Genomic DNA, 115343 nt, shown 5'->3' on the forward strand with positions numbered 1-115343 from the left:
TTCTAGCTCCCCGTTGTATTCATCGTCTGATAAAGTCTCGCAAAAAGCCGCTGAGTCCTCAGGGAAGTATTCTATGCATTCAAGATCAAATGAGAAAGCTTGGGACTCCTCATATTTTGGATATTCTTCAGCGATCTGGAAGTAAACAAATTTTAAAAAATCAAAAAAGGAATCATTTTGATAAGACTCAGAGCTATGATCTAAAATCCACATCACAAACTCCGGAGCAAATGCACCCAAGCTACCATTGGTTTTCCATTTTGGAAAGGCTAGATCAAGAAAATGCAATATCTCTTCAAGTTGAACAGAGCCTGAGTAGCTATATGAGATTTGATCATAAAAGGGATTGACATCTTGGATGGTTTCATGATACATTTTACAGCATTTGAGGTATCATTAAATTTACTAAATATGATTTAAAAACGATCTCGAGCAGAAAGGAAAAAAAGAAATTGTTTTGTTATTTGAATTAGTTTAGAGTAGGCAATTTCTACATTAACAATTGAGTTTCTGTTCAACAAAACCTCACATATAAGAGAATATTAATTAAAATAATCACCTAAAAATATAAAGCGTTTAGCTTCTGATTACATCTTAAAACTCGCCAGATTTTTAAACTCCACCAAATAGACGCCCACGTTTAGGCGTGGGCTGTTCTTACTTGGCAGATAGTTTTCTCTGGAGGCCTAAAGGACCTTTAAGATCAGTCTCACGCTTTTTCAATTAAATAAAATGAGCCAGTTACTATATATCATAAAATTTAGAGACGTTAATTTTATAAAGATTGGTATTACTAGCAATATCCAATTACGAATGTATCAATTGAGTAGAGATTCAGGTTTTAAAATTGATCATTATAAAAGTTATATTTTCACGAATCCTCATGCTGTGAAAATTTCTTTTCTAGAAAGAAATCTTTTAATGATAACTTCTGAATTTAAATTAAATTGGAGAGATAAGTATGAATTTCCAGGATCAAAAGAATTACGTTATGATAACTGTTTGAATCTTATTTTTCAATTCATTGAAGAACAAAGGTCATATAGCTTAAAATTTAAAAAATATAAAGGAATTGATCTTTGCGGAAATTATTTGCACCATATACCTAAATCTTACTTTCCCATAAAAAAACCAATTAAGGGTTTATCACCTATACTAAAAATGGATGTTTTAAATCATTGCGATGAGAACAATTTAAAATACAGTGATTTTCAGAATCAAGCTTTCTATTTTTATTTACAGCACTTTGGTAAAGTTCGTGAGGATATAGTAATTAAGGAATATGATAAGTTTTTTAAAGTGTAGGTATCAGTTGTGCTCGGCCATAACATAAATAATCTACGTAGCAAACACTAAAAAATTGTGAGCGACATGACGGTAATTAAAAAGCTATTACAAAAAACAATTTTCTGTAAGGAAATAATAAAAACACTTTATTAAAATTTTGCGCTTACTTCGTGAGTAAGGTATACTTTACATTGAGGTACGTTTGAAGTCAATATTCAATTGAAGAGATCTGTAATTATATATATCTAGAATTCTATATATTTATTTTTTAATAAATAATAATTAGATGAACAACCTTTTCACCAATCCCAATGGAATTAAAGATTTACAAGATCTTTTTCTTGAGCTATTCTTCGCTAAAGATGAAGATGAATTAGATGCTGTTATCTCAAAATACCCTGATTTTTTTACAGATGATAAGTGGAAACCATTAGGGGATAATCCTAGCAACTATGGAGTGGTAAAAAACCAACAGTCTAATGCTATAGCTGCCCTAATTGAAAAGGTGACTAATTCCATTGATGCCATACTTACCAAAAAATGTCTTGAATCTGGCATTAATCCTGAGTCTGATGAAGCCCCAGAATCAATGGAGCAAGCTTTAGAAACATTTTATCCCGATAATAATTGGGATTTAAAAACTCAGCGTAAGGAACAAGCTAAAGAAATACAAATTATAGCAGATGGGAAAGGACCAAAAAGTAAAAAAAATAATTATCCTACATCGGTAATTGTTTACGATAATGGAGAAGGACAGCATCCTGAAAATTTCGAAAACTCTTTCTTATCTCTTCTTAGAGGAAATAAAAATAAGGTCAAATTTGTACAGGGTAAATATAATATGGGCGGAAGCGGGGCTATTGTTTTTTGTGGTAAAAAAAGATACCAGCTTATAGCTTCAAAAAGATACGATAACTCAGGCGATTTTGGATTTACACTTATTCGAGAACATCCGAAAAGAGAAAGCGATCAAGCTAAAGAAACATGGTACGAATACCTTCTAATAGATAATAAGATTGCTTCATTCAAAATAGACAAATTAGATATAGGTCTACACGAAAGAAAGTTTACTACCGGAACACTAATTAAGATGTACTCTTATCAGTTTCCTAAAGGATATTCTGGATTTGCACAAGACTTAAATCAAAGTATTAATGAATTCTTGTTTTTTCCAGCACTTCCTATTCTGACCAAAGACACAGTACTAAGATATCCTAATAATAAAGTTCTAGATAATGATCTTTATGGTCTTAAAAGGAGATTGAATAACGAAGAACAGGAATATCTAGATGACAAGTTTTCAGAAGAATTTGATGACGAGAAATTCGGTAAAATGAAAGTTTCTTGTTTTGTTTTTAAAACTAAAGTAAAGGGAAATGATCTCAAAAAAAGCAAAGAGGTTATTCGAAAGAGATATTTTAAAAATAATATGGCTGTCCTTTTTTCTTTAAATGGTCAGGTACACGGCCATTACACTTCGGAGTTTATCACACGATCATTAAAACTCAATTTATTGAAGAATAATCTTCTTATTCACGTTGATTGTACTGAATTATCTTATAATTTCAGAAAGGAACTATTTATGGCCTCCAGAGATCGCTTAAAAGAGGGTGAAGAGACACAATTCTTAAGATCATATCTCTCCAATCAGCTAAGTAAAAAAGATGGTAGACTTGCTCAAATTGAAAAATTCAGAAAGCAAGCTGTTGACATTGATACTTCATCAGATACTAAGGATCTTCTCAAAAGTTTTACGAAAAACTTACCTTTTGACTCAGACTTACATAAACTTCTAAGTGATACTTTTAAGTTAGACATAAAGAAGAAAGAGGGAAAAAAGCCGGAATCAAAAAAGAACACCTCTAATCAGCAAGAAGAGATTCCTTTCAATCCACAGAGATATCCATCCCAATTCAAGCTAGATGGCAAAAATAATGGAGAAACAGAAGTTGCAAAAATTCCGTTAGAAGGTGATAAAACAATAAAATTTAGTACAGACGTTGAGAATGACTATTTTGACCGAAGCGAAGATCCGGGAGAAATGACTATATCTATCCTAAATATTAAAAAAAATGAAACAAAAGGCGGTGATGCACCAGGAGAGCCTAAAGATCCTACCCAGTTGTTCAATATCGTAAAAAGTAGTCCAAACAAGGGTACTATAAAATTATCATTGAATCCAAAGGATGAAATGAAAGTTGGAGATATGGTTCAAATGAAAGTCTCTCTTTCTTCTCCCGGAGCTGAATTTGACGAAATATTCTGGGTTAAGATTGCAGATAAAGAAAAACCGAAGGTTAAAGCTCCTAAGGAAGAGGACGAAAATGAAAATTTAGGATTGCCAGAACTTAAATTTATGTATCAAAATCCACCTGAAGAAGAAGGTATAGCAACTGCTGTTTCTTGGGAAGCAGTAGAAGTAGCTACTAATATTGAAGCAAACTACGACACTGTTATGATACCTGAAGCTGAAGGTGATACTCTAGTGAGAATATTTGTTAATATGGATAGTAGAGTTTTAAAAGCCTTTAAATCTAAATATAAAAATCCCAATCAAGAGCAATTACAAATTTCAAACAGAAAGTATTTTACTTCTGTTTACTTTCACACTCTTTTTCTATATACCATAACTAAAAACAGAGGATATCAGATATATCAAATGACTAAAGATAAGGATGAGCCTGAATACGTTGAATTAGGCCAATACCTTAAAGACATATTTGATAATTATTATTCAACCTTTATTTTAAATTTTGGAGGTATGGAAGAAATGATGATGGGATTAGGTGATTAATTTTTAAAACTTTATGGACCAAGAAAAAATGTTTCAGTTTATGCTAAAAGAATACGAAATGCTGTATTCAAAATTTGAGATGCATTACAAAGCTGTTGAAAAAACTATCGGTTTATTTTTTTTAATAATTGGAGGTTTAATTAGTGCCAACGGATTCTTATTAAAAGATATTAAACAATTTTCTTTATTTAGTCTCTCTGAATTTCAGACATTCTGCTGCTTTTTCATTTTCATTATAGGATCAATTGTTTTATTAAAGGTAATTGAACACAGACTCTTAATAATTACATATGTAAAAAATTTAAATCAAAACAGAAAATGGTTTAATAATAATTCGAAAGGAGAAATTCAATTATATTCACTTTTTGAAACTACCTATAAATCCCCTAAATATTATAAAAAATTTAGGCATTTTTATTGGGAAGTATTAGGAATGTCCATTTTAAACAATATCTTTTCTGCTCTTTTTTTAATAAATTTTGTTCAAAAATTTGGTCTCAAATCAAAATTTGCTGAAACTTTGAATTGGTTATTTCTATTATGTATAATTGGAATCGGAACCCTTGGGTTTTTAATCTATTATAAGCTTAGAGCAAAAAAAGAGGAAGAAAATCTCGGGAAGAAAATTCTGAATTAAAAATTAAGATTTTTTTTCAACACGTTTAATAAAATCGTTTACAAACACAGCAACCTCTTTATGATTATCTTTTGGATCATAAGGAATTATATTTATATTAAAATCCTTTCGCCATCTATTAATTTCCGTTTGGGTCAAATCTTTATTGCTCATTAAAGCAAAATGATCTGGAGACCCACCTTGAAAGATATTGTGGATATAGCCAAGTAATAGTATTAGTTCCGGATCATTGAGCGATGCACCTAAAAATAAAAGATGGTTAGTTGAGAATAAAGCCTCTAAAATACTTTTATATCCGTATGAATTGTAGATAATTCGCCGATAATCTTTTTCTGTAATTACAATATCTTCAGGTGCTCGCTTAGCATCTCCATGTGCTTTAAGTATAAACACCTCTTCATTAATAAAATTATAATTTATAGACGACGGATCTCTATAAGTAAGCTCATTTGGCACAATGGATGCTTTTACAAAAGCTTTCTCAATCACATTATCATAGTTTGTGGTAATTACAAATCGATAACTTAATTCTTTAATAAGTCTATCTAAATATTCAGGAGAATCAATTGATTTATCATTAAATCTTTTAGTAATGAATTTTGGCATATCTGAAGATAATATTTCTTTCAACTCTTCCGCTACCAACAAATATTTTGAAGGGATTTTTGCCAACAACCTTAACTCCCGTTCTTTTTCGTCACCAATATTTATATCTACTGCTAAGTCAATTAGTTCATTAAGTAATTTATTCCAGCTAGGTAAGCCGGCAGACTGAGAAACTCCTGCCCCTATAAAAATACCAAATGACCCTTTATTATATGCATCAATTAATTTTTTAGGTATATTCATTATATTGTGAGCCTGAAATTTTCTGAATTTAAAAACTTATTTGTTAGAACTCTATGTCTGATTTTTAGATTTTCTTTAAGAGCCCCACCTGTGTTAAAAGCGATAATATAATCGTAAAGATCCTTATCATAACCTAGATCTGTCTTGTCTTCAATCAAATCTTCTGGATTACGATTATGTTTTTTTCTTTCAATTTCAAAAGCATAAAAATTATTGGCAAAATTCTTAGGTTTTATAGCCTCAATCCTTTTGAGATTATTATAGATTAAATAAAATGTATCGACGAATCCCCATTTATTTTTAAAGATTCCTTTTTTGTATTTATTTATTTGCTCCATCATATCTAGGATTTTTGAAGCGTTCTTTAATAATGGTTGAAAAGTTGCAATTTTTTCAGATGCAAAATCTTCATAAAGTTTTTTTAAATCTAGGGCCTTTATATTTCTTTCTACTTCAAAGTGCATCAAAGATATCACATGATCCAAATAATCTTGATGTTTGTATCTTGTATTAGTTATTCCACATTCTTTAAAAAAAATGTGATTTTCGGATAGACTAAAAATTAGGTTTCCAATATTACTTGCTGTCGCGTGTCTCAGTTCTACAGGATTTAATTTTTCTCCCATTTGCAACCTAGCAAATAACGCACGTATTTCGTTTTGATCCGAATTCTTTATAATAGATATATTCAGTTCAAATTCTAAAAAAATGTCCTTTATTGTTTTTGGAAGTGTTTTAAACTTTCCCTTTTCAATTTTCTCATTGTCGATAATGGTGGAATTAAGACCATAGCTGATATTTTCATCATCTGATACAAAATCCCAAATTGCTCTCATTCTCTGTTGCCCATCAGTTACTTCATAGTTAAAATGAGAAATATGTGATATGTCAGCTAAATAAAATTTTGGCAAGTCATATCCCCTCAAAATTGAATCAATTAAAAGCTTCTTCTTTTGAATACCCCATACTGGAGTCCTTTGGTATTGTGGTTTAGGATCTATTCGCTCTTTACTTTCAATTAGTTTCTGAATTGTCCATATTTCACTTTTTATATTCATATTACAAAAAACAAGTATTACAACCATCTCTTTCAGTACCCTCGAGAATATCTAATAGATATGGTGATGATTTTGATTTATCTTTATTTGAACGTTGTATATGACCTAACTTAATATCTCTAATACGTCCTGGCTCAATTAATTCTTTTAACGATTCATTAGGCACCCAAGTAAACAATTCATCAGAATTTTCATATTCCATTGCTTTTTTATACATCTCAGGATGCTGTTCATAAAGCCAAATCCATTCTATTTTTTGTTGAAAAAAGCAAAAGTAACAACCTGATCTACTTCTTGCGTATTCTCCCTTCTGACCGTCTACTTCAAACTCAACTTTCTCATAGTATGCAGGTACACCTACTCCAGAATCTCTTAGGATTTTGAAAATATCATCTCTTACCAAAATATCTTCATTATCCAATAGCTCAAAATCAACTTCAGTTGCAAGAGGATAATCTGTTGATTTTAAGAAGTCAAATACAGTCCTGTTAAATTCGGGAATTCCTAGGTTAAGTGAACTATTCACTTTATACTTTAAAACCTTTTCTGTTTCTGTTTTATGATTTCGATCAAATGAAATAGGTTCATTTAAATAAGATAAAGCTCTATCTAATTTTTTTCCTGTGAAGTATTGACTAAGATGGTCACACACTTCCTTTTCATTTTTTGGATCAAACAATTTCAGTAGAACATCATTACTCCAAATGTTTTTTCGAAAAGGAAATATGGATTGAATATTGTTTTCTCTTGATATATATCCTTCTCTATCTTCATCACCGCGTATACCTACATATGAAATAGCAGGTTCTCCGTTAACAAATTTTTCAAAAGGTTTTAATTTCATTAATGCTGTACACCACCTAGCCTGAGGACTTGGCAAATATCCCCTAAAAGATTTAAAGTAAAAATCAAAAGGATCATCCCCAGTACTTTCTATTTCAGGATTATCAAGCTTCTTAATAGGTTTACCTAACTTAGCTTCTATACTCGATATTAATTCATAAGTTTCATCTAGTTCTTTTCCGGTATCGCAGAAATAATATTCAAAATCGATTCCTGGATATTTATCGTTTAAATAAATTGCTAATGCAGCGCTGTCCTTTCCTCCGGAAATCCCTAAAATATGCCTAGGCTTTTTCATCTTTATCTAATTCTTTATTAAGAAGAGCTACCAATATAGGTATTTTGAGAGTATCATCCTTGTCAAGTATACCGGATAGATAATTCATTCGCTCTTCTACTATTTTTTTCTGATCAGAATTTAGTCGTAAAACTTTAGACTTATTACCTTGATGTGGGGTTGTCAATTGTAGTTTCATTAGAAAATCATCTTCATCTACTTTAGCTAGTTCTAAATCAGATAAATCGTCCATTTCATTAACTAGATTTCTAAACTTATCTATTAAAATACGTTCTTCCTGATCTCTAATTGTATTTAAAGGCTTACCTAGTAAAGCCTGGGCAATAGACATTAAATAACTGTTTCTATCAGCCAAATTTGAATTTATCCTTAGCAGAAGAACTTTATGTCTACTTAATGCCTGATGTTCTTTAATAGAACTAAATCGATCCTGGAGTTTTTTCTGATAAGCTTCAAAAGTAAACTTACCTCCCAAAATCTCTTTACAAATAAATAATTCAAAACGATTAACAAGTTCATCAAATGAAGTTTTAATCTCTTCGATAGTATTCTGAAATGTGATTATATAATCTTCAAATAGCTTGTTGTCTACAGCTAATTCTTTTAATGAATATCCTAATGCTTCAGGAAATTCCTCAAAGAAGGTCTTTTCTGGATCTACAGCCTTGCTTATTGCATTTCTTAGCTTAATACCTTCTTTAGAAATTGTAGAAGTAGTTTTACTGTATTGAGTTAAATCGCGATAGAATATTAACAATGGTCTTATACTTTCAATGAAAGAATCTGTATTGAATGAATTTTTGTTCTCTTGTCGTAAAAAATCTCGGTATTTATTAAAAAGATTCAATCTTAAATCATTAAGAACGAAACTTTTAACTGTAAATTCCTTAGGATTTCTATTCATCATATAGAGAATAGTTTCATCTAAGTATGGGACAAAGCCATTTTCATTATAAAGAGCAAAATCTCCACGTTTTATAAACAGAAATGTGGGTATCCAAAAATCTATGACGCCCTGTTTTAATTTAATGGGTTTCTCAGAAAGCATTTTGTTGAAGTCTAAGATGCTCTTTCGTCCATTTTTAGTTTCATTCAAAAATTCCATACTTCTTTCCCAAAGTATTTGAAATCCAGGATCTGTTGGTAATGAAAATATATATTCATTTTCTTGCTTTAGATGAATACCTGTATTCTTAAGCAATGAATAATAAATTGTTTTCTCAGCTGGCCATTTATCTTTCTCAAAACCAAGATCTTCTAAATGATAGTTATTTGTAAGGGCTTTCCAAAATGTCTTTCTTGAAGAAGAAATTGAACCTGAAGTTTTGTGCCGATTTATTAACTCATTCTGAATTATAGGCGTCTCACTGTATATTTCAGTACAAATTCTAGTGAGAGATTGATTAAAATCTTTTTGAGAGCGAATAGTAATATCTTTTCCTAAAGACATCCATACTACCTTACTAGAATAAAGACTACTCATTACATAATGGTTGAGTAAGTTTTCGTTGCTTCGAATAATAGATTTTAATTCACGAATAGCAACTAAGTCCTTATCACCTTGTATATTTTTTAATACTTCATTCGTTTTTTCAATTTCAAATAAAGTATCAAGAATATCTGCAGTATTATTAAAACAACCAAATAGTGTGCTTGAATTTTCAGACTGACGTCTTATTTCTTCAAGATCACTAGAATTATCGTTAAAAATTAAATTAACAAAACCATCAATCTGGCCCTCAGGGTTATTTTTTTCAGGTTTATCTGATAAAACAAATTCAAATAATCGAGGTGTTCCAGTATTGTATGTAGCAGACTTTGCGATTATAACTGGAAAGTCAAAATGAGATTTTAACTTCTTAAGTAAATCTATTCCCTCTATTCTATTTTCAGCTTTAGAGATTTCAAATTCAATATCTAAATCTGTTCCTTCAAAAATTTTAAAAGACTGATTGAATTTACTAAAGCGAATAATTTTGTGTTTTTCAAGGAGCTTTAAAGATTCTTCAATTACATCATTAGAATATCTATATTGAAAATAATTATTTAAAAAATCAATATTTATTTGTGCGCTCTTTTTAGCAAAAATTGAGAGAATACCGATGGTTTTTAGCAAATCATCTATAACACTACTTTCAAAATCTGTAATCAACTCAGCACGCTCGAGTGCATTTTTTATACTCAGCCAATGAGCCTGATCTGGATTTCTTTTATTTGTTATAAAGCCATAAAATTCTTGAAATAGAAAATCATAAAGCTCTGCTAACTCAAAATGCTTTTTTGAGTCTATGAATTCATCGAAATAAATAGAATTTAAAAAAGTAAATAAGGACCGCTCATTTTGTCCATATCTCTGTAATGCATTAGCTAGTGCATAAGAACTAATTGCACTTAAAGGATGAAGTTTATTTTCAATTTCCGAAAAATCTTTATTTTGGAAACTGAAAAGATCAAAGTCTATAATTAATTTACTATTTGCAATAGTATTGTTAGCTCTATGTGATCCGTCTAATATTTCTGATGCCAGTAATATAAGCTGTTCAACAGGTTCATTAAAAGGAATATCAATAAATCTACCTTTTACTTTTCTCCATTCTTGAACCTGTGCGTTATTAAGATCGTAAGCATAGGATTCCAGACTTTGGTGGAGAGAATTAATTAAGATTATATTTCGACTTGGCTCGTTAACAAACTCTGCTAATTTCTGCAAAAAATATAGTTCACTTTCCTTGTTATTTTTTGAAGCGTATTCTAAAAACTTACCAAATTCATCGATTACTATTATAAGAAGTCCATTGTCTTCTTTTAACTTCTCATACCTCTGATAGATATTATCAAATAACTTTTGATTACTAGGTAAATCTTTAGAAATTTCAAATTCGTCATTTAAAGCAGAGTTTAAGGATCTGTAATCTCCAACTATCTTAATTAACTCAGTCTTACCGTTAAACTTAGATTTAAAATATTCTTTCTCACTTGTAAGAGATTTTTCAAGAGCCCATAAGAACGAAGATTTACCCGTCCCAAATGATCCAATTAAATTAAAAGAATGATATCCTTTTTCAAAATTCTGAAAAATTATATCACTAGTCTGAACAGCATTTGGAGTTACTATGTAATTGAACTTAGCACCAGAATCTCTAATTATATTTATTGATTGAGTTGCATTATTCATAGTAACTTTCTAAAACTTCAAGTGGATTAATTTCTTTTTTGATCTGCAATTCCTTCACACCAGCTTCGCTATTATAATTAATAAAATCAAATACTTCAGCAATCTCTTTCAATTTTTCCTCCAAAATATCTTGGTCAAAACAAAAAATATTTCCGACTCCGTTCTTATTTGTATAAAGACTTTTAAAACTTATTGAATTACCATAGTCAGGATTACTTAAAATACAGTATAGCAATATTTTATTTGGCACTTCCTGTTGGGATCTATTTTCAACTCGGTATAATGTACTATCACTTTGATTTTTACCAACTTTCTGTAAGAGGGACAATTCCGTCAATAGACCTGAATAACCATCCTCTATACTTTCTTTAGAATTTAAATACATTCTTAAAAATACAGAGAAGTCTTTAGCCAAAGATTTTTCATTTACATCGGGAGCAATTTGACTTACATACTGAACGAAATTTTCTTTTGAAAATTCAGGTTTAACCTTTCTGAAATCTCTAAAAATTATATTGTAACTAGATGCATATTCATTAGCACAGAGTTGATAGTGAAGTAAATATAAAGTACCTTCATTTTCTAGATATGGATCCCATCCATTGTCTGCTAATAGATTATGATAAACATCTTTGATTTCATAATCATCACTATTTACTCCAAATGCTTTTAACCAAAATCTTATGGAGTTCACCATGTTTCTACCAACACCTAAATAAACCCCAGAATCATCCTGAAATTTATTGCCTTCTATTATATAATCGTATCCTTTTTTCAACCAAAATAAACGGCAGTGAAAAGTATCGTGTCCTGAAAATGTCATATTTTAATAATCATAAAAGACAAAGATACGCACTGGTTATTTCATAGTGATAGTAGTTATAAGAAATAAGGAAGGTGAGTAAGAACGAAATATGTTCAATCAAAATGGTATTGTATAATTTACTTAAATTTCTATCAAGTTTTAAATATTTGAAAAATTTATTGAAACTGTAATTATTACAGAAAAGAGAAAAATTAATAATGATCTAATTTTAGATTTTTTCTTCCTATTATATTTTTTTTAAAAACATTTTACCTCAATGACCTCATTCAACCTAGTAGTATATCGTTTAGATAAATGATTTTGTTGCATCTTCCATACTTTCTTTAAATCTTGAGCACCAAATTTTACCTGATCAAAACAATTCTTATTTAATCGGTCTATAGTTTCCATTAAAACTTTGTGTCTTGGATCTTCGTGATAGAAAAATGAGAGTTGTTTTTGGGTATCTGGCGTTAAATCCATTACGATAATACCAGCTTTTTTGTAATGAAATCCTTCCTTGTAAATTCTTTTTAATCCCGTCATTACTGCTTTTGTAATTACGAAGGTGGAATTTGTCTCATAGGGCATTTGTATACTGATTCCATTTCCATATTGAGGCAAGTCGTCTCGGTGTCTGTTTGTGTTTAAGAAGATATAGGCAACTTTACAATTGCTTTTTTGTTTGCGTAATTTGTAACTTATTTTCCCAGCATAAGTAGCAAGACGTTCCTGTATATCCTCATAATCCGTATACATTTTTTCAAATGATCGGGTTACCGCTATATTTTTCTTTTTAGCTACTTCCTCTAAGTCTAAGGTGGAATCACCAGAAAGGTCTCTCTGAAGTCTAACACCTACAATACTCATTTCTTTGCGTACGTAATCAATAGGAAGTTGAGTAAATTGCCAGGCATTAAAAACCTGTATATTCTGTAGTTTTTTTTGATACTGCCTCCCAATCCCCCAAACATCTCCAATTTCCGTCCATTTTAGAGCCTTTTCTATTTTTTCCCTGCTGTTTATCACGTAAGTTCCTTTTGTGCGCTCAGGAAACTTCTTAGCAATCTTATTAGCAACCTTAGCTAATGATTTAGTAGGTGCTATACCTACGCTTATAGGAATACCCGTACTGCGTTTAACAAGATCAATCATTTGCCAACCATAAGAGGTCAAATCAAAGCGGTCAAAACCTGAAAGTTTCAGAAATATTTCATCAATAGAATACACTTCCATATCTGGAGAAAATTCAGAAAGTATATTCATTACCCGGGCACTCATATCCCCATACAACGCATAGTTTGAAGAGTATACGTGAATTTTATGTTTATAAACATCTTGTTTAATTTGAAATGCCGGAGCACCCATAGGTATTCCTAGTGCTTTTGCCTCGTTACTTCGGGCTATTACACACCCGTCATTATTTGATAGCACTACAACTGGCTTGTGATTGAGATCAGGTTTAAATACACGTTCACACGAAGCATAAAAATTATTACAATCTACTAAAGCAAACATTTTAAAGATCTTTAATTACATTAGTGACAACTCCCCAAATTAGGAATTCATTATCTGAAGTAACCTCAATAGGTTTGTACTTTTCATTCTCTGCCATTAGCCAGATGCTATCTTTCTGAATTTTAATACGCTTTACCGTAAATTCACCATCAATAAAACACACGGCAATTTTCCCATCTCTGGGCTCTAGACTTTTATTGATAATTAATAAATCACCATCTGATAGACCGGCACCACTCATAGAGTCTCCTTTTACACGACCAAAAAAAGTTGCATCCTTATTTTTTATATATGCTGAATTCAAATCTATTCCTTCATCTAAGTGATCGTCTGCAGGAGAGGGAAAACCGCAAGAAAGCCCAGATATAAAAGGAACTTTAAAGGAAAGCCTAAGTATGGGAGAAAAAATATTTAAAATCATAATATCGGATTATATCCCTTATATAGGAATATTTCCAAAATTACATGTTTCTTAATTTAGCTAGTACCGGTTCTATTATTTTTTTCCAACAAACATTTAATTAAAAAAAAGGTAGTACATACCTATATATTTTTTAACGATATATGGCTGATGTATTTGTCAATTTTATTGGGTAGAATATCCCAATGTCTATTTAAAATTATATTATAAAAATCATTCGCTTTCATTTATTGCTAAGCTAAATAATCGCTCCAACAAATCAGTAAAAAAGTCATTTTCACCTTAATTAAATTTCGACTTTGGAGAAATTTGTTTCCAAAAAAATGCCAAATTTTTGAGGCAAGGTAAAATCCATCGATTTTAGTTTAGATGTACATCTAAACACACCTTGCTACGAACATTCTGAGTTAATTTGAAAGCCTAACTCCTACCAAAATGAGTAGGTATATCAAAGCCATGGAATTGGGCTATGAAAGACAAAATGGTCTACTATATCATTTTGTTAAAACAGAGGTCGAAAAAGGCATCGGAAACGCAATGAGTAAATATAAAGAATGTGTTTTTTTGATGTGGTTTTAAAAAATTTCAATTCTCATAAAGCTGATATAGACTTCAACGACTCACTAGTTATTTTTAAATTGAAGTATGCTTTGATTAAAAGTAATTCTAAAATTAACGATCCTCGAAGCTATAAAATGTTTACTTCTTGATCATTCTTTATGGAGGGAGAAACAGTAAAGCAGTATTAGATTATTTGGGATTAAGGGCATCCAGGGAACAATCTCGAACTGCGATGATAATATCAATAATTTCTATTAGAAAGTTGTTGCCTCGATAGCTATTTCTATTCTTGCTAATTGTATTTCCGACAAAAATACCGAAAGCTCCATACGATGTACGCATAATTGATTATTCCAAAGTAGAATCTATCCTCAAAACTCAAATTGATTCTTTGAAGGAGCAGCTGGCAAAAGAAGAAATTTATATTAAAGTGATGTAAAAGGAGAAGCATCGTATCAACAATAAATAATTATTTTTGATACATAAAGTCAACTAGATTGTCAACTTAAAACAAAAACCCCTGCAAACACTGAGCTGCAAGGGTTTTCTGTGGAGAAGATGGGATTCGAACCCACGACCTCTTGACTGCCAGTCAAGCACTCTAGCCAACTGAGCTACATCCCCATTAAGAGGCGCAAATATACTATAAATGCGCTTACAATATTCTTACTGTTGTTCTTTTAAGACCAGTAGTGGTGTACGACTTTCAAAGTCGGCCTTTTTTACAGAATCATCATCCCAAAGCTTTTCAAAAAAGCCGCGCTTACGTTTAAAAACACAAATCATATCTGGTTTATTTTCGTTAAGATGCTCTAGCAAACCTTGAAAAACAGTAGCATTCTCTGTAGATTTATAAGTGTCAACAAGTTCTCCAAGGTTTGCATCAAATTCAGAATCTTCTGGTAAATAGTTAGGAGTCTTTATTTGCAAAAGTCTAACGTCTGCCTTATAACGTTTTTTAATCGTGCGTAACGGGTCTAAAGTTCGTTTATCGTGTACAATACCAGACTTTACAGCCATAAGAATACGACTTATAGGTTTATACTCATAATCAACCGGAACGACTAATACGGCAGTCTCGGTATTTCTAAGTAAACCACCTGCTGTTTTACCTAAAAAATTTGCTTGGTTTACATTGTGATGCTTAGGTGTAAGCACAATTAAATCAAGATTTGTTTTTTGATGAAATTTTCCCACGGCCTCTACCCAATCATCTCCCTCAAGCGGTTTTATACGTACTTTTATACCTTCTGTATTAAAAGCGCTCAATTGTTCTTCTATCTCCTGAGCTGTAATTTGAGAAACATTTAGTGTCTTAGGCAATCCTCCAGAACGTGCAGGTTCTTTATACAATTTAGATACATAAAGTGTTGCTTTAAGCACACGTGCCAGTTCAAGAATGTAATTTACATTCGTTTTTGACAGGGTTTGATTACCAAGTGGAAGGAAAATAGTTTTCATCTTTACAAGCTTTATCTCAATTTTGAGCAAAATTAACGCTTATCTATGATACGAAAGGCAAAACTCTCAGAAATAGAATCAATTCTTAATCTTACACGCGCTTGCGCAAAAGCTATGATTAAGAACAACATATATCAATGGAATGATGATTACCCATCGCATCAAGCTTTTGAAGAAGATATAAAACGTGAAGAGCTTTTTGTTTATGCTCAAGGCGAAAAAATAACAGGAACTATCGTGATTTCTACCTTAAGAGATGAAATCTATGAGCACGTGAACTGGCTTACTCCAGTAAATACTAATTCTATTTACATTCACAGACTGGCAGTTCACCCAGATTTACAAGGACAGGGAATTGCTCAGCAACTTATGAATTTTGCTGAAAGTTTTGCTAAAGAGAATAAGTATGTTTCAGTACGGCTAGACACTTTTAGTAGAAATCCCCGAAATAATATTTTTTACACAAAACGTGGCTACCAGAAGCTTCAGGAAATTTATTTTCCTAAGCAAAGCAAGTTTCCGTTTTACTGCTATGAACTTGTCTTTTAAGTATTGAAAGTAGAAGTGGTATTTTCGCAATAAGCTGTGCTTTATGTCAAAAACAAATGCTCTCTCTTTCAAAAACATTAACCGCCTTGCCATTCCGGCTCTTCTTGCGGGTATAGCAGAGCCTATACTCTCTGCTACAGATGCAGCCGTAGTAGGTAACGTTCCCGTAAATGCTACTGAAGTTCTTGCTGCTGTAGGTATTGTAGGTTCGTTTTTATCGGCTTTGATTTGGGTTTTGGGTCAGACACGCAGTGCCTTACAAGCTATTATTGCCCAGTATTATGGTGCTAATAAAATAGATGAAATTAGCACATTACCAGCGCAGGCAATCTATTTCAATATTCTGTTAAGCGTTATCATTTTAATAAGTACACTACCATTTATTGAAGGTATTTTTTCATTGTATAATGCTTCGGGTCTTATATTAGAATATTGTGTACAATACTATTCTATTCGGGTTTGGGGCTTTCCTTTAACCTTATTTACCTTTGCGGTATTTGGTATCTTTAGAGGGCTTCAAAACACGTTTTGGCCCATGGTTGTGGCTTTGATAGGAGCTGGTTTAAATATACTACTTGACCTTGCGCTTGTTTATGGTATTGAAGGTTACATCCCGGCATTGCAACTTGAAGGTGCTGCCTATGCAAGTTTAATTGCACAGGGAGTTATGGCGGTTCTATCACTTATTTTAGTGTTGTCAAAAACTAAGGTAAGTCTTAAGTTAAAACTCCCGATTCACCCAGAACTTTGGCGACTCGTAGGTATGGCACTCAACCTTTTTGTGCGCACCATTGCGCTTAATGTGGCGCTGTATCTGGCAAACTCATTTGCTACCGGCTATGGTGCCTCATATATCGCAGCACAAACTATTTTAATAAATATATGGTTGTTTTCAGCATTTTTTATAGATGGGTATGCTGCAGCAGGAAATATTCTGGCCGGTCGTTTTCTGGGAGCTAAAGACTATAACAGCCTTTGGGATCTTAGTAAAAAACTCACCAAATACAGTCTTATTATTTCTGGAGGATTGATGGTAATTGCTGCTGTTTTTTATGAACAGCTCGGTTTAATTTTTAGTAAAGAACCAGAGGTTATCGCACGTTTTACCGCAATCTTTTTTATTGTAATTCTGATGCAACCCTTAAATGCACTTGCTTTTATTTTTGATGGAATTTTTAAGGGTATGGGTGAGATGAAGTACCTGCGCAATGTTCTTATGGCGGCAACTTTCTTTGGCTTTGTACCCGTTATATTTATAGCAGATTATTTTGATTTAAAACTCTATGCGGTATGGATTGCTTTTACAGTGTGGATGATTGTACGTAGTAGTGCTTTAATTCTAAAATTTAGAAAGCGATTTAAACCGAAAATTGAAAGCTAGAATCTCAAAACCTATCGTGTCTTCAACCAACCTGTTATACTCAAACGCTCAGAAACCAATACCAGTTTTACCTCATGCTCTAAAACCTGACTTTCAAAAATGACCATACGCCCAGGTTTGGGAATGATATCTAAAGCTGTCTCGCCAGCTTCGGAAGGTAAATACAGGGTGAGCTCACCGCCATTACTGGCAACCCAGGAATCGTCATTTAAATAACACACCATAGACAATTTACGACGGTCATCATTCTGAAAAGTATCTAAATGCCTCTTGTAAAATGTTCCTGTGGGGTAAACGGCATAATGAAATTCTTTTTGAAGAATACCTAAAAAGCAAGTGCGATTTAAATAGGCAACGAGATCATTAATTTTAGCAAAAAATCTACGCTCAACAGCGCGGCCTTCGGCTTCATTAATCCATAAAATAAAGTCGCCTCGTATAGATTTATCAATCTCTTCATTAAGCCTATTTCCTATTGCTGCTTTTTTAAAGCAATCTGCCTCATATACATCTTTTAAAGACTGTCGTAATTCTTCAATCTCAGAAGTATCAAAAAAATCATCTACGATACTATAACCCTTATCTAAAATATCAGATATAACTTTCTCGTAAACAGTGTTTTCTGTAAACTGAAGCTGTTCAAAAAGTTGTGTTTCCATGGCGGCAAATTACGTGCAAAAAACAATAGAAAAAACCAAACTTTTTTCTTGACACTAATTTTTAGGCTTGGGGCATATACTTTACTACTTTTACACTCTTAATTAGAATTAAAATGGAATTTTTAGAATTTATAAGTGGTACAGGAATCTATGTGATTTTTGCCATAGCACTAATAGTAGTAGTACTTATAAGAAAATTTAAAAAGTAAGTATGAGTAACATACGCATCACAAAGCAATTTTCATTTGAAACTGGTCACGCATTATATGGCTATGACGGTAAATGTCGCAATGTACATGGACACAGTTACAAGCTTTCGGTAACCGTAATAGGCACCCCTATCTCACAAAGTGACAATGTTAAATTTGGTATGGTAATCGATTTCGGAGACCTCAAAAAAATTGTAAAAACAGAAATTGTTGATGTGTTTGATCACGCTACGGTTTTCAACAAAAACACACCGCACGTTGAACTTGCTAAAGAATTATCAGACCGTGGGCACAATGTACTTCTTGTAGATTATCAGCCTACCAGTGAAATGATGGTGATTGACTTTGCAGAAAAAATCAAGAAATACCTTCCTGAAAATATTAGCCTTTTCTCTTTAAAACTGCAAGAAACAGATAGTAGTTTTGCAGAATGGTATGCCTCAGACAATTAAGATTCATTGATTTCATTTCAACTTTATCCTAAATTTACGGTATGAAGCAACCCGTTTTGCAAGCCAAAATACCAGAAGGAAAAAAAATATACTTTTCTAGTGATAATCATCTGGGTGCTCCTACTACAGAAGCCAGTAAACCACGTGAATTAAAATTCGTAGCCTGGCTTAACGAAATAGAAAAAGATGCAGCTGCTATTTTTCTATTAGGAGATCTTTTTGACTTTTGGTTTGAGTATAAAACAGTTGTACCTAAGGGCTTTGTAAGAGTCTTAGGTAAACTCGCAGACCTGCGTGATAAGGGTATCGCTATCTACTTTTTTGTAGGCAATCACGATTTGTGGATGCACGATTATTTTGAAACCGAATTAAATATACCGGTGTATCACAATCCACAAGTTTTTGAGTTTGACGATAAACGATTCTTTATAGGACATGGCGATGGCTTAGGACCCGGAGATAAAGGATATAAACGAATGAAAAAGGTTTTTAAATCGAGCGTTTTTCAGTGGCTTTTTAGATGGGTACACCCAGATATCGGCGTACGTGTCGCACAGTACCTTTCGGTGAAAAACAAGCTCATAAGCGGCGATGATGATCACATTTTTTTAGGGGAAGATAATGAGTGGCTTGCTGCATATGCAAAGCGAAAGTTAGAAACCAGTCACTACGATTATTTTGTATTTGGGCACAGGCATTTACCTATGAAAATCGATGTGGGTACAAACTCTTCCTACCACAATCTAGGAGATTGGATCGTTCATTACACCTACGGCGTGTACGATGGTACCTCTTTTGAACTAAAAGAATACAACCCTAATTAAGGGCTGTTTGCATATACGCCTGAGCTTCCATTCTTAAAATTGTTTGGTCTAAAAGATCCTGCATATCTTCTAACTCCTGCTTATTTACCGCAAGGTCTATACAGTCTGAAGGTGTTTTTAGAAGTAACGATCTACACTCCTTAGGATTTATACAGTCCTTACATTTATGTTGACTCTTTGCAGCTTGTGTTTGAAAAGCAAAGGTTTTAAGCTGATCTACGGTAAAATAAAAACCTATATCTCTAAAAACTACCTGTGCTTTAAGAATGCTGTCATTAGTTGTCTTCCAATAAAAGGAAATACCAGACTCGTTGCGATAGATGATATTTATATGTTTCATAAACCCGATTTTATACAAATATAAAACCTTGTTTAGAATTAATCTAAATAGAATTGAATTATTCCTGAATATCTCTTAATTTTAATTGAATACTCACATTACCGTTCCACTCATTAAGGTCAAGAGAATAAGCAGCTTTAAATGGTTTTTTGTTAGTTATAAGATTGCATTTTGCTCCCAAATTAAATCCTATAGCTCCTATTTGAATTGCGCTATTGCTTTGGGTAACTGTACATTTTAAATGATCTTCATCTGCTCCTACACATTTACCATAGCCCGTATCTATTAGATTTTTGCTCATAAAAACAGGAGACATATTTCCCGGCCCAAAGGGTGCAAACTGCCTTAAAATTCTATAGAATTTTGCGGTAATTTCGTGTAGTTCAAGACAAGCATCAATAGTTATTTCAGGAATAAGCAAACGCTCATCTATACTACCCGATACAACCTCTTCAAATTTTGCTTTAAAACCAGGGTATTGAGCTTCACTTAGTGTAAGACCTGCGGCGTATTTATGCCCTCCAAATTGTTCTATATGTTCACTACAAGCTTCAAGGGCTTCATACACATCAAATCCTTTAACAGAACGAGCACTAGCAGCTAGTTTGTCTCCACTTTTTGTAAAAACCAGCGTAGGACGGTAGTAGGTTTCAATAAGCCGTGAAGCAACAATCCCTATAACTCCCTTGTGCCAGTTTTCTTGATACACGACAGAAGTCTTTAAATTTTCTTCCTTATTTTTTGTAATCTGTTCTAAAGCTTCAACAGTTATTAATTTGTCTAGATCTTTCCGCTCTGCGTTATAATTTTCAATATTTGCGGCCATTTGCAGGGCTATTACTTCATCTTGCTCAGTAAGCAATTCTACTGCATGAAGCCCGTGTTTAATACGGCCTGCTGCGTTAATACGTGGTGCAATTATAAAAACAACATCAGTTATCGTAAGGGTGTCTTTTTTTACATTTTCAATTAAAGCTCTAATGCCTGTGCGCGGCAACGTATTTATAACTTCAAGACCATAAAAAGCAAGTACTCTGTTTTCTCCGGTTATAGGTACAATGTCTGCACCTATTGCAGTAGCGACAAGATCTAAATAAGGAATCAACGTTTTTGCAGGCAAGCCTTTCTCCTGCTCTAAAGCCTGTATTAATTTAAACCCTACCCCACAGCCGCACAATTCATCGTAAGGATAGGTACAGTCTTCTCGTTTAGGGTCTAAAACAGCAACAGCATCTGGCAATACAGGTCCAGGTCTGTGATGATCACAGACGATAAAATCTATTCCCAGTTTTTTTGCATAAGCAATCTTATCTACTGCTTTAACACCACAGTCTAATGCAATGATTAAGGAAATATCATTATCGTGGGCATAATCTATACTCATATAAGAGACGCCATAGCCTTCTGCATAGCGATCTGGAATATAGGTAGCAACCTGCGGATAATGACTTAAAAGATAACTACTCATTAAAGCTACACTTGTAGTCCCATCTACATCATAATCACCATAGACTAAAATATTTTCTTCCTGTTTAAAAGCATTATTAATTCGAGCTACAGCTTTATCCATATCTTTCATTAAGAACGGATCGTGTAATTCATCTAACGACGGTCTAAAGAATTTTTTTGCCTTCTCATAGGTGTCTATACCGCGCTGTACCAGTAGCACAGCAATCTTTTCGGGCACGTTTAATTCTTGTGCTAAGGCTGCAATGATTGATTTTTTAGGAGTAGGTTTTAACGTCCAACGCATTACTCTAAATTTATTTTAAGCATCCAGCAATCCTTTAAGTCTTTCATTTTTCGGTAGCCTTTTATGCGATTATACAATACATCAGGATCTTGACTAAAATCGATGTATACATAATGTAATCCGTTTGATGGTCTCACAAATTGGTTTGGCGAAAAACCAGCCTGCATCATTTTTCTCGCCCAGTTGTCTGCATTTTTAGCACTTGAAAATACGTGGTTTACAACATAATAACCGCTTACAAGCCCCGGTACCTCAACAGAATTTGCATTGATCATTTCTAAAAGATCTTCACTTCGTTCCTGTACAACTACATCAGGTTTTTCTGTCTCCAAAACTGATTCAGGCATATTATTTTGCTCTTCAGAGATTGCTATTTCTAGAGTATCTTTTATGAGTTGAGAAACAAGACTGTCTGGTTTACCTTCTACAATTACATTTTGATAATAATCGCTACTTATTTCAGTCTGAAAGGCATTAAAGAATACAAATAACCGGTCTTCTTCAGTTTTAAACTGAAGTTTTACACTAGTAGCGTCATTGCTTATTACTTCATTTTTTAAGTTAGGTATTTTAATTTGGGCTAAATCAAAACCTAATGTATTACTACTAGATGGATATCTATTTAAATATTTGAGATCATTTATTGTTATACTGCTGTTGAAAAAATTATTTGCAAAACGTACTTTACTTTTTAAAGGAATGTATTTTTTCTGCTTATTACTGTAAATCGAAACAACATCTTTAGAAAGAGCTAGATCACCTTCTAGACCGGCTAGTATTACCGAAGTTTTTACATCTCCCTTAGAAACCGCTCTAAAATTTTTAAACACTAACTCCTCTGGTTTCTCAGTACTTATGTATCTAAAACCTTGATAACTCGTAAAATACTGCAAGGGTGCTTTTATATCTTCATAGATAAGATATAACATCCACCCGGCAGAACTACCACCATACATCTCCCCTTCTAATGCTGCTACATTTGCTAAGGTATAGGTTCCTGAACCGGCAGCATTAGCAACCAGCATTTGGGTAATATCACTGTAACAAACATAAGGAGCGGCATTTTTTAAATCGGTATTACCATCTACCATCCCATCGTATACAAGTTCTCCCTGTACTTGCATATATTCATTTTTATTTGGGATTTTTAATTGAACCATATCAAAAGGACGATCTCTCTTTTTCTTTAAATCATAAACAATACGACCGCCGCGTACTTTTTGTTTTCCTTCTGCACCCGGGTATGTTGCGGCCCAGTATAACCCGGCATAAATAATTTTAGTATTTGCTGGTATTTTTAGATCTGCACTACTAGAGCTGTACGTGTCTGAGTCGTCATCTATATCTACATAAACCATCTCGGTCTGGTCGTTTATACCACGTGGTCTGTCATAAGCATCTTTTGAGTCACTACTTAATATATTATTACCAATTACCCGGCTATCACCACGTAGATAATATTCGTGAACCCGCTGAAAAGAAACACCCTGGCTAAAACCAGAGACTGCAAATAGTAAACATAGTGATCGTATTATGATTTGCATAGCTTTGTTTTGAGCAGATTAATATCTAGAAAATAGAGGGAATGCCGAAGTTACAAATTAGTGATGTTTTAAAAATTATATGTGCTTTAGTATTTTATACTTAAATTTATCTAGGGTTTTCTAAGAAGACAACTACAATTAAATAATTAAGATGGAAACGTCAAAAATCAAACTCACCTTTATAAATCAATCTCAACTCTGGCGCATTTTGGTGCCTGTTATTGGTGCTGCGTTATTTGTTATAGGTTATTTCTTTCTAGAAAATTTAACGATGGGTAAACTCATACAACCCGTGGGAATGTTACTTCTTTTTCTTCCCTATTTAATACCCTTTAAGTTTAAAAATGTGGTGCGTTATTCTAAAAACGGGATCAATTTTAAGCTCAATACCGGCAGTTCAAAGGCATATCGTTTCTCACAAATAAAATATCTCGAAGCATTTGAGAATCATTTAATCTTATGGAAAAACAAGAAAAAATCAATTAAAATAGACGTTTCTGCATATAGCAAAGAAGATGTAAACCAGCTTATAGATTTACTACAACCTCAAAAAGAAGTTATAAAAACCGTTTAATCTTTCGGTTTTCCTGCCACTACAACGACTAATTCGCCCTTAGGAGGCTTCGCTTCAAAGTGTTTTAATACTTCTTCTGCAGAGCCTCGCACAGTCTCTTCATGTAGTTTTGATATCTCGCGAGAAACAGAAATTTTTCGCTCTGCGCCAAAATATTCTACCATATTAGCCAGAGTCTTAACCAGCTTATGCGGACTTTCATATAAAATTATGGTACGTTCTTCTTCTGCAAGAATTTTGAAGCGCGTCTGTCTTCCTTTTTTAACAGGTAAAAAACCTTCAAAAACAAACTTATCATTAGGTAAGCCACTATTTACAAGAGCTGGTACAAAAGCGGTAGCACCAGGTAAACAATCTACCTCGATACCTGCATCTACACAAGCTCGTGTTAATAAAAAACCAGGGTCTGAAATTGCAGGTGTCCCTGCATCACTAATAAGAGCAATGGTTTGACCTCCTTGTATACGTGATACTAAATTTTCTACAGTTTTATGCTCATTGTGCATATGGTGCGAGTGCATCTGTGTTGTAATTTCAAAATGCTTGAGAAGTTTTCCGCTTGTACGTGTGTCTTCGGCTAAAATAAGATCTGCTTCCTGCAAAACTTTAATAGCTCTAAAGGTCATATCGTCAAGATTACCTATTGGGGTGGGAACCAGAAAAAGTTTGGCCATAGTGCGTGTTCTAATCAAATTTACGACCTACCAGTTCCATAAAGCGATTTTCATAAACCTCTTTACCTTCCCACATATTATAATCTGGTTTGATCATTGTATTTATTAGATTATAAGCTTCTTCTTTTGTGCGTGCTGTATTTAACTGAGATAGAACACGGTTATAATCTGCAGAATTACCATTAAATAAATGCTTTATAAAAGCAATACGATCATTAAGGCCAAAAGAAAGACCTTTTGCTACACGATCATTTAGTTTTCTGGGCTTTAGTTCTTCTTTTGCTGCTTCTTTTTCTTCAAACTCAGGAATACGCCCGTACTCACCTATCTCATCTCTATCATTCTTTAGGTAATTAGGTTCTTGTGTTATTTTCTGAAACATCTCATCAATGGCATCAGCTTCAGAAGGCATTTGCGCAACGATATCTTTTATTTTTTCCATCACGGGCTCGTAAAGAGAAGCCTGATTAATTTTTTCTTCGGGTTTATCTTCTCTAGTGTTAGCTACTTGTGACGCAACAGTTGGTTCTTCAGGTTTTCTTAAACGCTCAAATAGCTCTGTATTAGATGCTGCTATTCGTGCAATACGCTCCAGGTCTGTTTCTTCTTTGTCAGCTTCAAAATTAAGCTGAGGCGCTTGTACGTTTTGCTGTACTTCCTGTACCTCTTGTATAATTTCTTCTAAAGTATCTGTATCTTCACTTTCTAACGCCTCAATAATCTCCCGCTTACCTATTGTAGGTTTTGAGCCCTCAAAATGAGATTCAACATAAGCCATTATAGATAAAGATTCATAAATTTTAAGTGCTTCCTGTTTTAAAGTCTCGTAATCACTATCGGAATCTATTTTTAAAATCTTATGCGCCAGGCTAACCAAGTCAGATTTTAATTTCTTCTTCATAAGTTTTTTGTTTGCTCTGTTTATTGCTGGTCTTTTTAATAAATTTGCTCAGCCCTCAAAAAATAGCACTGTTGCCCTTTAAGAGGTTGAAAAATACAAAATGTTTCTCGAAAATACTGTAAATCACAAGGAGCAATTTGGGTGGATTGAAGTCATCTGTGGCTCTATGTTTTCTGGAAAAACTGAAGAGCTCATAAGAAGATTAAAACGCGCCCAGTTTGCAAAACAGAAGGTTGAAATTTTCAAACCTTCTATTGATACACGTTATGATGAAGAGCTGGTTATCTCTCATGATGCTAATAAAATTAGGTCAACGCCAGTTCCCGCCGCAGCAAATATTCCTATTCTTGCAGATGGCTGTGATGTTGTGGGTATAGATGAAGCACAATTTTTTGATGATGAGATTGTAAAGGTCTGTAATGATCTTGCAAATAGAGGGGTACGTGTAATTGTTGCCGGTCTTGATATGGATTTTAAAGGAAACCCCTTTGGCCCAATGCCAGCTCTTATGGCTACTGCAGAATATGTCACTAAAGTTCATGCCGTTTGTACACGTACAGGTAATCTTGCGCAGTATAGTTACCGTAAAGCATCTAGCGATGATCTTGTGTTACTAGGAGAAACTGAAGAGTACGAACCTCTTAGCAGAGGTGCTTATTATAAAGCTATGTTACGCGAACGCCTCAAAACAATAAATGTTAATGAGCCTGAGGAGCTTAAAAACCCTAAAAAAACAGAATAAATGCCACATACTGTTCTTGAGATTGACCTCAACGCTTTAAGTCATAATTACGACTATCTTAAATCTAAATTGAACCCGGGTGTAAAAATGCTGGCGGTTGTAAAAGCTTATGGCTATGGAAGTGAATCTGTTGCTATTGCTAAAAAGCTTGAGGAAAAAGGTATTGATTATTTTGCTGTTGCATACACCTCAGAAGGCATAACGCTACGAGAAGGAGGTATTAAAACACCTATACTCGTTCTACACCCACAGATAGAAAATTTTGAAAAAATAATAGAGCATTGTTTAGAGCCTAGTATTTATAGTTTTCGTGTTTTAAATGCATTTATCGCTACCGCGGAAGAAAAAAATATAACAGATTATCCGGTACATATTAAATTTAATACAGGACTCAACCGCTTAGGTTTTAAAGATGTTAATGAAAAAGATATTTTAGAACTTATAAAAGCAACGGGGGCTATCAAAATTAAATCCTTGTTTTCACACCTTGTGGCCAGTGAGGATATGAATGAAAAAACATTCACATTACATCAGATTGAAACTTTTACAAAGAATTCTGAAAATATTATTAATGGTCTGGGTTATACCCCTATCCTACATCAAAGTAATACTTCTGCCATTATAAATTACCCGCAGGCACAATTTAACATGGTGCGCACAGGTATAGGTCTATATGGTTATGGTAATATTCAGGAAGAAGATTTAAAACTGAAACCTGTAGCCACACTAAAAACCGTTATTTCTCAAATTCACGAGATTTCAATAGGTGAGACCGTGGGGTACAATCGTGCTCATACCGCTGCTAAGAAAGAACGCACCGCGACCCTGCCACTCGGTCACGCAGATGGCATCTCAAGAGCTTATGGGAAAGGTAGAGGTTATGTAATGATAAACGGAAAAAAAGCACCCATAATAGGCAACGTTTGTATGGATATGATTATGGTTAATGTAACCAAAATTGATTGTCAGGAAGGTGATGAAGTAATTGTATTTGGGAAAGGAGCTTCTGCAGTAGCATTATCTGCTCGTATAAAAAGTATTCCTTATGAGCTTATAACAGCAATTTCTCAACGTGTTGAACGTAGAGTTATTGAGTAGTACTTGTATTTTTCTATAAATTCAATTTTATTTTTAACTATATTAGCATTTCTTTAACATTAACTAAAACAACCGAAGATGGCATTTTTAAAAGATTTTAAAGCCTTTTTAATGAAAGGCGACATTGTAGCTCTAGCTACAGCAGTAATTATAGGTGGAGCCTTTAACAAAATTGTAGGCTCTTTAGTAAAAGACGTTATTATGCCTGTGATAGGTGTACTAATGGGTGGTAAGAATGTAAATAATTTGTTTTTCTCTCTTGATGGTGGTAATTATGAAACCGTCGAGGCCGCTACTGAAGCTGGTGGAGCGATTTTAACTTACGGTAACTTTCTACAGGCAATCATCGACTTTATCATTGTAGGTTTTGTTATTTTCTGGCTGTTAAAAGGCTATGAAAAAACTAAAAAGAAAGAAGAAGCAGCTGCACCAGCAGCACCAAAGGGACCAACTCAGGAAGAGTTGCTTATCGAAATTCGTGACGAATTAAGAAAGAAATAATCAAAAATAAACGTGCCTAAGGCACAAACCGCTGCACTGCAGATTTATTTTTTAATTAAACCCCCGGCATCTACCGGGGGTTATCTTTGTTATATATCTAACAAAAAAGACCCAAATTATACAAAATGTCACTTTATAAACAAATTTGTACATTTTTGAAAAGATAGTGTCCTTTTCTAGAAGGAGTTATTACTTTTGGCCACTCTCAAATCATACAGATTTTCACATGAATGGTTTGAATAAAAAATATAAGTTTCAATACTCGAAGTCCTGAAATTATTTATAAGCTAAATTAAAAATTATGAAAGTAGCTGTTGTAGGTGCTACCGGTATGGTAGGTCACGTAATGTTGCAAGTTTTAGCAGAACGCAACTTCCCAATAACCGAATTAATACCCGTCGCGAGTGAGCGCTCTGTAGGTAAAACTGTTTCTTATAAAGATAAAGAGTACACCATAAGCTCTATGGAAGCTGCAATAGCAGCGCGTCCTGATATCGCAATCTTTTCTGCAGGTGGTACCACCTCTTTAGAGTTTGCTCCTAAATTTGCCGAAGTAGGTACTGTAGTAGTTGACAATTCTTCTGCCTGGAGAATGGATCCTGATAAGAAATTAATCGTTCCTGAGATTAATGCTAACGAATTAATAGCTACAGACAAGATTATTGCAAATCCTAACTGCTCTACCATTCAAATGGTATTGGCATTGGCCCCTTTGCATAGAAAATATAAGATTAAACGTTTAGTAATCTCTACGTATCAGTCTATAACAGGTACAGGCGTTAAGGCAGTACAGCAGTTAGAAAATGAGTACAACGGCGAGAAGGGCGAGATGGCATACAACTACCCTATTCACCGCAATGCGATTCCTGCTTGTGATGTTTTTACCGAAAATGGATACACTAAAGAAGAAATGAAACTCGTTAACGAGACTCAGAAAATCTTAGGTGATCGTAGTATTGCAGTAACTGCAACTGCGGTACGTATTCCGGTTGTGGGTGGTCATTCTGAAGCAATCAACGTTCAGTTTGAAAATGAATTTGATCTTTCTGAAGTTCGTCAGCTTTTACAAGCTCAGGACGGCGTTACAGTACAGGACAATCCAGACACAAACACCTACCCTATGCCTATTTATGCACACGGTAAAGATGATGTATTTGTAGGTCGTATCCGTCGTGATTTTTCTCAAGAAAATACCTTAAATATGTGGGTTGTCGCAGATAACCTTCGTAAAGGTGCCGCAACAAACGCAGTACAAATTGCAGAATATTTATCTGCTCAGGGATTAGTCTAAAATCAATTTCCTAACAAATAGTTAAAACCTTCTAAGCACACTGTTTAGGAGGTTTTTTTATAGGTATATTTGAGAGAACTCAATTAAAATGCTATGAAAAATTTGACTCTGATGTTTTGTTTCGCTTCCTTCGGAACGATTCTTCAAGCGCAAACCATACGAGAAAATTCCTCTAAAATGACTTACCCCGAAACTAAAAAAGTTGATACTGTTGATACCTATTTTGGTACCGAAGTTCCCGACCCCTATCGCTGGTTAGAAGATGACCGCAGTGCAGAAACCGAAGCTTGGGTAAAAGCAGAAAACAAAACGACTTTTGGATATTTAGACAAAATTCCTTTTAAGGAAGAAATAAAGAAAAAACTAGAGAAAATCTGGAATTATGAGAAAATAGGCGCTCCTTTCAAAGAAGGTGATTACACTTATTTCTATAAAAATGACGGACTTCAAAACCAGTATGTCATTTACCGTTATAAAACTACCGAAGACCCTGCTACGGCAACAGTTTTCTTAGACCCTAATAGTTTTTCTGAAGATGGGACTGTTTCCTTAGGAGGGTTAAGCTTTTCTAAAGATGGTTCTCTGGCTGCATACAGCATTTCTGAAGGTGGTAGTGACTGGCGTAAAGTGCTTGTTATGAATGCAGAAACTAAAGAAATCACTGAAGACACTTTGGTTGATGTAAAATTCAGTGGGATTTCCTGGAAAGAGAATGACGGATTTTATTACTCGAGTTACGACAAGCCTCAAGGAAGCGAACTTTCAGCAAAAACAGATCAACATAAAGTATACTACCATAAGTTGAATTCGGCTCAAAAGTCTGATGAATTAATCTTTGGCGGTACTGCTGCTCAAAAGCACCGTTATATTGGTGCAGGAACTACAGAAGATAACAAGTATCTAATTGTAAGTGCGAGTAATGCGACTTCAGGAAATAAGTTATTTATCAAAGATCTTTCTAAAGCGGGAAGTTCTTTTATCACAATTTTAGATAATGAACACACCAATACCTCGATTATTGAAAATGTAGGATCTAAACTTTTTTTAGTAACCGATAAAGATGCGCCTAACAAGAAAATTGTTACGGTTGACGCCTCAAACCCCACTCCTGAAAACTGGGTTGATCTTATTCCAGAGACCAAAAATGTACTTTCGCCTTCTACTGCTGGTGGCTATTTCTTTACCGAATATATGGTAGATGCCGTTTCACAAATTAAGCAGTATGACTATGATGGCAAATTAGTACGCGAAGTAGAATTACCGGGTATTGGTAGCGCAGGAGGTTTTGGTGCTAAAAAAGAAGAAACCGAATTGTATTACAGCTTTACTAATTACACCACTCCGGGAAGCATTTACAAATACGACATCGCTTCCGGTAAATCAGAATTATTCCGCAAGCCTGCTATTGATTTCAATCCTGAAAATTTCGAGAGTAAGCAGGTTTTTTATACTTCAAAAGATGGTACTAAGGTACCAATGATTATTACTTATAAAAAAGGAATAGAACTCAACGGTAAGAATCCAACAATACTTTATGCCTATGGCGGATTTAATATTTCGCTTACGCCATCATTCAGCATCACCAATGCAATCTGGATGGAAATGGGTGGTGTTTACGCTGTACCTAACCTTCGTGGAGGTGGCGAGTATGGGAAAGAATGGCACGATGCAGGAACTAAAATGCAGAAACAAAATGTGTTTGACGATTTTATCGCTGCCGCGGAATATTTGACTGCAGAAAACTATACTTCAAGTGATTATTTAGCCATTCGCGGTGGTTCTAATGGCGGTTTGCTCGTAGGGGCGACAATGACGCAGCGTCCAGATTTAATGAAGGTGGCGCTACCCGCAGTTGGCGTTATGGATATGTTACGCTACCATACATTTACCGCCGGTGCCGGCTGGTCTTACGATTATGGCACATCTGAAGACAGTAAAGAAATGTTTGAATATATTAAAGGTTATTCACCGGTACATAACGTAAAAGCCGGTGCTAAATATCCTGCCACGTTAGTAACAACAGGAGATCACGATGATCGTGTAGTGCCTGCTCACAGTTTTAAATTTGCTGCAGAACTACAAGAAAAACAAGCTGGTGATGCACCGGTGTTAATACGTATTGAAACCGATGCCGGTCACGGTGCAGGTACACCAGTGAGCAAGCAAATAGAACAAACGGCAGACATATTTGCATTTACACTTTATAATATGGGTTTTGATAAGGTTCCTTCAAAAGCTCAGGAAAAAATAAAGGGTTAATTATAGAAAAACGTAGATAAAGTAGAAAATCTTTAAAATTTAAATAAGACCCTACTCGTTTTGAAAACGTGTAGGGTCTTACTATATTAATGTATGCTTAACGTAACAATAAAAAACTTCGCCTATACCGAAGAGAATGTTCTAAAAGATCTTGATTTTTCGGTTAAAAAAGGAACACATATATCTATTCTTGGAGAAAGCGGGTGTGGTAAGAGTACCTTGCTTAAAATCATTTATGGTTTACTTCACGTAGAAGATGGGCATATTTTCTGGGGAGAGCAAGAGCTTATGGGGCCTGATTTTAATCTGGTTCCCGGAGAACCGTTTATAAAATATCTGGCTCAGGATTTTGACCTGATGCCTTTTATTTCAGTCGCAGAGAATATAGGAAAACATCTTTCAAGAAGATTTATGAAAAAACGCCAGGAGCGTATAGACGAACTCCTTGAAGTAGTTGATATGACCGAGTTTGCAGACGTTCACGTAAAACTTTTAAGCGGCGGTCAAAAACAGCGTGTAGCACTCGCTCGTGCCATCGCTAAAGAACCAGAACTTTTACTACTAGACGAACCTTTTAGTCATATAGATAACTTTAGAAGGAATGCTTTAAGGCGAAATCTCTATACCTATTTAAAAAAAGAAAATATAACCTGTATTACAGCCACACACGACAGCGAGGAAGCTTTGTCCTTTTCAGATGAAATCAAAATGATGCGTAATGGTTCTTTTATACAATTTGCGACACCGGAAGAAATATTCGCAAATCCGAAAAATGTCTATGTGGCTTCTTTTTTTGGAGATACAAGCGAGTTGATTATTAATGGGAAAAAGACCTTGATAATGCCGCATCAACTTAGTGTTTCTGAATCAAAAACACCTTTAAAAGTAACTGTTTTAAAGAGCTATTTTAAAGGAAGTTACTATCTCATTGAAGGATTATATGAAGGTCATAAAATTTATTTTAATTCTTCTAAGCTGCTTAAAACAACGCAAGAGGTCTTTTTAAAACTAAGCCAATAATTCAGCAAGCTCCTTACCAACAAGGCTACCTATAGCAATACCCATCCCTCCCATTCTAACGCCACAAAACACATTATTTGAAAGTTGCTTTACAATCGGTTTTTTCTGATCGCCTACACCTAATATCCCACTCCAACGGTGTTCGATTTCAAAAGGTGTATTCGGTAAAATAGTTTCTGAGAGTAATCGTTCAAGATAGTTTTGTATTTGATTTGTTGTGACCAAAAGATCTGTTTGTTCCCCTTTAAGGTTAAGATTTCGGCCGCCTCCCAAAAGAATTCTATCATCAATATTTCTAAAGTAGACATAGCCTTCATCTAAATGAAAAGTCCCCTTAATTTTTAAGTCTTTAATCGGTTTGGTTACCAAAACCTGATTACGTGCCGGAATAACCTGATCAATGCCTAACTGTGATGCAAAACCATTTGTCGCAATTAGAAGTTTATTTGAGTTAAAACAAATACTATTTGCATTGATAACCACTGCTGATTCTGTATCATTGTATTTATCTACCGTCCAATTATTGAGTATATTAATATCTTGATCTCTAACCTTTTTAAGAAGGCTGTATATCATTTTACCGGTATCAAGTTGACCTTCGGCTTTATTAAAAATAACTCTGGGTTTAATCTTTTGAAAATTAAATGAATTAGAAATCTCACTAAAAATAGATTCTTTAAATACAGGCTTTAGAAAGTTGTTTATAGTCTTTAGTTTTTCTAAACAGTTCGCATAAAGCTTATCCTGTTCTTCAAAAAAAAGTTCATACCCTCCATTATTTTTATAACCTATTGCAGCATCACCTAATGATTGCCTTAAAAGAGCGAGGCCTTTTACCCGCATTTGCACGAGGTTTAATAGTTCGTCTTGGGTATGTGTGTTTAAATCTGAAATAAGCTCAGAAAGACTCCCAAAACACGCAAAACCTGCATTCTTCGTACTCGCTCCCTGCGGAAGGCTACCGCGTTCCAAAATTAAAATTTTAGATTTAGGGTAGAGCTTTCGTAGTTGTAAAGCGCAACTTAAACCGGTGATGCCACTCCCTACTATGGTGAAATCTATATTAGCTAGCCAGGATTTATATTCCCAATAAGACAACTCCCTTGTAGTCATTGTTGTTTTGCTTTTAGTAAATTGATTCTAAATATAGAACTAAAGCGTTAGGGATTGAAGGGTTTGTTTAAGCTCTTCTGCCTTTTTAGGCAGAAAGCGAGCCGTGAAAGCCCGGGCCCGGAGTTTTTGCGCAGGGAAACGCCCACAAAAGAAAAACCCCGAACATATTGTAATGCTCAGGGTTTTCATTGTATAACTAAGAAGTTTTATTCTTCTTCTGGTGCATTCATGACAAAGTCATTCATAAATGCTGTGGTGTAATTGCCTTCTAGATAACGAGGGTCATCCATTAATTGACGGTGAAAAGGAATCGTTGTTTTAATACCTTCAATCACAAACTCATCTAATGCGCGTTTCATTTTATTAATAGCTTCTTCTCTAGTTTGAGCAGTAGTTATCAATTTTGCGATCATAGAATCGTAATTAGGCACGATCGAATACCCGCTGTAAACATGTGTATCTATGCGTACACCGTGACCTCCCGGTGCGTGAAGATTTGTTATTTTACCCGGTGAAGGTCTAAAGTTGTTATAAGGATCTTCTGCATTTATACGACATTCTATTGAGTGTAATTGCGGGTAATAATTTTTACCAGAAATTGCTACACCTGCAGCTACAAGAATTTGCTCTCGTATTAAATCGTAATCAACAACTTGCTCTGTTATAGGGTGCTCTACCTGAATACGCGTATTCATTTCCATGAAGTAGAAATTACGGTGTTTATCTACCAAAAATTCTACTGTACCAGCTCCTTCGTATTTAATGTATTCTGCAGCACGTACAGCGGCATTACCCATTTTTTCACGAAGCTCATCTGTCATAAATGGAGACGGAGTTTCTTCAGTAAGTTTCTGGTGACGACGTTGTACCGAGCAATCACGCTCAGATAAATGACAAGCTTTACCATTACTATCTCCTACAACTTGAATTTCTATATGGCGCGGCTCTTCGATAAGCTTTTCCATATACATACCATCATTGCCAAAAGATGCTGAAGCTTCCTGGCGTGCAGAATCCCATGCTTTACGCAATTCTTCTTTTTTCCAGACTGCTCGCATACCTTTACCACCACCGCCTGCTGTGGCTTTAAGCATTACCGGATAACCGGTTTCTAGTGCTATGCGCTCACAATCTTCAAAATCTTTAATAATACCATCACTTCCCGGTACACAAGGCACACCTGCAGCCTTCATCGTAGCTTTTGCAGTTGCTTTGTCTCCCATTTTTGCAATCATATCTGGAGAAGCACCTATAAATTTAATATCATGTTCTTCGCATATTTTTGAAAAACGTGCATTTTCAGATAAAAACCCGTAGCCTGGGTGAATAGCATCTGCATTTGTTATTTCTGCAGCAGCCATAATATTAGAAATTTTCAAATATGATTCGCTACTAGGTGCGGGACCTATACAAACTGCCTCATCAGCAAAGCGCACATGTAAACTTTCGGCATCGGCTGTAGAATAAACAGCTACAGTTTTAATGCCCATCTCTTTACAGGTTCTGATTACCCTTAAGGCTATCTCTCCTCTGTTTGCTATTAATATTTTTTTAAACATATCTGTTTTGCATTAAAGTTTAAAGTTTAGAAAACTTTAAACGAAGTATTTGACCTTAATTTCTTGTTTAAATTAAGAAGGGTCAACCAAGAATAGTGGTTGATCAAATTCTACTGGAGAAGAATCGTCAACTAGTACTTTAACGATTTTACCACTCACTTCGCTTTCAATCTCGTTGAATAATTTCATCGCTTCAATAACGCATAAAACATCACCAACTTTAATGTCTGCGCCTACCTCAACAAATGTAGGCTTGTCTGGAGCAGGCTTGCGGTAAAATGTACCAATGATAGGAGATTTTACAGTTATGTAATTATCACTTACATCTGCCTTAGGCTTCTCTGCTTCCTGTACAGGCACTTGTTGAGCAACAGGTTGTTGCTGCATAGCAGGCTGTTGCATAGTATTGCCCATCATAGGAACTTGCTGAAGTATAGTAGTCTCCCCTTTACCCTCTTCACCAGTTTTAATGGTGATTTTAAAATCATCCATCTCAAGCTTTACTTCGCTTGCACCTGATTTAGCCACAAACTTGATAAGATTCTGAATTTCTTTTAAATCCATAATTGATAACGTTAGTTAGTTTATATTAAGAGTTGTAGGCCCATTTAAGATAAATTGACCCCCAAGTAAATCCGCCTCCAAAAGCGGCAAATATTAAATTATCTCCTTTTTTGAACTTAGTTTCAAAATCACTAAGTAATAAGGGTAATGTTGCAGATGTTGTATTGCCATAACGTTGAATATTCATAAGTACTTTGCTGTCGTCAAGCTGCATACGTCTTGCTGTGGCATCTATTATACGTTTATTAGCCTGGTGTGCTACAAGCCAACTTACATCGCCATTTACTAGATTGTTACGTTTCATAATAAGTTCACTTACATCTGCCATATTAGATACTGCAAACTTAAAAACGGTTTTACCATCTTGATAAACGTAATGTTGGTTATTAGCTACCGTTTCTGCAGATGGCGGTAAAAGAGATCCGCCAGCTTCAATCTTTAAAAAATTACGGCCTATACCATCTGAACGCAAATACTCATCCTGTAAACCTAATCCTTCTTCATTAGGTTCAAAAAGTGCCGCACCCGCTCCATCACCAAAAATAATACACGTAGTACGATCTGTATAATCTATGATTGAAGACATTTTATCTGCTCCTATCAATAATACCTTTTTATACTTTTCTGAAGCTATATAAGCAGAGGCCGTTGACATACCATATAGAAAGCTAGAACAAGCCGCTTGAAGATCGTAAGAAAATGCATTTGTAGCTCCTATCTGTGTAGCGACATAAGCTGCAGTAGAAGCAACAGGCAAATCTGGTGTGGCTGTAGCTACAATTACCATATCGATTTCCGATGGATCGATATCGCTTTTAGAAATTAAATTTTGAGCTGCCTGAATAGCTAAATACGAAGTTCCTTTATCAGGATCTTTTAAAATTCTACGCTCTTTAATTCCTGTTCTGGAAGTGATCCACTCATCGTTGGTCTCAACCATTGTTTCCAAAATTTCATTGGTAAGCACATATTCTGGCACATAGGCACCAACAGCTGTTATGGCAGCAGTGATTTTACTCATATAAATCTGGTTTCTGCGAAAAATTGTCTATTTCGCTTAAAAGTGGAAGGAAAAGTACTAAAATTCGAACAAACTGGCTCGAAAATTAACTTTTTTTGCCCATCTTAAAAAATAAAAAAAACTCCCAATTAATGGGAGTTTTACTATAAGTATATGCTTTAATTAAGCTGCTTCTTCGCTAGAAGTAGCATCAATTACAACCTGCCCTCTGTAGTAGAGTTTACCTTCGTGCCAGTGTGCACGGTGATAAAGGTGTGCTTCGCCAGTAGTAGCGTCTACACCTATTTTTGGCATTGCAGCTTTGTAATGTGTTCTTCTCTTATCTCTTCTTGTTTTGGAGATTTTTCTCTTAGGATGTGCCATTACCGTTTATTATTTATTATCTGTTAAAAAATCTTTTAATTTATCCCAACGGGGATCAATTTCTTTTTGTTCAGGAATGTTATCTTCCTGCTCTTGATTACTCTTTATACTTAACTCTTCGAGTTTATCTAATATGTCTGACTTTAAAGTACCATCTTCAACTCCTGGATGAATGCGTTTTGCGGGCATCGCTAAAACTATAAGCTCATATATATAGTGTGCAATATTTACCTCATATTCACCATAAGGAAGAATTAAAATATCCTCAACCTCATCATTATAATCCTGACCAAATTTAACCACTAATTTATAAGCGGCATCAATAGGTTGATCGTAGGGTTCATTTGTAATATCACAATTGACATTAATACTACCCTGTGCATCAAAATAAAACTCCATCAACGTAGACATTTTATTCAGGCGGACTTTTAAATCTATATCAATAGAATTAAAATCATCATATTCAAAATGCTCAAAGAACTTATCGTCAATCGAATATTCAAAATCGTGTTCTCCTTGTTTTAAACCAACAAATGGAATTGTATACGTTTTCAAATGCTTCATTACCTTCTCTTTCCTAATCTAATCTTTCCGCAAAAGGCGGGTGCAAAGATATAAATTTTTATTTAGCTGTTAATTAAGTGTGGATAAATTTTTTAAAAAGGTTTAATTACTACGTGATCTACCCGAATATTGTTTTTTACGCGGTTGTTTTTGTAAAACATTTGCGGTTAATTCAGCATATTCTGCACGTCTGTTATAAATCGCTAACGCTGTGTAGACTGCCTCTTTAAAGGAATTATTGTTTGCCAAACCTTTTCCTGCAATTTCAAAAGCAGTGCCATGATCTGGAGAAGTACGCACTTTATTTAAACCAGCTGTATAATTTACTCCTTTACCAAATGAGAGCGTTTTAAAAGGAATTAAGCCCTGATCATGATATGCAGCGATAATAGCGTCGAAGTTTTTATAGTTTTCACTACCAAAAAAACTATCTGCAGCATAAGGACCGTATGTTAAATCTCCTTTTTCTCTCAATTGCTTAAGCGTAGGTATTAATACATCATCATCTTCTTTACCTATAACCCCATTATCTCCCACATGTGGATTAATCCCTAAAAATGCAATCTTAGGTTTACTAATTCCAAAATCCTGAATTAAAGAATGCTGTATTGTTTTAAACTTTTGTGTAATCAATTGCGCATCTATTTTATCTGATACATTACGTACGGCTACATGGTCTGTTAATAATCCTACTTTAAGTTTTTCAGTAATCATAAACATAAGGCTATTGCCTTCAAGTTCTTGATTAAGGTAATCTGTATGCCCTGGGAAACTAAAATCATCAGACTGTATATTTGCCTTATGTATAGGCGCTGTTACTAAAGCATCAATACTATTACTTTTTAGAGCATCAACGGCGGCTTTTAAAGATTTTATAGCATAGCTTCCTCCTGTAGAGTTTTCTTCACCAAATGTGATTTGTGGGTTATCTTGCCACACATTAACTACATTAATTTTTCCTTCGATAATCGCATCCACAGATTTTACTCCCTGAAAATTTATATCGAGTTTAAAGTGTTTTAAAAGGAATGTAATTGTCTTAGCCGAAGCAAATATAACGGGAGTACAAAACTCAAGCATTCTTACATCTTCAAACGTTTTTAAAATGATTTCCCCCCCGATACCGTTTAGGTCTCCTATACTGATTCCTAATTTTACACTTTGTTCTTTCATGCTAAACCCCTTTGGCTTTCTTTTGTAAATTGAAATGTAAAAGTACTCAATTAAAACGCAATCATGTTTACAGGTATTATCGAAGATTTAGGCATTATTAAACATTTAGAAAGAGAGGGAGACAATCTTCACATCACAGTTAGCAGTTCTCTTTCTCCAGAATTAAAAATAGATCAAAGTGTCGCTCATAATGGGGTTTGTTTAACTGTAGTTCAATTAGATGATATAAGTTATACCGTAACCGCAATTGAGGAAACACTATCTAAAACAAATCTGGGCAACTTAAAAGAAGGAGATACTGTAAATCTTGAGCGCGCCATGATATTAGGATCACGTCTAGATGGTCATATTGTTCAGGGCCACGTAGATCAAACGGCTATCTGTAGAGAAGTATCTATAAAAGATGGTAGCTGGATATTCACCTTTGATTATAACCCTACTCTTAATAATGTTACTATAGAAAAAGGATCTATTACTGTAAATGGAGTCAGCTTAACAGTAGTAAATTCTAAATTAAACACGTTTAGTGTGGCTATAATACCATATACCTACGAGCACACGACTTTCAAATCTTTTAAAAAAGGAACTGTAGTTAATTTAGAATTTGACGTAATAGGAAAATATGTAAAACGTCTTATGGAGTTAAAATCTTAGACCGCTCTTTATTGTATATAAATACGACTCCCACAATAAGAGCAAACACTATAAAGAAAGGAATATAATCGTCTATAGGAAGCCGTAAACCTGGGACCCCAGGATTGAGAGCCCTATTCATAGGAGGTGGTGGGTTTTTTGCATCATTTGCTAAAGCAACCACGCCATAACCCCAAAAAGTGAGGCTTAATAAATATGTGATTGACTTTTTATTCATAATCCACTTATCCTATTCTAACAAACAAAATTTTTGCAAAACTAAATAATCTCTCTTACTTTAAAGACAATTCTTGTATTTAGTCGTAAATTACTTAAAATTAATATGTTGTGTATTAATTTATTATTATCAATTTTAAAAATCAACATCTAATGGTTAATAAACGTAATTTTTTACCTTTCAGATTTATATATTTTAAAAAATGTAATCTTTTTCTTTCCTAACTTTTTTACGGTTGTTTTAATCAATCAAATAAAATCACACATCCTTATATCATTGAATCTAAGTGATACTTCGAATATTAGTTGATAATCTATTTAATTGATTAAACAGAATATTTACGATAAAGGCATTTGTGAAAAAAGTGGAATTCATAAATCGAAAATCATTATGAAATAATGATAAATCGACTTGTCTAAAGCACCAGAAATTAGTCTTTAGATTTACATAAAAATCAAAATATATAGCCTTCATATTAAAGGGGGGTTGAAGACGCTAATTCTAAGTTGGGGGACTAAAAAAAAGCTTTAAGGTTTTGTTATGAAGTAAATATAAGATAGTTACCGTTTAAAAACAATTAATATCGACAAAGTACATAAATATTTATGTAATGCTATGAATATAGCCAATTTAAAATCCAATTATAATTTATGAATCTAAGTAATTACTAGTAAAAATATTTTTTCTTGAATATAAAACTGAATATTCTAAATTTTAAAGCTAAAATTATTTGGAAGAAAATTAGTCATAAACTCGCTTTAATCTCGTTATATGTCTATTAATTCACGATAAAAAATTGCAATGAGCAGAAAACATTCAATTTTAATAGGGAATTAATTCAGAATATTAAAAAAATAGTAAATAAAAAAGCCACTATAAACTTAATGTTTATAGTGGCTTTCGTTGTGGTCCCACCTGGGCTCGAACCAGGGACCACCTGATTATGAGTCAGGTGCTCTAACCAACTGAGCTATAGGACCGGCATTAATACTATTTAAAGCATCAAAGCGGGCGCAAAAATAACATTAATTTTTAATTACTGCAAACATTTAATTGAACTACTTCAACTCAATAACTTTATCCTGACATAATTCTATTAAAACACCACCCGTAGTCTTAGGATGTAAAAATGCAACCCATTTATTATCAGCACCCTGCTTTGGACTTTCATTTAATAATTCAAAACCTTCTTTTTTTAAACGATTCATTTCAGCTTTAATATTATCTACAGCATAAGCTATATGATGTACACCCTCTCCTCGTTTAGCTATAAATTTTGCAATAGGACTATCTGCATTTGTAGCTTCTAACAATTCTATTTTACTTTCTCCCATTTCAAAAAAAGAGGTGTTTACTCCCTCTGAAGCTACTTCTTCAGTCTTGTATGGTGCTTTACCCAGTAATTTCTCATAAAGTATATTAGCTGTCTCAAGGTTTTTTACGGCTATTCCTATATGTTCTATTTTATTCATAGTACTTCTGTATTAGTAAGAATATAAAAATAGCATTATTTGAAGTGTAACCTTAACAGAGTACCACATTAAGAAATTCAATCTAAAGCACCTCCTCATTATTTGTAATTACTTCGTACCTAAAAAACGTATTTTTGCAGTATGGAAACGAACAGGCAGAAAAAAGTAGGTGGCGTTTTACAACGCGATCTTGTAGATGTTATACAAAAAGCACTTGCACAAGCAGGTGTTACAGGTATTATAGTATCTGTAAGTAAAGTAGGTGTTACTACAGATTTATCGCAAGCTAAAGTATATATGAGTGTTTTTCCTCACGACAAAGCAGCAGAAATGTTACGCGAGGTTAAAGCGGTTAAACCATTTATAAAACACGAAATTGCACAGCGTACGCGTCATCAATTACGCCGTATGCCCGAATTACAGTTTTTTATTGATGACTCTTTAGAATATATTGACGGGATTGATAAATCTTTAAAAGGTACCGAAGATCCTATTGAAAATCCAGATTTATTGCCACGACGCAAAAAATCATAAGTTTAAAATTACGTTGAAATTTCCTGTATTTATCGCAAAACGTTACCTGTTTACAAAGAGCAGCAACAATGCTATAAATATTATTACGCTAATTTCTGCGATTAGTATTGTAGCAGGTTCAGCTGCACTGTTTATCGTATTGTCCGGTTTTTCTGGTCTTAAAGATTTTAGTTTATCTTTCTCTTCAATTTTTGATCCTGATTTGAAAGTGATTCCCGCAAGCGGAAAAACAATTCAATTTACAGATAAAAATGCAACAGATTTGACGGCTGTAGCCGGTGTTGCAGACTTCACTAAAATTATCGAAGAACGTGCATTTCTAGAATTTAGAGGCAAAAACCATATTGCATATCTTAAAGGGGTTGATGCAAACTATATGCGTGTTAATACTATAGACAGCACGCTACTTTATGGCAATTGGATTACAGAAGACGAACCCGTTGCTGCAATTGGCTTTGGTATTTCTCGTTTACTTTCTCTGGGAGTTAATAATTATACAGATTTGCTAAGGGTAATGGTTCCCAGACCCGGTGACGGCCAAATTTCAGACCCTACCCAAGCCTTTAATAGTGCTCAGTTAGTAGTTTCAGATATTTTTCAAGTTAATGAAGAGCTAGATCAAAAGTATATTTTTACTAATCTTGAGTTTGTACGCAATTTGTTACGATATGACAGCACCACATTGAGTGCTCTAGAGATTAAGTTAGACCCACTGGCAGACCCGCTAGCCGTTAAGAAAAATGTAGAAGCTATTCTGGGCAGAAACGTTGAAGTAAAAACCCGCTTTCAGCTCAATGACAAATTATACAAGATGCTCAATGCCGAAAATCTGGCGGTTTATCTCATTTTCACTTTAGTGCTCATCATCGCCCTTTTTAATCTGGTAGGTAGCATTATAATGATCATTATCGATAAGAAAGAAAATATTAAAACCTTACATAGCCTGGGTTCTACGCTAAAAGAAATTAGGTATATTTTCTTTTTACAAGGGGCTATGATGACCATTTTTGGAGGTCTTGCTGGTATTATTCTGGGAGCCTTAATTGTAGGTGCTCAACTTCAGTTTAAACTTAAAATGATCACCGCAACACTGGCTTATCCTATGGAATTTACTTTTGCTAATTTCTTTGCCGTGTTTGCCACTATATCCATACTGGGAATACTTGCTTCATATTTAGCTGCATCTACCATTAGACCAAAACTAATTGCTGAGTAACGAGTATCTTAATAGTATTTTCTAATGCGTGAAAACGTAATCAGAAAAGCGCTCTTCAACCTCATCAAAAGCAGCAAATACATCTGCAGAATCATCACTGGTTACCATTTTCATTCGGTATTCTTTGAAGTCTGCTATATTTTTGAAATAGTTTGTGTAGTGACGTCGCGTTTCAAAAACACCTAGCTTTTCACCTTTCCAATCTATTGCCATTTGTAAATGTCTACGAGCTGCATCTATACGTTCTTGCATAGTAGGAGGAGGTAAATGTTCTCCGGTTTTAAAAAAATGTTTTACTTCTTTAAAAAACCAGGGATATCCAATACTAGCACGGCCTATCATCGCCCCATCAAGTCCAAATTCATCTCGCATAAGAGCAGCCTTTTGTGGGGTATCAACATCACCGTTTCCAAAAACCGGAATATGCATACGTGGGTTATTTTTTACTGCAGCAATAGGTTTCCAATCGGCTTCACCTTTGTACATCTGCGCACGGGTTCTACCGTGTATAGAAATAGCCTTACAGCCCACATCCTGTAAGCGCTCTGCTACCTCTACTATTTTAATAGAGTCGTGATCCCAGCCCAGGCGCGTTTTAACAGTAATAGGAAGGTTTGTATGCTTAACCATAGCTTCGGTTAGCGAGACCATTAGATCTATGTCTTTTAAAATCCCGGCACCGGCACCCTTAGACACCACTTTTTTAACGGGACAACCAAAATTGATGTCAATTATATCTGGTTTTGAAGCTTCAACGATCTCTACACTTTGCAGCATCGATTCGAGATTAGCTCCAAAAATCTGAATGCCTACGGGTCGTTCTTTCTCGTAAATATCAAGTTTCATCACGCTTTTAGCGGCATCCCGAATCAAACCTTCACTCGAAATAAATTCAGTAAAAACCACATCTGCGCCCTGCTCTTTACACAATGCGCGAAAGGGTGGATCACTCACATCTTCCATAGGTGCTAAAAGCAACGGGAAGTCTCCTACATCAATATCTCCTATTTTTGACAAAACGATAAATTTTTTGCAAAATTAAGCAATGTTTTGCTAAGTAAGTGTGTAGTTTATATACGTAAAAAAAGAGTGTAGCTTTAACTATTGTTTTGTTAAGCGCTTTTCTTCTTCAGTATTAATATCTCTGCTGTTGTCGCTTAACTTAAAATTCCCAAATTTGTAGCGCAGTCCTAGCCGAATCTTTTGAGATTCTGGCATTGCGAAGAAAGTATTGTTTTGATCCCTATATTTTGAAGTAAGCGGTATATTCATCGTATTAAATATATCTTCAGTACTAAAAGTCGCGGTTAACCTCCCATTCATAAAGGTCTTCTGTAGATCAAGACTTAAAGCATACTGCGGGCGATCGTATTGATAAGAGCCGGCTAGAATATTTGACATGAAATAATTTGTAATTGTAGCGGTAAACGTTTGATCAATTATTAAATAATTCATTGTTCGTAAATAAACACCATTGATGTTATTTTTGACGTTATCTACCTGGCTTTCGAGTGTTTTAAATTCATTTTCCATATTATAAAAGGAAGATTCAAAACTCATCCACATCCAATTGGTAACAAATTCAGAATAGGTAATATCAAAACTAAATTGTCGCTCATAATTAAGATTTGTGTTCACACCCCTTAAGGTTAAATCTTGATTATCCTGAAAAGGTAAACGGCTCATTGCATTATCTATACGATCCCAATATAGATCAAAACTCAACTTATTTTTAAACGTATAATTAAATTGAATTCTATTAGCTATCGCGGGTTGAATGTTAGGATCTCCTTCCTGAAAATTATTTTCATTCAAAAAGTATCTAAAAGGATTTAAACTTTGAAAACGCGGCCGGTCAATTCTGCGGCTATAATCTAAACCGAAAGAATGGTTTTCAGAAGGATTATTTGTAATGTAAACAGTAGGAAACAACTCGAGATATTCTTGTGTGTTTACAACTCCCAATGTTCGTGAATCGCCATTAGCAGCCGTATATTCTCCTCGTAAACCGGCTTTAAAACTCCATTTATCCCAATCTCTAGCAAAGCTGAAATAAGAAGCATATATATTTTCGGTATAATCAAAATTATCATTTAAAATAGCATCAGAATCACTCACATTTCCAGCAGTATTGAAAAATTCTTGTCTACTTTCAGAATTAATTCCTGAATATTTAACTCCGGTTTCAATTGCCCAATTTTCTAAGCTTCCGGTATAATCTAACTGTCCTGTATAAATTTGAGAATTTTGAGTAGGTATGGTATTGAACGCATTTACATTTAAAAGGTTTCCCTGGTTAGAAAAATAACGCGTATTTACAGATTGCATTTGATTATCTGTGTAATCAATATAATTTGCAATCGCAGTTAACTTCGCACCATTTTCTCCCAGATCTTTGTCGTATTTTAAACTAAAGATCAGATTATTACGGTCATTCTCAAGTAGGCTTTGTGTGGTATATAAAGAATCAAGCTGTCCCTGCGGATTATATGTTTCTGTTCTACCGCTTATCTCTGAATCTGCCTTAGGCGTATGTAAGATATTAGCGCTAAAGCTCAATAATTCGGTTTCACTTAACGTGAAATCTAAAATAGTATTTAGGCTATGTGAAAATGTACGGGTATCGCGTTTAAATAAATCTTCCCAGGTTGCTTTTTCGCTTCCATCGGGGTTATAAAATTGTACAAACCCCTCATCAGTTTTAGTATCAAAACGTGAATTAAAAGTATAACTGGCATATGCATTTAACCAGTCGGTTTTATAGTATTGGCTTGTTCCTACTGCATATTTAGGAACAATACCCACGGTGTTTGAAGCATTAATACTTCCTTTATACCCAATTGAAGGATTTTTTGAAGTAATTATATTTAAAATCGCACCGCCTTCAGCATCATATTTTGCCGGTGGTGTAGTTATAACTTCTACAGATTTTACATTAACTCCAGCAAAGCCTTCGAGCAATTGCTGCAATTCTTGACTTGTTAAATATACTTTTCGGTCATTGATATATACTTGAGCCGGCCTATTTTTTACTAAAATCTGATCTTGATTTATGAGAACTCCGGGCGTACGCTTAAGAATATCATATGTTGATCCTGAAGAAATCGCAGTATTTTCTACATTAAATACCAGACGATCAATCTTGCGTTGTATCACCGGTCTTTTAGCTGTGACAGTAACTTCTCCCAGAAATTCTGCGCTGTCTTCTAATATAAATGAAGGAAGTACTACAGAATTATTAAGGTCTATGGGAGAACTGTAAAAATCTTTATAGCCTACAAAACTTACTTTTATCAAGTAACGGTCTATCTCTAAATCTGTGAATTTACACGAACCATCATCTTCACTTACCGTACCTTTTACAAAGCTCGAGTCTGCTGCTTTAAGCAATAAGACATTTGCAAATGAGATAGGTTTCTTCTTAGAATCAATGACTTTAGAAGAAATATTATAATCCTGTGCAATTAAAGCTAAAGGAGCTAGAAGTATGTAGAATAGAATTGTGTTCCGCATAGAAAACCAAATCTAATGCAATTTTAATGTTAAAGCTTAATGAATTTTGACCTTTTTTAAAACTTTAAGAATATTAATTTCCTTAAAATAGATTTATTAGAAAATGGCTTTTCTAAACTGTATATTTGTGCGCTAAAGCGACTTTAGTGTCGCATGATGAAGAACGTCTATGAAGAACATTCGCAATTTTTGCATTATAGCTCACATTGATCACGGTAAAAGTACCCTTGCAGATCGTTTACTCGATGCAACCGGTTCTGTAACAGCCCGCGAAAAACAAGAGCAACTTTTAGATAGTATGGATCTTGAGCGAGAGCGTGGTATTACCATTAAATCGCATGCTATACAGATGGATTATGTACATAACGGTGAGCCGTATATACTTAATCTTATTGACACTCCCGGTCACGTAGATTTCTCTTATGAGGTGTCTCGTAGTATTGCAGCTTGTGAGGGAGCTTTGCTAATTGTTGATGCAGCTCAAAGTATACAGGCACAAACTATTTCTAACCTATATCTGGCTTTAGAAAATGATCTTGAGATTATACCTGTACTTAACAAAGTAGATTTACCCAGCGCAAACCCTGAGGAAGTTACAGATGATATCGTAGACCTTTTAGGTTGTAAACATGAAGATGTAATACCTGCAAGTGCAAAAACAGGATTGGGTATTCAAGAAATACTTGATGCAATTATAGAGCGTATTCCTCCTCCTAAAGGTGTGGCTGATGAGCCGTTACAAGCACTTATTTTTGACTCTGTTTACAATCCATTTAGAGGGGTTGAAACTTATTTTAGAGTTTTAAACGGAGAAATTAAAAAAGGCCAAAACATTAAGTTTATGGCTACCGGTAAAACCTATTTTGCAGATGAAGTAGGAACGCTTAATCTTAAACAGACTCCTAAAAAAGTTATTAAAACAGGAGATGTAGGATATCTTATTACCGGTATTAAAGAAGCAAAGGAAGTAAAGGTAGGGGACACCATTACAGATGCAAAGACGCCTACTACAAATATGATCGAAGGTTTTGAAGATGTAAAACCTATGGTATTTGCAGGTATTTATCCTGTAGATACAGAAGATTATGAAGATTTGCGCTCTTCTATGGAAAAACTGCAGCTAAATGATGCTTCTTTAGTATTTGTACCGGAAAGTTCTGCTGCTCTTGGTTTTGGTTTTAGATGTGGGTTTTTAGGAATGTTGCATCTTGAAATCATACAGGAACGTTTGGAGCGTGAGTTTGATATGACTGTAATTACTACAGTACCTAACGTATCCTACCATGCGTACACAATTAAAAACAGAGATACGCCTATCTTAGTTAATAACCCTTCAGATTTACCAGACCCTTCTGGGATAGATCGTGTTGAAGAACCATTTATAAAGGCTTCTATAATTACTAAAGCAGATTTTGTAGGTCCCGTAATGTCTCTATGTATTGAGAAGCGGGGTCAGATTACAAATCAAACTTATTTAACTCCAGAGCGTGTTGAATTGTCTTTTGATATGCCGCTTGCTGAAATTGTTTTTGACTTCTATGATCGTCTTAAAACAGTTTCAAAAGGATACGCTTCTTTTGATTATACACCTATAGGAATGCGTGCGTCACATCTGGTTAAGGTAGATGTATTGCTAAACGCAAATGTTGTAGATGCACTTTCTGCACTTTTACACCGTGACAATGCTTACGATATAGGTAAACGAATTTGTGAAAAATTAAAAGAGCTTATACCACGCCAGCAGTTTGATATTCCTATACAGGCAGCAATAGGGGCTAAAGTTATTGCAAGAGAAACAGTAAAGGCTTTACGTAAAGACGTTACCGCAAAATGTTATGGTGGTGATATTTCGCGTAAGCGTAAACTTCTTGAAAAACAGAAAAAAGGTAAAAAACGTATGCGTCAGGTAGGTAATGTTGAGATACCGCAAGAAGCGTTTATGGCTGTTCTAAAACTTAATGATTAATGCAAAAAAAACAACTCATAGGCCTGGGATTAATTGTGGTTTGCGGCGGGTTAAGTCAATGGACGCCTGCTAAAGAAAATCAACTTATGGTCTGGCTTATGGCACTAGGAGCAATGGCAGGAATGCTTCTGGTTCTATCAGAATATTTTACTTCAAAAAAAGAGTCTTAATAAGACTCTTTTTTTTGAAGTAATTCTTGAGAATTAGTACTGTTCTAGTAGAACTTTTGCCCCATTAGTTCTACCAGATTCTAAAGCAGCTTCTACAATTTGAATATCTCGTAAACCTTCGATACCTGGAGCTATTATCTCTTTATTTTCTAAGATAGAAAGCGCATCATTATCCATTTGTAGTGTTTGTTGATTGCAATTGCATGGCTCTAGCTTTTTCCCATCACTGGTACTACCTTGAACTCCCGTATAACTCTGAAAAGGGGAGAGTTCGTAGTTTCCATCTTTACAATCTACTTTTAAAAAATTTACATTGTCAGCATAAGTTACCCGGCCTTTAGCAGTTATTCCATCAGGAAATTCTACGTCAAAATAGGTGATTTCTTCGGCTCCGTTTGTAAACAATGTATTACGTTGAGTAACGTGCTTAGCAGTTAGTGATACTGGTTCAAGACCCGTTGCATAACGCATTGCGTTTATAGGGTAAACTCCCATATCATAGATTGCACCACCTCCTTTTGCACCATCTAATCGCCAGCCTGCATCAGCACCAATTTTAAAACCGGCTTCTGTGTGTACCTGCTCTATAGCACCGTAGGGTTGTGTTTTAGACCACTCTATGATTGTTTTTGTATTTTCTTCATGTTGCATACGGTAACCTATGGCCAGTTTTACACCGTTTGTTTCACATACATCAATTATTTCCTGACATTCTGCTACAGTCATTGCCATAGGTTTTTCACAGAATACGTGTTTACCAGCTTCAGCGGCTAAAATGCAGAATTTTTTATGTAAAAAAGTAGGTGTAACAATGTACACTACATCAATATCGTCATTATCAACAATTGAAGAAAAGTTCTCATAATTATAAATATTGCTGTCTTTGATACCATATCTATCCTTCCAGGTGGGAATTTTTTCAGGACTTCCGGTAACAATACCTCTTAACTCTATATGCTGCGTTTTCTGAAGCGCAGGAGCTAAATTGTTTGTAGCATAACTACCCAAGCCTAAAAGTGCGATGCCAAGCTTCTTACTCGGTTTTGAACACGCTAAATAAGGAAACGGAATCGTAGTCGCTGCGACGGCAAGACCAGATTTTTTTATAAACGAACGTCTGTTTTGCATTTTATATTTTTTAGAAATTTACAGAACAATTTGATATTAAAACACATACCTAAGATCACTTAGCAAAATTTTAATATATGTTGCTACCATAAAAAGAAAAAATGCACGAATCCTTAAGTTGATTCAATAAAAAAGGGACTCAATTTGAATCCCTTTAATATTATGCTTCTGGCTCTTCTATGACCAATTTTTCTTTAACCGGCATTTTTTCTGGATCAAAAGGTTTCCCTAAATAAACCAACTTAGTATCTGCATATGAATCTACTTCAAGATCATCTATATTAGATTTTAAAATTTCGAGTTCACCAGATTCCTTTTTCAAAAATATAGGAATACTATTTTTATCTGCTCGGGTGCTTTCTATCAGCTTCTCAAACATCTCTTTAGAATCAATATTAACTTCTTGAATAGTGGGATGTGCACGGGCTACTTCGGTTAAGCGAATGAAATCGTCTGTAGGTGAAAACAAACCTCCTTCGGGACTGCTTTGAGGATCTTTCATTTCATCTGGAGTAATAAGTCTAAATGCACCATTTTCACCAAAAATATCTTTAAATCTATTAATTGCATATTGATTTATATCACCATTACCGGTTAGTGCCATCAAATATCCTACATCATTAAGTTCTATATTATTCATTAAGCTATCTGAATAAATACTGTCTTCAATAGCTTCCAGACCGCGTTCTTTTGCTTTTTCAATATTTACACTGTTACTGTCAACAAGTACAACGTGACGACCACCTTTCATCAAATATTCTGCAATAATTCGGGAAGCTTTAGACGCACCTATAATCACGATACCTTTAGATTCAGTTAAAAACACACCTACAATTTTAGCAAAAAGACGTGCCGTTGTTGCGTTTAATAAAACCGTTCCTAACACAATCATAAATACAAGAGGCGTGATATATTCTGCCCCGGCAACACCTTCATCTACCAGTTTTAATCCAAAGAGTGAGGCAATACCTGCAGCAACAATACCACGTGGGCCTACCCAACTTACAAACAGTTTCTCATTAAACTTGAGACCAGATCCTTTTGAGCTTAAGAATACGCCTATAGGTCGCAACACAAAAACAACAATAGCAAATAACAATACCGCCTTCCAGGTATATACCAGATACAAATCTTGTATTTCTATGTTTGCTGAAAGTAAAATAAACAGCAACGAAATAAGAAGTACGCTTAACGATTCTTTAAAGTATAATAGCTCTTTTAAATTAGGTAACTTCATATTACCCATCACCATACCCATAACTACTACAGAAAGAAGGCCACTCTCGTGCGCAAATAAATCTGAAAGTATAAAAACACCTAAAACAGAAGCGAGTGTAAATACATTTAATAAGTAATGCGGAATTACTTTTCGTTTGATACATAAAGCTAATGCGTGTGCAAATGTAAACCCGAAGGTAAAGCCAAAAAGTACAATTTTACCAAACTCTTCAAGTGCGGTTAAGGTAAACTCGCTACCGGCATCTACACTAATGAATTCAAATACTAATACGGCAACAAGAGCACCTATAGGGTCTATTAGAATACCTTCCCATTTTAAAATTGTCGAAATATCTTTTTTAAGCGGAATATTTCTAAGAATAGGAGTAATCACCGTAGGACCTGTAACGATAATCAATGCAGAGAATAAAAACGAAATACGTAAGCTTAAGTCAAAAATATAGTAGGCAGCAGCTCCCGCACCAAAAAAAGTAACCAGCGATCCTACTATAATTAATTTTGTAATTACAGGACCTACATTTTTTATCTCGCTAAAACGAAGCGTAAGACCACCCTCAAAAAGAATAATCCCAATTGCCAAAGACACAAAATTAAAAAGTCGTTCTCCAGGAAAAATCCCTACGTCACCATTCCATATAGGTTCAATCCATTTTGAACCGTCATAAGTAAATAAGGTAGATATAGGTCCTACAAAAAGGCCTATAAGTATAAGCGGTAAAATCGCCGGAATTTTAAACTTCCAGGCAACCCATTGTGCCAGTATTCCTAATATTATGATTCCTCCCAGTTCTAACATGAATTCAATTTTTTGCTATGATACGTTTTTCTGCATTGATTCTAAAGTTCGCAATGCCGTTTCAGTGTTAAATATAGCTTAATTACATGGCTAGAAAAATTTGATTTAACGTGCATTTAGTATTTTGCAAGACTTTACCTAGTAATAAAGGTGTTTATTTTATAAAAAATGTAAGGTATTAATTAGATACTCTTTTTTATAATTAAACACGTATTAACTAGTTTACAGAACACTACTATATGATAATACACGCAATTGACGCCGGCAGTTTTAAATTAGACGGTGGTGCCATGTTTGGTGTGGTTCCTAAAACATTATGGACACGCACAAACCCCGCAGATGCAAATAATATGATAGACATTGGCGCACGATGTCTGCTTATTGAACATAGCAACAGACTTATACTTATTGATACGGGTATGGGAGATAAACAAAGTGATAAATTTTTTGGTTACTATTATCCCTGGGGAGATGCTACTTTAGAAAAATCACTCAAACAAAAAGGCTTTCACCCAGATGATATCACAGATGTTTTTCTTACACATTTGCACTTTGACCATAGTGGAGGATGCATTAAATGGTCAGAAGATGGCAAAACATTAATCCCTACTTTTAAAAATGCTATTTACTGGAGTAATGAAGATCATTGGGAATGGGCAACAAAACCTAATGCTCGTGAAAAAGCCTCTTTTTTAGAAGAGAATATTCTACCTATAAAACAAAGTGGTCAATTGCGATTTGTTGATAAACCTCAAAATGCGTTTTCTGCAACATCAGAACTTAATTTTGGTATTTTGTTTGCAGACGGTCATACCGATAAGCAAATGATTCCGCATATAGAATACAAAGATAAAACCCTTGTTTTTATGGCAGATTTGCTTCCTACAGCAGGCCATTTACCATTGCCTTATGTAATGGGTTTTGATACAAGACCCTTGCTCACCTTAGGTGAAAAAGACACGTTTTTGAAAGAAGCCGCAGATAATAATTATTATTTATGGCTAGAGCATGATGCTCACAATCCCATAATCACAGTAGAACATACAGATAAAGGGGTTAGACTTAAAGAACGTTTTAAGATCGAAGACGTCCTGTAAACCAGACCTCTTACTTGAGTTAAAAGCGAAAACCTTCAAACAAAAATTTAAATAACAACTCCTATAAAATGAAAAGAATTTTTATTGCAGCATTTAGTGCTGCACTGTTTCTAAATGCTTGCGGTACCGCACCATTACTTACCATACCAGAAGAAAATGTAGACAAACTTCCTCTAAAAATAAGTGACCTCAGCGAAGATCAATTAAAAAATTGGCCGATGATGGATATTACAATGGACACCGTACCGGGTATGAGTGTTGAGAAAACCTATGCCCAACTTATAAAAGGCAAAGGAGCTTCAGTAATTGTAGGTGTGGTTGATAGTGGTATAGATATTACGCACGAAGATCTTAAAAATGTATTGTGGACAAATCCCGGGGAAATTGCCGGTAATGGTATTGATGATGACAAAAACGGATATATTGATGACGTACACGGCTGGAATTTTCTGGGAGATATTGTTCAAGAACAATTAGAAAAAAGTAGAATCGTACAAAAATACGATGCTCAGTTTAAAGGCAAGACCTTAGATCAAGTGCCTGCTGCTCAAAAAGAGCTTTTTAAAACCTACACCGAAGCTAAAAAACAGGTAGATGCTGAACGTGATGAATTAATTCAACAAAAAACACAATATGATGGCTTACTTGCAGCTGTAAAAACTGCACATACTGCTGCTACAGAAAAATTTGGGAAAGAAGATTATACTGCAGAAGATGTTGCTACACTACCCACAACAACAGCGATGGAAGAGCGTAACAAAGGTGTGCTTACCCAAATGCTAACCTACGCAGATACGATTCCAGAATTTTTGGTAATGCTTAATGAGCAGTTAGAAAGCATGACAGATCGCCTTAACAACAACTATAATCTAGAAGGTAATTACCGTAGTGTTTTAGGTGATAATCCTGATGATATTAAAGATGCTGTTTATGGTAATAATAATGTAACAGGACCAGATCCTGATGCGGCCTTACACGGTACACACGTTGCCGGGATTATTGCTGCTCAACGCGATAATGGGATAGGGATGAATGGTGTTGCAAACAATGTGAAAATTATGACTGTGCGTGCAGTACCAGACGGTGATGAGCGTGACAAGGATATTGCTTTAGCTTTACGTTACGCTGTTGATAATGGTGCAAAAGTGATTAATACCAGTTTTGGTAAATACTTTGCTACCAACCCAGAGTGGGTTTACGATGCTATAAAATATGCTGCTAAAAAAGATGTTCTTATCGTAAATGCCGCAGGTAATGAGAGTATAGATCTTGATATGGGTGATACGGTATATCCTAATGATCAACTAGATAACCTTACTGAGTTTGCAGACAATGTAATAACGGTAGGCGCTTTAAACTATAAATACGGTGGTAAAATGGTAGCGAGCTTTTCTAATTTCGGAAAATCTAATGTAGATGTTTTTGCTCCGGGTGTTCAAATCTGGTCAACTACACCAGATAACTCCTATCAGTTCTTACAAGGTACTTCAATGGCTTCGCCAGAAGTTGCCGGGGTAGCTGCAATGTTACGTTCTTATTATCCACAATTTTCTGCTGCACAGATTAAGCAAATTATTTTAAAGAGTGGTGTTACTACAAACATTCAGGTTTCTGCAGGAGAAAATGGTGAAGTTGTAAAACCATTTAATACCTTATCTAAAACAGGTAAAATGGTTAATATGTACAACGCTTTTAAAATGGCTGAATTATCAAAATAAGCTGGTAATAATTCCGAAAGATTAAGAATACTTTTAATCTTTCGGAATAAAACCTGATCACGTCTAATCCCTACTTATAGGTAAAATCTAAATGAATATGAATTTAAAAGCTTTAATAGGTCTTTCTTTTTTAAGTGTTTTTGCTTTCTCGCAGGCACAAAACAATACATCTTACTGGCAACAACATGTTGACTATAAGATGAATGTTGATATGAATGTGGAGGAGTACACTTACACCGGTACACAAGAACTCGTTTATACAAATAACTCTCCAGATACGTTGAGTCAAGTATTTTATCATCTTTATTTTAATGCTTTTCAGCCCGGAAGTGAGATGGATGTACGCTCTCTAAACATTAAAGATCCTGACGGAAGAGTTAAAGATCGAATCTCAAAATTAAAGCCAGACGAAATCGGATTTTTGAAAGTAGATAAGCTTACTCAAGACGGAGCTGCTCTTACGTATGATGTTGCTGGGACGGTGCTTGAAGTTAGCCTTACAAAACCTATCGCACCAGGCGAAAGCACCTCTTTTAATATGGATTTTAATGGGCAGGTGCCAGTACAGATACGTAGAAGCGGTCGCGATAATGCAGAAGGTGTAGCGCTGTCTATGACACAGTGGTATCCTAAATTAGCAGAATATGACTTTGAAGGTTGGCACGCAGACCCCTATATAGCACGCGAATTCCACGGCGTTTGGGGAGATTTTGATGTTAAAATAACGATAGATTCTGATTACACTATAGGTGGTACCGGAAACTTACAAAACCCGGAAATAGGTCATGGTTATGGAGAACCAGGTCAAAAAGCGGTTAAACCTGTAAAAGGTAAATATACCTGGCATTTTGTAGCTCCTAACGTACACGATTTTGCTTGGGCTGCAGATCCTGATTATATACACGATAAATTAACCGCAGAAGACGGTACGGTACTTCATTTTTTCTATAAAGACGATAAAGAAATAATTGAAAACTGGAAAAAACTACAACCCAAAACTGCAGATTTATTAATGTATTATAACGAGCATGTAGGGCCTTATCCTTATGATCAATATTCTGTGATACAAGGTGGTGATGGTGGTATGGAGTATGCAATGTGTACATTAATTACGGGCGGAAGAAATTTAGGTAGCCTTATAGGGGTAACTGCACACGAGTTTGCACATACCTGGTTTCAGTTTTTAATGGCTACAAATGAGCAAAAACATGAGTGGATGGATGAAGGTTTTACATCCTATATCTCTGATGAAGCAATGAATGTAGTTATGGATGAGAAAAAACCAAATCCGCAGGCAGGTAATTACAATTCGTATTTTAGACTCGCTACAAGCGGCTTTGAACAGCCACAGACAACCTATGCAGACCGCTATGCTTTAAATGCAGCATACGGCGCTTCTGCATATTCTAAGGGTGCTGTGTTTATGGCACAACTAGGCTATATCATAGGTAAAGAAAATCTTGATAAAACCATTAAGAACTATTACAAAAACTGGCATTTTAAACACCCTACACCTAATGATATTAAGCGTGAGGCAGAAAAGGTGAGTGGTATGCAGCTAGACTGGTATCTTGTAGACTGGACGCAAACTACAAATACAATCGACTATGCGATTAAAAATGTAGAAGAAGTAGACGGTAAAACTGAGGTAACATTAGAGCGCAAAGGTCTTATGCCTATGCCTATAGATTTTTATATCAATACCACAGATGATATCAATGAAGCCTATTACATTCCGTTGAGAATGATGCGTGCAGATAAATCAAACCCATTTCCAGAAATGAAACGTACGCAACTGGAAGACTGGCCATGGGCAATGCCAACGTATACGTTTACGATAGATAAACCGCTTTCAGAAATTAAAGTAATGACTATAGATGCTCAGCAATTAATGGCAGATATAGATAAATCAAACAACAGCTGGACAAAAACTGAATAAGGTTAAAAAACTAAACTTAAAAGCCGTTTTCTTCACAGAAAACGGCTTTTTATATTTGGGTTGTTTGCCAAGTCTTTTTTCAATTTTTCCGATATTTAAAATTATCAATGCTACCGTATATTATGAAATGCTTCTCTTTACTTCTGTTACTAGTTATTACTTCAATTTCCTGTCAAAATAAAGATCAAGAAAACATCCTTCCTGACCCCGGGATTTCAAAAGATCTGGCAGATTTTCGCAAAGCGCAATTAAGTGATATCACCTACAATTTAGATTTTAGTATTCCTAAAAATCTTGAAGATTCAATACCTGCCAAATTAGAATTAAAGGTAACAATTCACGATTCTTCAAAACCACTTTATCTAGATTTTAATGCAAAAGAAAATCTTGTAAATAGGGTAGTGGCAAACGGGACAGATGTCTCTATTCAACATAAAAATGAACATTTAATTATTCCTTCAGAAAGCCTTCTGGAAGGCTCTAATACATTTACAATAGACTTTATTGCCGGTGAACAATCACTTAACCGCAATTCAGATTTTTTGTACACACTTTTAGTTCCCGATCGTGCGAGTACGTTGTTTCCATGTTTTGATCAACCTAATTTAAAAGCAAACTACATTCTAAAAATAACCGCGCCTAAAGAATGGGAAGTCTTGTGTGGTGCACCCGAAATTAGTACTAGCACAGCGGGTGATTTTACTACACATCAATTTGGCAAATCTGATAAGATGAGTACGTATCTATTTTCTTTTGTAGTGGGTAAATTCAACACGGCAACTCAGAAGGTTGATGAGCTCAACATGAAAATGCTGTATCGGGAAACAGACTCCATTAAAATTGCAAACAGTTTAGATCCTATCTTCAAATTACACGCAGGAGCTGTAGATTTTCTTGAAAATTATACTGCACAAAAGTTTCCGTTTCAAAAATTAGATTTTGCTTCAATTCCTATTTTTCAATATGGTGGGATGGAGCATGTAGGCGCTATTCAGTACAAAGAATCTTCATTGTTTTTAGATCATACAGCTACTGAAAATGATAAACTGGGACGTGCAAAACTTATTGCTCACGAGACTGCGCATATGTGGTTTGGTGATTTAATAACGATGAACTGGTTTGATGATGTGTGGATGAAAGAAGTATTTGCAAATTTTATGGCAGATAAAATTGTAAATCCTGCATTTCCTGATGTAAATCACGATTTACTTTTTGTGCTCAATCATTATCCCGGTGCTTATAGTGAAGACCGTACACAGGGTGCAAACCCCATACGACAGCAACTAGATAATCTTAAAAATGCAGGTTCTTTGTATGGCGGTATTATTTATCATAAAGCACCTATTATGATGCGCCAGTTAGAACTTGCTGTTAGTGAAAAAAAGTTTCGTGAAGGCATACAAGAGTACATAAAAACCTATGCAAATGACAATGCTGTTTGGGACGATCTGGTAGGTATACTCGATGCCAGAACAACAATTAATTTAAAAGAATGGAGTGACGTCTGGGTAAATCAAAGCAGTAGACCGGTATTTACAGATAGTATTGTTTATAACGCGCAGAACGAAATAAAATCATTTGTACTCTCACAACATGCCGAAGATAACACAGATAAAATATGGCCTCAGACCTTTAAAATAGGACTGGTTTATGCAGATTCTACGCATAGCATTTCGGCAACAGTTGCAGGTGCACAACTTAATCTAAATAGCGCGCAAGGTTTACCAAAACCACTACAAATCATTTACAACTATGACGGAATGGGTTATGGTATTTTTCCGCAAGCGGAAGAAGCGCTAACACAAATTCCTGAAATTACAGATGTTGTTGCCCGGGGTTATAGTTATATCAATAGTTATGAAAATTTGCTTAATGGAAGTATTGCACCATCTGCAGCTTTTGAACTGTTTAAAGAAGGAATAAAAACCGAAACAAATGCCTTAATTCTGCGTCAGATTACGAGTCAAATGGGAAGTTTATACTGGACTTATTTTGATGATTTACAACGGGAAGCTCATCAAAAAGAATTAGAAGATTTAGTGTACAGCCAACTCCAACAGGACTTACCCGCAAATATTAAAAAGACCTTATTTGGCTTGTTTAGCAGTATTGCTTATTCTAAAACCGGAAAAGAAAGATTATATGCTATTTGGGATAAGAAGATTGAAATAAAAAATCTAAAACTCAATGAGGATGATTATACCGCAATGGCTATGAACCTGGCGTTATATAATCATGAGAATAGAGAAACTATCTTAACAAAAGCTGAAACTGCAATTACAAATCCTGATAAAAAAGAACGTTTTGAGTTTTTGCTACCGGCATTGGCCGCAGATACCACAACTCGCAACGCATTTTTTGAAAGATTAAAAAACTCAAAAAACAGAGAAAAAGAATCCTGGGTAATTTCTGCTTTGCATTATATAAACCACCCGTTACGTCAGGAAGATGGACTCAAAAATTTAGAAACTTCGCTAGAATTGCTAGAAGAGATTCAATTAACGGGAGATATTTTCTTTCCTAAAAACTGGCTAAACGCAACAATAGGAAAATATTCTTCTGCTGCAGCATACCAAATACGCGAGGCATTTTTAGCTGCACATCCTAACTTAAATCCGGTTTTAAAAAGCAAATTATTACAAGCTACAGATGATCTTGACCGTGTGCAAAAGATGCGTAAAACCATAAAAAACTAGAAAGCAAAAGCTTAAGAATATATCTCTGTAGTATATAAGTTAGCTATATTTACACCTCAAATCCTTTCGCCGAATGGCAAAAAAATGAATCAAACTTTCCCCAAAAAAGAACATTTAAAACGTAAAAAACTCATTGATCTTCTCTTTAAAGAAGGTCAAAAAGTGAGTTCATATCCCTTGTTGCTTTTTTATACAAAAGCACCACTTTACGAAGAAGGAATAAACATACAAGCTGGGGTTTCTGTTGCTAAGCGTAATCACAAATTAGCAGTTACCCGCAATCGCTTAAAGCGGGTAATGCGCGAAGTTTACCGCAAAAATAAAACTGATTTTCAAACAAATGAGGGCACATTTGCGTTTATGTTTATTTATACGGGAAGAGAAGTATTGACCTACTCAGAAATTGAAAAAGCAATGTTGAAGTTGATCTTAAAATTTAATACTAAAGAGAATCAAACTTTAGAAAATATGTAGCTTAGTATATCTCGTAACCGCAATTTGAGAGTATTTGAACTACCCATTATTATAAATTAAAATATAGGTTATGAAGATTCTTGGCTTTACGTTACTGGGTTTGATGTACATGTGCGGTTCTCCTTCTAGTGAGGTTGAAAATATAGGAGCAATGCATATCGAAAATGATGTATATGCAGATGAGCAAACGGTTCCCAATTTTCAAGTTGCTACCACAGATCAAAAAATTATCAAAACGGGAAGAATACGCTTCGAGACAAATGATTTGCTACAAACACGCACCCAGGTTTTGAAAGCTGTAGAAGCTTCAAATGGGTATGTACAAAATGAAAATTCGGGTAAAGATTATTCTCGAAATTTTCAGGAATTAGAACTGCGTGTTCCTACTCAAAATTTTCAGAAAGCACTAGATTTAATAAGTGATGGTGTAGCTTTTTTTGATGAAAAATCTATTTCAAGGCGTGATGTAACCGAAGAATTTATAGATCTCGAAGCGCGTCTAGATGCCAAACGCAAATTAGAAACGCGTTATCTCGATTTATTGAAGAAAGCAAATTCGGTAAAAGATATTCTTGAAATAGAGCGTGAACTTTCAGTGATTAGAGAAGAGATTGAGTCTAAACAGGGTCGTCTAAATTACTTATCAAAACAGGTTTCGTACAGTACACTAACCGTTAACTTTTACAAGATTACGGTTGAAAACGGAATTACAAAATCGTACGGTTCTAAAATTTTACAAGCAATAAAAGGTGGTTGGCAGGGTATTTCTACCTTTTTACTGGGTCTCATTTATATCTGGCCTTTTATTATTATTTTACTGGTGGCTATCTTTTTACTACGCAGATGGCAGAAAAGAAATGCTAAAAAGAAAAATTCATCAATATAGATTTATGAGAAAGAGAATATTGGTTTCGATAACGGCAGTGGTAATTCTATTTACTACAGTTAGTTTTAAGAGCGATTTTTTTGAAATCGCTAAGCAGATTGAAATATTTACCACCTTATTTAAGGAGCTTAATATGAATTATGTTGATGAGGTAAATCCTTCAAAATTAATGGACGCTGCAATAGAAGGTATGCTTTCTGAACTGGACCCATACACTAAATACTGGACTGAGCAGGAGGTAGAAGATGCGCGCATTAATAATACTGGAGAATACACCGGTATAGGAGCATCTGTCATTACAAAAGATAAGAAAATTAAAATTCTCGAAGCTTACAAAGATTATCCTGCAGATAAGGCCGGTTTGCAGGCGGGTGATGAGCTTATAAAAATAGGAGATATTACCATAGCAGATTTTAATGCTGATGCCGGTGATTTGCTGCAAGGAGCACCGGGAACATCTATTCCCATATCTTTTAAACGCCAGGGCACTATAAAGCAGACCACTCTTAAACGTGAAGAAATAGATATTAAAGCGGTCCCATTTTATACGCTAATAGAGGGAAATATAGGGTACGTTGTGTTGTCTAAATTCAACAAAAAAGCTTCTTCAGAAACAGCAGATGCAATAAAACAATTAAAAAGTGAAGGAGCTACTTCTATTATTCTAGACTTAAGAGGAAATCCCGGTGGTTTATTAACAGAAGCTATTAATGTTAGTAACTTGTTTATTCCTAAAGCACAGGTAATTACCACTACAAAATCTGTTATTGAGAAATACAATCAAGAGTACCGCACACCTAATGAACCTTTAGATGTTAATATTCCCGTAGCTGTGTTAATAAACGGTCGCAGTGCTTCTGCTAGCGAGATCGTATCTGGTTCATTACAGGATTATGATCGTGCTGTTATTGTAGGTGCCAGAAGTTTTGGAAAAGGTCTTGTACAGCGTCCTAAAGAGCTTACGTATGGTACCCAGTTAAAAGTTACGATCTCTAGATATTATACACCTAGCGGTCGTTGTATACAAGCACTTGATTACTGGAACCGTGATGATCAGGGTAATGCGATACGTACTAATGTTGAAGATTATAATGAGTTTAAAACAAGAATGGGTAGAACGGTATATGATGGTGGTGGAGTGTTACCAGACATTCAAGTAGAGTCTGCAAAATTAAGTGCGATTACAGAAGCTTTATTAATGGATCAGGCAATTTTTGACTTTGCTACAGACTATTTCTACAAGCATAATTATGATAACTTAGAAGATTTTAAATTTACCAGTACAGACTATACAGCTTTTAAAACTTTTCTTGAACAAAAAGGATTTACATACCAGACGCAAACTGAAAAAGATTTAGAAAAATCATTTCTTACTGCAGAAAAAGATAACCTTCAAAAAGAAATTAGTACCCAATATGCCGGTCTTATGAAGTCTATTGATTCTGCTAAAAAACAACAACTGGATTCTAAAGAAAAAGAGATTTCTAATTTAATTGTAGACGAACTTGTAAAACGGTATTTCTATAAAGAAGGCCTTTATGAGTATCAAATAAAACATAATGAGGAGATTGCAGAAGCTATTTCAATTTTAAAAGATACTAAGCGCTATTCTAAAATTTTAAACCCGTAATAAAAGCATTATTTTAAAGTTTAGTTTTAGAATTCAATATTTTAACACTAAAATTTAAGGGTTTAACCCAATCTTAAGAATATTAACAAACTCGTTTACTATCTTATGATTATGATAACTATAGATAAGGATACAGATAAGAACACAGAAATTTTAGGAACTGCAATTAGCTATTTAGAAGATAGAGGATTTGAAAATATAAAAGCCGATACAGAAGGCTTTGAAAGTCCAAAATCATACATAAAAAGAGGTAGTGAAGTATCAATCACACCAGATATTGTAGCAGAGCGCGATGGTGAAAAGCACATTTTTGAATTGAGTTTAAAATCTAAAAAACCTAGATTGTTGAAATCGAAATGGCTTTTTCTTGATGTATTAAGCGATATGAAGAATTTTAAATTTAAAATTCTTACAACTCGTGGGCATTATAAATTTACAGATGAGATGTTAGACAGTATAAGCCTAAATAAAACTCCAGTTAAGATATAATTGCACCTTACATAACAAAAATAAAAACCGCCAAAAGGCGGTTTTTTATTTGGTTCTTACCATTTTAATATGCGGGATATTATCTTCTAAATATGCTTCACCAAATTCAACAAAACCAAGTTCATTATAGAATTTCTTTAAATAGGTCTGTGCAGAAATATGTATGATATTTATCGCAAAGCGAGATTCTAACTCATTTATAGAAGCCTGCATTATAAGTTTACCATACCCATATTTACGTTGATCCCGTTTAGTTAAGACACGCCCTATACTGGCCTCATCAAAATAAAATCCTTTATTAAATATGCGGGTATAAGCAACTAAATTTCCTTCTTTATAGCCCAGTACGTGAATTGCTTTTTGATCTTTATCATCTATATCTTGATACACACAATCCTGCTCTACTACAAAAACCGCTGAACGCAATTGTAATAGTTCATATAGCATGTGAATATCAAGTTGATTGAATTCTAGTATTTTAATTTCCATAGTTTTAATTCGATAACGCGTAATTACTATATTTTTTTATTTCGAACCTAATTTTATTATTGTCATTCTACTTTTTATTTTTTTTTAGGAATAAAAAAAATAAATAATTAAAATAAGCTTTAAGCCATCTAGACACTGACCTAATATAGAATAGAATATAATCTACTTATATATCTACAACATCACGGGTAATTTTTCACTTGTTAATAGCCATTTTCAAAAACACTCTGGGATTATGTGAGTTACAATGATATGAAGTGTAAAGAGACTTAATATTCAACGAGTTAACATTTAGTTAACATGACTGTTCATAAGTTGTCATCAAAAAAGCAAAATGAAAATTGCTTTCTAATTAAAAAAAAACAAAGCAGAATATAGGTAATACCAAGCAAGTAAATCTTCCTATTTTTTGTTGTCACTTTATGAGCATTTAAAAAAGTGATTCTTAATAAATGTTAGTAAAAACTTATTTAGAATTTGTGTTTAACTAGGGTTATCAACAATTGTTAATAGCGATGGTAGATCCTTTGAAAATCAGTTAATTTAAGTTGTATAATGACACTTATAACACGTTTATAACTACCTACAATTAAAAAAACAAGAAACTTAAAGCTAAACTTATACCGCTATTAACAGACTATAATAACAAACAGATTTTATTTAAATTTTAAAAAAGAAAAATGATTATTATATATACTGTTAACAACTGAAGCTAAAAAAAAATAGAGCCCTTAATTGGAGCTCTATTTAATTATTATTTTAAAGATTGATATTTTAAAACTGAGAATTTACGTACGTAAAAACTACTATTATCCCAAGTATAAAAATACTTAGAAATAGAATTAGAATTTTATTCTTTTTGATACTGAGTATCTTCATAGGTTACTAACAATTCATTTAGGTGTAAAATTAAGTTAATTTTAACAACTTATAACTTTTATAGATTAAGAATTGGTTACCAAACGATTAAATAAGAATTTTAAGATGTTTATAGCATTAAGATTAACTTAAAGTTCACGTAATAGTCCCTTTAGTTTCAGCTAATAACCCTAATTTTACTAATATTAAATACAAAGCATTGAATGCCAAATAAAAAAAGAAGAAGACCCACTACACAAATTGCTGACCTTTCTCAGAAAATACTTAAGATTCTAAAAAGAGAACCCGGTAAGCTATTCAACCATAAACAGATTGCTGCTAAACTTCAGGTAGATGATCCTAATAGCCGTAATGAGATTGTAAAAGAGTTGTCTCAACTCATAGCTAAAAAGCACGTAGAAGAAAAAGAACGTGGAAAATTTAGTTTCAACGCGGCTTCACACTATCATACCGGGAAACTAGATTGTACGTCTAAAGGGGATGGTTATGTGATAGTTGAAGGAATGGAGCAGGATATTTATATTCCTAAAAATAATATGAATAAAGCCTTAAATGGCGATACCGTGAAAGTTTACGTTTATAAACAACGTAGAAGTAAAAAGCACGAAGGAGAAATAGTAGAGGTAATAGAGCGCAAAACTGATGAGTTTGTAGGAGTAATACAAATGCAAAAGAGTTTTGCCTTTGTAAATACTTCAGCGGAAGGTAAAATGCGTACCGATATATTTGTTCCTAAAAATAAAATAGGTGACGCTAAAGATGGTGAGAAGGTTCTTGTGAAAATTGAAGACTGGCCAGAAAAAGCAGATTCTCCTTTTGGTCGTGTCATACAGGTATTAGGTATGCCTGGTGAGCACAATACAGAAATACATTCTATTCTTGCTCAATATGGATTACCACATGATTTTCCTAAAGAAGTAGAAGACTACGCAAATAACATAGATACGAGTATAAAGGAAGAAGAAATTAAAAAGCGTCGTGATATGCGCGATGTCTTGACGTTTACGATAGATCCTAAAGATGCTAAAGATTTTGACGATGCATTGAGTTTTCAAAAGCTAGAAAATGGCAATTACGAGGTAGGGATTCACATTGCAGATGTATCACATTATGTAGTTCCAGGAACAATTTTAGATGATGAGGCCTATGAGCGTGCAACTTCGGTTTACCTGGTAGACCGTGTGGTGCCTATGCTTCCCGAAATTTTATCAAATAATGCCTGTTCTTTAAGACCTAATGAAGAAAAGTATACATTCTCTGCAGTTTTTGAATTAGATAAATCTTCAGGAAAAGTGTTAAATCAATGGTTTGGTCGCACAGTAACGTATAGCGATGCACGCTTTGCTTATGAAGAAGCACAACAAATTATAGAAACCCGGGAAGGTAAAATACCTGCTGAAGTTTCTATCACTGGCAAAGAATATACCTCACCTGATGCTGTAGTAGAAGCAACTTTAGAATTAGATAGATTGGCAAAAATTATGCGTAAACAGCGTATGAAAAATGGTGCAATCTCATTTGACAAAGTTGAAGTAAAATTTAATTTAGATGAAGATAATGAGCCGGTAGGTGTATTCTTTAAAAGTTCTAAAGATGCTAACAAGCTTATTGAAGAATTTATGCTGCTTGCAAATAAAAAAGTAGCAGAGTTTATAGGTAAACAATCTCCAAAAAAGACTTTTGTTTATCGTATTCATGATGAACCTAATGATGAAAAACTTGCTGCACTACAAACAATTGCAGGAAGATTTGGTTACAAAATGAACTATAAAGATCGTAAGAGTACTACGGCATCTTTAAATAATTTGCTTAGTGACGTAGCCGGGAAAAAAGAACAAAACCTTATAGATACCTTAACAATACGTACTATGAGTAAGGCGGTTTACAGTACAGATAATATAGGTCACTACGGTCTGGCTTTTGATTATTACTCACATTTTACCTCACCTATAAGACGTTATCCAGATGTAATGGTACACCGTTTATTACAGCATTATCTTGATCAAGGTAAATCTGCAAGTGAAGAAGAGTATGAGCAAAAATGTAAGCATAGCAGTGATATGGAATATCTTGCTACTAGCGCCGAGCGTGACTCTATTAAGTATATGCAGGTTAAATTTATGCAGGAGCATAAAGATGAGACTTTCTTAGGTGTCATATCTGGTGTTACAGAATGGGGTATTTACGTAGAGATTATAGATAATAAATGTGAGGGTATGATACGCTTACGTGATATTAAAGGTGATCACTATGATTTTGACCAGGAGCAATATGCTATTGTAGGAAGAAAATCAAAACAAACAATTACGCTGGGTGATGAGGTATATGTAAAGGTTAAAGAAGCAGATTTAGTTAAAAAACATCTCGATTTTACATTAGTTGGCACCAAAGCTGATTATGAAAATAAGGCTAAGTAGCGTTCTAAAGTGTAACAAATAAAAATTACGTTTGTCTTTAGATTACAAACTCAAACAGTATGAAAAATTTAATTGTGTTGTTAGTTATACTAACATCGGGTGTCCTTAGTGCACAGGATAATGTAAAAAATATAGGTGATTTTACAGAGGTAAAAGTCTTTGACCGTATGCGGGTAAACCTTATAAAATCTTCTGAAAATAAGGTTATTTTAAAAGGAAAGGATACCGAAAATATTGAACTTATCAACAGTGATGGTGTCTTAAAAGTACGTATGAACCTAGATAAGATCTTTGACGGTAATGAGACTTTTGTAGAAGTTTATTACAATAATCTTAGGGTTATTGATGCAAATGAAGGTGCGCGTGTAGAGGTCAATGAGTTATTAGAACAGAGCAGAATTGAAATACGCGTACAGGAAGGTGCTTTAGTTAAAGCAGGTTTAGATGTTGAATTTGCAGAAATGCGTGCAGTAACTGGCGGTATAATTACAGCTAAAGGTTCTGCAGAAAAGCAAAATGTAGAAATAAATACAGGTGGTATTTTTGAAGGAAAGTCTCTAGAAACTACAGATACTACGTTACGTATTCAAGCAGGAGGAGAGGCAGACATTTATGCACGCAGAACAGCTCAAATTAAGATACGTGCCGGAGGCGATGTAATGGTTTATGGTAATCCTACCGAAGTTATTAAAGATAAGTTTATAGGGGGTCGTATTGAGGTGGTGAAGTGATTAATGTCAATTTAGTTACTTTTGTAGTATAATGATTTTTAAATCCTAATGCTACAAGATTTCTCAACTGCCATACCCCTCGGTTTTTTACTTGCCTTTCTCGTAGGACCGGTTTTTTTTGTATTGCTAGAAACAGCTGCTTTAAAGGGATTTAGAGCGGCTTTTATTTTTGATATAGGCGTCGTTTTTGCAGATATTACATTTATTCTCATTGCTTATTTTAGTACAAATCAACTTCTTGCTAAACTAAAAGATGATCCTGCACTTTTTATATTTGGCGGAATGCTTCTGTCTATGTATGGTGTTATTTCATTTTTAAGAGTAAAAAACAATAAACTTGAAGATGATGAGCATCCCACAGTAATTATGAGTAAGCGTAATTACATAGGTCTTATGGTTAAAGGTTTTTTACTCAATTTTATAAATATAGGGGTACTTGGTTTTTGGTTAGTGATTTTAATATCTGCCGGTCCTGCGCTAGATATGAATGCAGATCGTCTCCTTATTTTCTTCGCAGGTATTTTAGGAACTTATTTACTAACCGACGTTTTTAAAATTCTTTTAGCAAAAAAATTAAGAAGTAAGCTTACACCCACACGTATCTCTATTATAAAAAGAAGTATAAGTGTTTTAATGTTTGTTTTTGGTTTAATTCTAATTTCTAAGGGAATGTTTCCTGCAAAGATTGAGCAAATTGAAAAGCGAATAGAAGAGATCGCTCCAGAAAGTGAGTTTAATATTAATGGAGACTCAATTACTATATAATTATCTTCCTTTAGAAATATCCTTAACTTTTATCAGTACGGCTGCAATTTTCAAATTACATATAAAAAAAAAAGACCCTTCAATTATGAAGAGTCTTTGTTGAGGTGTCGAGCGGATTCGAACCGCTGTAGCAGCTTTTGCAGAGCTGAGCCTAGCCACTCGGCCACGACACCCTTTTGAATTGGTGTGCAAATTTAAGTTTTTTCTTTAGATATGAAAGCGATTATTGCTTTTTAGTCATAGATACACCTACAGAAGCAACATCTCCACCTATGGGAGGGTTGATTTTACGTACAGTTACTGTTGCTTTTTGAAGTTCAGAAATTTCTTTAAATGAGCGATCTAATATACGTTGACATACATGTTCAAGAAGTTTAGAACGTTCTGCCATTTCCTCTTTTATAATTTTATTTAAATGTACATAATCTACAGTATCACTAAGATTATCTGTACTAGCAGGAGTTTTTAAATCTGTTTTTATTTTTAAATCCACATAATAATCAGAACCTATTTGACCTTCTTCAATAAGGCAACCGTGATAGGCATATACCTTTACTTTATTCAGTTTTATAATTCCCATAAGGCTTAGTTTGGCTAATTGTTTTATATATAACTTATTAACTATTTAATCAAAAAATTCCTGTAGAATTGAATCAATTTAAATAGTTTTTTAACATAAAAACTATAATTATAGTGGTAAAGATATTATTTCTGTTTAATTGAAAGACCAGAATATGGTTGCTTTAAATAGAATACTTTAAACGTTCTTAGACGTGTATTTTTAGTAATTTTACACCTTCATACAGCACAGATAATACAATGGCAGAAGATTATGTAGCTCTCAATTTTTTAGAGCAAATAGTAGAAGAGGATATAAATAATGGTTTTTCTAAAGAAAAACTGCGTTTTAGATTCCCACCAGAGCCTAACGGCTATTTACATATAGGCCACAGTAAGGCCATTTGTATAAGCTTCGGTCTTGGAGAGACGTACAATGCGCCTGTAAATCTTAGATTTGACGATACAAACCCATCTAAAGAAGAGCAGGAGTATGTAGATGCTATACAAGAAGATATAAAATGGTTAGGCTATACCTGGGATAAGGTTTGTTATTCTTCAGATTATTTTCAGCAATTGTATGATTGGGCAGTTCAGCTTATTAAAGAAGGTAAAGCCTATGTAGATTCTCAGTCTAGTGAGGCGATGGCAATACAGAAGGGAACACCTACTGAGCCTGGTAAGAATAGTCCATTCAGGGATCGTTCGGTAGCTGAAAATCTTGAACTTTTTGAAGGCATGAAACGTGGGGATTTTGCTGAAGGTGTACATATACTTCGTGCAAAAATAGATATGGAATCTCCTAATATGTTACTACGTGATCCTATTATGTATCGTGTTATTAACAAAGCACATCACCGTACAGGAACTACTTGGAATATTTATCCTATGTATGACTGGGCGCACGGCGAGAGCGATTATTTAGAACAAATATCACACAGTTTATGTTCTCTAGAATTTAAGCCACACAGACCGCTTTACGAGTGGTTTGTAGATCATATTTACTCAGATGGGGTAAAACCTAAACAACGTGAATTTGCACGTTTAAACTTAAGTTATACAATTATGAGTAAGCGTAAGCTGCTCAAACTTGTTGATGAAGGTATTGTAAGTGGCTGGGATGATCCAAGAATGCCTACAATTTCTGGTTTACGAAGAAGAGGTTATACACCGGCCTCTATACGTAATTTTATAGATACTGTAGGAGTTGCAAAGCGCGATAATGTAATTGATGTATCATTACTTGAGTTTAATATACGAGAAGATCTTAACAAGACAGCTCCTCGTGTTATGGCTGTTTTAGATCCTGTAAAACTTATAATAGATAATTATCCTGAAGATAGTGTAGAGTGGCTTGAAGCCGAAAATAATCAGGAAGATGATAGTGCAGGTTTTAGAAAAGTACCATTTTCTAAAGAACTCTATATTGAGCGCGACGATTTTAAAGAGTCTGCAAACAGTAAGTATTTTAGACTTACTTTGGGTAAAGAAGTAAGATTAAAGAATGCCTATATCATTAAAGGAGAATCTGTAATTAAGGATGCGTCTGGTACTATTACTGAAATTCACTGTTCATACGATCCCGACTCACAGAGCGGGAGCGGTACAGAAGCGAGCTTACGCAAGGTTAAAGGCACGCTACACTGGGTTTCAATAGAGCACGCCATTAAAGCAGAAATACGTCTTTATGATCGTCTATTTAACAACGAATCTCCAGATGGGGATAAAGATGTAGATTTTATGAACTATTTGAATCCAGAATCTTTAGAAACTATAACAGGTTACCTAGAACCAAGCTTGAGTGATGTAAAGCCTTTAGATATATTTCAGTTTCAACGTATGGGATACTTTAACGTAGATAAAGAAAGTACTCCAGAAAAACTAGTTTTCAACAGAACGGTAGGGTTAAGAGATACGTGGGCAAAAGTAGAATCTAAATCTGCAAACGCAGTTCAGCAGAATGCTAAGCCTGTTAAGCAAATACCACAACTACCTGCTCTAAACGAAATTAAAAAAATAGGTAAAAAACTAGGTCAATTACCTGATGAAAAGCGTTTAAAAAGTGTTGCTCAAATACATGAATTGGCTAAAAATGTTGAATTTGAAGAACTAAAAGAGCTGTTTAATACTTCAGCAAAAAAGATAGGTACACGTTTAGCCGTTCTAGAAACTTTAAGTGTACTTATCAAAACAGATAAAGTATCTAAAAGTCAAACTGATGTAGCTACTTATATTGAAGAAATGAAGACTTCTGGAGATACACTTTTAGAAGATGCAGTTGAGAAACTCTAGAATTAAAGTACTTATGCAGCCGGCAAATGTCTTTTTTTAGGATTACTTTAAGGTTAACCTTTGATTTATTAACCGGTTATTAACGGAGATTGGCATCAAACAATGTTAATTTTGATTATAACTTAAAACTATAACCATGTCAAAAACAGGAAATACCATTTTAGCACTTATTACAGGAGCAGCAATAGGAGCAGGATTAGGCTTATTATATGCACCCGAAAGTGGTGATGAAACAAGAAAGAAAATTTCTAAAAACGCTAAAGAGGCAAAAAAGAAATTAGAGAAGCAGATTAGTGAAACTTCAGAAAATCTTACTGCATCAGCAAAACAAGCTAAAAAATCATTTGACGCTAAATTAGAAGATACGCTGAAAACAGCAAGTACTAAGGCAGATGATATTTTAGTAACAATGGAGCGTAAATTAGAGGAGCTTAGATCTAAAAATGCTAAGACAGCTAATAAAGTAGTTGATGAAGTTAAAGATATTGATGTACCAACCGCAAAAGTATAAGCGGTAATGTCTATATTCAACATTTCTAAACATATAAATACAGTAGCAGATGATGCTAAAAAGTATCTAGATAGTAGTATAGAATTCTACAAATTAGATCTTTTTAAAAAATCTATGAGTGGTGCGGTATCACTAGTAAACTTACTAGTTACTGGCAGTATTTTTTTGATTTTTATTCTTTTCATCTCTGTGGGTCTAGCAATTATCATTGGTGAGTCACTGCATAGTGTTAGTTATGGTTACTTTATAATGGGCGGTTTTTACTTACTTATATTTTTACTTTACAAGACCTTTGGAAAACCAGTAATAACTAAGATTGTTCTTACAAAGTATTCTAAAATTTTTTTTCACGATGATGATTCAAAGTTAAAAGAAGAACATAATCCAACTGAAACTCCTGTTGCTTATAATCAACATTTAGAACCAATACGCGAAACTCATGAAAGTTTATAAATCTTTTTTTGAAATAGAATATGATTTAAAGATTCTTAAACTTCAGAATCAGATAGATCGAGAACAAGTGAAATTGAGTTTGAATGATGTTAAAAGTTCATTTTCTCCAGTATCAATGATTGCAGGTACAGTAGGAGCTATTGCTCAAAAGACATTAGTTTTAAAGGCAGTTAATTCTATTTTAGGTGTAAAGCGTGTTAAAGTTAAAAATGTAGAAGATCAAGATAAATAATACATCTTATACTAAAGATTAAAGCCTCAGATTTTAAAATCTGAGGCTTTTTAATTTAAGTATTTAATTGAATAAATTATACGTTATCATCATCAAAACTAGAATCATAACCAGATTCTGGTCTTGGTTTTTTTATTTTTTTCTTAGGAAGAATACCATTGGCTTCGTTTTTCTTTTTCATTTCTTCTCCAATTTGGTTTGAAGCCACAAAACTAGCAATCATATTATTTAGCATTTCACTACCAGCCTGTGGCGAATTTGGCATTAGTATTAAGTTCGAATTTGTATTCTCACCTACAGACTGTAAAGTGTCATAATGCTGTGTTACTACAATTAGTGCAGAAGCTTCCTGCGAGTTTATGCCTACATTATTTAAAACCTCTACAGACTCTTCTAAACCTCTTGCAATCTCTCTACGTTGGTCTGCTATACCTTGACCTTGTAAACGCTTGCTTTCTGCCTCTGCGCGTGCTTTAGCAACTATCTTAATACGTTCTGCTTCTGCTTCATACTCTGCAGCTACTTTTTCACGTTCGGCAGCATTAATACGGTTCATTGCTATTTTTACTTGTTGATCTGGATCAATATCAGTAACAAGTGTTTTTATTATATCATAACCATAATCTGTCATGGCTTGATTTAATTCACTTTTTACAGCAATTGCAATATCATCTTTACGTTCAAAAACATCATCAAGTTTCATTTTAGGAACTTCAGATCTCACTACATCAAATACATAAGAGGTAATTTGATTTTGAGGATCTTCTAGCTTATAAAAAGCATCATAGACGTTGTTTTTTACAACTTGAAATTGAACCGAAATTTTTAATCGTACAAAAACATCGTCCTTAGTTTTGGTTTCTACGATAACATCTAATTGCTGAATCTTTAAATTTATACGACCTGCAATTTTATCAATTAGCGGAATTTTAAGTTGAATACCAGAATTACGCACACTAGTGAACTTACCAAAGCGCTCTATTACTGCAGCTGTTTGCTGCTTAACAATAAAAACAGCAGAAATCAAAATTATTAATCCTATAAATAGGATAACGGGTAAAAAATACGACATAATCTTTTTTTTAGTTATTTCTCATTATGAGAGACTTATTAAAAATACAATAGTATGTCGTGTGATTGATAAATTTGTAACGTTTTTAAATACACAATTTTATGTTTTGCAATAAAACTTGCGTTTTAAATAATTAAAGAATTTTGCTCTAACGCATAAAATCAAATTTAAATTATGACACAGAGAATTTTAAGTTACAGTAGGGGTGAAGGGAGGAATGTAATTTTTTGCAAATGAGATATATTTACAACAAAGCTCTTACGTTTTGATTGGAATATCAAAATTTTGAGAGTAGTTGTTCCTAAGAGTAGAAATAAATTTTATAATACTGCAGTACTCAAAGTTTTGAATCCTTAAGCACTGCAGTAATAAGTTTTAATTATAATTTTTCAATCGCAAAACGAATGCGCTCAAGCGTGCGCTCTTTACCTATAGTGGCAGCAATCATAAATACATCTGGACCAGACATAGAACCTACTAGGCTAATTCTAAAAGGCTGCATAACTTTACCAAAACCCAAACCTTCGCTCTGAATCCAATCTTTTATGTTAGCAGATAAATTTTCAGCATTAAAATCATCAGTATCATTTACGATTTTAGAAACAGATATCATAATCTCTGCTGTGTCATCTTTCCAAGCCTTTTTTACCGCTTTCTCGTCATAATTTTCAGGTCTTTCAAAGAAGAAATTTCCTTGATCCCATAAATCTGCAATAAATACTGCACGTTCTTTAACCAGGTGAATTACTTGCTGAACATACTCATCTTTAAACTCCAGATTTTTTTGAGCTAGAATTTCTTGTAATCCAGCTACCAGAGAAGCGTCAGAAGCGATATGTAATTGCTGTTGTTGAAACCATTTTGTCTTTTCAGGATCAAATTTTGCTCCAGATTTATGTACTCGCTCTAGATCGAAGTCCTGTATTAATTGTTCAAGATTGTAGATTTCTTTTTCAGTACCAGGATTCCATCCTAAAAATGCCAGCATATTTATCACAGCTTCAGGTAAATAACCATCTTCTCTGTAACCTGCTGATACATCATTTGTCTTAGGATCCTTCCACAATAAAGGAAACACGGGAAAGCCCATTTTATCACCATCACGCTTGCTTAATTTTCCTTTACCTACTGGTTTCATAATTAAAGGCAGATGAGCAAATTGAGGTGCATCCCAACCAAAAGCACGATATAGTAATACATGTAGCGCCATTGAAGGTAACCACTCTTCACCTCGAATAACGTGTGAAATTTCCATTAAATGATCATCAACAATATTTGCTAAATGGTACGTAGGCATGCCGTCTGACTTAAACAACACCTTATCGTCTAGCAAACTTGTATTTACTTCTACTGTACCTCTTATGATATCTTCTAATTCTAAGAGCTCGCTTTCAGGACATTTAAATCGAATAACATAATCTTCACCTGCATCTATTCGCTTTTGTGTTTCTTCTGCAGAAAGATTTAAAGAGTTATCTAGTTTATTGCGGTTATGCCAGTTGTAAATAAAGGTTTTACCTTGTTCTTCGTGATTTTTGCGGTGCTCATCTAGAGCTTCAGAAGTGTCAAATGCATAATAAGCATCACCAGAAGTAATTAATTTTTCAGCAAATGCAAAATATTTATCCTTGCGTTCACTTTGTCTATACGGTCCGTATCCTGCTTCTTTGCCTGGGCCTTCATCATAAGGAATGCCACACCAGTTAAGAGCTTCGATTATATAGTTTTCTGCGCCTTCTACATAACGGTTTTGGTCTGTATCTTCAATGCGAAGAATGAAGGTTCCTTTATTTTTTTTTGCAAAAAGATAATTATAAAGTGCAGTGCGCACACCTCCTATGTGTAGAGGTCCTGTGGGGCTTGGTGCAAAACGCACACGTACATTGTTAGACATAGTAAAAATTTAGGCTGCAAAGGTACTCAATCTTAATAAGTGTAGCACCAGATCTGTAAGATGTTGCTTTCTAATTTAATTGAGATTTTTAATATCTTGTCTAATGGTTTTGGGCCTTAAGTTGTTTGCTAGTGTGTTGAATTTTTTAGAATTATAACTGAAAAAAGTAAGATGCAGTACACTACTAAAGCTTTTAAATTAAGCTCAATTAACTAAAATATAATGGCGTAGTTTTAGTTATTAGAAAATTAGCTAGTAAAAGAGGTAGGTTGTGGAAGCTTTAGAGAAAAAAATAGAAAAATTTATTAGTAAATATTACAAGAACGAACTTTTAAAAGGATTCTTGTTTTTTATAGCAATAGGGCTCACCTATCTTTTGCTTGTATTGGTAATTGAATACTGGTTTTGGTTAGGTAGTTGGGGGAGAGGATTTCTTTTTTGGTCTTTTGTTGGGATTGAATCGCTGCTTATTTTTAGATTTATTCTCATTCCGGTTTTTAGATTATTTAAACTTTCTAAGGGTATAGACTACACTAAAGCTTCTGCTTTAATAGGTAGTCACTTTCCTGAGGTTCGTGATAAATTAATTAATACGCTACAGCTAAAGTCTTCTGCAGATGATTCTGATTTAATACAGGCAAGCATACTTCAAAAAAGCAAAGAACTTGAGCCTGTTCCATTTTCTCTTGCTATAAATTATAAAGCAAATGTTAAGTACATTAAGTATGCACTAATACCGGTTCTTATATTTGTTGCCATTAGTTTTAGTAAAACTTCAGACTTTTTTGAGGGAAGTGCCAAGCGGGTTTTAAATTATTCTACTGAATATATTCCGCCGGCTCCTTTTAATTTTTCACTTCTAAATAAAGATATTCCGGTTATCGAAGGTCGAAATTTTGAAATTCTGACAAAAGTTGAGGGTTCAGAAATTCCTGAAGAGGTTAGTCTAAATTTGAATGGCGTTACTTATTTTATGAAAAATAGGGGCGGTGGCGTTTTTGCATATACGGTTGAGCAAGCTTCAGACGATTTAAATTTTTCATTTATAGGTAATGGTTTTTCATCGGGCTCTTACAAATTTCCGCTGGTTCATATTCCGGTAATCAGTTCTTATAAGATGCGTTTAAATTACCCTGGTTATCTAAAAATGCAAAATCAAATCGTTTCTAATACAAGTTCGCTTACTGTTCCCGAAGGTACACAGGTTAATTGGATACTGGAGGCTAACAACACATCACAAATTAATTTTATTACGGATACGGTTTCTAACTCCTTTATATCTGAAGATAAAATTTTTAAATTTTCAAAAACAATTTTTAATCAATTAGAGTATAAAATTTCAACGAGTAACGAGCAATTAAAAAATTACGAAGAATTAAGTTATACCATTCAAGTAAATAAAGATGCATATCCAGATCTCGTTTTAAAATTTAAAAAGGATACTTTAGGCAGCAATCAAACTTACTATCAGGGTTTTGTATCTGATGATAATGGCTTATATGATCTAAAGTTGGTTTATTATATTGAAAATCAAAGTATTAATAAGAAGGCAATACCTATTTCTATATCAAATGGTACAGTAGATCAATTTTATGTCTCTTTTCCCGGTAAATTACCTCTTGAAGAAGGAGTTACCTATAATTATTACTTTGAAGTTAGGGATAATGATGCTATTAATAATCATAAAGCTACACAATCTGAAATTCAAAATTTTCAATCACTTACGCGTACAGAGTCTATAGATAAGCAATTAGAATTGCAACAAAACAGTATTCAAGGTTTAGATAAATCTGTCTTAAAAATTCAAGAACAACAAAAGGATTTACAGGAAATTCAAGATCTACAAAAGGAAAAAAACAAACTCGACTTTAATGACAAAAGAAAGCTTAAATCTTTTTTAGAAAGACAGAAAGCCCAGGAACAAATGATGAAAAGTTATTCTGAAAAACTTAAGAATAGTCTGAACGAACTAGATAAATTAAATGAGAAAGCAAGTCCTGAAAATGAACTTTTGAAAAAGCGTATTCAAAAAAATGAAGAACAACTTAAAGAGCAGAAAAAACTTTTAGAAGAGTTATCTAAATTACAGAATATGATGAATGATGAGGAGTTAAAAGATAAGCTAGACAAAATGTCTAAAAACAGTAAGAATTCTAGCAAAAGTATGCAACAACTTTTAGAGTTGACAAAGAGATTTTATGTTCAAACTAAAGGGGAGCGTCTAGGCAGACAACTTGAGGAAACGGGAGAGAAGCAATTAAAAGAAGGTCAAAGTTTGAATGAACCTTCAAAAGAAAAACAAGAAAAATTAAATGAAGAATTTGATGCATTTAAAAAATCTTTTGAGGAGCTAATCAAAGAAAATAAGGCTCTAAAAGAACCTCTGGATATCCCAGAAGATAAAAACCTTGAAAAGGAGATTGATAGTGATCAGAAACAAGCACTTGATAAAATGCAAAAATCTGGAGACGCAGAATCATCAAAGGCTAGCAAAGAAAAGCAAAAGAGCGCAGGAAAAAAAATGAAGGAGTTGGGTAGTAAGTTGAAAGATAAATTTACATCTGGTGGTGGGGGTGGTGCTCAACGTCTAGAAGAAGATGTTGAAATGCTTAGGCAAATTCTTGACAACCTAGTAGTCTTTTCATTTGATCAGGAAGAGCTGATGTATAAATTTAAAACAATCAATAATTCGAACCCTTCTTTTTCAAAGAATCTTGTTAATCAGAATGTACTGCGTGATAATTTTAAGCATATAGACGATAGTCTTTTTGCGCTGTCTCTCAGAAATCCTTTGCTAGAGGAGGATATAAATAAGGAGCTAACTAATATCACTTTTAGTTTAGACCAAGCGTTAGAGCGTTTATCAGATAATAATATAAATATGGGTGTTGTAAGCGAACGCTATGTGGTAAGCTCTTCAAATACTCTTGCAGATATGCTTTCAAACATTCTTGATAACATGCAAGCACAACTATCACTCTCGTTAGGGCAGGGATCTAGTGGTATGCCTATGCCTATTCCTAAACCCGGTGGGCAGGGTTCAGGGAAGCAGTTAAGTGACATCATTATGTCACAGAAAGAGCTTTCTGAAAAATTGGGAGAACAACCCGGTAAAAAAGGTGAAGGAGAAAAGGGAGAGACTGGTAAAGGTAAAGATGGTAAGGCTGATGGAGAGGGTGATGGAAAAAAACCGGGTAACGGAGAAGGCGCTGGTTCTGATGGGGAAAGTGGCAAAGGGTCAAAGGCAGGGCAAGGAGATAAAGGGAAAAATGGATTTTCTGTAAGTGAAGGTGAACTCGCACGACAATATGAGATTTACAAAGAACAGGAAGAGATTAGAAATAAGTTACAGGATTTGATAGATAAGGAAGGTCTTAACAGTGAAGCCGCCCGTGTTTTAAAAACTATTGAACAAGTAGAGTCAGATTTATTAAATGGAAATTCTGCTCAGGCAAAAAAGAGAATGAGTGATGTTATTCAACAGTTTTTAAAATTAGAACTTGCTGAACAAGAACAGGACAAAAATACTAAGCGCGAGGCAGAGAGTACGACCAAAGAATTTATGAATTCAGCTATTAATATTATTCCTGAAACACGAAGTTATTTTAATTCTAAAGAGCTTCTGAATAGAGATAAACTCCCGCTAAGCCGGTCCTATAAAAACAAGGTTAAAGAATATTTTAAACAAGACAATGATTGAATTTGATAGTCAAAATGATTTCAGTTTAGATTTGGAAGAACAAACGCGTAATTGGATTAGGGCAACTGCTCTTAAAGAATCTTACGGTATTGAAATGCTTGGATACGTTTTTTGTTCTGATGAGTATTTACTCGAAATTAATGAGCAATTTTTAAAACACGATACGTTTACAGATATAGTTACTTTTGATTATACTGAGAACAAACTTCTGAATGGTGAAATGTACATAAGTACAGATCGCGTGGCAGAGAATGCGTCAACTTTTGAAGTGAATTTTAATACAGAATTGAGGCGCGTTATGATACATGGCTTATTGCATATGTGTGGCTATGGAGATAAGACTGAAGAGGAAATGGCAATCATGCGCGCTAAAGAAGATTTCTATCTCAACCTTTGGCCGTTAGAATAACTGCTGCTAGGCACTTAATTTTTAGTATCTTTGCGCCCATTTTTAAGGAAGTATAATTAAATGTTTCACGTGGAACAATGAGTTTTTTTGATAAAGTATATGATGTAATTGTAGTAGGAGGAGGTCACGCAGGTTGCGAGGCTGCCGCTGCTGCTGCAAATACCGGAAGCAGTACGCTGCTAGTGACGATGAATTTGCAAACAATCGCTCAAATGTCGTGCAATCCTGCTATGGGAGGAATTGCTAAGGGACAAATTGTACGTGAAATTGATGCTATGGGAGGCTATAGTGGTATCGTTTCCGATAAGACCGCTATTCAATTTAAGATGCTTAATAAAAGCAAAGGGCCTGCGATGTGGAGTCCCAGAGTGCAGAGTGATCGTATGCGTTTTGCAGATGAATGGCGCCTTATGTTGGAGCGAACTCTAAATCTTGATTTTTATCAGGAAATGGTAAGTGGTCTTTTAATGGATGGTGATAGTATAGGTGGGATAATTACATCTTTGGGTATAGAGATTAAAGCAAAATCAGTTGTTTTAACTAATGGTACTTTTCTTAATGGTTTAATTCACATAGGAGATAAGCAATTTGGAGGAGGTAGAGCAGGGGAGCGTAACTCAAAAGGAATTACAGAACAACTTGTAGATTTAGGTTTTGAATCGGGTAGAATGAAAACCGGAACACCACCTCGGGTTGATGGTCGTAGTCTTGATTTTTCAAAAATGATTGAACAACCTGGGGATCTAAATCCGCAGAAATTTAGTTATAGTGACGTTACAAAACCACTTACTAAACAGCGCTCCTGTCAAATGAGTTATACCAGTCTTGAAGTACATGATTTACTTCGGGAAGGTTTTGATAGGTCACCTATGTTTAACGGTCGTATAAAAAGTACTGGGCCGCGATACTGCCCTTCAATTGAGGATAAAATAAATCGTTTTGCTGATAAAGATAGGCATCAACTCTTTGTTGAACCCGAAGGTTGGGACACTATTGAGTATTATGTAAATGGTTTCTCTACGTCGTTGCCTGAAGAAATTCAGTTTAAAGCTCTTCGTAAAGTTGCAGGCTTTGAAAATGTGAAGTTCTTTAGACCGGGTTACGCAATTGAATATGATTATTTTCCACCTACACAATTAAAGCACACTTTAGAGACAAAAGTAGTTTCAGGATTATATTTTGCTGGTCAAATTAATGGTACTACGGGTTATGAAGAAGCTGCTTCGCAAGGTTTGATGGCAGGTATAAATGCAAGTTTAAAAGTGCAGGAACGGGATTCTTTAATCTTGAAAAGGGATGAGGCATATATAGGTGTTTTAATAGACGATCTTATTACTAAAGGAACTAAAGAACCGTATCGCATGTTTACTTCGCGAGCAGAATATAGAACCTTACTTAGACAGGATAACGCAGATAGTAGACTTACGCCGCTTGCACATGAAATAGGTTTAGCGAGTGATAAGCGTATGCGCACTTTAGAAAATAAAGAAAAAGAAGCTCAGAATCTTGTTGATTTTTTTAATATAACCAGTATTACTCCAGAAGAGGCAAATCCTGTTCTTGCTGAAAAAGGAACTTCTCCTATGAAGCAATCAGACAAGATGGTAAAAATATTCAGTAGACCTCAAATTGAGCTTTCAGATATGTTGAGTTTTGCTGATGTTAAAAATTATGTGGAGACAAATAATCTGGATATTGAAGTTTTAGAACAGGCAGAAATCCGTGTTAAATATGCCGGGTATATTGCTAAAGAAAAAGCAAATGCAGATAAACTTCAGCGTTTAGAAAATATTAAAATTCCAGATGGTTTTGATTATACTAAGCTTAAGTCATTATCCTTTGAAGCTCGTGAGAAATTGACAAAAATTCAACCTACTACCATTTCTCAGGCATCACGTGTAAGTGGTGTTTCTCCGAGCGACATTTCAGTAATGTTAGTTTATATGGGGCGCTAATTTATAGTTCCACGTGAAACAATCTTTCCATTTTCCCATTTTATGAATTCTTCTTTAGATAAAAAAACGACAATTAAGATAAAAGATTTCTCTGTTTCTAATGAGGAATTTGACTTGATTTACGATTCTGAATTAGATATGTACACAACATCATCAATTCCTGAAAATTTAGAAGATTATTATTTAAGTGAAAATTATATATCTCATACAGATTCAAAAAAAGGAATTACTGAAACGCTTTACCAATTTGTGAAAAGCTATATGCTAAAACAAAAACTAAAGCATATTAGTAAATTTAAGTCTGTAGGATCTTTATTAGATATAGGTGCAGGAACCGGAGATTTTTTAATTGTAGCAAAAAAAAGAGGGTGGGAGGTAACCGGTGTTGAACCAAGTTCAGTTGCAAGAAAAAATGCGTTAAATAAAAAAATTACACTATTAGAAAATACCTCTCAACTTACAAGTCAAAAATTTGACGTAATAACCATGTGGCATGTTTTAGAACATGTACCCTATTTACGAGAACAAATTAATTGGCTTGAAAAACATTTATCAGAAGATGGAATTTTAGTAATTGCTGTTCCTAATTTTAATTCTGATGATGCAATAAAATACAAATCATTTTGGGCAGCTTGGGATGTGCCCAGACATATACATCACTTCTCTAGAAAAAGTATTAGTACATTATTTTCAAATTTTGGGTTTGACCTTATTTCAGAAAAACCGTTAATTTTTGATTCTTTCTATGTAAGTCTACTTTCGGAAAAATATAAAACAGGAAACTCTAATCTCATTTCAGCATTTATATCAGGTTTGAACTCTAATTGGAAAGCGAGGCGTTCTGGCGAGTATTCTTCGATTATATACACTTTCAAGAAGCAAAAAACGTAAAATAAGCCACTTTAAGAGGTTTTTAATCCCTTTGCCTTGTCTTGGTTGGTAATTTTTTAAAAAACCACCACAAAGCCTTTAATGGGTTTAGATTTAATAAGAAAAACCTATTTTAATGATTTTACCTATTTAATTTGCTTATAATAAATAAATCTTTCCTTTTTTAACTTTTGCATAGTACAACTTGTTACTTTTGCAGCAAATTTTTAGAAATTATGAAAAACCTATTTAGTGCGCTTTTAATTACAATTACATTAGCTAGTTGTTCAAAATCAAAATCAGCTTATGTTGATACTCAAAAACTTTTTGAGGGTTATACAGAAATGACAGAGGTGCAGGACAAATATGAAAAGTTAACCGAAAATGTGCGTGCAGATTTAGAACCAAAAATTCAAGCGTTTCAAATCAAATTAGATCTTTATCAAAAAAACGTTCAAACTATGAGTCCAGCAGAACGTCAATCTAAGGAACAAGAATTAGGAGCATTACAACAGCAAATTCAACAAGAGCAGCAAGCTCGTGGAGGTCAACTTCAACAAGAAAGCCAAACTGCAATTGATACTGTAGTGAGTAAAGTGAGAAAATTTATTGACACCTATGGCGCTGATAATGGTTATGATTTCATTTATGGGAAAAATGATAGTGGCAATATTCTATTTGGTAAGAAAGAGTTTGATATTACAGATAAAGTATTAGAAGCATTAAATAAAGATTATACTCCAGGCTCTGCTACAGCACCTGCGGCAACGAATGCTCCAAAGACAGAAACAGCTGAATAAATAAAAATTCAGGATTTAAAAAAGCAGCCGATTGGCTGCTTTTTTTATGCTTTAGTGTGTAATAATCGCGTAAGTTTTATAGATAAATCAGTAAGTACAATTTTGGGATTTCCGTTACGTTCTATATGGTAAGAAGCGGTCTGTAATTCTTCAATTATTGAACTTATATTATTTCCGTGTATAAAAGGAGCAAATTTTGCAAGTTCAAATTTCGTTTGTGGTTGTAAATAGACTAATTCTTGAGCTCCATAGTTTAAAAGCATGGCTTGCCTAAAAAAATCTTCACAATAGGATAGAAAATTTTTTTGGGTTTCGCGGCCTGTTCCGGCAATTTGTTCACTCCACGATATAAGATTTAAAATTGCTTTCTTATTTCCACGGGCTTTAAAAGCAGTACGTACCCACGATACAAACCACGTCTCAAACTCTTCCTCATCGCTACTATTTTCTAAGAGATGCAGAGCTAGATTATAATCTCCGTGTGCCTTAATAGCAATTTTTTTAGCTTCAACAGGATTGCAATTATGTGACTTAATAAGGGCATTTTCTAGAGATTCTGCCGCTAAAGGAGGAAAATTAAGAACCTGACATCTCGATTTTATAGTGTCTATTATGTGATCTTCATTTTCTGCAATAAGAAGAAATACGGTTTTTTGTGGTGGTTCTTCAATTAATTTAAGGAGTTTGTTTGAGGCTGCGTTGTTCATTTTATCTGCCATCCAGATAATCATAACCTTATAACCTCCTTCATAGGATTTTAAAGATAATTTTTTGACGATATCCTGTGCTTCATCTACACCTATTCTTCCTTGTTTTTTCTCAATTCCTAAATGTTGATGCCAATCGTATAAGCTTCCGTAGGCATTATTGTCTATAAAAGACCGCCACTCTTTAGCAAAATTGTCTGATACGGGATGACTTTTAATAGCATCTGTTGTTGCCACAGGATACGCAAAATGTAAATCTGGATGTGCTAGATGATCAAATTTTAAATTACAGGAAGCATTACCTCCAGTATTTTCACCCTCATTATTACCACAAATTAAATATTGTGCATAGGCAATAGCACAGGAAAGAACACCACAACCACTGCTTCCTACAAACAATTGAGCGTGAGCAACTCGTTTACCGTCTACACTGGTTGTGAGGTGTTTCTTAATAAATTCTTGGCCTAATATTTCTTGAAATAACATGCGCCAAATATAACAGAAATGTAACGTATATTTTGTGCCTTATCTGTTATATTTGTTGGCTAAAGCAGCCGTCAATCTTAGGTTTGCTTTTAAAAACACAACCAATTAGTTACTGAATCTGTAAATAAAAATTACTCATGAAAACCATCGAAGATTTTAATTTTGAAAATAAAAAAGCGCTCATTCGCGTAGATTTTAATGTTCCCTTAGACGAAAACCATAAGGTTACAGATGCTACTCGTATCGAAGCTGCAAAACCTACAATTTTAAAAGTTTTAGAAGATGGAGGAGCTGCAATTTTAATGTCTCATCTTGGAAGGCCTAAAAATAATGAACCAGAATTTTCATTAAAGAACATTGCAGATGCCGTAACCGAAATTATAGGCGTTCAGGTGAAATTTGCAGAAGATTGTGTGGGAGAGACCGCTGAAGCTGCAGCTGCAAAATTAGAGCCTGGTGAAATTTTGCTTTTAGAAAACCTGAGATATCACGCAGAGGAAGAAAAAGGTGATGTTGATTTTGCTCAAAAATTAGCTAGTCTAGGTGATATTTACGTTAATGATGCATTTGGCACAGCACACAGGGCGCACGCTTCAACAACGATAATTGCTCAGTTTTTTCCTGAGAAAAAATGTTTTGGTTCTTTATTAGCTAAAGAGATTGAGAGTATAGATAAAGTTTTAAATGACAATGAGCGTCCAGTTTTAGCAATTTTAGGGGGAGCAAAAGTATCTTCAAAGATTACTGTTATAGAGAATGTTCTTGACAAAGTAGATGATTTAATTATAGGAGGAGGTATGGCTTATACCTTTATTAAAGCTCAGGGAGGAAAAATAGGAAGTTCTATTTGCGAAGACGATAAACAGGAACTTGCTTTAGATATTCTAAAAAAGGCTAAAGAAAAAAATGTAAATGTACATCTACCAGTAGATGTAATTGCTGCAGATGACTTTTCTGAATTTGCAAATACACAAATTGAAAATATTTTTGAAATCGCAGATGGTTGGCAAGGTCTTGACGCAGGACCAAAGTCTCTTGAGAATTTTGCTAAAGTAGTAGCAAATAGCAAGACTATTTTATGGAATGGTCCTTTAGGTGTTTTTGAAATGGAACCTTTTGCAAAAGGAACAATCGCGTTAGGAGATGCCATTGCAGAAGCAACTAAAAATGGAGCTTTTTCTCTTGTAGGAGGAGGTGACAGTGTTGCTGCGGTAAAACAATTTGGCTTTGAAAATAAAGTATCTTACGTTTCAACAGGAGGTGGCGCAATGCTAGAAATGCTTGAGGGTAAAGAACTTCCGGGTATTGCTGCAATGCGTGATTAATGATTTATATTATTTACTTTTTTCTGAGCATTTTTGATTTCGATTAAAAAATACGACTTTAGCGTTTGCATCGTTCTAAATAGATATGAGAAAACGTTTAATTATAGGTTGTTTTTTAATGACCACTTTGGGTTCATTTGCTCAGAAAAAAGTTATAAAATCTGAAATAGTAGAAGATGAGATTTTATCAGATACACTTTCAGTTGTTGATACGCTAGAAATAAAGCAGCTTCAGGAAGAGATGTCACAAAACTTCCTTTTTAAGCAGCGTAAAGGCGGGAAGGTAATCTACAACTTAAATGACCAGGAATACGCCGCCAAAGTAGATAAAAAATGGCTTAGAGAGCTTACAGGTGGTTCTTTGTACGATTCTATCGAAGCAATTATAGATGAGAATTACTACGATAGTGAAGTAGTATATGCAGAACTTTCTACAGATACACTTAAAAAGCGTTTGGCAGATTTAAATGCCCGCACACCCTTCAATATAGAATACACCCCTTCTTTAGAAAATGTTATAAAATCGTATCTAAAAAGGCACAAGCCTACTTTAGAGCGTCTTATGGGTCTTTCAGAATTTTATTTTCCGGGTTTTGAAAAGACTTTTGATAAATATAATATGCCTCTCGAATTAAAGTATTTGGCAATTGTAGAATCTGCATTGAGGCCTAGAGCAAAATCACGAGTTGGAGCTACAGGAATGTGGCAATTTATGTACAGTACAGGTAAATTATACGGTCTTGACATAAGTTCTTATGTAGATGAGCGGATGGATCCCATACTTTCTACGGAAGCTGCAGCGCAATACCTTTCTAAGCTGTACGATGTTTTTGGCGATTGGGACTTGGCATTAGCCTCTTACAATTCAGGTCCTGGTAATGTAAGTAAGGCCATACGTCGCAGCGGCGGAAGCACTAATTACTGGAATATAAGACATAATTTACCACGTGAAACAGCAGGTTACGTTCCTGCTTTTCTTGCAACTATGTATATTTTTGAGTACGCAAAAGAGCATGGTTACAACCCTGTAAAACCAGATATTAATTATTTTACCACAGATACAGTTAAGATTAAGCAAACCCTATCCTTACAACAGGTTTCCGCGTATACAGGCGTTTCTTTTGATGAAGTACAATTTCTAAATCCGTCTTACAAGCTTGATATTATTCCGTATGTGAGCGATGAGGAATATTATTTACGGTTACCGGTAGAAGCTTTAGGTCCTTTTGTTGCCAATGAAGAAGCGATCTATGCTACCGCAAAAAAAGAATTAGAACGTGAGGAAGCAACTTTACCTAAGTATGTAGAAAACCCCACCAGTGTTAGCTATCGCGTACGGAGCGGTGATTATCTTGGGAAAATTGCATCTAAATACGGAGTTGGTGTGTCTGAAATTAAAAGATGGAATAATTTAAGATCTAACAATTTGCGCGTGGGTCAGCGACTAACATTGCACCCAACAAAGGCAGTTACATCTGCTTCATCAAGCAGCGCTAGCAGAAGTAATTCAAAAAAGTATGTGGTGCGTAAAGGGGACAGTTTATGGAAGATCGCTCAGAAATTTCCTGGTGTTAGTCCTGATAATCTAAAAAAGTGGAACGATATTAGTGGTAATAAATTAAAACCGGGAATGACTTTGGTCATCGTCAACTAACCTTTAATAGAAAATTTATTATGCAAAAACTACTCTTAGCATTTACTCTCTTTGCTTTAATTGCCTGTAACGATAAACCGGAAGGTAAAATTTTATCTTCCTCTTCTGGCGGTCTAAATAACTTAACGATTGTTATGCCTAATGATATGTGGGCAGGGGCAGTAGGTGAAAGCATTAGAGAAAAGTTGGCCGGTCCCGTAAATGGTTTACCGCAAGTAGAGCCCATGTTTGAAATAAATCAAATGCCTTTAGAAGCTTTTTCTGGCTTTATGCGTAAACAACGTACATTTTTAAAAGTAGAACAGGCAGATGTTCCTTCTCTAGAGATTGTTACAGATGAATACGCCAGACCACAAACTGGTATTATATTAAGAGGTCCTACAGAAGAAGCACTAATTAATTTAATCAAGCAAGACAGTGCAAAAATTGTAGATACATACAAGGGTGCTGAGTTTAAAGAGAAAATACGCCGTATTAGCCTGTCGCTTAAAGAAGATGATTCTATCACAAAAACTTTTGGAATAACTATGAAGTTTCCATCTGCATATCGCTATGCAAAGACAGATGGGGGTTTTTATTGGATTCGTAAAGACATTCCTAACGGAGATATGAATATTACTATCTATGAAGTCCCTTATAATCTTATTGATAGAGATAGTAACACTATAGGCTCGCTTATAGCTATGAGAGATTCTATTTCTGGAGATAATATTGTAGTAAATGAGGGTATGCGTTTTATTACAGAAGCTGCTTTTGCACCTTATCTAAGCGAGACTACAATAGATGGTAAGCCAGCATACCAGATGAAAGGGATGTGGGAGGTTAAAGGCCGCTTTATGGCAGGGCCTTTTGTGAATTTTACGGTAGATGATAAAGAAAATAACCGCTATCTGGTATTAGAGGGCTTTGTATTTAAACCTTCTGCAAATAAGCGTGATAATATATTTGAATTAGAATCTATTTTACGTTCTGTAGAGTTTGTAGATTAAAATATAATTTCAATAAACATAAAAAAGCCGCTTCAAATACTTGAAGCGGCTTTTTTAATAGAAGAATTTTAAAATTAAGATTTTTTCTCTTCTATAGTTTCGTCAGATTTTCTAGGAGCGTCTTCATCTTTAGAAGCATCTTTAAATTCTTTAATACCACTTCCTAAACCACGCATCATTTCAGGTATTTTCTTACCTCCAAAAAGCAAAAGTATCACAACTACGATAAGACCTATCTGCCAAGGTCCAACCATTCCTAAAAATATCGATAGTAAATTCATATTATTCTAATTTAGAAAGTAAATATAAAAAGAATTCATCAGAATAGACCTTTCGTTAAGAAACTTTAGCAGGTGATAAACGCCTTTTAAATTTTATATTTGCGTAAGCACAAAACTATATGGCTAAATCTAAAGATAGAAAGAAGTTTAGAAAACGCCTTTTACATAAATACAGGCTAGTAATTCTAAACGAAGACACCTTTGAAGAACGGGTTTCGTTTAAGCTTACACGACTTAATGTTTTTATTGTTGTTGGCTTCTCGATTATTATTCTTATTGCGTTAACGACATTTCTAATTGCATACACACCCTTACGAGAATATATTCCGGGATACTCCTCTGTAAGACTTAAAAAACAGGCTACAGAACTAATATTTGAAACAGATTCTCTTAAGCGACAACTTGATATTAATGAACAATATTATGCAAGCATTAGAAAAGTGCTTACAGGTGATGTTGATCGCGTAAATTTTAATAAAGACTCGTTGTTGCTTATAGAACCTGGAGAAAACGGCGGTTTGTCTTTTAAAATCTCTAAAGAAGACAGCATTTTAAGAGAGCGCGTTGCTAATGAAGACCGCTATAATTTGTTTGAACCCGCTTCAACAAAGGTCAACTTTTCTCTATTTCCTCCTGTTAAAGGAAACATTACCGAAAAATACAATTTAGACCGAAAGCATTATGCTGTTGATGTCGTTGTACCTAAAAACGAACCCATTAAAGCCGTTGCAGATGCTACAGTCATTTTTTCTGAATGGACAGCCGAAACCGGAAACGTTCTCATTCTAGACCACGGGAATAACTTAATTTCAGTCTACAAGCATTGCGCCTCCCGCAATAAAGATCAGGGCGATCTTGTTAAAGCAGGTGAAGTTATTGCAATAGCGGGGTCGACAGGAGAATATACTACTGGTCCTCATTTGCATTTTGAACTTTGGAATAATGGTTACCCCGTAGATCCAACTAATTACATCGCATTCGAATAATGTCTATAAAATCTTTTGGAGCAAAACTCTTTGCAAAACATATCGTCTCAAAAACCGAAGCTTGGTCGTCTACACCTGAAGCTACCCAGCTTAAGGTTTTTAAATATTTAATAAAAAATGCCTCTCAAACCCAGTTTGGTAGGGATCATAATTTTCAAACCATTAAAAATTACAGCGACTATGTAAAGCAGGTTCCTGTTAGGGATTATGAAGAATTAAAGGTCTATGTAGATAAAGTAGTTGCCGGGAATCCTAATATTTTATGGCCCGGTAAGCCACAGTATTTTGCAAAGACTTCTGGCACCACATCGGGAGCAAAATACATCCCAATTACCGCAGAGTCTATGCCTATGCATACCAATGCGGCAAGAGACGCTATTTTACATTATATAGCAGAAACAGGAAACCGCAGTTTTGTAGATAAAAAAATGATTTTTCTTCAAGGAAGTCCTGAGCTTCAGGAGAAAAATGGGATTCAAACCGGAAGATTATCAGGAATAGTAGCGCACTATGTACCAGGATACCTTCAGAAAAACAGAATGCCAAGTTGGGAAACAAACTGTATTGAAGACTGGGAAACAAAAGTTGATGCCATAGTTGAAGAGACTTCAAAAGAAGATATGAGTATTATAAGCGGTATACCGTCTTGGGTACAAATGTATTTTGAACGACTTAATGCAAAAACCGGCAAGAAGGTGGGAGAACTGTTTCCTAACTTTAATTTGTTTATTTATGGCGGTGTAAATTACGAGCCGTATCGTAAGAAGTTTGAAAATTTAATAGGCAGAAGAGTAGACAGTATTGAGCTGTATCCAGCAAGTGAAGGGTTTTTTGCATTTCAGGATTCTCAAAAAGAAAAAGGAATGCTACTATTACTTGATAGTGGTATTTTTTATGAGTTTATAGAGGCAGCGTCATTTTTTGATGAAAATCCTGACAGACTTACTATAGGTCAGGTAGAAACAGGCGTAAACTATGTTATGATAATTTCTACCACCGCAGGTCTTTGGGGCTACAACGTAGGAGATACTATAATGTTCACATCTACAAAACCTTATCGAATCGTAGTTTCTGGGCGTATTAAGCACTTTATATCGGCTTTTGGTGAGCATGTGATAGGCAAGGAGGTTGAGGAGGCTCTAGCAAGCACAGCAACCTCGTTTAAGGCTCAGGTTAGTGAATTTACTGTCGCGCCACAAATAAATCCAGAGGCAGGGCTGCCGTTTCACGAGTGGTTTATTGAGTTTGACAAGGAGCCCGAAGATTTTGAGGCTTTTGCAAAAGCAATTGATCAAGCGCTTCAAGAACAAAATAGTTATTACAAAGATTTAATTACAGGAAAAGTATTAGAAACATTAAAAATCAAGGTTGTTCCTAAGGGAGGTTTTAATACCTATATGAAATCTAAGGGAAAATTAGGAGGTCAAAACAAACTTCCCAGACTGGCTAACGATCGTAAAATCGCAGATGCCTTAAATGAATTTGGTTTTTAAAAAAGTATATTTGATTTAATGAGTTTAATAAAACAAGAAAACAGAACACGTGCGCAGGAAAGCTCTGCAGCTATTGAGCGCATGTATATTACTATGAGACACCTTTTTAACCGTGGTTTTTACAAGCCTATGGGTGTTTCAGGAGATACTTTAAGGGAAGCTTTATTGATATTGCGACCTGAAATATATGGTACCATTGCAGAAGAAAAGGTAGAACTTAACGGTTTACTTTATGTTATAGATCGTCTTCCGGAGGGTATAGAAGAATGTAGATATATAAACCTTACAAGTGACGAAGGTTATAAAAATTCACATTTTAAGCCAATCGTTCCTCCTAAGAGACGTCGTAACTGCTACCGCATAGATGAGGAGCAAATGAATATTGAGATTACTCGAGGTAGATCTGAGATCTATGATATTCTTACGCACTTAACCTTTCTGTTTGTTGAATCACACAAAATAATGAAACGTGTGGTTATCAATGAAGAGGGGCACACCACAAGAGACTGGAACAAGCTTGAAAAAGCAGTACTTTCAGAAGAGCCGTTGACACAGCAAGAGCGAGAGATTGCACTTACGCATACGGCTAATATCCTGGGAAGAACTTTTCACGAAGTCTCTGTCATTTATGGTAAATTTTCTGCACCTACAAACGAGAAGCGTTTTTTAAATCTGGTCTATTGGCTAGGTAAGCGTGCTATTGAAGAAATCTCAGAAAACGATAAGCGAATTGTGACATTTTCTCCTGTTTTACGCGAGCGTTTAGGTCATCACATTCACGGAGAAGTCTGGGCAGATACTATTAAAAAAGAATTAGACAGTAGAGATCTTCTTAGTAGACCTATTCATATCATAAGTGCAAACATGCACAGTGTAATGAATACTCTTTTTGCACCAGTAGCCCTATCTAAGGAGATGGCTAAAAAGGAAAATTTAGAGATATATGAGACCTTAAGTGATGCTGGTAGCGGTAAATTGAGAGCTCGAGTTGAAAAAACAGCACTGCAAAATGGTATGATATCAGTACCAGATCAAAGTGGGACTAATATAGATGTTCAATTATTTGATACCGCAAAATTAGATCTAGATCAAAATAATTTTTGTTCTAAAGCTTCCTACCCAGAAGGCAAAGAGCCTGTGATTATTGTGATGGATTATGCATTCGGAGAGCAAGCTTATGAGACCATGGAAGAGCTTTTAAAACCTTTTGAAAAAGATGAAGCTCTAACATATCTTGATGTTAAGTCAGTTTCCATAATGGGTAAAGCAGGTATTCTCGAGGGTGGAAAAGGAGATATTATGATACCTAGCGCACACCTTTTTGAAGGTACGGCAGATAACTATCCCTTTGATAATCAACTTAAAAAAGAGCATTTTGAAGGTAACGGCATTTCGGTTTTTGAAGGCGCTATGATTTCTGTCTTAGGTACGTCTTTACAAAACAGAGATATTTTACGCTTTTTCTATGAAAGCACATGGAATGTTATAGGTCTTGAGATGGAAGGTGCACATTATCAAAAAGCGATACAAGCAGCAGCTAAATTACGCGGAAGCATAAGCGATAAAGTAAAAGTGCGTTACGCCTATTATGCATCAGATAATCCGTTAGAAACCGGTAGCACGCTTGCTTCAGGAGGATTGGGTACAACAGGTGTAAAACCCACATACCTAATAACCGAACAAATCTTAGAGCAAATCTTTAAAGATTAATGGAAAATACCGCGCAGGATATAGATTTATTTGATGTTTTTAAATGGTTGCGCAAGCAGTTCAAAAAACTAATTATATATCTATATCGCTTTGTGCGGTTTCTAATTAGAAATGCGCTAATTCTACTTGGGCTAATCATTTTAGGCTACGCTTCAGGATATGGGATATCTACATTTTTCAAACAGTCAAAAACTGCAGAGATTATAGTAGGCCCTAATATAGAGAGTACAACGTATTTATACAGTAAAATTGACCAACTTAATAGGGGCGTTTCAAGTAAGGACACTAGTTTAATTTCAGAACTTAAAACAGTTTTTCCTAACACGCGCGTAGATGAGATTTCAATAGAGCCGGTAGAAGATGTTGTGAACTTGCTTGAAAATAATCAATTATCTAATGATGAGTTAAGTGCTTATTTACTAGATAACAACACACCTAAGTCTTCATTTTTTGAAAAACCACTTTTGACACCTGTTTATAATCTTCATAAAATTACGATAACAGCTTCGGGAAATTTTGATGACCCAGACCTGTTTATGAGTTTGCTCGAAAAGGAAGAGCATTTAAAGGCAAAACTTAAGGCTGAAGCGCAAAATCTAAAAGAGGAACTTAAGTTTAACAGCTATACGATAAATCAAATAGATAGTGTTCTAGTAAATTTAAATTTGGCCTTAAAAAACGGAAAGCAATCACTTGATATAATAGCTGTTTCAGATGATTCGAATTTGAGTTCGGTTTTAAATAGTAAACTAGAATTAATAAAGCGTAACGCTCAAATTAATAAACAGCTTTTAAATTTAGACACTGTTTTCAAAGTATATTCTTATTCAAAATGGTTGAACAAAAGCTCGTGGAAAACTAATCTAAGGTTTATACTTCCTCTCGTATTATTTCTCTTCTTTATTTTTTATCACTTGACATTAAGATTTAGAAAACGCTTCAAAGCAGATCTATAGCATTCTGAAAGCTCAAAATGCAAGAAATAAAATAAACAAGTTTTGCATTAAGTCTATGTTCAAAAATCTTAGTAAGCACCTTTATAATTTTAAGAAAGCATCTGCCTTGACAGATGTTATTAAAGTTATGTTTCTAAGAATCTGTGGTATTTTGTTTCTATTTGGCATCACTATTTTTCTTACTAATTATTACGATCCTAAAGTTGTAGGAGCCTATGAGTTTACCCGCTCTTCTTTATTTCTAATTGGAGGGTTCGTTCTTTTAGGTACAGATCAATCTATTTTATTTTTTGCTGGTAGATTTTCAAAAACAGAACAGGTAATAGCTTTATTCTCGATTTACCTAAGAATGGCAAAAATGCTGTTTTTTACTTCGTTACTTTTTCTGGCTATAGCACTCATAGTACCAGACTCATTATATGAAGATATTTTTAATGATAGTACGTCAGGTTCTTTACTTCTAAAAGTTAGTTTCTGTTTGTTTTTTTATGCTATTACACTTTTAAATACCGAATTTTTTAGAGGTTTCTCTCTTCAGGAAAAATCAGAATTATATCGCGGAATTTTTAAACAACTTCCATTTGGTTTAGGTCTTTTAATCTTACTACTTTTTAAAAATCAAAATTATGTCGTTGAGGTATTTTTAGGAAGCTTCGTAGTTTTGGCATTAATTTCTTCGATTGAAATTTTAAAAATATATCGAAAATTTAGTACAGGAAAAGATGTGCCCATTAAGGTCTCTTTTAAAACAATTTTTAAATCAACAATGCCAATTGCAGTGAGTTCACTGGGGTTTTATTTGCTTATAAGTGTTGATGTATTTTTCCTAAAAATATATACAGATTTTGAAACGCTCGCGTATTATGGAACTTCGGTTAAAATTATTTTTTTAATTTCTACAGTTGTAAGTACGATAAGCTCTTTTTTTGCGGTTCAAATAGCAGATTTATATGTAAATGATAAAAAAGAGCTGCAGCATATTTTAAAAAATGGTGTACGTATTATTGCAGGACTTTCTCTAGTGCTTTCACTAGTTTTACTATGTTTTTCAGAATTAATTCTTAAGGTTTTTGGTACGTCGTACACAGCAGCAAATGAGTCGCTTCAAATTTTAATTGTGGGACATTTTTTAAGTACTCTTTGCGGTATTACAGCGGTATATTTAAATATGACTAAAAAGCAAGTCACGTTGCAATACATTCTAATAGCTACAGTTTTTGTTAATGTTTTTCTTAATTATGTACTGGTTCCTACAATGGGTATGAATGGAGCGGCTATAGCTTCTGCTCTTAGCGTTGTTTTGTGGAATGTTTGTGCCGCGTTAATTGTCTATAAAAAGGACAAAATAGTTCTCTTTATCCATTAACTATGCTGCGTAAAAAACTACAAAAATCAATATTTGTTTATTTGCTTTTATGCATTTGTGTAGTATGTCTTGGCTTCGTTTCTTATTGGGTTCTGCCAGATCGTTTCTTTTTTGATGCGGTCATTATTTCTGAAGATTTTTATAATGAGAAAGGATTTTTCCGAAGCTATCCTGTTACGATGCTTTTTTATGAGATAACCGGCCTCGGGCGCTTTCCATTTCCTGTTGTAGCATTAATTCAATTACCTGTTTTACTAGTTGTTCTGTATCGCATAGGAATCCCCGAGAGGTTTGCAAATTTCACGCTGCGCAACGCGTTAGCATACATCTGTTTACTACTGTTAGCATTTTTTATATCTATGCCCTCAAAAGAGTTTATCACCTTTCTCTTTATTGCTATAATTCTTTTTTTGCTGAAGAATAAAAGATTTAGATTAAGAACGACTGTCTTACTTATTTTTAGCGGTATTATTTTATTTGGAATTTGGTTTAGATCGTATTTTATTTTGGTTCCGGTTTTGGCATTGGCAATTTACGGTACAAGTTTAGTCAACTTTAAACGGAAGGTTTTTGCGGGTGTTTTTTCAGGATTACTTGTAGTTACTTTTCTATCGCTCTCTTACGGTTTTGTTAAGGGGGAATATTTATCCCAAAGCACACGCGAAGAACTTAATGAGGTACGCGCCGGTGAAGAAGCTACAAATTCAGTTATCGTATCGCCTGTGAGCACTAAAAATTGGTATGGTGAGGTAATAGGTGTCTTTTATGGTTTTATTTCGGTAAATGCACCTCTAAATGGCTTTAGGCATATTTTAAAGCCGCAGATACTTGCGTTTGTTTTATGGCAGACTATTTTAATGGTATATCTGCTTTATTTATATAAAAATTGTCTTCGACACAGAAACCGATATAAATTTGAGATTTGGGCATTTTACCTCGTTTTTGCCTACTTCATCGTTCAGGGAGTTTTTGAGCCTGATCTGGGTTCTGCTGTTAAACATAAAATTGGGATATTGCCACTAATTTATTTTGCCTTGTATTATGATTGTTTCAGAAAGAACATATCGGTTTAGTTATAATACCTGGCTTATTGTATTAGCCGCTTCGCTCATTTTTAGAATGCCTGCGACCATTCTCTTAATCCTCTTCGTAGCCTATAATCTGTTTTTTTACAATCATTTACGATTTACTAAAAAGAGGTTGATTTTAATAGGTTTAATTGCATCTCCATTTTTATTAGACCTTATTTTTATATCGAATAATGAGCTTCTGCAAGAAGGATTAAAACATGCAGAAAAGCGCATAAGTATGCTTCTTTTACCGCTATTTATCTTAACTCAAAATCACAGATTTAATACAGCATTGATCATACGTATTTATGCAATAGTAACGACGTTGATTTTAAGTTTTTGCTTAGTACGCTTTGCAATTATTTCTCCTGACTTGTTTTCAAAATATCTCAACGGAGTTGACCTATGGGAAATGGGGTATGTGTTTGCAAACTCAATAAATATGCACGCTCCCGCACTAAACCTGCATGTAGCATTTGTCGTCGTCATCAATTTTTATTTTTTAAAAGAAGGATTAACTAAAGTTTCAAAAAAGTATCAAATCTGGCGCGCGGCTATCTTTATAGCATCGATAATTATCCTGTTTTATGTAAACACCCGGTTGGCTATTGTAAATGCTTTTATAGGAATTTTGCTGATCACGTTTTATAAGAAAATGAGTGTTGCTGAATTTAAGGCGAATAGGAAACTAGTCTTAGGGTTAGCATTATTTATTACACTTGCCATTGCCTTTGTAAAAGTGTTCCCATATTCTGTTGAAAAATTTACAAGTGTTACGTTTAGTAATCTCGATAAAATAGGAAAATTAGATGATCTTGAAAACCCAGAAAAGACGGCTTATAATGGTTTAGTAACGCGTCTAAGTATCTGGAAGTCGGGGTTAGAACTTGCCACCAGAAATCCCATTATGGGAGTGGGTGCCGCAGATGGCAAAAAAGAACTTATTAGTTACTTTGAAGAAACACATCAAAATTTTCTTTATAAATATGAGTTTCCAGTACATAATCAATATCTCGATTTCTGGATAAAATTTGGTGTTTTAGGAGCTTTAATAGCCTTTATATATGTAGGATTGTTTGCCTACATAGGCATTACTTCAAAGCAAGTAATGTGTGTTTTTTTCTTTATACTTTTTGCCTCGTCAAATTTTGTCGATGATTTTCTAATTCGGTTTGATGGGATTGTGTTTAGCGCGCTTTGGCTAAGTATATTCACAAAACACGCTTTGGATTATCCTGAAAATAAATCCTAGCAAGCTTTTCAAAATTTCGCGTACTGTCAAATAGAAGTTGACAACGCTCAAAGTTAGCTTTGCCTATACGATCACGATTTTGAGCTGTTTTTAATTTTTCTATACTGCTAGAAAATTCAGAAGCTTTATTAAAAAGAAATCCCGTTTTGCCGTTTGCGACAATGTCTTTATTACCTATGATATTTGTTGCTACGATAGGTATTTTGCGAGCAGCAGCTTCAAGAAGTGCAATAGGCAAACCTTCCCAGAGGGAGGTTTGTAAATACACATCTATCGTTTCTAAAACACACAAACCTTCAGACCTATCTTTAAACCAGCCGGTAACTTCAATATTAGATGCTGTTAATTGGTGTCTCAACTCACCATCTCCAATCCAAATAAATTGCAAATTAGGGTGCAGTAAAGCAATCTCATTAAAAAGCGATGGGTTTCGAGCGTATGTAATTCTTCCAACAATACCTACTTTTTTAAGTAGTGTTGATTTTTGAGGCAATTCTTGTGGCACATTTTCAAAATTTATCCCGTTACGGACCAATAACGAAGGGCCTATTTTTTTTGAGTAATTTAATTCTGTGTCTCCGCAGGCGATAATAGTTCCTCCGGTTAATTTCTGACTTAAAAATTCAATACTATAAAAAGCAAAGCGTTTAACGGTGCTAATATCTTTTCTTAAAAAGGAATATCCATGCGGCGTATAATAGAGTTTTGCGTTAAACTGAAAAGTAAATAAGAAAGCAAGTCTTCCAAGAATTCCTGCCTTAGAAGAATGCAAGTGTACTCGGTCTGGCTTAATAAAATTTAATACGTGTCTTAACTGTTTGAATGCTTTAAAGTCTTCAATTGGGGAGATTTCTCTTAACATAGGTATTTTAACCAGTGTTGTATTGGGATGAAAATCTAGAGCGATTTTATCTGGATTTATTTCCTGCCTTTTATCACTATAGATTACGGTGAGATCTATATTAGGATTTGCTGCAAGTGCGTGTGTTAAGTTTATAAAATAGGTATAAACACCACCTCCTAAAGCTTCTACCATATGAACTACTTTTAATTTATTCATAAATACGTTCCCTGTCTAGTGGGCGATGTCCAATTTATTGAGAAATTTTATTAATGATACATTCATAATGATTTACCATATCTATAATTTTGAATAGCATTAACTTGTTTTTACTCAATATTACAGCGGTATTATTAGTTTTCATTCATTTTCTTTTAACTAACTTTATCAAGTTTTGACAAACTCGTAAGAGTTAGTTTTTATATATGATTGTAAACGACACTAAACATAATTATCTACTTCAGCCATTAATTGCAAGTATAGATATTCTAATTTTAATTGGTTTCGCGAAATTATTTGATTTCTCTTCGCACAGCTATTTATTATTTTCGGTTTATACATTTTTTAGCTGGTTGATAACAACGTATAGTTTTGGATTTTATAGTGTATATAGATTTACACCACTGGTACGTATACTTTCCATTATTGGAAAACAATTTTTCCTTTTAATTTTTTGCTCTTTTACTTTTTTCGGAATATTTAGCGAAATCAATATTTCTATAAGGGCGGTTTTAGAATATGCCTGCTTGAGTATGGGAATAATCGCCATTCTAAAAGTTACTATTTTTAACGTACGAAAAAAATTTAGACAACAACTGGGTAGCGATACGTTACGGGTAATAATCATAGGATGCAACCCTAAAACAGAGCGATTAAAGAACTTTTTTAATTATAATCCCGCATACGGATTTCAACTAATAGCAAACCTCAATTTACTCGATCCTGAAGTAACTATAGATTCTGTAAAAGAGTACATTCTTAATAATAATATTAGTCAGGTTTTTTGCTCTATAGCAGAGCTTAAGAATAAAGAAATAAGAGAGTTAATTCATTTTGCAGACAATAATTTAATCAGTTTAAAATTTTTACCAGATAACAAGAAAATTTTTACAAAGAAAATGGAGTTTCAGTATTATGGCATAACACCCATTTTGTCTCTTCGTACGTTACCTATAGATACACCTGTTAATCTATTTTTAAAGCGCCTGCTTGACCTTATGGTAAGTCTATTTGTGGTTATAGGTATATTATCATGGTTGACCCCTTTAATAGCAATTATCATCGTTTGTGATTCTAAAGGACCTATATTCTTTAAACAAAAACGTAACGGGATAGGTGGGAATGAGTTTTACTGCTTTAAGTTTAGATCTATGAAAGTAAATGGGACTGCAGATGCCACTCAAGCAAGTAAAACCGATGTTAGAACAACTAAAGTAGGTAGGTTTTTACGTAAAACAAGTTTAGATGAGTTGCCTCAATTTTACAATGTTTTAATGGGAGACATGTCTGTGGTGGGGCCGCGGCCGCATATGGTTGCACATACGCATTCATTTGCAACACAGGTAGATAAATTTATGCTTAGACATCTGGTAAAACCCGGCATTACAGGCTTAGCTCAGGTAAGTGGTTACCGCGGAGAGATAGAAACTAAGCGTGATATAAAAAACAGAGTGCGTTTTGATATATTTTATGTTGAAAACTGGTCTATTTTAATGGATCTACGTATTATCGCTAAAACGTTTATTAAAGTGATTTATGGCGACAATAAGGCCTATTAAAAAGGCAAACCCCTTAGTTTCTATAGTTACTCCTTGCTTTAATTCTCAAAAGTATATTCTCGACACCATTAACTCTGTTCAAAATCAAACGGTAACAGACTGGGAGTTGTTACTCATTAACGATGCTTCTACAGATCATACAGAGCATATTATAAAAAAGCGCCAGGCACTCGACTCGCGGATAAAGTATTTTAAACATAATCACAATCAAGGACCGGCTTACGCACGCAACCTCGGTATAGAAAATGCAAAAGGGAAATACCTTGCTTTTTTAGATGCAGATGATGTGTGGCTCCCTCTATTTTTAGAGTCGTGTATTGCCAGAAATGAAGCTTTTGTATTTACTTCTGCATTGCGTGTAGATGAGAATTTAAAACCAATGTTATCCCCATTTATTGTTCCTGAAAAAGTATCATATTCAGATGTTTTAAAGAGTAATTCAATCATTTGTTCTACAGCCTTTATAGACATAGAAAAACTGGGAAAGCTCTATATGCCGCTCATTAAAAAGCGTCAGGATATGGGATTGTGGCTACAGTACCTTAAAAAAACAGAGTATGCTTTTGGTATTAAAAAGCCTTTGGCGATGTATAGAATTAGAGAGAATTCACTTTCGAGGAATAAAAAAAAATTACTAAAACACCAGTGGGACTTTTATCGAAATGTAGAAAAAATTTCTTTTTTAAAATCGGTTTATTATATGTTGTGTTGGGGGTATTTTGGGTATAAAAAGTACAGCTCTTAATTTAAAAATCTCGTTTAAACTGTCTCAACTTGCCACGTTTGCTTCGGTCTAAAAAGAGTTGTTTAACAATATCAAATTCAATTTCCTGATTTAAATAAGCCTTAAGCGCCTTTTCAATTTTAGCAAGTTGAACTTCATTTAAAGCTATATCTGCGACATAGTTTATGGTAAACTTATGAGGCTCATTTTGGTTTATAATAAACTCTTTTACGTTGCCACTATCTTCAATTACTGCTTTAGTAACGTAATAAAAAGCCAGAGCAGGAACTCTTTTTCCGCTAGGTAAAATGGCAAAATCTCCTATTCTTCCGTCAAGATTTGTTAGAACGGTGTTGTTGTGTTCATCTAAATTAATGACTCCCAAGTCTCCAATCTGATATCGAATAAATGGATGGGCCTTGTTAAACAGGGAAGTGATCACAATTTTACCGCTCGTACCATTAGGAACAGGTTTATTTAAGTCGTCTAAAATCTCAACATAGAGCAATGCTGTATCAATTTTTAAAGAGTTTTCTGCACTCCCAAATGCAATGACTCCGGTTTCTGACGATCCATATTCATTTAATACAGGAATGCCCAACTGTTGTTCGAGAAGTAATTTGTCATCTTTGAGAAGGACTTCTGCAGTTACAATACAATGTGTTAAACTGGGACAAATTTGTTTTAAAACGAGATTTTTAGAACGTAAATAGTGCGCAAATAACACTAAAGTGCTGGTGTAGCCATTTAAATGTCCAAATTCTACACGCTTAAACCGATTGATAAATTTTTCAAAATTTTGATCTGAAGCGTCAAATATTGAAAAACGATATCTGTTACTTAGAACATCTTTTAAACGCTCTTTATAATAGACCATTCCGCTTTGCGGAATACCATAAAACCGAGCCTCATAGGAAGTGCTGAGATTAACTCCTGCTTGTAAATAAAGAGCTTGTATTGAAGCCCAGGTGAGTGCGTGACAGTATTTGTCTTTTGCAAAAATAAAAGGATTTCCTGAAGATCCTGAGGTCTTATGTACGTGAGAATTTCTTCTAGAAAAATCGTTAGATAACCGCTCTTTTAGAGGTTTTTGTAAATCTGTTTTGGTTAAAACAGGTAGTGATTCCCAGTTTGTGAAGTTTCCGGCTGCGTGGGTTTTATAAAAGGAGTTATGCTTTAGATGAAATTCTAAAATTTCAGATCTTCTTTTTATACTGTACTGTGCACTATCTGTAGAAACTTCACGTTTTAAAGCCTCAAGTTTTTTTTTCGCGGAAGCGATATTAAAACCATTAAAACGTAAACTGAGGTTTGTTAAATTCACAAGGCTAAAATTAGTAGGTCAATTTACAAACATTTATTTTTGACGCTTAATCTAATTACAAGTAACTACGATGAATATTCTAATTCTAGGTTCTGGTGGTCGTGAACATACCTTCGCCTATAAAATTGCTCAAAGTCCTAAGTGTGAACGCTTATTTGTAGCTCCAGGAAATGCAGGAACTGCGAAGCTGGCGACAAATGTTGACCTTAATGTAAATGATTTTGAAGCTGTTAAAAAACTTGTTTTAGCAGAACAGATAGAAATGGTTGTCGTGGGACCAGAAGATCCGCTTGTAAATGGGGTTTATGACTTTTTTAAAAATGACAAAGCATTAGAAAAAATTGCTGTCATAGGTCCTTCAAAACGAGGTGCTTTACTAGAAGGAAGTAAAGAACGCGCTAAAGAATTTATGGCAATGTATAATATTCCTACAGCTGCTTATAAAAGTTTTACGGTTGAAAGTCTTGATGCCGGGAAATCATTTTTAGAAGAATTGAAGCCACCCTATGTGTTAAAAGCAGATGGTCTGGCTGCGGGAAAAGGTGTCGTAATTCTGCATGATTTAGAAGAAGCAAAAACCGAATTAGAAGATATGCTTACTAATAAAAAATTTGGTGCAGCAAGTGAAACGGTAGTTATTGAAGAATTTCTTGACGGGATAGAGCTGAGTGTTTTTGTACTTACAGATGGTAAAAATTACATCACTTTACCTACTGCAAAAGACTACAAACGCATAGGTGAAGGTGACAAAGGGTTAAATACAGGAGGAATGGGCGCTGTCTCTCCGGTGCCATTTGCAGATGCAGCCCTAATGGAGAAGATAGAAAATCGTATCGTTAAACCTACGGTTGCAGGTTTAGCTACAGAAGATATAGAGTACAAAGGATTCATTTTTATAGGTTTAATTAAAGTAGGTGATGAGCCTAAAGTGATTGAGTATAACGTGCGTATGGGCGACCCTGAAACAGAGGTTGTTTTGCCACGAATAAAAAATGATCTGGTTACAATGTTTGAAAAAGTAGCAGCTCAGAAACTAGACGAGGTTAAACTTGATCTAGACCCCAGATTTGCTGCAACTGTTATGCTTGTTAGTGGTGGTTATCCCGAAGCGTATGAAAAAGGTATGAAATTAACAGGTTCTGAAACCATAGAAAACGCCCTTGTTTTTCATGCAGGTACAGCACTAAAAGATGGTGAAATCATTACCGCAGGAGGTCGTGTTATGGCAATAACTTCGCTTCATGAGGATTTTAGAAAAGCCTTAGATAATTCTTATGAGAATATAAAGAAAATCTCATTTGATAAAATGAATTACAGAACAGATATAGGCTTTGATTTATAGTATAACAAACAAAAAGCCTGCTATGAGCAGGCTTTTTGTTTAATCTATAATTAAAAGGAGCTTATTTATTTAGATTGTGATGCTCGTCTTTATCAAACTTCTTTAGTTGTAGTGTCCAGTAAGTAAACGCTGCTGCTGCAATTAGAATAAATACAATGTTAAGTAAATTTGCAGCAATCCAGCTGCTATCTTGTAACTCACGTATTGCATCTAACGGCGCTAAAGCAACATTCACAAAAAAATCTTGAATACCGTAAAATAAATCTTTCAATTCCATAATTGTATACTTTTACATCGTTATTAGCGAAGTCACACGTTCAATATCTTATTGTGCGGTGCAAAAATATAAAAAACTAGGATGCTTACAAGCTTTTTTAGCGTTTCAAAACCTATAAATTTTGCAATTATTGTAATTGCCGTGATTCTCTATTTTTCGAGTTTCTATGCGTTATCAGATTTTAATGAGTTAACTGCCTACTCAATATTAAATCAATTCTTCATTTTATTGGTTTATTTATTTTCTCTGGGAGTTCTCAATTTTGTAGTTAAGCGCAATACGCTTACTAGGCGCAACACCTATATTGTTTATCTTTTTGTATGCTTTTCATTTGCTGTACCAGCCACTTTCTTTAATACAGATATTATACTTTCGGGAGTATTTGTACTTCTTGCTTTAAGACGTATTATAAGCTTAAAATCATCTAATGATTTTAATAAAAAAATTTTTGATGCGGCATTTTGGATTACGATAGCTTCCTTATTTTTCTTTTGGAGCTTTCTGTTTTTAATTGTTCTTTATTTTGCCATTTTGTTTTATGGCCGTCTTGATTATAGAAACTGGCTAATACCTTTTACAGGCATTTTTGCAGTATTAATAATTGCGATAACCTATAGCTTATATTCAGACGGGGCTTTAGCGTTTGCTCTAAATTATGTGCAACTGCCTACATTAGATTTTACAGCATACAGTTCTATAAAACTATTACTACCGGCATCATTTCTTTTAGCACTTTACTTATGGTGTGGAATCTATTATGTTTCTCAAATTTCTGATGCGCCACAAAAATTAAAAGCCTCTTATTTTCTAATACTCATAAGTTCTGGGATAGCATTAATAATTATACTTTTTCTGGCGCCATTGAGAGATGGTAGTGAGTTGTATTTTATCTTTGGCCCATTAGCAATTATTAGCGCAACCTATATTGAAAACCATAAGAGTTTTTGGTTTAAAGAAATGCTGCTATGGCTCGCATTACTCATTCCTATATTTTTATTGTTTTGGCACAGTTAAATTTAATAAAACTTGAGCATGAGCTCAAAAAGCGTTGGCCTTACCGGGATATTTGGTTTAGAAAACAAAATGATACTTGGGACAGGTACAGTAATTTTATTTATACGATTCAAGAGTTTGAAGTTCTTTTAGAACGCATTAAAGAAAGCGTAGAAACCCATAATTTAAATAAAAAGCACTTTTTTTATTATGCAGTTAACCGCTGGTATAATTTCTGGAGCGCCTGTGCTGTAGAGCAATTATTTATTGAATTAGATGGTGTAGATGCTGCAAAAAACAAAAAAGACAGGCTTGTAGATTTTAGTATACAGGGCATCAAATTTGATTTAAAGACGTCTAAGTTTCCAAAGGGTTTTGGTAGAAATTTAGACTATGCAAAATCCCATCAGGAAAGACTTATAAAGTGGCTATATCTTAATCAAAGCACCGGCAGACGCTATCATATAGAAAACAGGTTGTTTCTTATTGTTTACAGTACAAACGGGGATCATTATAAGTTAAAAGCCGAAATAAGCTGGCTAAAAACGCATATCGAAGATTATGTTGCCTCTTTTGATCCTGCTAATTTAAAAAGACCACATATTACCGAAACTAAACCTGCTTACTCAGATATAATCTGGGCTATTCGATGAATTATATAGGCTCAAAACATAAACTTTCAGACTGGTTACTCACAAATATTAAAGCGGTTTGTGGAGAAGATTTGTCGACTCATACTTTTTGCGATCTCTTTGCCGGGACGGGTAGTGTGGGAAGAACGTTTAAACCCTTAGTAAATGGGGTTATTGCAAATGATCTTGAATATTACAGTTACATTTTAAACCGAAATTATATAGGCAATAACACGGCTTTAAACTCTGAAGAATACATCAACCGCTTAAATACTATAGAACCCGAGAAAGGTTTTATTTTTGAAACCTATAGTGCCTCTGGGGCAGCAGACCGTCTTTATTTTTCAGCAGAAAACGGTAAAAAAATTGATGCTATTAGAAATCAGATTGAAATCTGGTATGTTCAAAAACAAATTGATGAAGACCTCTATTATTTTCTGCTGGCAAGCTTGCTGGAGAGTGCAGATAAAGTCGCAAATACGGCTTCAGTTTACGGGGCATACTTAAAAAAAATTAAAAAATCTGCTCAAAAAACGCTGGTTATACAACCGGCAGAATTTCAAATAACTTTAGGAAACCACGCAGTCTATAATCAAAATAGTAATGCGTTTATTAATACTATTGAAGGCGATATCCTATATCTAGATCCGCCTTACAATGCGCGACAGTATGGTGCCAATTATCATTTACTAAATACTATTGCAAAAAAAGATACCTTTGTACCTAAAGGAAAAACAGGTTTGCGCGCCTATACAAAAAGTGCATTTTGCAGTAAGGTTGAGGTTGCTCAAACATTTGAAAATCTTATTGCATCGGCAAACTTTAAAACGCTGTTTTTGAGTTACAACAATGAAGGTCTTATGTCTGCAGCAACTGTAAAATCAATTATGCAGCGTTACGGGAACTATGATTTAGTAACTAAAGAATACCAGCGTTTTAAAGCAGATAAAACAGAAAGCCGAAATCATAAAGCAACCACAACAACCGAATATTTACATATATTAGAAAAATAAAAATACCATGATTACACATACTGCGAAGCGCATATTTGAGCGTGCTGTTGATGATTATCACATCAAAAATGATGTAGACCAGCCTTTTAAAAATCCGTTTGATACAGAGGTAGATTTTTTAGAGCATTTATTATATCGTAAAGCCTGGATTGACACTGTGCAGTGGCATTATGAAGACATCATACGCGACCCACAAATAGATCCTGTAGCTGCTTTAAAGCTTAAGCGTCAAATAGATTCTTCAAATCAGGAGCGTACAGACATGGTTGAATATATTGATAGCTACTTCTTAAAAGAATATAAAGATATTGAACCTAATGACAGTGCTACCATAAATACCGAAAGTCCCGCGTGGGCGATAGATCGTTTGTCTATACTTACGCTTAAGATTTATCATATGGAAGAGGAAGCAAATCGCGAAGATGCTTCAGAAGATCATAAAATAGCATGCCAAAAAAAGCTTGATATTCTATTAGAGCAACGTGTAGATTTATGTGCTGCAATAGATACTCTTATTATAGATATTCGCAACGGTGATAAATACATGAAAGTCTACAAGCAGATGAAAATGTATAACGACGATGAGCTGAATCCGGTATTACGTAACCAGAATAAAGCAATTTAAGTGGCTACTAAATCGCCACATATATTATGCATCCGCTTTTCGGCGATGGGTGATGTGGCGATGACGGTTCCGGTATTAATAGCTTTGACACGCTCGTATCCTAACCTGGAAATTACAGTGGTGTCAAAGCCTTTTTTCGCTCCCATTTTTAAGCCTTTAGAACGGGTTCATTTTTTTGATGCAGACGTTAAGAATACATATAAAGGAGCTTTAGGCCTTTATAAACTCTATAAAAACCTCAATCCAGAACGATTTACAGCTATTGCAGATTTGCATAATGTCATACGTTCTAACGTGCTAAAATCTTTTTTTCGCTTCCGCGGAAATTATATAGCTCAGATAGATAAGGGTAGAGCAGCTAAAAAAGCGCTTACCCGCCCATCAAATAAAAATTTTCAGCCACTTGAAACAACGCATGAGCGGTATGCTTCTGTTTTTAAAAAAATAGGTTATCCGGTTAAGCTAGATGGTTCTGAACATTTACCAAAACAAAATTTGAATACTGAAATACGCGATTTACTAGGCAACGAGCCTCAGAAATGGTTGGGTATTGCACCATTTGCAGCGCATGATGGTAAAAAATATCCCTTAGAACTACTTGATGAGGTTTTGTCTGAATTGAGCACAAAGCCCTATAAAATCATTCTTTTTGGCGGTGGAAAAGAAGAAGAACAGCTTCTAAATTCATTTGCCTCTAAATATGAAAACCACGTAAGTATAGCCGGCCGTTTTTCTTTTGCTGAAGAATTGGCGCTAATCTCTCATTTAGATGCAATGCTTGCGATGGATAGTGGTAATGGGCATTTAGCAGCACTCTTTGGCGTTCCTACGCTTACAATCTGGGGGGTGACACATCCTTATTTAGGTTTTGCACCATTTAAACAACCTGAAGAAAATCAATTACTCGCAGATCGAGAACAATTTCCTGCAATACCCACTTCGGTGTATGGTAATAAAGTTCCTCAGGGATACGATAAAGCTATGCACAGCATTTTACCAGGTGCCGTTTTAGAACGCATTTATAAACTTTTAGACTAAAATCTTATGAAAAAAACGCTAAAGCAATTGCTTTCTATTGAGCACCCTATCATTATTGCTCCTATGTTTTTAGTCTCTAATGTTGCGATGGTCAAAGCCGCGATGCAAGCGGGTACAGCGGGCTGTATACCGGCATTAAATTACCGCACCCTACCCGAATTACGAGAAGCAATTACACAACTAAAAACTTCAAAAACAGAAAATGGCGCTTTTGGCTTTAATCTTATCGTAAACAAATCAAATTTGAAATTTCCAGATCAATTAGCAGTTTGCTGTGAGATGGGAGTTGATTTTATAATAACTTCTTTAGGTAATCCCAAACAGGTTATAGAAGAATCCCACAAAAAAGGAATTCTCGTTTTTTGTGATGTGGTAAATCTTGAACAGGCCTTAAAAGTTGAAGGGCTAGGTTGTGACGCAGTAATTGCGGTAAATAATGAAGCTGGTGGCCATAGAGGAAGCATTTCACCTAAAGAATTAATAGAAGAGTTAGATGCTGTATTAAAAATACCTGTAATTTCTGCAGGAGGAGTAGGTAACAAAGCAGAGCTCGATGAGAAAATGAGTTATGGTGCAGTAGGAGTAAGTATTGGTAGCCCATTTATAGCTTCTGAAGAGGCCGGGGTTTCTAATGAATATAAAGAGGCCTGTGTAACGTATGGTGAGAAAGATATAGTTGTCACTCAAAAAATAAGCGGAACGCCGTGTACGGTTATTAATACGCCTTACGTGCAGGAAATAGGCACTGAGCAATCGTGGATTGAGAGTCTATTCAATAAAAATAAATGGCTTAAAAAATATGTAAAAATGTTACGCTTCTTAAAAGGAACTAATATGGTTACAAAGGCTGCAGCAGGCGCGACTTATAAAACTGTTTGGGTTGCTGGCCCAACCATAGAGCATACAAAAGCGATTGAACCGTTAAAGAAGATTATTGAGCGGTTTATCTAACGAGAATTAAAAATACCGGCATGAAAAAAGCACCTCAGATCTTAATCTGAGGTGCTTTTTTTAGGAGAATAATTTTAATCTCTATAAATCATCATAATCAACAGTTAAGTTTGCTGAAGTAGCTAATGCCTGGCAGGTTAAGATTAATCCTTCTGCCACTTCACCGTCTGTAAGAATCTGGTTTTTACGCATTACAGCTGTACCCTCGGTAACCCGGGCGATACAACTACTACAAATACCACCTTGACAGGAGTAGGGTACGTCGATGTCGTTTTCTAATGCCGCATCTAGAACTACCTTGTCCTGGTTTATAGTAAGTTCAAACTCTTCATCATCAACTACAATTTTAAGCTGGGTGATGCCGTCTAGAGCTTCAGCAATCTCTTCACCGTCATTTGAACTCGTAAATAATTCAAACTTAATTTTATCATCAGGAATAGCATTTTCTGCCAGAACAGCACTAACTCCTTTAATCATTTCTTCAGGACCACATAAAAAGTACTGATCAAAATCATGTGATTTAAACTTATTTTTAAGCACAAAGTTTACAGTAGCTTTTTCGATACGGCCAAAGTGTGAATCTGTCTCCTGCTTACGACTATATACAAATTCTACAAAAAGCCGCTCTGCATACTGAAGCTGTAATTCTAATAAATCTTTGTGAAAAATAGTTTCTTCAACAGTTCTGTTTCCGTAGAGTAAAACAAATCTACTTTTAGGCTCTTCTTCTAAAACTGTTTTAATGATAGAAAGCACTGGGGTAATACCGCTTCCGGCGGCAAAAGCAGCATAGTCTTTATTGTTTTCGCCATTAGGCTCAACAAAAAATTTACCTTCAGGAGGGTGCACTTCTAAAGATTCGCCTACGGTTAATTTATTATTTGCAAGTACAGAAAAAGTACCGCCTTCAACTTCTTTAACAGCTACTTTAAGAAGCCCACTTTGCGGTGTAGAACATAAGGAGTAAGCTCTGCGTACTTCTTTGTCATCAATTTTAGTTTTTAAAGTAACATATTGCCCAGCTTTAAATTTAAAATCATCTTTCAAAGCATCAGGAACGCCAAATGTGATGCTAACAGCTTGTGCTGTTTCGCGTGTAATATCTTGTATAGTAAGTGCGTGAAAATCGCTCATTGCTTAAAAATTTTGGCAAAAATACAAAGCAAGATGCTTATGCAGTGTAACATTTTTATAATTTTCACACTAATGCTATGACTTTAAGCCAAAAAACAAAATAGATGATTAAACACTTTCTCAATCTAGAATGGAAAAGCTTTTTCAGATCAGCAGCTTTCCAGACTAATATTATTCTGAAAATATTTATGGCGCTGGGCGCGCTCTATTTTATAGGGATCTTTACTCTTGCCGGTGTGGGAGCTTATTTCGGACTAGAAAAAGCAGGTTTTGAACCTTTAGAAACGCTCAATAGTTTTATGATTTACTATGTCGTTGTAGATCTAATGATAAAATATTTTTTACAAAAAATGCCGGTTGTAAATATTAAACCACTGCTATTGCTTCCCTTTAATAAGGCAAAAATTGTAGATTTTGCGATGGGTAAAACCATGCTTTCCTTTTTTAATATAATTCACGCATTTTTCTTTATTCCTTTTAGTATTGTACTACTGGTGCAAGGCTATGATCCGTTGCACGTAATTACCTGGCATTTAGGAATGTTAGCAATGATATATTTAAATAATTTTATTAATATATTTCTTAATGACGCGCTTGCGCTCGTTGTAGGGCTAGGGTCTATCATTGCTGCATTTGGAGCACTTCAATACTACGAGATTTTTGATATAACGGCTTATACCGGCATCTATTTTCAAGGTTTATTTAAGTATTTATGGCTATTTATTATTCCACTGGTCGCAGTAGTTTTACTCTATAAATTTGCACATAACTACTTTCTAAAGCGTTTATATCTTGACGCTGGTCTGGCAACAAAAGCACAGGCAGCTTCCACCGAAAATTTAGATTGGCTAAACCGTTTTGGCAAAACAGCGGTTTTTCTTAAAAATGATATTAAACTTATAAAGCGAAATAAACGCTCGCGTACAACGATTATCATGAGCGTTGTATTTCTCTTTTACGGGTTGCTATTTTTCTCTGGTGGTATTGAGAGTTATGACAATCCTTTTATGAAGATTTTTGCGGGAATTTTTGTTTCCGGCGGATTTATGTTCAGTTTTGGTCAGTTTGTACCAAGTTGGGATAGTTCATATTATCCTTTAATGATGACGCAGAATATAAAATACCAGGAGTATTTAAAGTCAAAGTGGATGTTAGTAGTTATTGCTACGGCAATTTCTACTTTACTAGGTGCTTTTTATCTCTATTTTGGTTGGGAAGCTTATGCAGCAATACTCGTGGGCGGTATTTTTAATATGGGAGTAAACGGTCACGTAGTTTTACTGGGAGGCGCTTACATTAAAACGCCTATAGATTTGACGAGTAATAAAAAAGCATTTGGTGATAGTTCTTCTTTTAACGTAAAAACATTATTGATTACGATGCCTAAATTATTACTTCCCATAGCGCTGTATGCACTAGGTCATTTTACACTGGGACCTGTTTTTGGCTATGCTTTAGTGGCACTTGCCGGTCTGGCCGGTTTTGCTTTTAGAGATTATATGTTTAAAAAAATAGAAGAGGTTTATAAAGCCGAAAAATACAAGACCATAGCGGCTTACAAACAGAAAAATTAAAATCACTTTCAATTACTCTCAAAGGGAGCGATGTTATAGTAACTACCAAGAAATTTTAGAATTATGATACATATTCACGATTTATCAAAGACGTACAACGGGGTAACCGTATTAAAAATAGATGATCTTAACATTCCTAAAGGTGAAGCTTTTGGCCTGGTGGGGAATAACGGAGCCGGCAAAACGACTTTATTTAGCGCGTTGCTTGATTTGATACAACCTACTACCGGCTACATTCAAAACGGAGAAAGTAAAGTGAATGAGAGTGAAGCCTGGAAATCACACACGGCTTCATTTATTGATGAAAGCTTCTTAATAGGTTATTTAACTGCGGAAGAATACTTTTATTTTATTGGAGAATTACGTGGACAAAACAAAGCTGATGTCGACACCTTATTGGCCGGTTTTGCAGACTTTTTTAACGATGAGATTTTAGGCAAGCGCAAATACCTACGTGATCTTTCTAAAGGAAATCAAAAGAAAGTAGGTATCGTAGCAACTTTAATAGGTACGCCAGATGTAATCATCCTCGATGAACCTTTCGCCAACCTTGACCCTACCACACAATTTAGACTGAAAGGTATTATTAAAAAACTGGCAGCAGATACAGATATTACCGTTTTAGTCTCTAGTCACGACCTCATTCACGTAACTGAAGTTTGCGAGCGCATTGTGGTTCTTGAAAAAGGAAGTGTGGTCAAAGACATCAAAACCTCTGAAGCTACCCTTAAAGAATTGGAAGCCTATTTTAGTAAGGAGGATGAGAATACCGTGATTGTTTAAAATAAATTAGGCTGTTATCTCACGTAATGATTTTGACTCATTAAATTATTTCAACACCACTTTAACCCGTTCATACTAATTTTGCTACTTTGCAGTTATTGCTTTATACTTAATTAGATTTGCAAACTCAGGTACAAAAAATACTCATATTAGCGTTGCTAGTGGGCGTTCTTACAGGATGTTCGCGTAAGAAAGATAAATTTCTAAGCAGAAATTTTCACGCACTTACTACAGAATACAACACGCTTTTTAACGGCAGACAAGCTTTTGAGCAAGGTCGTGATGCGCTTATAGACGGTTACCAAGATAATTTCTGGGCAATTTTGCCTGTAGAGCGTTTAGAAAATCCGGAGTTTGTGCCTTTACCCGGCGATGCTGTTGACCCCAGTTTTAAACTTTCCGAAGAAAATGCTATAAAAGCCATACAAAAGCACAGTATGCAGATTAATGGCGCAGAGCGCAATCCGCAAATGGACGAGGCGTTTATGCTTTTAGGAAAATCACGCTACTACGATATGCGTTTTGTGCGCGCACTCGAGGCGTTTAATTATATTCTCGCCTATTATCCCGCCAGTAATAACATCGCACAGGCAAAAATCTGGAAAGAAAAAACAAACCTGCGCTTAGACAATACAAAAATTGCAATTGAGCGGTTGCATAAACTTCTGGATGAAGAAAAAAAGCTAGACGCACAGGATTACGCAGATGCTTCAGCTATGCTGGCACAGGGCTATATCACCGAAAACCGTATTGATAGCGCACTTGTTTACATTGAAAAGGCAGCCTTTTTAACGCGTAAAAATGAAGAAAAGGGAAGGTACTACTTCATAAAAGGACAGTTGTATGACCTAATTGAGCAGCCGCAACTGGCGAACGCAAATTATGATAAGGTCATCGCGCTAAACCGCAAATCACCGCGGCGCTACATGATTAATGCCTATGTAAATAAAATTGCAAATTTTGATTATGAAACTCAAGATCAGGAGCAACTTTTTGAACTGTTGACAGATCTTGAGAACAATAGAGAGAACAGGCCTTACTTAGATATTATAAATTATCAATTTGCTCAATTTTATCAGAATGTGGGCAGACAAGATTCTGCTGTTGCCTATTTTAATAAATCGCTTGCTTCTAAGAGCGCAGATAAATTTCTCGTTTCTAGAAACTACCTAAGTCTGGGAGAACTCAATTTTGACAATTCAGACTACCTCGCTGCCGGTGCTTATTACGACAGTACTTTAGCTTTTATACCCGAAAACTCGAGAGAGTTTCGTGATATAAATAAAAAGCGAACCAATCTTAATGATGTAATTTTTTACGAGGGTATTTCAAAACGTAACGATAGCATATTAAAATTAGTAGGTATGAATTCCGCAGAGCGGAACACCTATTTTGAGGAATATATTACTCAGTTAAAAGAAGAACGTGCAAAAGATTCTGTCGCAGCAGCAATTTCTGAAGCTACGATTGCAAACAATGAATTTTTTGTTGCTGATGCCGGTAATCAGCCACCTGCAGGGAGCACTTTTTATTTTTATAATCCGGTTCAGATTGCACAGGGTAAATTAGATTTTAAATCGCGTTGGGGTAGCAGGCCTAATGAAGATAACTGGCGCATTTCTAACAAGCAGGGAGCCTTTCAGGAACAAAGCACAGCTTCCGGTTCTAAAGACCTGCTGGAAACCTCAGAAAACGGACTTTATAACGTAAAAACTTATCTGTTTAAAATTCCATCAGAAAAACCGGTCATAGACAGTATTTCTACTGCGCGCAATTTTGCGTATTATCAGTTAGGACTTATTTATAAAGAAAAACTAAAAGAACCGCAGCTTGCCATACAGCGTCTTGAGACCTTATTAAATAATAATCCTGAAGAACGACTTGTTTTACCGGCAAAATATAATTTGTATCAATTGTATTTAGATCAAAATGATGCGTTTAACAGAGATAAATTTAAAAATGATATCTTGATAAACTATGCAGACACGCGTTATGCAAGTATTATAAAAAATCCTGAAAAAGCTCTTACTCAGGATGAAGATAGCCCAGAAGTGCTGTATAACAATTTGTACAAAATGTTTGAAAATCAAGAGTATGAGGCTGTGCTTTTAAATTCAGACAGATATATAGATGAGTTTGCAGGCGATGCTTTTGTTCCTAAATTTGAATTGCTGAAAGCCACAGCAATAGGGAGGTATAAGGGTTTTGATGCGTATGAAGAAGCTTTAAATTATGTAGCGCTTAATTATCCTAATCAAGAAGAAGGTAAACGAGCAAAAGAGCTCATAGATAAAGCATTACCTCAGTTAAAAAGTGATGAGTTTGTAGCAGACTCAAAAGCATTAAGTTTTAAGTTGATATATGCCTTTAGCAACTCAGAGGAGGATATAATGAAAAATACAGAAGATATACTTACGGCGTATTTAAAAGAAAAAGCCTCTGCGACAATTACAGCCTCTGCAGATGTTTATAATGCTGATACAAAATATCTTGTTGTTCATGGTTTTAAAAATACTATTGAAGCCTTATTTTTTGCTGAAAAACTGAAAGAGGTAGAGCCGTCAACTTTAACAAGAGAACCTGTTTTAATAAGTACAGACAATTATAGAATCTTACAAATACACAAGAATTTAGAAGCTTATAAAAATCGAGAAGTTGAATAGTATTATGAGAAAAGACAAAGTAGCTAACAATTTAGACCAGGGAAGCAAACAAAATAGAATAAGTGATGGTACGTCTATCATAGGAGATGTAAAATCTCAGGGAGACTTCAGGTTAGATGGCACTCTTGAAGGAAAGATGGAGAGTACCGGCAAAGTAGTTATAGGAAAAAATGGTCTTTTAAAAGGAACGCTTATTTGTAAAGAAGCAGATGTAGAAGGTACTGTAGAGGGGATATTAAAGGTAGACGAACTTTTAAACTTAAGAGCCAGTGCGGTGATTAATGGGGAAGTTGCAACCGGAAGATTGGCAGTAGAACCGGGTGCCGGTTTTAATGCAAGTTGTGTGATGGGTAATGGAGTAAAAAACTTAACTAGCGATGTCAGAAAAGAAGCCGGAAAATCAGCTTAGTACCTGGGCAAAATTCTCTACAATAGCTATACAAATGGGATTAACCATTTATCTGGGAAACCTTTTAGGGGAATGGTTAGACACTAAATTTGAAACTACATTTTTAGAACCAGTCGTATCTCTACTAGCCGTGTTTTTATCAATGTATGTAATCATTAAAGCAGTAAAAAGCCTTAATTCATGAATCTTACGAAGCGTTTAATCTCATCTGCAACCTTAATTGTGGTTTTAGGTGTAGTATCTTATTTTTTACATCTGGCTATTCTTGATT

The 115343-nt window shown here is 34.6% G+C and carries 102 protein-coding genes and 3 tRNA genes (2 of these 105 running past the window's edge); 64 read left to right on the plus strand and 41 right to left on the minus strand.

Annotated features, from left to right (window positions below):
• Positions 1 to 375, minus strand: partial view of a hypothetical protein gene (locus ACIGAM_RS02720; RefSeq protein ID WP_396509920.1) — the 5' portion only. 75 nt of this gene lie to the left of the window's left edge; 375 of the gene's 450 nt are visible here — the first part of the coding sequence; the start codon lies at positions 373 to 375; the stop codon falls past the left edge of the window.
• Between the two features lie 357 nt (positions 376 to 732).
• Here ACIGAM_RS02720 and ACIGAM_RS02725 point away from each other — a divergent pair, with 357 nt between their 5' ends.
• The 3 genes from ACIGAM_RS02725 to ACIGAM_RS02735 all read left to right on the plus strand — a co-directional run bounded on the left by ACIGAM_RS02725 (position 733) and on the right by ACIGAM_RS02735 (position 4718).
• Positions 733 to 1305 (plus strand): hypothetical protein, encoded by a 573-nt coding sequence (locus ACIGAM_RS02725; protein ID WP_396509921.1) that lies wholly within the window; start codon positions 733 to 735, stop codon positions 1303 to 1305.
• A 268-nt stretch (positions 1306 to 1573) separates the two neighbouring features.
• Positions 1574 to 4081, plus strand: a complete 2508-nt coding sequence (locus tag ACIGAM_RS02730) for a hypothetical protein (RefSeq protein WP_396509922.1) — start codon at positions 1574 to 1576, stop codon at positions 4079 to 4081.
• 13 nt (positions 4082 to 4094) lie between these two features.
• Positions 4095 to 4718: a hypothetical protein gene (locus ACIGAM_RS02735; RefSeq protein ID WP_396509923.1), complete on the plus strand. Its 624-nt coding sequence runs from the start codon at positions 4095 to 4097 to the stop codon at positions 4716 to 4718.
• A gap of 3 nt (positions 4719 to 4721) precedes the next feature.
• On the opposite strand, the gene ACIGAM_RS02740 is transcribed toward ACIGAM_RS02735, so the two are convergent.
• From ACIGAM_RS02740 to ACIGAM_RS02780, 9 genes are all read right to left on the minus strand, one after another.
• Positions 4722 to 5567 carry an SIR2 family NAD-dependent protein deacylase gene (locus ACIGAM_RS02740; protein ID WP_396509924.1) on the minus strand — a complete coding sequence of 282 codons (846 nt, stop codon included), beginning with the start codon at positions 5565 to 5567 and terminating at the stop codon, positions 4722 to 4724.
• Positions 5567 to 6625 carry a DUF262 domain-containing protein gene (locus ACIGAM_RS02745; RefSeq protein ID WP_396509925.1) on the minus strand — a complete coding sequence of 353 codons (1059 nt, stop codon included), beginning with the start codon at positions 6623 to 6625 and terminating at the stop codon, positions 5567 to 5569. The genes ACIGAM_RS02740 and ACIGAM_RS02745 overlap by 1 nt, the downstream gene beginning before the upstream one ends.
• Position 6626: 1 nt before the next feature.
• Complete coding sequence (locus ACIGAM_RS02750) at positions 6627 to 7766, minus strand: phosphoadenosine phosphosulfate reductase family protein (protein ID WP_396509926.1); 1140 nt, start codon at positions 7764 to 7766, stop codon at positions 6627 to 6629.
• Positions 7753 to 10941: a hypothetical protein gene (locus ACIGAM_RS02755; protein WP_396509927.1), complete on the minus strand. Its 3189-nt coding sequence runs from the start codon at positions 10939 to 10941 to the stop codon at positions 7753 to 7755. The genes ACIGAM_RS02750 and ACIGAM_RS02755 overlap by 14 nt, the downstream gene beginning before the upstream one ends.
• Positions 10934 to 11764, minus strand: a complete 831-nt coding sequence (locus ACIGAM_RS02760; protein ID WP_396509928.1) for a DUF4007 family protein — start codon at positions 11762 to 11764, stop codon at positions 10934 to 10936. Before ACIGAM_RS02760 ends, ACIGAM_RS02755 begins: the two co-directional genes overlap by 8 nt.
• 240 nt (positions 11765 to 12004) lie before the next feature.
• Positions 12005 to 13264, minus strand: a complete 1260-nt coding sequence (locus ACIGAM_RS02765; RefSeq protein WP_396509929.1) for a Y-family DNA polymerase — start codon at positions 13262 to 13264, stop codon at positions 12005 to 12007.
• A gap of 1 nt (position 13265) precedes the next feature.
• Positions 13266 to 13685 carry a LexA family protein gene (locus tag ACIGAM_RS02770; RefSeq protein WP_396509930.1) on the minus strand — a complete coding sequence of 140 codons (420 nt, stop codon included), beginning with the start codon at positions 13683 to 13685 and terminating at the stop codon, positions 13266 to 13268.
• A 1111-nt stretch (positions 13686 to 14796) separates the two neighbouring features.
• A tRNA-Ala gene (locus ACIGAM_RS02775) sits at positions 14797 to 14870 on the minus strand.
• 42 nt (positions 14871 to 14912) lie between these two features.
• Positions 14913 to 15707 carry a universal stress protein gene (locus tag ACIGAM_RS02780; RefSeq protein ID WP_396509931.1) on the minus strand — a complete coding sequence of 265 codons (795 nt, stop codon included), beginning with the start codon at positions 15705 to 15707 and terminating at the stop codon, positions 14913 to 14915.
• A 45-nt stretch (positions 15708 to 15752) separates the two neighbouring features.
• On the opposite strand from ACIGAM_RS02780, the gene ACIGAM_RS02785 reads away from it, so the two are divergent.
• Together ACIGAM_RS02785 and ACIGAM_RS02790 are read left to right on the plus strand one after the other, a co-directional pair.
• Positions 15753 to 16256, plus strand: a complete 504-nt coding sequence (locus tag ACIGAM_RS02785; protein ID WP_396509932.1) for a GNAT family N-acetyltransferase — start codon at positions 15753 to 15755, stop codon at positions 16254 to 16256.
• 43 nt (positions 16257 to 16299) lie between these two features.
• A complete protein-coding gene (locus ACIGAM_RS02790) occupies positions 16300 to 17637 on the plus strand; it encodes an MATE family efflux transporter (RefSeq protein ID WP_396509933.1) in 1338 nt (445 codons plus the stop codon).
• Between the two features lie 11 nt (positions 17638 to 17648).
• Here the strand turns inward: ACIGAM_RS02790 and ACIGAM_RS02795 are convergent, their stop codons facing one another.
• Complete coding sequence (locus ACIGAM_RS02795; protein WP_396509934.1) at positions 17649 to 18296, minus strand: 2OG-Fe(II) oxygenase; 648 nt, start codon at positions 18294 to 18296, stop codon at positions 17649 to 17651.
• Between the two features lie 211 nt (positions 18297 to 18507).
• Between ACIGAM_RS02795 and ACIGAM_RS02800 the strand changes: the two genes are divergently transcribed.
• Positions 18508 to 18957: a 6-pyruvoyl trahydropterin synthase family protein gene (locus ACIGAM_RS02800; protein ID WP_396509935.1), complete on the plus strand. Its 450-nt coding sequence runs from the start codon at positions 18508 to 18510 to the stop codon at positions 18955 to 18957.
• A 41-nt stretch (positions 18958 to 18998) separates the two neighbouring features.
• Positions 18999 to 19781, plus strand: coding sequence for a UDP-2,3-diacylglucosamine diphosphatase (locus ACIGAM_RS02805; RefSeq protein WP_396509936.1), 783 nt, complete (start codon positions 18999 to 19001; stop codon positions 19779 to 19781).
• Here the strand turns inward: ACIGAM_RS02805 and ACIGAM_RS02810 are convergent.
• The 3 genes from ACIGAM_RS02810 to ACIGAM_RS02820 are packed head-to-tail and all read right to left on the minus strand — an operon-like array spanning position 19774 to position 23418.
• Positions 19774 to 20121, minus strand: a complete 348-nt coding sequence (locus tag ACIGAM_RS02810; protein ID WP_396509937.1) for a hypothetical protein — start codon at positions 20119 to 20121, stop codon at positions 19774 to 19776. The two genes, ACIGAM_RS02805 and ACIGAM_RS02810, sit on opposite strands and share 8 nt — an antisense overlap.
• Before the next feature lie 58 nt (positions 20122 to 20179).
• Positions 20180 to 21874 (minus strand): single-stranded-DNA-specific exonuclease RecJ, encoded by a 1695-nt coding sequence (gene recJ / locus ACIGAM_RS02815; protein WP_396509938.1) that lies wholly within the window; start codon positions 21872 to 21874, stop codon positions 20180 to 20182.
• On the minus strand, positions 21874 to 23418 hold the full coding sequence (locus ACIGAM_RS02820) for an SPOR domain-containing protein (RefSeq protein ID WP_396509939.1): 1545 nt from the start codon (positions 23416 to 23418) through the stop codon (positions 21874 to 21876). The genes recJ and ACIGAM_RS02820 overlap by 1 nt, the downstream gene beginning before the upstream one ends.
• A 151-nt stretch (positions 23419 to 23569) precedes the next feature.
• Between ACIGAM_RS02820 and ACIGAM_RS02825 the strand changes: the two genes are divergently transcribed.
• Complete coding sequence (locus tag ACIGAM_RS02825) at positions 23570 to 23992, plus strand: hypothetical protein (protein ID WP_396509940.1); 423 nt, start codon at positions 23570 to 23572, stop codon at positions 23990 to 23992.
• Here ACIGAM_RS02825 and rsmI read toward each other — a convergent pair.
• Together rsmI and ACIGAM_RS02835 are read right to left on the minus strand one after the other, a co-directional pair.
• Positions 23989 to 24666, minus strand: a complete 678-nt coding sequence (rsmI, locus tag ACIGAM_RS02830; protein WP_396509941.1) for a 16S rRNA (cytidine(1402)-2'-O)-methyltransferase — start codon at positions 24664 to 24666, stop codon at positions 23989 to 23991. The genes ACIGAM_RS02825 and rsmI overlap by 4 nt on opposite strands.
• A gap of 10 nt (positions 24667 to 24676) precedes the next feature.
• Complete coding sequence (locus ACIGAM_RS02835; protein ID WP_396509942.1) at positions 24677 to 25567, minus strand: hypothetical protein; 891 nt, start codon at positions 25565 to 25567, stop codon at positions 24677 to 24679.
• 100 nt (positions 25568 to 25667) lie between these two features.
• On the opposite strand from ACIGAM_RS02835, the gene ACIGAM_RS02840 reads away from it, so the two are divergent.
• From ACIGAM_RS02840 to ACIGAM_RS02865, 6 genes are all read left to right on the plus strand, one after another.
• Positions 25668 to 26309: a thymidine kinase gene (locus tag ACIGAM_RS02840; RefSeq protein ID WP_396509943.1), complete on the plus strand. Its 642-nt coding sequence runs from the start codon at positions 25668 to 25670 to the stop codon at positions 26307 to 26309.
• Complete coding sequence (gene alr / locus ACIGAM_RS02845; RefSeq protein ID WP_396509944.1) at positions 26310 to 27407, plus strand: alanine racemase; 1098 nt, start codon at positions 26310 to 26312, stop codon at positions 27405 to 27407.
• Positions 27408 to 27485: 78 nt separating this feature from the next.
• The gene (gene mscL, locus ACIGAM_RS02850) at positions 27486 to 27908 is read left to right on the plus strand and encodes a large conductance mechanosensitive channel protein MscL (protein WP_396509945.1); all 423 of its coding nucleotides are present in this window, start codon (positions 27486 to 27488) and stop codon (positions 27906 to 27908) included.
• 301 nt (positions 27909 to 28209) lie between these two features.
• A complete protein-coding gene (locus ACIGAM_RS02855) occupies positions 28210 to 29199 on the plus strand; it encodes an aspartate-semialdehyde dehydrogenase (RefSeq protein ID WP_396509946.1) in 990 nt (329 codons plus the stop codon).
• A 93-nt stretch (positions 29200 to 29292) separates the two neighbouring features.
• The gene (locus ACIGAM_RS02860) at positions 29293 to 31458 is read left to right on the plus strand and encodes a prolyl oligopeptidase family protein (protein ID WP_396509947.1); all 2166 of its coding nucleotides are present in this window, start codon (positions 29293 to 29295) and stop codon (positions 31456 to 31458) included.
• Between the two features lie 93 nt (positions 31459 to 31551).
• Positions 31552 to 32478: an ABC transporter ATP-binding protein gene (locus ACIGAM_RS02865; protein ID WP_396509948.1), complete on the plus strand. Its 927-nt coding sequence runs from the start codon at positions 31552 to 31554 to the stop codon at positions 32476 to 32478.
• Here ACIGAM_RS02865 and ACIGAM_RS02870 read toward each other — a convergent pair.
• From ACIGAM_RS02870 to pdxA, 7 genes are all read right to left on the minus strand, one after another.
• Entirely contained in the window at positions 32467 to 33591 is a 1125-nt protein-coding gene (locus ACIGAM_RS02870) for an NAD(P)/FAD-dependent oxidoreductase (RefSeq protein WP_396509949.1), read from the minus strand. The two genes, ACIGAM_RS02865 and ACIGAM_RS02870, sit on opposite strands and share 12 nt — an antisense overlap.
• A gap of 206 nt (positions 33592 to 33797) precedes the next feature.
• Positions 33798 to 35150 carry an acetyl-CoA carboxylase biotin carboxylase subunit gene (gene accC, locus ACIGAM_RS02875; protein WP_396509950.1) on the minus strand — a complete coding sequence of 451 codons (1353 nt, stop codon included), beginning with the start codon at positions 35148 to 35150 and terminating at the stop codon, positions 33798 to 33800.
• Between the two features lie 72 nt (positions 35151 to 35222).
• Positions 35223 to 35714: an acetyl-CoA carboxylase biotin carboxyl carrier protein gene (gene accB / locus ACIGAM_RS02880; RefSeq protein ID WP_396509951.1), complete on the minus strand. Its 492-nt coding sequence runs from the start codon at positions 35712 to 35714 to the stop codon at positions 35223 to 35225.
• Between the two features lie 25 nt (positions 35715 to 35739).
• Complete coding sequence (locus ACIGAM_RS02885; RefSeq protein ID WP_396509952.1) at positions 35740 to 36735, minus strand: beta-ketoacyl-ACP synthase III; 996 nt, start codon at positions 36733 to 36735, stop codon at positions 35740 to 35742.
• A 162-nt stretch (positions 36736 to 36897) separates the two neighbouring features.
• Positions 36898 to 37098: a 50S ribosomal protein L32 gene (gene rpmF / locus ACIGAM_RS02890; RefSeq protein WP_028377051.1), complete on the minus strand. Its 201-nt coding sequence runs from the start codon at positions 37096 to 37098 to the stop codon at positions 36898 to 36900.
• A gap of 9 nt (positions 37099 to 37107) precedes the next feature.
• The gene (locus ACIGAM_RS02895) at positions 37108 to 37662 is read right to left on the minus strand and encodes a YceD family protein (protein WP_396509953.1); all 555 of its coding nucleotides are present in this window, start codon (positions 37660 to 37662) and stop codon (positions 37108 to 37110) included.
• A gap of 102 nt (positions 37663 to 37764) precedes the next feature.
• Entirely contained in the window at positions 37765 to 38835 is a 1071-nt protein-coding gene (gene pdxA / locus ACIGAM_RS02900) for a 4-hydroxythreonine-4-phosphate dehydrogenase PdxA (RefSeq protein WP_396509954.1), read from the minus strand.
• A 63-nt stretch (positions 38836 to 38898) separates the two neighbouring features.
• Between pdxA and ACIGAM_RS02905 the strand changes: the two genes are divergently transcribed.
• Positions 38899 to 39489 (plus strand): riboflavin synthase, encoded by a 591-nt coding sequence (locus ACIGAM_RS02905; protein ID WP_396509955.1) that lies wholly within the window; start codon positions 38899 to 38901, stop codon positions 39487 to 39489.
• Here the strand turns inward: ACIGAM_RS02905 and ACIGAM_RS02910 are convergent.
• The 3 genes from ACIGAM_RS02910 to mce all read right to left on the minus strand — a co-directional run bounded on the left by ACIGAM_RS02910 (position 39470) and on the right by mce (position 41178).
• On the minus strand, positions 39470 to 39706 hold the full coding sequence (locus tag ACIGAM_RS02910) for a hypothetical protein (protein ID WP_396509956.1): 237 nt from the start codon (positions 39704 to 39706) through the stop codon (positions 39470 to 39472). The two genes, ACIGAM_RS02905 and ACIGAM_RS02910, sit on opposite strands and share 20 nt — an antisense overlap.
• Positions 39707 to 40612: 906 nt before the next feature.
• A tRNA-Ile gene (locus ACIGAM_RS02915) sits at positions 40613 to 40686 on the minus strand.
• A 78-nt stretch (positions 40687 to 40764) separates the two neighbouring features.
• A complete protein-coding gene (gene mce, locus ACIGAM_RS02920) occupies positions 40765 to 41178 on the minus strand; it encodes a methylmalonyl-CoA epimerase (protein WP_396509957.1) in 414 nt (137 codons plus the stop codon).
• Between the two features lie 141 nt (positions 41179 to 41319).
• Between mce and rbfA the strand changes: the two genes are divergently transcribed.
• Positions 41320 to 41712, plus strand: a complete 393-nt coding sequence (gene rbfA, locus ACIGAM_RS02925) for a 30S ribosome-binding factor RbfA (protein ID WP_028377067.1) — start codon at positions 41320 to 41322, stop codon at positions 41710 to 41712.
• Positions 41713 to 41725: 13 nt separating this feature from the next.
• Positions 41726 to 42928, plus strand: coding sequence for an ABC transporter permease (locus ACIGAM_RS02930; protein ID WP_396509958.1), 1203 nt, complete (start codon positions 41726 to 41728; stop codon positions 42926 to 42928).
• A 21-nt stretch (positions 42929 to 42949) separates the two neighbouring features.
• On the opposite strand, the gene dusB is transcribed toward ACIGAM_RS02930, so the two are convergent.
• Positions 42950 to 43945 carry a tRNA dihydrouridine synthase DusB gene (gene dusB / locus ACIGAM_RS02935; RefSeq protein WP_396509959.1) on the minus strand — a complete coding sequence of 332 codons (996 nt, stop codon included), beginning with the start codon at positions 43943 to 43945 and terminating at the stop codon, positions 42950 to 42952.
• A gap of 84 nt (positions 43946 to 44029) precedes the next feature.
• Positions 44030 to 46441, minus strand: a complete 2412-nt coding sequence (locus ACIGAM_RS02940) for an outer membrane beta-barrel protein (RefSeq protein ID WP_396509960.1) — start codon at positions 46439 to 46441, stop codon at positions 44030 to 44032.
• Between the two features lie 169 nt (positions 46442 to 46610).
• Between ACIGAM_RS02940 and lepA the strand changes: the two genes are divergently transcribed.
• Together lepA and ACIGAM_RS02950 are read left to right on the plus strand one after the other, a co-directional pair.
• Positions 46611 to 48407, plus strand: coding sequence for a translation elongation factor 4 (lepA, locus tag ACIGAM_RS02945; RefSeq protein WP_396509961.1), 1797 nt, complete (start codon positions 46611 to 46613; stop codon positions 48405 to 48407).
• Entirely contained in the window at positions 48407 to 48577 is a 171-nt protein-coding gene (locus tag ACIGAM_RS02950) for a hypothetical protein (protein WP_159106033.1), read from the plus strand. The genes lepA and ACIGAM_RS02950 overlap by 1 nt, the downstream gene beginning before the upstream one ends.
• Positions 48578 to 48610: 33 nt before the next feature.
• On the opposite strand, the gene ACIGAM_RS02955 is transcribed toward ACIGAM_RS02950, so the two are convergent.
• Both ACIGAM_RS02955 and ACIGAM_RS02960 read right to left on the minus strand, forming a co-directional pair.
• On the minus strand, positions 48611 to 49705 hold the full coding sequence (locus tag ACIGAM_RS02955) for a Gfo/Idh/MocA family protein (RefSeq protein WP_396509962.1): 1095 nt from the start codon (positions 49703 to 49705) through the stop codon (positions 48611 to 48613).
• A 160-nt stretch (positions 49706 to 49865) separates the two neighbouring features.
• Positions 49866 to 51740, minus strand: coding sequence for a cation:proton antiporter (locus tag ACIGAM_RS02960; protein ID WP_396509963.1), 1875 nt, complete (start codon positions 51738 to 51740; stop codon positions 49866 to 49868).
• Positions 51741 to 51979: 239 nt separating this feature from the next.
• Here ACIGAM_RS02960 and ACIGAM_RS02965 point away from each other — a divergent pair, with 239 nt between their 5' ends.
• The 8 genes from ACIGAM_RS02965 (at position 51980) to ACIGAM_RS03000 (ending at position 62669) form a co-directional block, all read left to right on the plus strand.
• Positions 51980 to 52837 (plus strand): MBL fold metallo-hydrolase, encoded by an 858-nt coding sequence (locus ACIGAM_RS02965; protein ID WP_396509964.1) that lies wholly within the window; start codon positions 51980 to 51982, stop codon positions 52835 to 52837.
• A 68-nt stretch (positions 52838 to 52905) separates the two neighbouring features.
• Entirely contained in the window at positions 52906 to 54555 is a 1650-nt protein-coding gene (locus ACIGAM_RS02970) for a S8 family peptidase (RefSeq protein WP_396509965.1), read from the plus strand.
• Between the two features lie 97 nt (positions 54556 to 54652).
• Complete coding sequence (locus ACIGAM_RS02975) at positions 54653 to 56494, plus strand: M1 family metallopeptidase (RefSeq protein WP_396509966.1); 1842 nt, start codon at positions 54653 to 54655, stop codon at positions 56492 to 56494.
• A gap of 122 nt (positions 56495 to 56616) precedes the next feature.
• Entirely contained in the window at positions 56617 to 59190 is a 2574-nt protein-coding gene (locus tag ACIGAM_RS02980; protein ID WP_396509967.1) for a M1 family metallopeptidase, read from the plus strand.
• 84 nt (positions 59191 to 59274) lie between these two features.
• On the plus strand, positions 59275 to 59664 hold the full coding sequence (gene rnpA, locus ACIGAM_RS02985; protein ID WP_396509968.1) for a ribonuclease P protein component: 390 nt from the start codon (positions 59275 to 59277) through the stop codon (positions 59662 to 59664).
• A gap of 70 nt (positions 59665 to 59734) precedes the next feature.
• A complete protein-coding gene (locus tag ACIGAM_RS02990; RefSeq protein WP_396509969.1) occupies positions 59735 to 60550 on the plus strand; it encodes a DUF4349 domain-containing protein in 816 nt (271 codons plus the stop codon).
• Positions 60551 to 60554: 4 nt separating this feature from the next.
• Positions 60555 to 62180 carry a S41 family peptidase gene (locus ACIGAM_RS02995; RefSeq protein ID WP_396509970.1) on the plus strand — a complete coding sequence of 542 codons (1626 nt, stop codon included), beginning with the start codon at positions 60555 to 60557 and terminating at the stop codon, positions 62178 to 62180.
• Positions 62181 to 62291: 111 nt separating this feature from the next.
• On the plus strand, positions 62292 to 62669 hold the full coding sequence (locus ACIGAM_RS03000) for a hypothetical protein (RefSeq protein WP_396510087.1): 378 nt from the start codon (positions 62292 to 62294) through the stop codon (positions 62667 to 62669).
• Positions 62670 to 62714: 45 nt separating this feature from the next.
• On the opposite strand, the gene ACIGAM_RS03005 is transcribed toward ACIGAM_RS03000, so the two are convergent.
• The gene (locus tag ACIGAM_RS03005; protein WP_396509971.1) at positions 62715 to 63158 is read right to left on the minus strand and encodes a GNAT family N-acetyltransferase; all 444 of its coding nucleotides are present in this window, start codon (positions 63156 to 63158) and stop codon (positions 62715 to 62717) included.
• Between the two features lie 1082 nt (positions 63159 to 64240).
• Between ACIGAM_RS03005 and rnr the strand changes: the two genes are divergently transcribed.
• Genes rnr through ACIGAM_RS03020 form a run of 3 tightly spaced genes read left to right on the plus strand, consistent with a single transcriptional unit; the run spans position 64241 to position 67950 of the window.
• Positions 64241 to 66454: a ribonuclease R gene (rnr, locus tag ACIGAM_RS03010; RefSeq protein WP_396509972.1), complete on the plus strand. Its 2214-nt coding sequence runs from the start codon at positions 64241 to 64243 to the stop codon at positions 66452 to 66454.
• Between the two features lie 59 nt (positions 66455 to 66513).
• Positions 66514 to 67185 (plus strand): head GIN domain-containing protein, encoded by a 672-nt coding sequence (locus ACIGAM_RS03015; RefSeq protein ID WP_396509973.1) that lies wholly within the window; start codon positions 66514 to 66516, stop codon positions 67183 to 67185.
• A 48-nt stretch (positions 67186 to 67233) separates the two neighbouring features.
• A complete protein-coding gene (locus ACIGAM_RS03020) occupies positions 67234 to 67950 on the plus strand; it encodes a LysE family translocator (RefSeq protein WP_396509974.1) in 717 nt (238 codons plus the stop codon).
• 102 nt (positions 67951 to 68052) lie between these two features.
• On the opposite strand, the gene ACIGAM_RS03025 is transcribed toward ACIGAM_RS03020, so the two are convergent.
• Positions 68053 to 68123 (minus strand) — tRNA-Cys (locus ACIGAM_RS03025).
• Positions 68124 to 68173: 50 nt separating this feature from the next.
• Positions 68174 to 68530: a dihydroneopterin aldolase gene (folB, locus tag ACIGAM_RS03030; protein ID WP_396509975.1), complete on the minus strand. Its 357-nt coding sequence runs from the start codon at positions 68528 to 68530 to the stop codon at positions 68174 to 68176.
• A gap of 239 nt (positions 68531 to 68769) precedes the next feature.
• Between folB and ACIGAM_RS03035 the strand changes: the two genes are divergently transcribed.
• The 4 genes from ACIGAM_RS03035 to ACIGAM_RS03050 all read left to right on the plus strand — a co-directional run bounded on the left by ACIGAM_RS03035 (position 68770) and on the right by ACIGAM_RS03050 (position 71996).
• Positions 68770 to 70800, plus strand: coding sequence for a glutamine--tRNA ligase/YqeY domain fusion protein (locus ACIGAM_RS03035; RefSeq protein WP_396509976.1), 2031 nt, complete (start codon positions 68770 to 68772; stop codon positions 70798 to 70800).
• Between the two features lie 136 nt (positions 70801 to 70936).
• On the plus strand, positions 70937 to 71311 hold the full coding sequence (locus tag ACIGAM_RS03040; RefSeq protein WP_396509977.1) for a YtxH domain-containing protein: 375 nt from the start codon (positions 70937 to 70939) through the stop codon (positions 71309 to 71311).
• Positions 71312 to 71317: 6 nt separating this feature from the next.
• Positions 71318 to 71764, plus strand: a complete 447-nt coding sequence (locus tag ACIGAM_RS03045) for a hypothetical protein (RefSeq protein ID WP_396509978.1) — start codon at positions 71318 to 71320, stop codon at positions 71762 to 71764.
• The gene (locus tag ACIGAM_RS03050) at positions 71751 to 71996 is read left to right on the plus strand and encodes a DUF6327 family protein (protein ID WP_396509979.1); all 246 of its coding nucleotides are present in this window, start codon (positions 71751 to 71753) and stop codon (positions 71994 to 71996) included. Before ACIGAM_RS03045 ends, ACIGAM_RS03050 begins: the two co-directional genes overlap by 14 nt.
• 76 nt (positions 71997 to 72072) lie before the next feature.
• On the opposite strand, the gene ACIGAM_RS03055 is transcribed toward ACIGAM_RS03050, so the two are convergent.
• Together ACIGAM_RS03055 and gltX are read right to left on the minus strand one after the other, a co-directional pair.
• The gene (locus tag ACIGAM_RS03055; protein ID WP_396509980.1) at positions 72073 to 73068 is read right to left on the minus strand and encodes an SPFH domain-containing protein; all 996 of its coding nucleotides are present in this window, start codon (positions 73066 to 73068) and stop codon (positions 72073 to 72075) included.
• A gap of 379 nt (positions 73069 to 73447) precedes the next feature.
• Positions 73448 to 74962, minus strand: coding sequence for a glutamate--tRNA ligase (gene gltX, locus ACIGAM_RS03060; protein ID WP_396509981.1), 1515 nt, complete (start codon positions 74960 to 74962; stop codon positions 73448 to 73450).
• 271 nt (positions 74963 to 75233) lie between these two features.
• Here gltX and ACIGAM_RS03065 point away from each other — a divergent pair, with 271 nt between their 5' ends.
• The 5 genes from ACIGAM_RS03065 to ACIGAM_RS03085 all read left to right on the plus strand — a co-directional run bounded on the left by ACIGAM_RS03065 (position 75234) and on the right by ACIGAM_RS03085 (position 82696).
• The gene (locus tag ACIGAM_RS03065; RefSeq protein ID WP_396509982.1) at positions 75234 to 78662 is read left to right on the plus strand and encodes a hypothetical protein; all 3429 of its coding nucleotides are present in this window, start codon (positions 75234 to 75236) and stop codon (positions 78660 to 78662) included.
• On the plus strand, positions 78655 to 79071 hold the full coding sequence (gene ybeY / locus ACIGAM_RS03070; protein ID WP_396509983.1) for an rRNA maturation RNase YbeY: 417 nt from the start codon (positions 78655 to 78657) through the stop codon (positions 79069 to 79071). The genes ACIGAM_RS03065 and ybeY overlap by 8 nt, the downstream gene beginning before the upstream one ends.
• A 77-nt stretch (positions 79072 to 79148) precedes the next feature.
• Positions 79149 to 81026: a tRNA uridine-5-carboxymethylaminomethyl(34) synthesis enzyme MnmG gene (gene mnmG / locus ACIGAM_RS03075; RefSeq protein ID WP_396509984.1), complete on the plus strand. Its 1878-nt coding sequence runs from the start codon at positions 79149 to 79151 to the stop codon at positions 81024 to 81026.
• Positions 81027 to 81068: 42 nt separating this feature from the next.
• On the plus strand, positions 81069 to 81917 hold the full coding sequence (locus ACIGAM_RS03080; RefSeq protein ID WP_396509985.1) for a class I SAM-dependent methyltransferase: 849 nt from the start codon (positions 81069 to 81071) through the stop codon (positions 81915 to 81917).
• A gap of 215 nt (positions 81918 to 82132) precedes the next feature.
• On the plus strand, positions 82133 to 82696 hold the full coding sequence (locus ACIGAM_RS03085) for an OmpH family outer membrane protein (RefSeq protein WP_396509986.1): 564 nt from the start codon (positions 82133 to 82135) through the stop codon (positions 82694 to 82696).
• Between the two features lie 44 nt (positions 82697 to 82740).
• Here the strand turns inward: ACIGAM_RS03085 and ACIGAM_RS03090 are convergent, their stop codons facing one another.
• Positions 82741 to 83889 carry an ATP-binding protein gene (locus ACIGAM_RS03090; RefSeq protein ID WP_396509987.1) on the minus strand — a complete coding sequence of 383 codons (1149 nt, stop codon included), beginning with the start codon at positions 83887 to 83889 and terminating at the stop codon, positions 82741 to 82743.
• A 137-nt stretch (positions 83890 to 84026) separates the two neighbouring features.
• Between ACIGAM_RS03090 and ACIGAM_RS03095 the strand changes: the two genes are divergently transcribed.
• The 3 genes from ACIGAM_RS03095 to ACIGAM_RS03105 all read left to right on the plus strand — a co-directional run bounded on the left by ACIGAM_RS03095 (position 84027) and on the right by ACIGAM_RS03105 (position 87857).
• Positions 84027 to 85214, plus strand: coding sequence for a phosphoglycerate kinase (locus ACIGAM_RS03095; protein ID WP_396509988.1), 1188 nt, complete (start codon positions 84027 to 84029; stop codon positions 85212 to 85214).
• Positions 85215 to 85299: 85 nt separating this feature from the next.
• Positions 85300 to 86868, plus strand: a complete 1569-nt coding sequence (locus ACIGAM_RS03100) for a LysM peptidoglycan-binding domain-containing protein (RefSeq protein WP_396509989.1) — start codon at positions 85300 to 85302, stop codon at positions 86866 to 86868.
• Positions 86869 to 86888: 20 nt separating this feature from the next.
• Positions 86889 to 87857 carry a DUF4837 family protein gene (locus ACIGAM_RS03105; protein ID WP_396509990.1) on the plus strand — a complete coding sequence of 323 codons (969 nt, stop codon included), beginning with the start codon at positions 86889 to 86891 and terminating at the stop codon, positions 87855 to 87857.
• A gap of 74 nt (positions 87858 to 87931) precedes the next feature.
• Here ACIGAM_RS03105 and tatA read toward each other — a convergent pair whose 3' ends face one another.
• A complete protein-coding gene (gene tatA / locus ACIGAM_RS03110) occupies positions 87932 to 88138 on the minus strand; it encodes a twin-arginine translocase TatA/TatE family subunit (protein ID WP_396509991.1) in 207 nt (68 codons plus the stop codon).
• Between the two features lie 119 nt (positions 88139 to 88257).
• Here tatA and ACIGAM_RS03115 point away from each other — a divergent pair, with 119 nt between their 5' ends.
• Genes ACIGAM_RS03115 through ACIGAM_RS03145 form a run of 7 tightly spaced genes read left to right on the plus strand, consistent with a single transcriptional unit; the run spans position 88258 to position 96971 of the window.
• Entirely contained in the window at positions 88258 to 89124 is an 867-nt protein-coding gene (locus ACIGAM_RS03115) for a M23 family metallopeptidase (protein ID WP_396509992.1), read from the plus strand.
• Positions 89124 to 90617 carry a GH3 auxin-responsive promoter family protein gene (locus tag ACIGAM_RS03120; protein WP_396509993.1) on the plus strand — a complete coding sequence of 498 codons (1494 nt, stop codon included), beginning with the start codon at positions 89124 to 89126 and terminating at the stop codon, positions 90615 to 90617. Before ACIGAM_RS03115 ends, ACIGAM_RS03120 begins: the two co-directional genes overlap by 1 nt.
• A gap of 18 nt (positions 90618 to 90635) precedes the next feature.
• A complete protein-coding gene (locus tag ACIGAM_RS03125) occupies positions 90636 to 92327 on the plus strand; it encodes a DUF6909 family protein (RefSeq protein ID WP_396509994.1) in 1692 nt (563 codons plus the stop codon).
• Positions 92327 to 93283 carry a hypothetical protein gene (locus tag ACIGAM_RS03130; protein ID WP_396509995.1) on the plus strand — a complete coding sequence of 319 codons (957 nt, stop codon included), beginning with the start codon at positions 92327 to 92329 and terminating at the stop codon, positions 93281 to 93283. Before ACIGAM_RS03125 ends, ACIGAM_RS03130 begins: the two co-directional genes overlap by 1 nt.
• Before the next feature lie 55 nt (positions 93284 to 93338).
• The gene (locus tag ACIGAM_RS03135) at positions 93339 to 94649 is read left to right on the plus strand and encodes a polysaccharide biosynthesis C-terminal domain-containing protein (protein WP_396509996.1); all 1311 of its coding nucleotides are present in this window, start codon (positions 93339 to 93341) and stop codon (positions 94647 to 94649) included.
• Between the two features lie 2 nt (positions 94650 to 94651).
• On the plus strand, positions 94652 to 95722 hold the full coding sequence (locus tag ACIGAM_RS03140; protein ID WP_396509997.1) for a hypothetical protein: 1071 nt from the start codon (positions 94652 to 94654) through the stop codon (positions 95720 to 95722).
• Positions 95691 to 96971 (plus strand): O-antigen ligase family protein, encoded by a 1281-nt coding sequence (locus tag ACIGAM_RS03145; RefSeq protein ID WP_396509998.1) that lies wholly within the window; start codon positions 95691 to 95693, stop codon positions 96969 to 96971. Before ACIGAM_RS03140 ends, ACIGAM_RS03145 begins: the two co-directional genes overlap by 32 nt.
• Here the strand turns inward: ACIGAM_RS03145 and ACIGAM_RS03150 are convergent.
• Positions 96931 to 98031, minus strand: a complete 1101-nt coding sequence (locus tag ACIGAM_RS03150; protein ID WP_396509999.1) for a glycosyltransferase — start codon at positions 98029 to 98031, stop codon at positions 96931 to 96933. The genes ACIGAM_RS03145 and ACIGAM_RS03150 overlap by 41 nt on opposite strands.
• 206 nt (positions 98032 to 98237) lie before the next feature.
• On the opposite strand from ACIGAM_RS03150, the gene ACIGAM_RS03155 reads away from it, so the two are divergent.
• Both ACIGAM_RS03155 and ACIGAM_RS03160 read left to right on the plus strand, forming a co-directional pair.
• A complete protein-coding gene (locus tag ACIGAM_RS03155) occupies positions 98238 to 99590 on the plus strand; it encodes an exopolysaccharide biosynthesis polyprenyl glycosylphosphotransferase (RefSeq protein WP_396510000.1) in 1353 nt (450 codons plus the stop codon).
• Complete coding sequence (locus ACIGAM_RS03160; RefSeq protein ID WP_396510001.1) at positions 99568 to 100335, plus strand: glycosyltransferase family 2 protein; 768 nt, start codon at positions 99568 to 99570, stop codon at positions 100333 to 100335. The genes ACIGAM_RS03155 and ACIGAM_RS03160 overlap by 23 nt, the downstream gene beginning before the upstream one ends.
• Before the next feature lies 1 nt (position 100336).
• Here ACIGAM_RS03160 and ACIGAM_RS03165 read toward each other — a convergent pair whose 3' ends face one another.
• Positions 100337 to 101638: a phenylacetate--CoA ligase family protein gene (locus ACIGAM_RS03165; protein ID WP_396510002.1), complete on the minus strand. Its 1302-nt coding sequence runs from the start codon at positions 101636 to 101638 to the stop codon at positions 100337 to 100339.
• Between the two features lie 70 nt (positions 101639 to 101708).
• Here ACIGAM_RS03165 and purD point away from each other — a divergent pair, with 70 nt between their 5' ends.
• Positions 101709 to 102980, plus strand: coding sequence for a phosphoribosylamine--glycine ligase (gene purD, locus ACIGAM_RS03170; protein WP_396510003.1), 1272 nt, complete (start codon positions 101709 to 101711; stop codon positions 102978 to 102980).
• A 61-nt stretch (positions 102981 to 103041) separates the two neighbouring features.
• Here the strand turns inward: purD and ACIGAM_RS03175 are convergent, their stop codons facing one another.
• Positions 103042 to 103257, minus strand: a complete 216-nt coding sequence (locus ACIGAM_RS03175) for a uracil phosphoribosyltransferase (RefSeq protein ID WP_396510004.1) — start codon at positions 103255 to 103257, stop codon at positions 103042 to 103044.
• An 81-nt stretch (positions 103258 to 103338) separates the two neighbouring features.
• Here ACIGAM_RS03175 and ACIGAM_RS03180 point away from each other — a divergent pair, with 81 nt between their 5' ends.
• The 6 genes from ACIGAM_RS03180 to ACIGAM_RS03205 are packed head-to-tail and all read left to right on the plus strand — an operon-like array spanning position 103339 to position 108509.
• Positions 103339 to 104271 (plus strand): DUF6427 family protein, encoded by a 933-nt coding sequence (locus tag ACIGAM_RS03180; RefSeq protein WP_396510005.1) that lies wholly within the window; start codon positions 103339 to 103341, stop codon positions 104269 to 104271.
• Complete coding sequence (locus tag ACIGAM_RS03185) at positions 104259 to 104903, plus strand: hypothetical protein (RefSeq protein ID WP_396510006.1); 645 nt, start codon at positions 104259 to 104261, stop codon at positions 104901 to 104903. Before ACIGAM_RS03180 ends, ACIGAM_RS03185 begins: the two co-directional genes overlap by 13 nt.
• Complete coding sequence (locus ACIGAM_RS03190) at positions 104900 to 105895, plus strand: DNA adenine methylase (protein WP_396510007.1); 996 nt, start codon at positions 104900 to 104902, stop codon at positions 105893 to 105895. Before ACIGAM_RS03185 ends, ACIGAM_RS03190 begins: the two co-directional genes overlap by 4 nt.
• 7 nt (positions 105896 to 105902) lie before the next feature.
• Positions 105903 to 106520 (plus strand): DUF4254 domain-containing protein, encoded by a 618-nt coding sequence (locus tag ACIGAM_RS03195; protein ID WP_396510008.1) that lies wholly within the window; start codon positions 105903 to 105905, stop codon positions 106518 to 106520.
• Positions 106521 to 107558 (plus strand): glycosyltransferase family 9 protein, encoded by a 1038-nt coding sequence (locus ACIGAM_RS03200; RefSeq protein WP_396510009.1) that lies wholly within the window; start codon positions 106521 to 106523, stop codon positions 107556 to 107558.
• A 6-nt stretch (positions 107559 to 107564) separates the two neighbouring features.
• Positions 107565 to 108509, plus strand: a complete 945-nt coding sequence (locus ACIGAM_RS03205; RefSeq protein WP_396510010.1) for an NAD(P)H-dependent flavin oxidoreductase — start codon at positions 107565 to 107567, stop codon at positions 108507 to 108509.
• A gap of 81 nt (positions 108510 to 108590) precedes the next feature.
• Here the strand turns inward: ACIGAM_RS03205 and ACIGAM_RS03210 are convergent, their stop codons facing one another.
• The gene (locus ACIGAM_RS03210) at positions 108591 to 109643 is read right to left on the minus strand and encodes a 2Fe-2S iron-sulfur cluster-binding protein (RefSeq protein ID WP_396510011.1); all 1053 of its coding nucleotides are present in this window, start codon (positions 109641 to 109643) and stop codon (positions 108591 to 108593) included.
• A gap of 104 nt (positions 109644 to 109747) precedes the next feature.
• Here ACIGAM_RS03210 and ACIGAM_RS03215 point away from each other — a divergent pair, with 104 nt between their 5' ends.
• From ACIGAM_RS03215 to ACIGAM_RS03240, 6 genes are all read left to right on the plus strand, one after another.
• Positions 109748 to 111217 carry a DUF5687 family protein gene (locus ACIGAM_RS03215; RefSeq protein WP_396510012.1) on the plus strand — a complete coding sequence of 490 codons (1470 nt, stop codon included), beginning with the start codon at positions 109748 to 109750 and terminating at the stop codon, positions 111215 to 111217.
• Between the two features lie 63 nt (positions 111218 to 111280).
• The gene (locus ACIGAM_RS03220) at positions 111281 to 112000 is read left to right on the plus strand and encodes an ABC transporter ATP-binding protein (protein ID WP_396510013.1); all 720 of its coding nucleotides are present in this window, start codon (positions 111281 to 111283) and stop codon (positions 111998 to 112000) included.
• Positions 112001 to 112119: 119 nt separating this feature from the next.
• Positions 112120 to 114663, plus strand: a complete 2544-nt coding sequence (locus tag ACIGAM_RS03225) for a tetratricopeptide repeat protein (protein WP_396510014.1) — start codon at positions 112120 to 112122, stop codon at positions 114661 to 114663.
• A gap of 4 nt (positions 114664 to 114667) precedes the next feature.
• Positions 114668 to 115072 carry a polymer-forming cytoskeletal protein gene (locus ACIGAM_RS03230; protein ID WP_028377125.1) on the plus strand — a complete coding sequence of 135 codons (405 nt, stop codon included), beginning with the start codon at positions 114668 to 114670 and terminating at the stop codon, positions 115070 to 115072.
• Complete coding sequence (locus ACIGAM_RS03235) at positions 115041 to 115256, plus strand: AtpZ/AtpI family protein (protein WP_396510015.1); 216 nt, start codon at positions 115041 to 115043, stop codon at positions 115254 to 115256. Before ACIGAM_RS03230 ends, ACIGAM_RS03235 begins: the two co-directional genes overlap by 32 nt.
• Positions 115253 to 115343: the beginning of a DUF6168 family protein gene (locus ACIGAM_RS03240; protein WP_396510016.1), read on the plus strand. Its footprint extends 308 nt past the window's final position; only the first 91 of its 399 coding nucleotides appear in the window; the start codon lies at positions 115253 to 115255; the stop codon falls past the right edge of the window. Before ACIGAM_RS03235 ends, ACIGAM_RS03240 begins: the two co-directional genes overlap by 4 nt.

Source organism: Leeuwenhoekiella sp. NPDC079379 (genome assembly GCF_044542075.1).
Lineage (GTDB): Bacteria > Bacteroidota > Bacteroidia > Flavobacteriales > Flavobacteriaceae > Leeuwenhoekiella.

Bases quoted from the DNA above. Each gene is read 5' to 3' on its own strand.
- ACIGAM_RS03220 (WP_396510013.1), top strand. From the start codon at position 111,281: ATGATACATATTCACGATTTATCAAAGACGTACAACGGGGTAACCGTA.
- ACIGAM_RS03005 (WP_396509971.1), bottom strand. From the start codon at position 63,158: ATGGAAATTAAAATACTAGAATTCAATCAACTTGATATTCACATGCTA.
- ACIGAM_RS02860 (WP_396509947.1), top strand. From the start codon at position 29,293: ATGAAAAATTTGACTCTGATGTTTTGTTTCGCTTCCTTCGGAACGATT.
- accC (WP_396509950.1), bottom strand. From the start codon at position 35,150: ATGTTTAAAAAAATATTAATAGCAAACAGAGGAGAGATAGCCTTAAGG.
- ACIGAM_RS02745 (WP_396509925.1), bottom strand. From the start codon at position 6,625: ATGAATATAAAAAGTGAAATATGGACAATTCAGAAACTAATTGAAAGT.
- ACIGAM_RS02770 (WP_396509930.1), bottom strand. From the start codon at position 13,685: ATGATTTTAAATATTTTTTCTCCCATACTTAGGCTTTCCTTTAAAGTT.
- ACIGAM_RS03190 (WP_396510007.1), top strand. From the start codon at position 104,900: ATGAATTATATAGGCTCAAAACATAAACTTTCAGACTGGTTACTCACA.
- rnr (WP_396509972.1), top strand. From the start codon at position 64,241: ATGCCAAATAAAAAAAGAAGAAGACCCACTACACAAATTGCTGACCTT.
- ACIGAM_RS03130 (WP_396509995.1), top strand. From the start codon at position 92,327: ATGGAAAATACCGCGCAGGATATAGATTTATTTGATGTTTTTAAATGG.
- ACIGAM_RS02990 (WP_396509969.1), top strand. From the start codon at position 59,735: ATGAAGATTCTTGGCTTTACGTTACTGGGTTTGATGTACATGTGCGGT.
- ACIGAM_RS02995 (WP_396509970.1), top strand. From the start codon at position 60,555: ATGAGAAAGAGAATATTGGTTTCGATAACGGCAGTGGTAATTCTATTT.
- recJ (WP_396509938.1), bottom strand. From the start codon at position 21,874: ATGCGTTGGACGTTAAAACCTACTCCTAAAAAATCAATCATTGCAGCC.
- ACIGAM_RS03160 (WP_396510001.1), top strand. From the start codon at position 99,568: ATGGCGACAATAAGGCCTATTAAAAAGGCAAACCCCTTAGTTTCTATA.
- ACIGAM_RS02820 (WP_396509939.1), bottom strand. From the start codon at position 23,418: ATGCAAATCATAATACGATCACTATGTTTACTATTTGCAGTCTCTGGT.
- folB (WP_396509975.1), bottom strand. From the start codon at position 68,530: ATGGGAATTATAAAACTGAATAAAGTAAAGGTATATGCCTATCACGGT.
- ACIGAM_RS02780 (WP_396509931.1), bottom strand. From the start codon at position 15,707: ATGAAAACTATTTTCCTTCCACTTGGTAATCAAACCCTGTCAAAAACG.
- ACIGAM_RS02725 (WP_396509921.1), top strand. From the start codon at position 733: ATGAGCCAGTTACTATATATCATAAAATTTAGAGACGTTAATTTTATA.
- ACIGAM_RS03235 (WP_396510015.1), top strand. From the start codon at position 115,041: ATGTCAGAAAAGAAGCCGGAAAATCAGCTTAGTACCTGGGCAAAATTC.
- ACIGAM_RS02865 (WP_396509948.1), top strand. From the start codon at position 31,552: ATGCTTAACGTAACAATAAAAAACTTCGCCTATACCGAAGAGAATGTT.
- ACIGAM_RS03175 (WP_396510004.1), bottom strand. From the start codon at position 103,257: ATGGAATTGAAAGATTTATTTTACGGTATTCAAGATTTTTTTGTGAAT.
- ACIGAM_RS02955 (WP_396509962.1), bottom strand. From the start codon at position 49,705: ATGCAAAACAGACGTTCGTTTATAAAAAAATCTGGTCTTGCCGTCGCA.
- ACIGAM_RS03115 (WP_396509992.1), top strand. From the start codon at position 88,258: ATGGCTAAATCTAAAGATAGAAAGAAGTTTAGAAAACGCCTTTTACAT.
- ACIGAM_RS03140 (WP_396509997.1), top strand. From the start codon at position 94,652: ATGCTGCGTAAAAAACTACAAAAATCAATATTTGTTTATTTGCTTTTA.
- ACIGAM_RS02790 (WP_396509933.1), top strand. From the start codon at position 16,300: ATGTCAAAAACAAATGCTCTCTCTTTCAAAAACATTAACCGCCTTGCC.
- tatA (WP_396509991.1), bottom strand. From the start codon at position 88,138: ATGAATTTACTATCGATATTTTTAGGAATGGTTGGACCTTGGCAGATA.
- ACIGAM_RS02980 (WP_396509967.1), top strand. From the start codon at position 56,617: ATGAAATGCTTCTCTTTACTTCTGTTACTAGTTATTACTTCAATTTCC.
- ACIGAM_RS02795 (WP_396509934.1), bottom strand. From the start codon at position 18,296: ATGGAAACACAACTTTTTGAACAGCTTCAGTTTACAGAAAACACTGTT.
- ACIGAM_RS02855 (WP_396509946.1), top strand. From the start codon at position 28,210: ATGAAAGTAGCTGTTGTAGGTGCTACCGGTATGGTAGGTCACGTAATG.
- ACIGAM_RS02760 (WP_396509928.1), bottom strand. From the start codon at position 11,764: ATGACATTTTCAGGACACGATACTTTTCACTGCCGTTTATTTTGGTTG.
- ACIGAM_RS03180 (WP_396510005.1), top strand. From the start codon at position 103,339: ATGCTTACAAGCTTTTTTAGCGTTTCAAAACCTATAAATTTTGCAATT.
- ACIGAM_RS02885 (WP_396509952.1), bottom strand. From the start codon at position 36,735: ATGAGTAAAATCACTGCTGCCATAACAGCTGTTGGTGCCTATGTGCCA.
- ACIGAM_RS03095 (WP_396509988.1), top strand. From the start codon at position 84,027: ATGAAAACCATCGAAGATTTTAATTTTGAAAATAAAAAAGCGCTCATT.
- ACIGAM_RS03210 (WP_396510011.1), bottom strand. From the start codon at position 109,643: ATGAGCGATTTTCACGCACTTACTATACAAGATATTACACGCGAAACA.
- rsmI (WP_396509941.1), bottom strand. From the start codon at position 24,666: ATGGCCAAACTTTTTCTGGTTCCCACCCCAATAGGTAATCTTGACGAT.
- ACIGAM_RS02805 (WP_396509936.1), top strand. From the start codon at position 18,999: ATGAAGCAACCCGTTTTGCAAGCCAAAATACCAGAAGGAAAAAAAATA.
- rnpA (WP_396509968.1), top strand. From the start codon at position 59,275: ATGAATCAAACTTTCCCCAAAAAAGAACATTTAAAACGTAAAAAACTC.
- ACIGAM_RS02975 (WP_396509966.1), top strand. From the start codon at position 54,653: ATGAATTTAAAAGCTTTAATAGGTCTTTCTTTTTTAAGTGTTTTTGCT.
- ACIGAM_RS02895 (WP_396509953.1), bottom strand. From the start codon at position 37,662: ATGAAGCATTTGAAAACGTATACAATTCCATTTGTTGGTTTAAAACAA.
- purD (WP_396510003.1), top strand. From the start codon at position 101,709: ATGAATATTCTAATTCTAGGTTCTGGTGGTCGTGAACATACCTTCGCC.
- ACIGAM_RS03055 (WP_396509980.1), bottom strand. From the start codon at position 73,068: ATGTCGTATTTTTTACCCGTTATCCTATTTATAGGATTAATAATTTTG.
- gltX (WP_396509981.1), bottom strand. From the start codon at position 74,962: ATGTCTAACAATGTACGTGTGCGTTTTGCACCAAGCCCCACAGGACCT.
- ACIGAM_RS02940 (WP_396509960.1), bottom strand. From the start codon at position 46,441: ATGCGGAACACAATTCTATTCTACATACTTCTAGCTCCTTTAGCTTTA.
- ACIGAM_RS03050 (WP_396509979.1), top strand. From the start codon at position 71,751: ATGAAAGTTTATAAATCTTTTTTTGAAATAGAATATGATTTAAAGATT.
- ybeY (WP_396509983.1), top strand. From the start codon at position 78,655: ATGATTGAATTTGATAGTCAAAATGATTTCAGTTTAGATTTGGAAGAA.
- ACIGAM_RS03015 (WP_396509973.1), top strand. From the start codon at position 66,514: ATGAAAAATTTAATTGTGTTGTTAGTTATACTAACATCGGGTGTCCTT.
- ACIGAM_RS02785 (WP_396509932.1), top strand. From the start codon at position 15,753: ATGATACGAAAGGCAAAACTCTCAGAAATAGAATCAATTCTTAATCTT.
- ACIGAM_RS03040 (WP_396509977.1), top strand. From the start codon at position 70,937: ATGTCAAAAACAGGAAATACCATTTTAGCACTTATTACAGGAGCAGCA.
- ACIGAM_RS02905 (WP_396509955.1), top strand. From the start codon at position 38,899: ATGTTTACAGGTATTATCGAAGATTTAGGCATTATTAAACATTTAGAA.
- ACIGAM_RS03230 (WP_028377125.1), top strand. From the start codon at position 114,668: ATGAGAAAAGACAAAGTAGCTAACAATTTAGACCAGGGAAGCAAACAA.
- mscL (WP_396509945.1), top strand. From the start codon at position 27,486: ATGGCATTTTTAAAAGATTTTAAAGCCTTTTTAATGAAAGGCGACATT.
- ACIGAM_RS03215 (WP_396510012.1), top strand. From the start codon at position 109,748: ATGATTAAACACTTTCTCAATCTAGAATGGAAAAGCTTTTTCAGATCA.
- mce (WP_396509957.1), bottom strand. From the start codon at position 41,178: ATGAATAAAATAGAACATATAGGAATAGCCGTAAAAAACCTTGAGACA.
- ACIGAM_RS02960 (WP_396509963.1), bottom strand. From the start codon at position 51,740: ATGTTAGAACTGGGAGGAATCATAATATTAGGAATACTGGCACAATGG.
- ACIGAM_RS03150 (WP_396509999.1), bottom strand. From the start codon at position 98,031: ATGAATAAATTAAAAGTAGTTCATATGGTAGAAGCTTTAGGAGGTGGT.
- rbfA (WP_028377067.1), top strand. From the start codon at position 41,320: ATGGAAACGAACAGGCAGAAAAAAGTAGGTGGCGTTTTACAACGCGAT.
- ACIGAM_RS02835 (WP_396509942.1), bottom strand. From the start codon at position 25,567: ATGAAGAAGAAATTAAAATCTGACTTGGTTAGCCTGGCGCATAAGATT.
- accB (WP_396509951.1), bottom strand. From the start codon at position 35,714: ATGGATTTAAAAGAAATTCAGAATCTTATCAAGTTTGTGGCTAAATCA.
- ACIGAM_RS03085 (WP_396509986.1), top strand. From the start codon at position 82,133: ATGAAAAACCTATTTAGTGCGCTTTTAATTACAATTACATTAGCTAGT.
- ACIGAM_RS02970 (WP_396509965.1), top strand. From the start codon at position 52,906: ATGAAAAGAATTTTTATTGCAGCATTTAGTGCTGCACTGTTTCTAAAT.
- ACIGAM_RS03135 (WP_396509996.1), top strand. From the start codon at position 93,339: ATGTTCAAAAATCTTAGTAAGCACCTTTATAATTTTAAGAAAGCATCT.
- ACIGAM_RS02750 (WP_396509926.1), bottom strand. From the start codon at position 7,766: ATGAAAAAGCCTAGGCATATTTTAGGGATTTCCGGAGGAAAGGACAGC.
- ACIGAM_RS03105 (WP_396509990.1), top strand. From the start codon at position 86,889: ATGCAAAAACTACTCTTAGCATTTACTCTCTTTGCTTTAATTGCCTGT.
- ACIGAM_RS03080 (WP_396509985.1), top strand. From the start codon at position 81,069: ATGAATTCTTCTTTAGATAAAAAAACGACAATTAAGATAAAAGATTTC.
- ACIGAM_RS03195 (WP_396510008.1), top strand. From the start codon at position 105,903: ATGATTACACATACTGCGAAGCGCATATTTGAGCGTGCTGTTGATGAT.
- ACIGAM_RS03145 (WP_396509998.1), top strand. From the start codon at position 95,691: ATGATTGTTTCAGAAAGAACATATCGGTTTAGTTATAATACCTGGCTT.
- ACIGAM_RS02870 (WP_396509949.1), bottom strand. From the start codon at position 33,591: ATGACTACAAGGGAGTTGTCTTATTGGGAATATAAATCCTGGCTAGCT.
- ACIGAM_RS02840 (WP_396509943.1), top strand. From the start codon at position 25,668: ATGTTTCTCGAAAATACTGTAAATCACAAGGAGCAATTTGGGTGGATT.
- ACIGAM_RS03035 (WP_396509976.1), top strand. From the start codon at position 68,770: ATGGCAGAAGATTATGTAGCTCTCAATTTTTTAGAGCAAATAGTAGAA.
- alr (WP_396509944.1), top strand. From the start codon at position 26,310: ATGCCACATACTGTTCTTGAGATTGACCTCAACGCTTTAAGTCATAAT.
- ACIGAM_RS03125 (WP_396509994.1), top strand. From the start codon at position 90,636: ATGAGTTTAATAAAACAAGAAAACAGAACACGTGCGCAGGAAAGCTCT.
- ACIGAM_RS03155 (WP_396510000.1), top strand. From the start codon at position 98,238: ATGATTGTAAACGACACTAAACATAATTATCTACTTCAGCCATTAATT.
- ACIGAM_RS02755 (WP_396509927.1), bottom strand. From the start codon at position 10,941: ATGAATAATGCAACTCAATCAATAAATATAATTAGAGATTCTGGTGCT.
- pdxA (WP_396509954.1), bottom strand. From the start codon at position 38,835: ATGAAAGAACAAAGTGTAAAATTAGGAATCAGTATAGGAGACCTAAAC.
- ACIGAM_RS02910 (WP_396509956.1), bottom strand. From the start codon at position 39,706: ATGAATAAAAAGTCAATCACATATTTATTAAGCCTCACTTTTTGGGGT.
- mnmG (WP_396509984.1), top strand. From the start codon at position 79,149: ATGAGTTTTTTTGATAAAGTATATGATGTAATTGTAGTAGGAGGAGGT.
- ACIGAM_RS02965 (WP_396509964.1), top strand. From the start codon at position 51,980: ATGATAATACACGCAATTGACGCCGGCAGTTTTAAATTAGACGGTGGT.
- ACIGAM_RS03090 (WP_396509987.1), bottom strand. From the start codon at position 83,889: ATGTTATTTCAAGAAATATTAGGCCAAGAATTTATTAAGAAACACCTC.
- ACIGAM_RS03205 (WP_396510010.1), top strand. From the start codon at position 107,565: ATGAAAAAAACGCTAAAGCAATTGCTTTCTATTGAGCACCCTATCATT.
- ACIGAM_RS03100 (WP_396509989.1), top strand. From the start codon at position 85,300: ATGAGAAAACGTTTAATTATAGGTTGTTTTTTAATGACCACTTTGGGT.
- ACIGAM_RS02735 (WP_396509923.1), top strand. From the start codon at position 4,095: ATGGACCAAGAAAAAATGTTTCAGTTTATGCTAAAAGAATACGAAATG.
- ACIGAM_RS02740 (WP_396509924.1), bottom strand. From the start codon at position 5,567: ATGAATATACCTAAAAAATTAATTGATGCATATAATAAAGGGTCATTT.
- ACIGAM_RS02950 (WP_159106033.1), top strand. From the start codon at position 48,407: ATGCAAAAAAAACAACTCATAGGCCTGGGATTAATTGTGGTTTGCGGC.
- ACIGAM_RS02810 (WP_396509937.1), bottom strand. From the start codon at position 20,121: ATGAAACATATAAATATCATCTATCGCAACGAGTCTGGTATTTCCTTT.
- rpmF (WP_028377051.1), bottom strand. From the start codon at position 37,098: ATGGCACATCCTAAGAGAAAAATCTCCAAAACAAGAAGAGATAAGAGA.
- ACIGAM_RS03045 (WP_396509978.1), top strand. From the start codon at position 71,318: ATGTCTATATTCAACATTTCTAAACATATAAATACAGTAGCAGATGAT.
- ACIGAM_RS03120 (WP_396509993.1), top strand. From the start codon at position 89,124: ATGTCTATAAAATCTTTTGGAGCAAAACTCTTTGCAAAACATATCGTC.
- ACIGAM_RS02825 (WP_396509940.1), top strand. From the start codon at position 23,570: ATGGAAACGTCAAAAATCAAACTCACCTTTATAAATCAATCTCAACTC.
- lepA (WP_396509961.1), top strand. From the start codon at position 46,611: ATGAAGAACATTCGCAATTTTTGCATTATAGCTCACATTGATCACGGT.
- ACIGAM_RS02800 (WP_396509935.1), top strand. From the start codon at position 18,508: ATGAGTAACATACGCATCACAAAGCAATTTTCATTTGAAACTGGTCAC.
- ACIGAM_RS03020 (WP_396509974.1), top strand. From the start codon at position 67,234: ATGCTACAAGATTTCTCAACTGCCATACCCCTCGGTTTTTTACTTGCC.
- ACIGAM_RS03000 (WP_396510087.1), top strand. From the start codon at position 62,292: ATGATAACTATAGATAAGGATACAGATAAGAACACAGAAATTTTAGGA.
- ACIGAM_RS02730 (WP_396509922.1), top strand. From the start codon at position 1,574: ATGAACAACCTTTTCACCAATCCCAATGGAATTAAAGATTTACAAGAT.
- ACIGAM_RS02765 (WP_396509929.1), bottom strand. From the start codon at position 13,264: ATGTTTGCTTTAGTAGATTGTAATAATTTTTATGCTTCGTGTGAACGT.